This window comes from Pseudomonas sp. X10 (genome assembly GCF_054889225.1).
This window is the reverse complement of the sequence record NZ_CM142677.1, coordinates 132,501-247,843: the sequence shown is the minus strand read 5'-3', so window position 1 is coordinate 247,843 and position 115,343 is coordinate 132,501. Positions and strand designations below refer to the sequence as shown.

Genomic DNA, 115,343 nt, shown 5'->3' with positions numbered 1-115,343 from the left:
TATCGGCATGACCCGTGGCCAGGCGATGCGCCGGGCGATCCTGCCCCAAGCAGCGCGTACGGCCCTGCCACCGCTGGGTAACAGTTTCATCTCGCTGGTCAAGGACACCGCCCTGGCCGCCACCATCCAGGTGCCGGAGCTGTTCCGCCAAGCCCAACTGATCACCGCCCGGACCTTCGAGGTCTTCACCATGTACCTGGCCGCCGCCCTGATCTACTGGGTCCTGGCCAGCGTCCTCGCGCACTTGCAAAACCGCCTGGAAGCGCGGGTCAACCGGCATGACCAGGAGCACTGAGGCATGATCGTAGTAGAGCGCCTGAGCAAGCAGTTCAATGGCCACACCGTGCTCGATGGCATCGACCTGACCGTCGAGGCGGGCGAGGTGATCGCCATCATCGGGCCCAGCGGCTCCGGCAAGACCACCTTCCTGCGCTGCCTGAACCTGCTGGAAACTCCCAGCGGAGGACGTATCCGTGTTGGCGACATCACCATCGAGGCCGACCGTCCGCTCACGGCCCAGCAAGGTGCGATCCGGCGCCTGCGCCAGCAGGTCGGTTTCGTCTTCCAGAGTTTCAACCTATTCCCCCACCGCACGGCCCTGGAGAATGTCATCGAGGGGCCGCTGATCGTGAAGAAGACGCCTCGCGAGAAGGCCGTGGACCTTGGCCGCAAGCTGCTGGCCAAGGTCGGCCTGGCCGGCAAGGAAGACGCCTACCCGCGAAGGCTCTCAGGAGGCCAGCAGCAGCGGGTGGCCATCGCCCGTGCCTTGGCCATGGAGCCGCAGGTGATTCTCTTCGACGAGCCGACTTCGGCGCTCGATCCAGAGCTGGTCGGCGAGGTGCTGGCGACCATCCGTGGCCTGGCAGAAGAAAAGCGCACCATGATCATCGTCACCCACGAAATGGGCTTCGCCCGAGATGTGGCCAACCGGGTGATTTTCTTCGACAAGGGGGTGATCGTCGAACAGGGCGAAGCCAAGGCGCTGTTCGCCAACCCACGCGAAGAGCGCACGCGACAGTTCCTGCGCAAATTCCTCGGTACGGACACCACGCAAGCCTGACCCTCGGAAAACTTCCTCACACCCCCACCCCGCGCAGGTTTACCTGTGCGGGGTGTCGTGCTGGGCGGTCGTCATACGCCTGTGGATTTTCGACCCAAGGGTTCTTCTATGAATATTCCTAAAAGTTAGCTTATTAAGTTTTTATAAGCGCATAGGGTATATAAACCGGACCACCGGACCAACGCATGTCTGTCGCTGTCAGTTGCAGCGACACTTTCACTACGTGAGGTAAGGTATGGTCAGGAACACAATCACCCCAGCCAGGGCATTGAGTGCATCCACCAAGGAGCGGTACTGATGTCCGGCCTGGCAGAAACGAATATCCACAGCGACCTGGACAGCTCGCCATTGCTGCTGCCGGCCAAGGTCCTGCGCAACGATGCCGAGGCCCTGCAAGCCGCCCGCGAGCTGGCCGACCTGGCTCGCCAGCAGGCCGCCCGCCGCGACCAGCAGCGCAAGCTGCCATGGGCGGAAATCGAACAGTTCACCCGCAGCGGCCTGGGCAGCATCAGCATTCCCCGGGAATACGGCGGCCCGGACGTATCGTTCGCCACCATCGCTGAAGTCTTCCGCCTGATCAGCGCCGCCGACCCGGCGCTGGGGCAGATTCCACAAAACCAGTTCGGTATGTTGCAGTTGCTGCGCGTTACGGCCACCGAAGCACAGAAGGCCGTACTGTTCAGGTCCGTGCTCGATGGCTGGCGGATCGGCAATGCTGGCCCGGAGCGCGGCACAAAAGACACGTTGACCCTCAAGGCGCGGATTACCCGCGACGGTGATCAGTACCGGATCACGGGCCAGAAGTTCTACTCCACCGGCGCCCTGTTCGCCCACTGGGTGGCGGTGAAAGCGCTGGATGACGAGGGACGCCAGCGCCTGGCATTCGTCCGCCGTGGCAGCCCGGGCCTGCGTATCGTCGATGACTGGTCTGGCTTTGGCCAACGCACCACAGCCAGCGGTACGGTGTTGCTCGACCAGGTACCAGTAGACGCCGAACTGGTTGTGGACAACTGGCGCCAGGCCGACGCACCGAACATCCAAGGCGCCGCTTCGCAACTGATCCAGGCGGCCATCGACGCCGGCATCGCCGAAGCCGCCATCGAAGACAGCATTGCCTTCGTCCGCGAAAAGGCCCGCCCCTGGGTCGACGCCAAGGTCGAACGCGCCAGCGACGATCCTTATGTGATCGCAGATATCGGCCGCCTGAAGCTCGAGTTGCATGCCGCCGAAGCGCTGCTGCAACGGGCCACGCGGGTACTCGACGAAGTCAATGCGGCCCCGGTGGACGACGACGCGGCAGCCCGCGCTTCGATCGCCGTGGCCGAGGCCAAGGTGCTCACCACCGAGATCGCCCTGCAGGCCAGCGAGAAGCTGTTCGAGCTCTCCGGCAGCCGCGCCACGCTCGCCGAGTTCAACCTCGACCGACATTGGCGCAACGCCCGCGTGCATACCCTGCACGACCCGGTGCGCTGGAAGTACCACGCGGTCGGCGCCTATCACCTCAACGGCAAGCGCCCTGCCCGCCATTCCTGGATTTGACCAGCCCCAGCAAGCGGTGGCCAGGCGTTCCGGCCGGCCCCGCGATGGAGTCCCACATGAATACGCTATCCAACCACCACGACCCGGCGGCGGTCATCCACAGTGACGCCCAGGCGTTGGCCGTTGCCGAAGAAATCGCCGGGCAACTGCGTCGCGACAGCGCTCTGCGCGACCGCGAGCGGCGCCTGCCCCACCCAGAGCTGGAGCTGTTCTCACGCTCCGGCTTGTGGGGCATCAGCGTACCGAAAGCCTTCGGCGGCGCGGGCGTGTCCAACGTCACCCTGGCCAAGGTCATCGCCCGTATCGCCCAGGCAGACGCCTCGCTTGGACAAATCCCGCAGAACCACTTCTATGCCCTGGACGTGCTGCGGGTCAACGGCAGCCCGGCCCAGCAACAACGTCTGTATGCTGAAGTGCTGGCCGGCCGACGCTTTGGCAACGCCCTGGCCGAGCTGGGCACGAAAACCGCCCACGACCGTACCACCAGCCTGCGCCGCGACGGTGACGGCTACCGCATCAATGGCCGCAAGTTCTACGCCACCGGTGCTCTCTACGCCCAGCGCATCCCCACTTCGGTGATCGATGAACAGGGCGTGCAGCAACTGGTCTTCGTACCCGCCGACAGCCGCGGCCTGCAGGTGATCGACGACTGGAGCGGCTTCGGCCAGCGCACCACGGGCAGTGGCTCGGTGGTGTTCGACAATGTCGCGGTCAGTGCCGAGGACGTGGTCCCGTTCCAGAGCGCCTTCGAACGCCTCACCACGGTCGGACCGCTGGCGCAGATCCTCCATGCCGCCATCGATACCGGCATCGCCCGCGCCGCCTATGAAGATGCCTTGCAGTTCGTGCGCACGCGCAGCCGGCCCTGGGTCGACTCCGGTCAGGACAAGGCCAGCGACGACCCGCTGACCTTGAAAAGCTTCGGCCACTTGGCGATCCGCCTGCACGCCGCCGAAGCCCTGCTCGACCGCGCTGGCGAGTACCTCGACCGCGCCCAGGCCGACAGCACCAGCGACACTGTCGCCGCCGCCTCCATCGCCGTGGCCGAGGCCCGGGCGATCAGCACGGAAATCTCCCTCGCCACTGGCACCACCCTGTTCGAACTGGCCGGCAGCCAGGCCACCCTGGCCGAGCACGGCCTGGACCGCCACTGGCGCAACGCCCGCGTGCACACCCTGCATGACCCGGTGCGCTGGAAGTACCACGCCATCGGCAACTACTACCTCAACGATGAGAACCCACCACGGCGGGGGACCATCTGATGGCGAAGAAGAAGATCCTGCTCAATGCCTTCAACATGAACTGCATCGGGCACATCAACCATGGCCTGTGGACCCATCCCCGGGACAACTCGACCCAGTACAAGACCCTGGAATACTGGACCGACCTGGCACGCCTGTTGGAGCGCGGGCTGTTCGACGGTCTGTTCATCGCCGACATCGTCGGCACCTACGATGTCTATCGCAACTCGGTCGAAGTGCCGCTGAAGGAGGCCATCCAGCTGCCGGTCAACGACCCGCTGTTGCTGGTCTCGGCCATGGCTGCAGTGACCAAACACCTGGGCTTCGGCCTGACCGCCAACCTCACCTACGAAGCCCCGTACCTGTTCGCCCGGCGCCTGTCGACCCTCGACCACCTGAGCAACGGCCGCGTCGGCTGGAACATCGTCACCGGCTACCTGGACAGCGCCGCCCGCGCCATGGGCCTGGAGCAACAGCCGGAGCACGACCGGCGCTACGATCAGGCCGACGAGTACCTGCAGGTGCTGTACAAACTGCTCGAAGGCAGTTGGGACGACGATGCCGTGCTCAACGATCCTCAACAGCGCATCTATGCCCAGCCCGACAAGGTCCGCAAGGTCCGCCACCAGGGCGAGTTCTACAAGGTCGAGGGTTATCACCTGTGCGAACCCTCGCCACAGCGCACACCGGTGCTGTTCCAGGCCGGCAGCTCGCCGCGCGGCCTGGCCTTCGCCGGCCGTCATGCCGAGTGCGTGTTCATCAGCGGTCAGGACAAGGCCTCCACCCGCGTCCAAGTGGACAAGGTACGCGCCGCTGCCCACGCCGCCGGGCGTGATCCGCAGGCCATCAAAGTGTTCATGGGCATCACGGTGATCGTCGCCCGCACCGAGCAGCAGGCCCAGGCCAAGTATGCCGAATACTTGCGCTATGCCAGCCCGGAAGCGGGCGTGGCGCACTTCGCCAGCTCCACCGGCATCGACTTCGCAGCCTTCGACCTGGACGAGCCGATTCCCTTTGCCCAAGGTAACGCGATCCAGTCGGCGACTCGCCAGTTGCAGAACAGCGACCGGACCCGCCGCACCCTGCTCGAGCAGCACGCCCTCGGCGGCCGCTATGTCACCTTGGTCGGTTCACCGACCCAAGTCGCCGATGAGTTGGAAGCCTGGATCGACGAAACCGGCCTCGACGGTTTCAACCTGGCGCGCACCGTGGCGCCGGAAAGCTACATCGACTTCATCGATCTGGTGATCCCCGAGTTGCAGAAGCGCGGGTCCTACAAGACCGCCTACGACGACGGCAGCCTCCGCGAAAAGCTGTTCGCCAGCAACCACCCTCACCTGCCCGCCGACCACCCCGGCGCGGCTTACCGCACCCCTGCCCCGACTGGAGCCCTGCACCATGCTTAAGACCCTGTTCCGGCCCGTCGCGGCCCTGGCATTGACCCTCGGCCTGTTCGGCACCGCCCAGGCCGACGCTCCCCTCAAGATCGGCACCACCGCAGCCTTCGCCATCCCCCTGGAAGCGGCGGTCGATGAAGCGAAGAAGCAAGGCCTGGCAGTCGAGCTGATCGAGTTCAGCGACTGGATCGCCCCCAACGTCAGCCTCGCCAGTGGCGATATCGACGTGAACTACTTCCAGCACATCCCCTTCCTGGAAAACGCCAAGGCTGCCGCCGGGTTCGACCTGGTGCCCTATGCGCCCGGGATCATCAACAACGTCGGCCTGTACTCGAAGAAGTACAAAAGCTTCGACGCGCTGCCCGAAGGCGCCAGCGTGGCCATCGCCAACGACCCGATCAACAGTGGCCGCGGGCTGCAACTGCTGGCCAAGGCCGGGCTGATCACGCTCAAGCCTGGAGTTGGCTACAAGGCCACCGAGGATGACATCGTCGCCAACCCTAAGAAGCTGAAGATCCTCCAGGTCGAGGCCGTGCAACTGGTCCGCGCCTACGATGACGCCGACCTGGTCCAGGGCTACCCGGCATACATCCGCCTGGCCAACAGCTTCGACGCCACCTCGGCGCTGCTGTTCGATGGCCTGGAGAACCAGGAATACGTGATCCAGTTCGTCATCCGCCCACAGAACAAGGACGACCCACGTTTGGCCCGCTTCATCGATATCTACCAGCACTCGCCTGTCGTTCGCGCCGCACTGGACAAGGCCCACGGTACCCTGTACCAGGCCGGCTGGGAGAGCTGAGATGAGCAGCGCCAGCGCCCTGCGGGCGCCCACCGCCACAACACCGTCGCCCCCCGCCCAGGAACAGGTGCTGCGCCCTGAGCTGAACAACGCCCATGTCCGCTTCATCGGCCTGGGCAAGACCTATCCGGGGCAGGCGCAGCCGGCCCTGGAGGACATCGACCTGAACATCCAGCGTGGCGAGATTTTCGGCATCATCGGCCGCAGCGGTGCCGGCAAGTCCTCGCTGCTGCGCACCATCAACCGTCTGGAACAGCCTACCCAAGGCCGGGTGCTGATCGACCAGGTGGATATCGGCCCGTTCGATGAAGACCGCCTGGTGCAGTTGCGCAGGCGCATTGGCATGATCTTCCAGCACTTCAACCTGATGTCGGCCAAGACCGTGTGGCAGAACGTCGAGCTGCCGCTGAAGGTGGCCGGAGTGCCCAAGGCTCAGCGCCAGCGCAAAGTCCGCGAACTGCTGGAGCTGGTGGGCCTGCAGGAGAAGCACCATGTGTACCCGGCCCAACTGTCCGGCGGGCAAAAGCAGCGCGTCGGTATTGCCCGGGCCCTGGTGCATGATCCGCAGATCCTGCTGTGTGATGAAGCCACCTCGGCGCTGGACCCGGAAACCACTGCCTCGATCCTCGATCTACTGCGCGACATCAACCAGCGCCTGGGCCTGACCATCGTGCTGATTACCCATGAGATGGCGGTGATCCGAGACATCTGCCATCGCGTGGTGGTCCTGGAGCGCGGGCGGATCGTCGAACAAGGCGCCGTGTGGCAGGTGTTCGGCGCCCCCCAACATGACGTCAGCAAGACCCTGTTGGCACCGCTGCAACCCAGCTTGCCGGCGGCCTTGCAGGCCCGCTTGCAGGCTGTCCCAGGCGGCCGCGACGCTGCTCTGGTGCTCAAGCTCGGTCTGGCCGGTGACGAGGGTGAAGCGCCGGAGCTTTCCGCCCTGTTCGCTGCTCTGGGTGGGCGAGTGCGCTTACTGCAAGGCGGTATCGAGACCATCGGCGAACATGCCCTGGGGCAGTTGATCCTGTCCGTGCAAGGCTCGCCGCATGACACGGAACGATTGCTGCAACGTGCCCGGCAGTGGGCCAGTGATGTGGAGGTGCTGGGCTATGTGGATTGATCGCTTGCTTCAAGGGTTGCTCGACACCCTGTTGATGGTCGGCGTCTCATCGCTGATCGCCCTGCTGGTCGGCGTGCCAATGGCCGTGTTCCTGGTCACCAGCGACAAGGGCGGGATCTTCGAGGCGCCCGCGCTGAACCGGGTGCTGGGCGCCTTCGTCAACCTGTTCCGCTCGATCCCGTTCCTGATCCTGATGGTCGCGCTGATCCCCTTCACCCGCCTGGTGGTCGGCACCACCTATGGCGTCTGGGCCGCCGTCGTCCCCCTGACCATCGCCGCCACGCCATTCTTCGCGCGCATCGCCGAAGTCAGCTTGCGCGAGGTCGACCACGGCCTGATCGAAGCGGCCCAGGCCATGGGTTGCCGGCGCTGGCACATCGTCTGGCACGTGCTGCTGCCTGAATCGCTGCCGGGCATCGTCGGTGGCTTCACCATCACCCTCGTCACCCTCATCAACTCCTCGGCCATGGCCGGCGCCATCGGCGCGGGCGGCCTCGGCGATATCGCCTACCGCTACGGCTACCAGCGCTTCGACAGCCAGATCATGCTGACCGTGATCGCCATGCTGGTGGCACTGGTGGCGGTGATTCAACTAGGCGGGGACCGGTTGGCCAAAGGGTTGAACAAACGCTGATTTAGCGACGCACCCATCGCGGGCAAGCCCGCTCCTACAGAGTCCCTGCAACATCCATCGTGTAGGAGCGGGCTTGCCCGCGATGGGTGTTGCGAGGTTTAAAGCCAGACCGCATCCCAATGTGGGTAATCGCCAATTCGTCGTACCAACTCGGCCCGTAATGGATTCATCACGATGTAGCGAGCAATCGCCTGGACGTCCTCTTCATACCGGACCGCCCGATCATGAAATCCCGCTTGCCATAGCACCCCATATCGGCCGCAAGCTTTGTTGATCGTACAAGTGCTGCGTGATTTCACTCGTCGCATCAAGGTATCCAGCGTGACTCGCTGCAACTCGATCAACCAGTGGAAATGATCAGGCATGATTACCCAAGCTAGCGATCGCGCAGCCTCCTCTTGCTGGGCAATGCGCAGTTGCGCAACAACCAGTCGCGCCAAGTGGAAATGCGCCAACACTGGTATGCGGTTTTTTACGACACTGGTGAGCAGGTACAACCTTCCGGGTTCAGACACCCGGCCTCGGCGTAGGAACCGACCGCGTGGACTATCCATGTCAACCTCCTTGGTGGCTGACATTCAAGGTAGGCGTGGATAGAAGGCCCTGGTTCTTGTCTGCGACACATGATGTGTCTGCACCATCTTATCGCGGGCAAGCCCGCTCCTACACCTGCGGCGCCTTGATCTTGTACCAGGCCACATAAAGCGCTGGTAGGAACAGTAAGGTCAGCAAGGTAGCGCTGATGATGCCGCCGATCATGGCGTAGGCCATTGGCCCCCAGAAGACTTCACGGGCGATGGGGATCATGCCCAGGCTGGCGGCGGCGGCCGTCAGCAGGATCGGGCGGCGGCGGTGGTTGGTGGCCTCCAGCACCGCGTCCCAAGGTGAATACCCCTGGGCCTCGAACGCGTCGATCTGGGTCACCAGGATCACCGAGTTGCGGATGATGATGCCGATCAGCGCCAGGATGCCAAGGATCGCCACGAAGCCCATGGGCGTGCCTGTGGGCACCAACGCCAAGACCACACCGATCAGCCCCAGCGGCGCCACGCTGACGACCAGGAACAGCTTCTGCACACTGTGCAGTTGGATCATCAGGAAGGTCGCCATGAGAAAGAGCATCAGCGGTACCACCTTGGCGATCGGGCCCTGGGCCTTGCCGCTTTCCTCCACCGTGCCCCCCGTGGCCACTTGGTACCCCACTGGCAACTGGCTGGCGAACCCGTCGATCTCCGGTTTGAGTTGGGCCACCAGGTCGGTTGGCTGGATATCGCCGTTGACCGAGGCCTTGATGGTGATGGTCGGCTTGCGGTCGCGGCGCCAGACCAGTGGTTGCTCCAGTTCGTAGCGCACGGTGGCGAAGGCCAGCAGCGGGATGGAGGTGCCGTTGGGGCTGACGATCTGCAGATTCTGCAGAGTATCGGGCGAGCCCCGCTCGCTGTCCTCGGCGCGAGCGATCACGTCGATCAGGTAGATGTTGTCGTTGACTTGGGTCACCGGCGCACCGCTGACGATGCTGTTCATTACATTGGCCACGTCCTCGGAAGACAGACCAAGCTGGCGCGCCTTGTCCTGGGCGATCTCGACCCGTAGCACTTTGCCCGGCTCATTCCAGTCGTAGATCATCTCGCCGATGTTTTCGTTGTTGTCCAGCAGGGTGGCCAGTTCGATGGCGTGCTTGCGTACCTGGTCGATGTCTTTGCCGCTGACCCGGTATTGGATCGGCCGCCCCACCGGCGGCCCCATCTCCAGCGACTGGACGTTGGTGCCGATGCCGACGAAGTCCTCGTGCAGCCGTTTCTTCAAACGCGCCATCAGCGCGCCGCGCGACTCCAGGCCCTTGCTGACGATGACCAACTGCGCGTAGTAAGGGTTCTGCAACTGCTGGTCCAGCGGCAGGTAGAAACGGATCGCGCCTTGGCCGATGTAAGTGCTCCAGTGCTTGATGTCCGGGTCGTCCTTGAGGGTCGCTTCCAGACGATCGACCACGCGGCGAGTCTCTTCGATAGAGGCGTTCTGCGGCAGGTTGAGGTCGACGAGGATCTCCGGCCGATCCGATGAGGGAAAGAACTGATTCTGCACGAAGCGCATGCTGAACACCGCCAGGACAAACAGCAGCACGGTGCCGATGATGGTCAGCCAGCGGTGGCGCATGCACCACTCCAGGCTATGTTCGAACACCCTGCCGATCCGCCCGGGTTCCTCGCTGTGGGGTTTGACATTGCTGCTGAGGATATGGACCCCAAGCACCGGGGCAAAGAACACTGCCACGACCCAGGACACCAGCAAGGCCACCGCGATCACCGCGAACAGGGTAAAGGTGTACTCGCCTGCCGAGCTGGCGTTGAGACCGATGGGCACGAAGCCGGCCACCGTCACCAGGGTGCCGGTGAGCATCGGGAAGGCTGTCGAAGTGTAGGCGAAGGTCGCCGCCTGCTCCTTGCTTTCGCCCATTTCCAGGCGCGTGACCATCATCTCCACGGTGATCATCGCGTCATCCACCAGCAGGCCTAGGGCAATGATCAGTGCCCCCAGCGAAATCCGCTGCATGGTGATGCCGCTGTACTCCATGAACACGAAGACCATGGCCAGCACCAACGGGATCGAGCAGGCCACCACCAGCCCGGCGCGGATGCCCAGGCTGACGAAGCTCACCACCAGCACGATCACCACCGCTTCGAACAACGCGCTGGTAAATCCGCCCACCGCTTCCTTCACCACCAACGACTGGTCGGACACCGTGTGCACTCCAACACCGACCGGCAACTCGGCGACGATGCTGTCCATCTTTTCCTTCAGTTCGGCACCGAAGACCTGGATGTTGCCCCCGGCCTTCATGCCGATGGCCAAGCCAATAGCGGTCTGCCCGTTGTAGCGGAACATCGGCGATGGCGGATCGACGTAGCCACGCTGGATATCGGCAATGTCCGCCAGGCGGAAGAAGCGGTCGTTGATGCGCAGGTTCACTGCCTTCAGGTCATTCTCGGAGGCGAACTGGCCGGTGGTGCGCACGGAAATGCGCTCAGGCCCGGCCTCGATCACCCCTGCCGGTGTCACCGCATTCTGCGATTGCAGGGCCTGCAGCACCTGGCGCTGATCGATACCCAGGGCCGCCAGCTTACGGGTGGAGAACTTCAGGTAGAGCACCTCGTCCTGGACGCCAACCAGTTCCACCTTGCCCAGGTTGGGCACGTCGCGCACCTCGGCGCGCACCTGCTCCACGTAATCGCGCAACTGGCGCAGGGTCAGGCCGTCGGCGGTGAAAGCGTAGATGGAGCCGAACACGTCACCGAACTCGTCATTGAAGCCCGGCCCCTGGATGCCCTGGGGGAACTGGCCGCGGATGTCCTGGATCTTCTTGCGCACCTGGTACCAGATGTCCGGAATGTCGGCCGCCTTGGTGGTGTCGCGCAAGTAGACGTAGACCGTCGACTCGCCCGGCCGCGTGTAGCTCTTCACGTAGTCGAGCGAGTCCAGTTCTTCGAGCTTCTTCTCGATGCGGTCGGTGACCTGGTACAGGGTTTCGTCCTGGGTCGCCCCGGGCCAGCGGGTCTGGATGACCATGGTCTTGATGGTGAACGAGGGGTCTTCTTCACGCCCCAGGTTCATGTAGGAGAACACGCCCATCAGCAGGCCGACGAACATCAGGTACCAGACGAAGGATTGGTGCTTGAGCGCCCACTCCGAGAGGTTGAAGCTTCCTTTCATCGCGGCGTTTCCTCGTCGACTATGACCTTCTGCCCAGGCTTGAGGCTGTTGACTCCGGCAGTCACCACACGCTCGCCAGGCTCTACGCCGGAGGCCAGGACGATGCTGTTGGCCGTGCGTTCGAGTAGGTTCACATCACGGGTCGCCACGGTCTTTTGCTGCGGGTCGACCACCCAGACCTGGGTCTTGCCGTCGCGTTCCAGCAACGCCGTGCGCGGCAGTTCACTGCGCGGCGACACCGCCGAGGTCAGGGTGACGCTGATCGCTGTGCCCAAGTGGAAGGACTCGGGGGTGCTGGTCAGGGTCAGGCGGGCACGGCGAGTTCGGGTGGTGGCGTCGGCCTGGGGTTCCAGCTCGCGCAGGGTGGCAGTGGTGTTGATGCTGGGTTCGAGCTGCAAGGCTACGGTGAAGGTGAGTTCAGGCGTCAGTTGTTCAGCCAAGTAGGTGGGCAGGTCGATGACCGCCTCCTTGATATCCGGCCGGGCCAGGGTCACTACGGCCTGGCCTGCACTGACGGTCTGCCCGGCCTCGGCCTGCCAGGCGGTCACCACGGCCGCGTGATCGGTGCGCAGCTCGCTGTAGCCAAGCTGGTCACGGGCCTGACTGACGGCGGAACGGGCCTGCTCCAGCGAGGCGCCGGTGGTCTTCAGGTCGGTCTGGGCAATATCCAGTTGGGCCTGTGCGCCAACGCCACGGTCATACAGCTGTTGCTGGCGGCGGGCGTTGGCCTGAGCGTTGATCCACTGCGCCTGGATCCGGGCCAGGTCACCTTCGGCGGCGCGCAACTGGTTGCGCTGGTCGGTCGGGTCGAGGCTGGCCAGGATGTCGCCTGGCTGGACCTGGCTGCCGACATCGACCCAACGGCGGGCGATGCGCCCTGACACACGGAACCCAAGGGTGCTTTCGTAACGGGCCTGGATACTGCCGGCGAAGCGCCCCAACTGTGCCTGCACCTGGGGCTCTACCAGCATCGACAGCACCGGCCGTACCAGTTCCGGATTTTCATCCTCGGCACCACAGCCGGCCAGCAGCAGCCCGGCGGACAACATCAGCGCCAAACGCTTCATGGAGCACCTCCGCCATCGGCCGCGACCATTTCCACCTTCATGCCCGGATGCAGCAGTTGGCCACCGGTGACCACGACCTGCTCTCCCCCCTTGAGCCCATCGCTGACCACCACCTTGCCGGTGAGATAACGGGAAACCTGGACCTTGCGCAGGTCGACCTTGTCACCTTCGCCCACCACCCAGACCGCTGGCTCGTGCAACGCCTTGGTCAACGCTGACCAAGGCAGCTCAATGCTCGGCTTGCCCTGGGCGCTGGCCGTGGCGGTGACCGGTGAGCCCAGCTCCATGCCATTCGGCACGTTGCGCAGGGCCACCTTCACTTGCACGGTTCCACTCTGGGCCGAGACCGTCGGAGTGATCTCCCGCACATGGCCCTGCGCCTGGACCTCGGGATTGTCGAGCAAGCTGACAATCACTCCCTTGTCGCTGGGCGGGGCCACCAATAGGGATTCGTAGACGTTGAACACCGCATCCCGGTCGCCGTCCCGGGCCAGGCTGAAGATCGGCATGGTCGCCTGCACCACCTGGCCGACCTCGGCCTGACGCGCGGTGATCACACCGTCCGCCTCCGACACCAGGACGGTGTAGCCCAGTTGCTCCTGGGCATTGGCCAATTGCGCCTGGGCGGCCTTGAGCGCGCTCTGGCTACTGCGCAGGGCAGCTTCGGCGGCATCGTACTCGCTCTGGCTGGTGTAGCCCTTGGGCAACAGCTTCTGCTGGCGGACGAACGCCGCGCTGGACTGGGTCACCCGTGCCTGTTCGGCGAACACCTCGGCCTTGGCAGAGTCGACGTTGTTCTGCAGGTCCTTGGGGTCCAGGCGCGCTAACACCTGGTTGGCCTTGACGTGGTCACCGACATCGACACTGCGGGAAATGATCTTGCCGCCGACACGGAACGACAGATCGGTCTGCACCCGCGCCTGGACATCGCCGGTCAGGGTGACCTTGGCCGCAAAATCACTGGACTCGACGCGCTGCACCCCCACCCGGGGCAAGGTCGGACTGGCCACTTCCTGTTCGCAGCCCGCCAACAAGAGCATCCCCCCCAGGCAAACGACCATCAGCGGACGCGGTACCGTCATGCGGGCTCCTTGCTTTTGCCATTTCGATTGAGGGTGCGACTGTTAGCGTAGATCAGGGTTCAAGAAACAGCACTGGCGGGGATGACTCGAGCATCACGGCGGGAGGACAAACGTAATCGCGGGCAATCCCGCTCCTGCAGAGTCAGTGGTGACCTGCAGGAGCGGGATGGCCCGCGATAAGGGTGGATCAGGCGGAGGCCGAAGCTGAACCACGCACCTCAGGCTGCTTCCAGTTGCCGGCGGCGCTTTCCTCGATGGCCAACTGGACCGCCCGGCGACGCCGTTCCTCGGCGCGGCGGCTGAAGTACCAGACCAGGAAGGTCATCAGCGACACCGACAGTAGGATCAAGCTGGCGATAGCGTTGATCTCCGGCTTCACGCCCAGGCGTACGGCCGAGAAGACCTCCATCGGCAAGGTGGTGGAACCCGGGCCGGAGACGAAGCTGGCCAGGACCAGATCGTCCAGCGACAGGGCGAAGGACATCATGCCGCCCGCCGCCAGCGATGGCGCGATCATCGGGATGGTGATCAGGAAGAACACCTTCCAAGGCTTGGCGCCCAGGTCCATGGCCGCTTCTTCGATGGACAGGTCCAGCTCGCGCAGGCGCGCCGAGACCACCACTGCCACGTAGGCAGCACAGAAGGTGGTGTGGGCGATCCAGATGGTGACGATGCCCCGCTCCTGCGGCCAGCCAATCAACTGCGCCATGGCCACGAACAGTAGCAACAGCGACAGACCGGTGATCACTTCGGGCATCACCAACGGCGCGGTGACCAGGCCGCCGAACAGGGTACGGCCCTTGAAACGGGTGACCCGGGTCAGCACGAAGGCCGCCAGGGTGCCCAGCGCCACGGCGGCGACCGCAGTGTAGCAAGCGATCTCCAGCGAGCGCATCACCGACCCTATCAGTTGAGTGTTGTCGAGCAGGCCGACGTACCACTTGACCGACCAGCCGCCCCACACCGTCACCAGCTTGGAAGCGTTGAACGAGTAGATCACCAGGATCAGCATCGGCAGGTAGATGAACAGCAAGCCGAGGACCAGCATCAGCTTGGAGAAACTGAAACGCTTCATGCCCTGCCCTCCATCTCTTTGGCCTGGCTACGGTTGAACAGCAGGATCGGTACGATCAGGATCGCCAGCATCACCACCGCAAGGGCGGACGCCACCGGCCAGTCGCGGTTGTTGAAGAACTCCTGCCACAGCACCTTGCCGATCATCAGGGTTTCCGGGCCGCCCAACAGTTCAGGAATGACGAACTCGCCCACCACCGGGATGAACACCAGCATGCAGCCGGCGATGATGCCGTTCTTCGACAGCGGCACGGTGATCTTCCAGAAGCTATTGAAGGTACTCGAACCCAGGTCGGACGCAGCTTCGAGCAGGCTCGGGTCGTGCTTGACCAGGTTGGCGTACAACGGAAGGATCATGAACGGCAGGTACGAATAGACCACGCCGATATACACCGCCAGGTTGGTGTTGAGGATCTGCAGCGGATGGTCGATCAGCCCCAGCCACAGCAGGAAGCTGTTGAGCAGGCCATTGTTGCTGAGAATGCCCATCCAGGCATAGACGCGGATCAGGATCGCGGTCCAGGTCGGCATCATGATCAGCAGCAACAGCACGGTCTGGGTTTCCTTGCGTGCGTTGGCGATGGCATAGGCCATCGGATAGCCGATCAAAAGGCTGAGCAAGGTGCTGAAGAACGCCATCTTCAACGAGCCCAGGTAGGCCGAGATGTAGAGTTCGTCTTCGGTCAACAGGCCATAGTTGGCCAGGTTGAGCACCAGTTGCACCTTGTCTTCGACGTAGGTGTAGATCTCGGTGTACGGCGGAATCGCTACGTCGGCTTCGGCGAAGCTGATCTTCAGGACGATGAAGAACGGCAGCATGAAGAACAGGAACAGCCAGATGAACGGCACGCCGATCACCAGATGGCGGCCCTCGGGCGTGATCTTCTGGAGTGCTCGCTTGAGCTTGCGGGGGCTCATGAGCGCAGTACCACGCCGCTGTCGTCTTCCCACCAGACGTAGACCTCGTCACCCCAGGTCGGTCGGGTGCCTTGGCGTTCGGCGTTGGCGACGAACGACTGGACGACCTTGCCGCTCGGCAGCTCGACATAGAACACCGAGTGCCCGCCCAGGTAGGCGATGTCGTGGACCTTGCCGCGCGACCAGTTGTACTCGCAGGTCGGCTGCTCGGTGGTGACCAGCATCTTCTCTGGCCGCAGGGCGTAGGTGATGCGCTTGTCCTCGACCGAGGTGGTGATGCCGTGGCCAACGTAGATGTTGCGCTCAAGCTCAGGGCTTGCGATCAGCGCATGGCCTTCGGCGTCGTCGACCACTTCGCCGTCGAACAGGTTGACGTTACCGATGAACTCACAGACCAGGCGGCTGGTCGGGGTCTCGTAGACATCCACCGGGGAGCCGATCTGGGCGATCCAGCCCAGGTGCATGATCGCAATGCGCTGGGCCATAGTCATGGCCTCTTCCTGGTCGTGGGTCACCATCACGCAGGTCACGCCGACCCGTTCGATGATCTCGACCAGCTCCAACTGCATCTGCGAACGCAGCTTCTTGTCCAGCGCGCCCATCGGCTCATCGAGCAGCAGCAGCTTGGGACGCTTGGCCAGGGAACGGGCCAGGGCCACGCGCTGGCGCTGACCACCGGAGAGCTGGTGCGGCTTGCGCTTGGCATACTGGGTCATGTGAACCAGCTTGAGCATTTCGCCGACACGGGCGTCGATCTCGGCCTTGGGCATCCGGTCCTGCTGCAGGCCGAAGGCGATGTTCTGCGCCACGGTCATGTGCGGGAACAGCGCGTAAGACTGGAACATCATGTTGATCGGCCGCTCGTAGGGCGGCATATCGGTGATGTCGACGCCATCGAGGTAGATCCGTCCTTCGGTCGGACGCTCGAAACCGGCGAGCATGCGCAGCAAGGTGGACTTACCCGATCCGGAGCCACCCAGCAGGGCGAAGATCTCGCCCTTGCGGATTTCCAGGGACACATCGTCCACGGCTACCGTTTCGTCGAACTTTTTCGTGACCCGGTCGATCTTGACCAGCACCTGCTTGGGCTGCTGGTCACCCTCGAGGGCTTTCTTATAGGCACCGGAGGCAACTGCCATGAGTGAAACTCCCAACAAGATTTGTGCGCCCGCCCCTGCCGCGGCGGGCCTGGATTGTTACTTGCCCGACTTGACCTTGGTCCAGCTGCGGGTCATCAAACGTTGCACCTTGGGTGGCAACTCAGCGTTGACGAACATCTTGTCCAGCACTTCCTGCGGTGGGTAAACCGCGGCGTCGGTCCTTACGTCCTGGTCCATCAGGTCGCCAGCCTTGGGGTTCGGGTTGGCGTAACCGACGTAATCGCTGACCTGGGCGATAACCTCAGGTTTCAGCAAATAGTTGATGAAGGCATGGGCCTCCTTGACGTTGCTCGAATCCTTGGGGATCGCCAGCACGTCGAACCAGAGGTTGCCGCCTTCCTTGGGAATGGCGTAGGCCAGATCCACGCCCTTACCGGCTTCTTCAGCGCGGGCCTTGGCCTGGAAGATATCTCCGGAGAAACCTGCCGCGACGCAGATGTCGCCGTTGGCCAGGTCGGAGATGTACTTGGAAGAATGGAAATAGGTCACGTAAGGACGCACGGCCAGAAGCTTCTGCTCGGCCTTTTCGTAATCCTTGGGATCGGTGCTGTTGGGATCGAGGCCCAGGTACTGCAGGACCGCCGGCAGCATTTCGTCGGCCGAGTCAAGGAAGGCTACGCCACACTGGGACAGCTTCTTCATGTTCTCGGGTTCGAACAGCACTGCCCAGGAGTCGATGGTGTCGACGCCCAGCACGGCCTTGACCTTGTCGACGTTGTAGCCGATGCCATTGGTGCCCCAGAGATAGGGCACGGCGTACAGGTTGCCTGGGTCGTTCTTCTCCAGGCGCTTCATCAGCGCCGGGTCGAGGTTCGCGTAGTTAGGCAGCAGACTCCTGTCGAGCTCCTGGAACGCGCCCGCCTTGATCTGCTTGCCGAGGAAATGGTTGGACGGCACCACCACGTCATAGCCGGTACGGCCAGCCAAGAGTTTGCCTTCCAGGGTTTCGTTGGAGTCGAAGACGTCGTACTTCGGCTTGATGCCGGTTTCTTTTTCGAAGTCGGCCAGAGTAGTGGGGCCGATATAGTCCGACCAATTGTAGATGTGCACCGTGGGCGCCGCTTGGACGCTGAAAGCCAGCATCAGACCCGCTCCAGCCAGCATGGCCTTGCGATATAGGGAAATAGACAAGTGGGAGGTCCTCACAATAGTGCCCGTGGTCACGGCAGAAACAGCTGCCGCACAAGCAAAACCGGCGCGCAACTTACCTTCGCCGCACAGATGCCGCAAAACTTATTTGCTCTTCAAATATCCGCAGGACCGGCTCTGGCACAGCCCTGCGGAGCCCAAGGCTTACTTGCCCGATTTGATCTTGGTCCAGCTGCGAGTGATTACGCGCAGGGTGCCTGCATCCAGATCACTGATCGCATACAGTTGTTTCTTCACTTCATCCGATGGATAGATGCTCGGATCGTCAGCGATGTCCTTGTCCACCAGCGGGGTAGCCGCTTTGTTGCCGTTCGGGAAACGCACGGCGTTGGTGATCTCGGCCATGATTTCCGGTTGCATCAGGAAGTCCATGAACTTGTAGGCCGCATCGACATTGGTGGCATCCTTCGGAATGGCGACCATGTCGTAGAAGGTACCGGCACCTTCCTTCGGAATGATGTATTCCAGCTTGACCTTGTCACCGGCCTCCTGGGCACGGGCCTTGGACTGCTCCAGGTCACCCGAGTAGCCCACGGCCACGCAGATGTTGCCGTTGGCCAGGTCCGAGATGTACTTGGAGGAGTGGAAGTAGGCAATCGATGGACGCACCTGCAGGAACAGGTCTTCGGCAGCCTTCAGGTCGCCCTTGTCCTTGCTGTCGGTCGGCTTGCCCAAGTAGTGCAGGGCTGCCGGGATCATCTCGGTCGGCGCATCGAGGAAGCTCACGCCGCAGCTCTTGAGCTTGGCAATGTTCTCGGGCTTGAACACGGCGTCCCAGGAGTCGATCTTGTCGACGCCCAGCGCGGCCTTGACCTTCTCAGGGTTGTAGCCGATGCCGATGGAGCCCCACATGTACGGGAAGGCGTATTTGTTACCCGGGTCGCTGGCATCGCCGACCGCCTTGAGCAGGTCTTCGTCCAGGTTCTTCCAGTTAGGCAGCTTGGAACGGTCCAGCTCCTGGTACACACCGGCCTTGATCTGCTTGGCCAGGAAGTTGTTGGACGGCACGACCACGTCATAGCCGGACTTGCCCGCTAGCAACTTGGCTTCCAGGGTCTCGTTGCTGTCGAATACGTCGTAGACCACCTTGATGCCGGTCTGCTTGGTGAACTTGGCCACGGTGTCCGGGGCGATGTAGTCCGACCAGTTATAGACATGCAGAACCCCGTCCTCAGCCTGAACAGCAGTGGCCATGGCCCCCATCAGGGCTGCTGCCAGCAACGTCTTGCCCATTTTCTTCATGCGTAATGCTCCAGAATTTTTTATTTAGCCATCTGTTCAGCAGCCGGGTCCTTCAGTACAAGCGCTGGGCGACTGAAACAGCCGCTAGTCTGGCAAGTTACAAGGCGCCCTTTCAAGGAAAGCACGGCCTTGTAACCGCTTAATGTCACAACGCTAGCCTAGCAGGCGGTCAACGGATCGCTTCGAGGGTCAGGTCCAGGCATTTGCGTGCCTTTTCCACCAGCTCGTCGATCTCTTCGCGGCTGATTACCAGAGGCGGAGCGATGATCATGGTGTCACCTACCGCGCGCATCACCAGGCCGTTTTCGAAACAGAACTGCCGGCAGATCATCCCCACGCCCTTACCTTCGTAGCGGCTGCGGCTCACCTTGTCCTTGACCAGCTCGATGGCGCCGAGCAAACCAAGGCCGCGGACCTCACCCACCAGCGGGTGGTCGTTCAGCTCGCGCAAACGCTTCTGCAAATACGGTGCCGCTTCTGCCTTGGCACGCTCGACAATCTTTTCGTCGCGCAGGATGCGCAGGTTTTCCAGGCCTACCGCCGCAGCCACCGGGTGGCCGGAATAGGTGAAGCCGTGGTTGAAATCGCCGCCCTCGCTGAGCACCTGGGCCACCTTGTCACGCACGATCACACCGCCCATTGGGATGTAACCGGAGGTCAGGCCCTTGGCGATCGTCATCAGGTCAGGTTCGAGGCCATAGTAGTCAGAACCGAACCACTCGCCGGTGCGGCCGAAACCACAGATCACCTCGTCGGCAACGAACAGGATGTCGTACTTGGCAAGGATTTCCTTGATCTTCGGCCAGTAAGTCTCCGGCGGAATGATGACGCCGCCGGCCCCTTGGATTGGCTCGGCGATGAAGGCGGCCACTTGGTCCTCACCGACTTCGAGAATCTTCTTCTCCAGTTGCTCGGCCGCCCACACGCCGAACGCGTCCGGGGTCATATCGCCGCCCTCGCCGAACCAGTACGGCTGGGGGATATGCACGATGCCCGGGATCGGCAAGCCGCCCTGCGCATGCATGCCGCTCATGCCGCCGAGGCTGGCGCCGGCCACGGTGGAACCGTGGTAGCCGTTGACCCGGCCGATGATCACCTGCTTGTCCGGCTTGCCCTTGAGCGCCCAGTAATGGCGGACCATGCGCAGCACGGTGTCGTTACCCTCGGAGCCGGAACCGGTGAAGAACACATGGCTCATGCCCTCGGGCGCGATATCGGTGATGGCCTTGGCCAGCTCCAACGCCGGAGGGTGAGCGGTCTGGAAGAACAGGTTGTAGTACGGCAGCTCACGCATCTGCTTTTCCGCCGCCTGCACCAGCTCTTCACGGCCATAACCGACCGCCACGCACCACAGGCCCGCCATACCGTCGAGGATCTTGTGGCCCTCGCTGTCCCACAAATGCACGCCCTGGGCCTTGGTGATGATGCGCGGGCCTTTCTCTTTCAGCTCCTTGTAATCACTGAAAGGTGCCAGGTGATGCTCACCACTCAAGGTTTGCCATTCACGGGTTTGCGGGTTGTTGACGCTCATGTGCTTCTCCGTTTTCTGACGGCCGCGCTCCTGCGGCTCCGGGGTTGATCAGACTGCAAACAGCAGGAACTCGCGTTCCCAGGAGCTGATTACACGCTTGAAGTTTTCATGCTCGGCACGCTTGGTCGCGACGTAACCGGTAATGAATTTCTTGCCCAGGTATTTCTCCAGGGACCGGCAGTTCTCCATGCGTTCCAGCGCATCCTCGATGGTCAGCGGCAGACGCAGGTTACGACGCTCGTAACCACGTCCTTGCACTGGCGCGCTGGGGTTGATGCCTTCGATCATGCCGATGAAACCGCACAGGAGGCTGGCGGCGATGGCCAGGTACGGGTTGGCGTCAGCGCCAGGCAGGCGGTTCTCGACGCGCCGGCTCTGCGGCCCGGCATCCGGTACGCGCAGGCCTACGGTACGGTTCTCCTCGCCCCACTCGACATTCACCGGCGCCGACGTGTCCGGCAGGAAGCGGCGGAACGAGTTGACGTTGGGGGCGAACAGCGGCAGCACTTCGGGGATGAACTTCTGCAGGCCACCGACGTGGTGCAGGAACAGTTCGCTCATACTGCCGTCTTCATTAGAGAAGATGTTCTTGCCGGTGCTGACATCGATGATGCTCTGGTGCAGGTGCATGGCACTGCCCGGCTCACCGGTCATGGGCTTGGCCATGAAGGTCGCTGCCACGTTGTGCTTGAGCGCCGCCTCGCGCATGGTGCGCTTGAACACCAGGATCTGGTCGGCCAGGTGCAGGGCATTGCCGTGACGGAAGTTGATCTCCATCTGCGCCGTGCCGTCCTCGTGGATCAATGTATCGAGGTCGAGATTCTGCAATTCGCACCAGTCATAGACGTCCTCGAACAGCGGGTCGAACTCGTTGGCCGCCTCGATGGAGAAGGACTGGCGGCCGGTTTCAGGACGCCCGGAGCGGCCGATCGGCGGCTGCAGCGGGAAGTCGGGGTCTTCGCAGCGTTTGGTCAGGTAGAACTCCATCTCTGGCGCCACGATCGGCTGCCAGCCCTTGTCGGTATAGAGCTGCAGGACTTTTTTGAGCACGTTGCGCGGCGACAGCTCGACCGGATTGCCCATCTTGTCGTAGGTATCGTGAATCACCTGAGCCGTCGGCTCGATGGCCCAGGGCACGAGAAACACCGCGTTCTCGTCAGGCCGGCAGATCATGTCGATGTCGGCCGGGTCCAGCAGCTCGTAATAGATGTCGTCGTCGACATAGTCGCCCGTCACTGTCTGCAACAACACGCTCTCGGGCAGGCGCATGCCCTTTTCGGCGATGAACTTGTTGGTCGGCGAGATCTTGCCACGGGTGATACCGGTCAGGTCGCTGATCAGGCACTCGACTTCGGTGATCTTGTGCTCTTTCAACCAATCGGTGAGCTGGTCGAGGTTGCTACTCATAAATACCTCAGGAGGTAATACCCTTCCCCTTCGGGGTCAGGCGCTGTGCGCCGCCGTAGCGGCACGTTGTTCTGTCCAGCCCTGGGCACCAGCAAGCGGCTGCAAGAGGGCCTGCCCGTCCGACTGGGACAGCATCTGACATTCTGGATGCCAATGCCCCCCAAGGCAAAAGTGCCTCGGCAGGGCGGAGCCGTCCTGGCCTGGATCATGGGCAGTACCCGACACACGGATAAGCCCGCTATATTGAAGAGGTTCGGTATCGGAGGATGAGCCGGTAAAGAGCAGTCTGTCCGGGCCGTCAATTATTTCGGCCGGGTCAAGCAATGCTGCCAGCGGAGGCAGGGATAACGGCAGTGCCTTGGCTGCTGCGGCGACCGCCTGTCCATGCTTGTCGCCACGAGTGCGGACAGCATGCAGACCGATCTGCCGGGTACGGGCAGAGGCGCCGATCATGGGCGGGCGGAACATGTAACCCCCGGTATTATTGCTGTTATGGGTTGAGGTCGAGCTTAGCCTTGTTCATTTTTTTACACAACACCTCCGTAAAAAATAAAACACGCCCTGCTCGGAATAACCCTTCTCATCCAAAATAGCGGATAATGGCATGCCCTGATTTGCAGCAAAAATGCCGTCGCAGTGCCATTTCGGGGCATCATCGGGCTGGCTTGACTTCAGGAAGGCTTTCGGATTGACTGAAGCTGCAAGCCCCCCTTGATTGATATTTTTAACAACAAAGGTGTTGCATCATGTCGGTACCCCCGCGTGCCGTTCAGCTTAACGAAGCGAACGCGTTCCTTAAGGAACATCCCGAGGTTCTCTACGTTGACCTTCTGATTGCAGATATGAATGGTGTGGTGCGTGGCAAACGCATCGAACGGACAAGCCTCCACAAGGTTTACGAGAAAGGCATCAACCTGCCAGCCTCCCTCTTCGCCCTGGACATCAACGGTTCGACCGTCGAAAGCACCGGGCTCGGCCTGGACATCGGCGATGCCGACCGCATCTGCTATCCGATTCCCGATACCCTCTCCAACGAGCCCTGGCAGAAACGCCCGACCGCTCAGTTGCTGATGACCATGCACGAGCTCGAAGGCGAGCCGTTCTTCGCCGACCCGCGTGAAGTACTGCGCCAGGTGGTGAGCAAGTTCGACGAGATGGGCCTGACCATCTGCGCTGCGTTCGAACTGGAGTTCTACCTGATCGACCAGGAAAACGTGAATGGCCGTCCACAGCCGCCACGTTCGCCGATTTCCGGCAAGCGCCCACAATCGACCCAGGTCTACCTGATCGACGACCTGGACGAGTACGTCGACTGCCTCCAGGACATCCTCGAAGGTGCCAAGGAGCAAGGCATCCCGGCCGACGCCATCGTCAAGGAAAGCGCCCCGGCGCAGTTCGAAGTCAACCTGCACCACGTCGCCGACCCGCTCAAGGCCTGTGACTATGCGGTACTGCTCAAGCGCCTGATCAAGAACATCGCCTACGACCATGAGATGGACACCACCTTCATGGCCAAGCCCTATCCGGGCCAGGCGGGCAATGGCCTGCATGTACACATTTCCGTGCTGGACAAGGATGGCAAGAACATCTTCACCAGCGAGGATCCCGAGCAGAACGCCGCGCTACGTCACGCGGTCGGCGGTGTGCTCGAGACCCTGCCCGCGTCCATGGCGTTCCTCTGCCCGAACGTCAACTCGTACCGCCGCTTCGGCGCGCAGTTCTATGTGCCTAACGCACAGAGCTGGGGCCTGGACAACCGCACCGTGGCTGTGCGCGTGCCGACCGGCACGCCGGACGCCGTACGCCTGGAACACCGCGTGGCCGGCGCCGATGCCAACCCGTACCTGCTGCTGGCCGCGGTACTGGCCGGCGTGCACCATGGCCTGGTCAACAAGGTCGAACCCGGCGCACCGATCGAAGGCAACGCCTACGAGCAGTTGGAGCAGAGCCTGCCGAACAACCTGCGCGATGCCCTGCGCGAGCTGGACGACAGCGAGATCCTGAACAAGTACATCGATCCGAAGTACATCGACATCTTCGTCGCGTGCAAGGAAAGCGAGCTGGAGGAGTTCGAGCATTCGATCTCCGACCTTGAGTACAACTGGTACCTGCATACCGTGTAACCAGGCTCGACCATTGGGGCTGCTGCGCAGCCCATCGCGACACAAGGCTGCTTCCACAGGATCTGCTTAATTCCTGTAGGCGCGGCCTTGTGTGGCGATGGGCCGCAAGGCGGCCCCAAATGCAATCAAGTCGTCAGAGCGCTTTTTCGAAGATCTTCGAATTGCGCTGGTAGTTGTACAGCGACGCCCGCGCCGCCGGCAGGCGCTCGACGCCACTCGGTGCAAAGCCGCGCTCGCGGAACCAGTGCGCCGTGCGGGTGGTGAGCACGAACAGCGTCTTCAACCCCATCTGCCGCGCCCGCGTCTCGATACGTTCGAGCAGGTCGTCACCGCGCCCACCATGCCGGTATTCCGGATTGACTGCCAGACAGGCCAGCTCGCCCGTCTCGGACTCGGCGATCGGATACAGCGCCGCACACGCGATGATCATGCCGTCGCGCTCGACCACACTGAACTGCTCGATCTCGCGCTCCAGTACCTCGCGTGAACGACGCACCAGAACGCCTTGCTCTTCCAAGGGGCTGATCAGTTCGAGCAATCCACCGACGTCCTCAATGGAGGCCTCGCGGACGATCTCAAACTGCTCCTGAGCAACCAAGGTACCGCCACCGTCACGGGTGAACAGCTCGGTAAGCAGCGCGCCATCCTCGGCGTAGCTGACGATATGGCTCCGGGCTACACCGCCCTTGCACGCCTCGGCCGCAGCATCCAGCAACTCGCCCTGATAGTCGCTGCCCAGACGCTGCAGATGCATCGGCACTTGTTGCGGACGCAGCTCACGCACCAGCCTGCCCTGCTCGTCCATCAAGCCCGACTCGGCGCCGAACAACAGCAGCTTGTCAGCCCCCAGCTCGATAGCCGCGCGGGTGGCCACATCTTCGCAGGCCAGGTTGAAGATCTCGCCCGTCGGCGAGTAACCCAGAGGTGACAGCAGGACGATGGAGCGTTCATCGAGCAGGCGGTTGATGCCTTTGCGGTCGATCCGGCGCACCTCGCCAGTGTGATGGTAGTCCACCCCTTCAAGCACACCGATCGGCCGGGCGGTAACCAGGTTGCCTGAGGCGACGCGCAAGCGCGACCCCTGCATGGGCGACGCGGCCAGGTCCATCGACAGGCGCGCCTCGATAGCGATGCGCAGGCTGCCGACGGCATCGATCACGCAATCCAGAGTCGCCGCATCGGTGATACGCAGGCCTCGGTGGTAGTGCGGGGTCAATCCGCGGGCGGCCAGGCGGCTTTCGATCTGCGGGCGCGAGCCGTGGACCAGCACCAGGCGCACGCCCAGGCTGTGCAACAAGACCATGTCATGGACGATGTTGCCGAAGTTGGGGTGTTCGACGCCATCGCCGGGGAGCATGACCACGAAGGTGCAGTCGCGATGGGCATTGATGTAAGGCGAAGCATGACGCAGCCAATTGACGTATTCGGGCATAACCACAGAGCCTGTAGAAAAGGGGTCAGAACGGGAAAGCACACAGCGCTCGAAGGGTTATCGTCGGAACAGGCTTGGCGTCACGCGCAATCTCCTTTTGGAAGAACGGTTCAACTCAGCGGGCAATTATCGGGCTGAGGCAATAATGTTGGATCAGTTCACGCAATAGACGCACGGTAGGCTCGATGCGTGACATTTCAAGGTGTTCGCCCGGCTGGTGGGCGCAGGCGATGTCACCTGGGCCCAATACCAGCGTCTGGCAGCCGAGGCTTTGAAGATAAGGCGCTTCGGTGCCAAAGGCCACTGCTTCGGCGCGGTGGCCTGTCAGACGTTCGGCCAATTGCACCAGTTCGGAGTCGGCCGACTGCTCGAACGGCGGTACCTCCGGGAACAACGGCGCATAGTCGATCTGCACCTGGTGCTGCTCGGCCAACGGCGCCAGCTTCTGGCGGATGGCCACGCGCAGCTGCTCCGCGTCCATGCCTGGCAGGGGGCGCAGGTCGAACTCCAGAGCACACTGTCCGCAGATGCGGTTAGGGTTGTCGCCCCCGTGGATGCAGCCAAAGTTCAGGGTCGGTTGCGGCACGCTGAACTGCGGGTTGCGGTAGGCCTGCTGCCACTGCTCGCGCAGCCCCATCAGCTCGCCCATCACCGCGTGCATCGCCTCCATGGCGCTGCGGCCCAGGTTCGGGTCAGACGAATGGCCGCTGCGCCCAAGAATCTCGATGCGCTCCATGAGGATGCCCTTGTGCATGCGGATCGGCCGCAGCCCGGTCGGCTCACCGATCACCGCCGCCCGCCCGAGAGGCTGTCCGGCTTCGGCCAGGGCACGGGCGCCAGACATGGAGCTTTCTTCATCGCACGTCGCGAGGATCAGCAACGGCTGCTTGAAGTCATGCGCCAGCAGGGGTTGTACCGCCTCGATGACCAAGGCGAAAAAGCCCTTCATGTCGCAGCTGCCAAGGCCAACCCAACGGCCGTCGACCTCGGTCAGCTTCAGCGGGTCGCTTTCCCATAACTGCGGGTCATAGGGCACGGTGTCGCTATGCCCGGCCAGTACCAGCCCACCAGGGCCACTGCCGTAGCTGGCCAGCAAGTTGAACTTGCCCGGAGTGACCTCCTGGATTTCGCACTTGAAGCCAAGGTCCCCCAACCAACCGGCCAGCAGATCGATCACCACGCGGTTGGACTGATCCAACGCCGGTTGGGTGCAACTGACCGAAGGCGCGGCGATCAGGGAGGCGAACTGGTCTTTGAGCGACGGCAACGGCATGCGCTTTCTCCTTGGATTCGTTTCCCATCATAGGGCCATCTGGCACCGGGAATAAACCGCCGGCAGCCGACTCCTGTACACTTGCCGGCCAAGACGCCCTGTCCTTCGAGCCTGGATCGCCCAGCGATGAACAAAGAAACCGAAATCAAACTGCGGGCCAGCCGCGAGACCCTCGCCGCCCTGCGCGAACACCCGCTTCTCAAGAAACGCAACAAATCAGGCTGGCAGACCCGTGAACTGCTCAACCAGTACTTCGACACGCCCAGCCGAGACCTGTCGGCGGCCCGGGTAGCCTTGCGCCTGCGCCGTGACGGCGAGGTCATCATCCAGACCCTCAAGTGCCGTGGCCAGAGCGTGGCCGGCCTATCCGAGCGCAATGAATACGAATGGCACCTGGACAAGGTCAAGCTCGACCTGAAGAAGCTCGATGGCACCTGCTGGCCAGCGCAACTGGCCGAGCTGGACAAGAAGACTATCAAGCCACTATTCACCACCGACTTCACCCGCGAGTACGCCGAGATCGCCTGGGGCCGCGGCAAGGCCAAAGTGGTGATCGAGGCCGCCCTGGACCAAGGCACGGTGATCGCCGGCAAGCGCAAGGAAGAGATCTGCGAGCTGGAGCTCGAACTGCGTGAAGGCGCGCCCGAGGCCTTGTTGGAACTGGCCGCCGAGCTGGCCGCGAGCCTGCCTCTGATGCCCTGCGATATCAGCAAGGCCGAGCGCGGCTACCGCTTGCTCGACGCCGACAGCTACGACCTGAGCCTGCCCTGCGTCGCCCTGGACGCCGAAATGCCGCTGGACGATGCCTTCGCCGCCCTGGCCTGGCAACTGTTGGGCAGCAGCCAGCGCCTGGCCGAACAATACCGCTACAACGGCCACTGGCGTTTGCTGCAGGACTGGGTCGAGTGCCTGGCCGAACTGCGCGCCCTGACCAGCAGCCTGGGCCAGGCCGCGCCGCGTGCCACCACCCGGGCCCTGCGCGCCAGCCTCGACGCCCTGCTGGAAGACTGGCGCCCGTTGGTGCTGGCCGGCAACGATGACGAAGACGTGCGCCGCGCTGCGCCCGAGCAGTTCGCCGAAGAGCTTCAGGACACCCGTTGGGGGCAGTTCTCGCTGGACACTTCGCGCTGGCTGCTGGCCCGTGCCTGGACCCTCGAACGCAACAAGCGCGGCGAGCGCCAGGGCAGCGCGCAACTGAGCAACTGGCTGGCCCACCTGTTGGGCGAGGAAGCCCGAGCCCTGCAACTGCCGCTGTACCAGCAGCAACCGGAAGACCTGGCTGAACAGTTGCCGCGTATCGAACGCCTGCTGGCTTGGCTGCACCATGCCCGCCAGGTGGTGGATGCTCCGGAACTGGACCGCCTCTTTGGCGAACTGAACAAGCTCCATCAACTGGCCAACCAACCCCTCGCAGACGAAGTGCTGGACGCCCGTGTGCAGCAAGCCATGACAGTGGCTCAACTGCGCAGTTGGAAGCACCTGCTCAAATCGCCTTCAGCGCGATAAAGGCAAACTGGTCGTGGACTTGATCTCGGACAAGGCCACGATCGAGTTGACCTCTTGGATCCCCGGCACATTCGACAGCTTTTCGAAGAAGAACCGTTCGTAGGCTTCGATGTCCGGGGTGACGATCCGCAGCAAGAAATCCACCGAGCCCATCAGCACATAGCACTCCAACACTTCCGGAAAGCCACGGATCGCCTCGGTGAATTCGGTGAAGTTGGAGCGGCCGTGGGCGTTGAGCTTCACCTCGGCGAATATCTGCGTGTTCAGGCCTACTTTCTTGCGGTCCAGCAAGGTGACCTGGCCACGGATCACGCCCTCCTCCTTCAAACGCTGGATACGCCGCCAACAAGGCGACTGTGACAGACCAACGCGCTCGGCGATCTGCGCGCTGGACAGCGACGCATCCTCCTGCAGCAGGGCCAGAATGCGCCGGTCATAGGCGTCCAACTCTCCGTGCATGGCTATTCCTGTTTCTGTACGTTTATCGAATAGAACAATCTGCAGTACTGGCAAATTCGTTCAATCATAGAGAAAAAATGCCGGAACCGACGTGTAAAAATTCCCCCATCGATTCCGGAGAACGCCATGAACGCACTCGAACGGCCACACACACCGCTGCGCACCGATGCCTGGGCCGCCAGCGCCGCCCATAGCCAAGTGCGCTATCAGCTGCAAGCCGAGGCCGAACCGGACAGCCTGTGCCGCGTCCTCAACCTGTTCGCCCTGCAGTTCCTCACGCCGCATCTGGTACAGGTCAGCCAGCAGGACGACATGTTGCAGGTGGAAATCGGCATCGCGGGACTGAGCTGGCACCGCGCCGAAGTGATTGCGCAAAAAATGCGCAACCTGGTGTGCGTGGAGGACGTCAGCCTGGAGAGCGTCCCGCAGGTCCATGAAGTGGCATCGGGGCTAGCCGGCTGACGCCGGCAAGATTCGGTAACCCTTGCCTGCACCGAGCCCGCGAATGCCGGGCTAGCCTGTCCCGTGCCTTCATAGTGACCCGGCACGGATGCCCATGTACGCTCGCCAAGACCATACCCTCGATCTCGACCGCCTGCTCGATGGCCTGGTCGCAGAACAACGCCTCGACGCCAACCAGGCCCGCACCGTACAGGAGCGGGCAGCGACCATGTCCGACAGCCATCCGCTGGAACAGATCGCCAGCCTGGCTCTCGAAGACCGCCAACGCGCGGGACAGCGTCTGGACCTGGACACTCTCTGCCAATGGCTGGCAGACAAGGTCGGGCAGCCCTACCAACGCATAGACCCCTTGCAGGTCGACGTGGCCGAGACGACCAGCCTGATGTCCGCCGCCTTTGCCCAACGCCACGGTATCCTGGCGCTGGCGGTGGACGCCCGAGGTGTTACCGTGGCCAGCGCGCAACCCTATGTACGCACATGGGAAGCTGACCTGGCCCAAAGCCTGCGCAAGCCTGTCCGCCGCGTACTGGCCAGTCCGCTGCAGATTCGCCAATTGAGCCAGGCCTTCTTCCGCCTGGCTCATTCAGTGCACGGGGCACGTCATCAGGAAGTGTCCGGGCTGGGCGAGCTGGAACAGTTGCTGGAGCTTGGCCGCAGCCAGGCTGAGGCCAGCGCCGATGACGCCCACATCGTGCATATCGTCGACTGGATGCTGCAGTACGCCTTCGAACAGCGCGCCAGCGATATACATCTGGAACCCCGGCGGGAGCAGGGCCAGCTGCGTTTCCGTATCGACGGCCTGTTGCATACGGTCTACGCGTTTCCGGCCAGCGTGACCCTGGCGCTGGTGAGCCGCCTCAAACACCTGGGGCGGATGAATGTCGCCGAAAAGCGGCGCCCTCAGGATGGTCGCCTGAAAAGTCGGCTACCCAGTGGGGATGAAGTGGAATTGCGCCTCTCGACCCTACCCACTCCGTTCGGCGAAAAACTGGTGCTGCGCCTGTTCGACCCACAACAACTGCAACAAGGCTTCACCCAGCTGGGCCTGGACGGCGTCCTGCTGGAGCGCTGGCAGGCGATGCTGGAGCAGCGCCAAGGGATCATTCTGGTCACGGGCCCGACCGGCTCGGGCAAGACCAGCACCCTCTACGCCAGCCTCAAGCAACTGGCCACGCCGCAGGTCAATCTGTGCACCATCGAAGACCCCATCGAACGACTAGACCCAGCCTTCAACCAACTGCAGGTCCAGCCCGGTATAGACCTGGGCTTCGCCAATGGCGTGCGCGCCCTGCTACGCCAGGATCCGGACATCATCATGATCGGCGAGATCCGCGACCAGGAAACCGCACACGTGGCGATCCAGGCCGCCTTGACCGGCCACCTGGTGTTGTCGACCTTGCACACCAATGATGCCTGCAGCGCCATTACCCGCCTGCAGGAGCTGGGCGTGGCCGATTACCTGATCAAGGCTACCCTGATCGGGGTCATGGCCCAGCGCCTGGTGCGAACCTTGTGTCCGGACTGCAAGGGCGCGCCCGATATCGATGGCAGTTGTCAGCTCAACGCTTGCCGCACCTGCCGGAACACCGGCTATCGGGGACGTACCGGCCTGTACGAGTTGATGCCATTGAGCGATGGCCTGCGGGAGCGGATAACGCCAGGTAGCGACCTCACCGCACTCCGCCAGCACGCACTGACCGAAGGCCTGTGCAGTTTGCGCCGCTGTGGTGAAGACAAGGTCGCCCGGGGGCTGACCACCCTGGCCGAAGTGCTGCGGGTGTGCCCCTGAGTAGCCGCAGATATGCCGCTGGGCCCAGGGAACTTGCCTGCCCCGGCCAGCATCAAATCACTCATATCCCCCAGCTGGAGTGATCCATCATGCGTCTCAAATCAGCCGTCGCTGCCCTCGCCCTATTGTCGCTGCCCATTGGCTCCGCAATGGCCGACGGCTTTTGGCGCGATATCATTTCTTCCGGCGCCACCACCGCCTCCACCTACCTGACCTTCAAGGACCACAAGCTGATCATCGCGGCTCAGGATGATGCCGGCAGCTATGTCGCCAGCCAGGGAGCCATCCGAGGGCCGTATCTGGAGGCCGCGATGCAGAAAGTCCGCGCGGACAATCCAGGTCTGGATGTCAGCGACATGGAACTGGCCAACGCGATCCTGGCGAAGAACGCCGTAGCCGAATAAGGGCTTTGGGGGCGATCCTGCCGTCCCCACAGACTGTACCGAATTACCCTACAGGACATTGGGACGGGCTTGGGAAGGTGACAAGAAAGTAGCCATTAACATCGAAAACTTCAGATCACCTATCCGGAGTTTTCTTCATGCGCCTCAAAACAGCCGCCACCTTTGCCCTGCTGATACTGCCCTTGTCTGCTTCAGCCGCAGGACCGTGGCGCAGCCTCCTCTCGTCCGGGGCCACTTCGTCCTCCACCTACCTCACCTTCAAGGACGACAAGCTGGTCATCGCTGCCCAAGACGATGCTGGCAGCTATGTCGCCACTCAGGGGGCCATACGGGGGCCATACCTGGAGGCTGCCATCCAGAAGATCCGTGCGGACAATCCAGGTCTGGACGCCAGCGACATGGAATTGGCCAACGCGATCCTGGCGAAGACCACCTTGACTGAGTGATTGGCCCCCACTCCAGTGTGTAGGAGCGGCGCCAGTCACCCAAAATAGCTTGTATCGGTTGGAGCGCCTTCCCCTCAGCGGTAGTCCTCCACCGGTACGCACGCACAGAACAGGTTCCTGTCCCCATACACATTGTCGACCCGGTTCACCGCCGGCCAGTATTTGTGCTGGCGCACATGGGCACTGGGGGCCACACCCTGCTCGATGGAGTAAGGGCGCTCCCAGGTCCCCAGTACATCGGCAAGGGTATGCGGCGCGTGCTTGAGGGGGTTGTCCTCGGCCGGCCAGTTTCCTTCCTGCACCTCGGCAATCTCCGCCCGGATGGCCAGCATGGCCTCGACGAAGCGGTCCAGTTCAGCCTTGGATTCACTTTCGGTCGGCTCGACCATCAAGGTGCCCGGTACCGGGAACGACATGGTCGGGGCATGGAAGCCATAGTCCATCAAGCGCTTGGCCACGTCCTCCTCGGTGATACCGGTCTGGGCCTTGAGCGGCCTCAGGTCAAGGATGCACTCATGGGCCACGCGCTGATTGCGCCCACGATAAAGCACCGGGAACGCTCCACCGAGCTGGCTGGCCAGGTAGTTGGCGCAGAGGATCGCCACCTCGCTGGCATCGGCCAGTTGCGGCCCCATCATGGCGATGTACATCCAACTGATCGGCAGGATGCTGGCACTGCCCCAGGGCGCAGCGCTGACCGCGGTGTTCTTCGGGTCGGGCCCGGGTACGGGCACCACCGGGTGGTTGGCGACGAACGGCAGCAGGTGCGCACGTACGCCGATCGGCCCCATTCCGGGACCTCCGCCGCCGTGGGGAATGCAGAAGGTCTTGTGCAGGTTCATATGCGATACATCGGCACCGATGTCCGCCGGACGTGTCAGGCCTACCTGGGCGTTTAGGTTGGCGCCATCCATGTAGACCTGGCCGCCATGCTGGTGGATCACCTCGCAGATTTCGCGGATACCCTCCTCATACACGCCATGGGTCGAGGGATAGGTCACCATCAGGCAGGAGAGCCGCTCCCCGGCAGCCTGGGCCTTGGCCTTAAGATCGTCCAGGTCGACGTTGCCTGCCTCGTCGCACTCGACGATCACCACCTCCATCCCAGCCATCTGTGCTGAAGCCGGGTTGGTGCCATGGGCTGACGAAGGGATCAGACACAGGGTGCGCTGGCCCTGGTGGCGGCTGCGGTGGTAGCGGGTGATCGCCATCAGCCCGGCGTACTCCCCCTGGGCGCCGGAGTTAGGTTGCATGCAGATGGCATCGAAGCCGGTGATGGCACACAACCAGCTCTCCAGCTCATCGATCATTGCCTTGTAGCCCTGGACCTGGGCGGCGGGCGCAAAGGGATGCAACAAGGCGAAGCCCGGCCAAGTGATCGGGATCATCTCGCTGCTGGCATTGAGCTTCATGGTGCAGGACCCCAGAGGGATCATCGACTGGTTCAGCGCCAGGTCCTTGTTCTCCAGCTGCTTGAGGTAACGCAGCATCTCGGTTTCGCTATGGTGCTGGTTGAAGACCGGATGGCTCAGGAAAGGTGTGCGCCGCACCAGGGCGGCGGGGATGCCTTCCGGCAGGGCCTGGCTGTCCAATGCGGCGATGTCCAGGCCGTGGTCGACGCCAAGAAAGATGTCGAACAGGCGCAGCACCGTCTCCTCGGTGCAGGTTTCGTCCAGGCTCACGCCCAAGTGCCCGCGCCCGAGGATGCGCAGGTTGATCTGCGCGTCCTCGGCGCTTTCGATGATCGCGGTCTGGCTGCCGCCGACCTCCAGGGTCAGGGTGTCGAAGAAGTGCGCGTTGAGGCGCTTGATGCCTTTAGCTTCCAGGCCGGCGGCGAGAATGAAGGTCAGCCGGTGCACTCGCTGGGCAATGCGCAACAAGCCCTCGGGGCCGTGGTATACGGCGTAGAAGCCGGCGATATTGGCCAGCAGCACCTGGGCCGTGCAGATGTTGGAGTTGGCCTTCTCACGGCGGATATGCTGCTCACGGGTCTGCAAGGCCATGCGCAGCGCGGTGTTGCCACGGGCATCGCGCGAAACGCCGATGATGCGCCCAGGCATGGCCCGCTTGAACTCATCGCGGCAGGCGAAGTACGCCGCGTGCGGGCCGCCATAGCCCATGGGTACGCCGAAACGCTGGGTAGACCCCAGCACCACATCGGCGCCTTGCTCCCCAGGCGGAGTGAGCAGGACCAGGCTGAGAATATCGGCAGCCACGCAAGCCAGGGCCTGTTGCTCATGCAGTTGCTGGATCAGCGGGCGCAGGTCACGGACTTCGCCATGGGTGTTCGGGTACTGCAGCAAGGCACCGAATACCTGGTGCTTGCCGAGGTTATCCACAGAGTCGACGATCAGCTCGAAGCCGAACCCTTCGGCGCGGGTCTGCAGCACCGACAAGGTCTGCGGGTGGCAATGCTCGTCGGCGAAGAAGGCGTTGCTCTTGCTCCTGGACACCCGCTTGGCAAGGGCCATGGCCTCGGCGGCGGCCGTTGCCTCGTCGAGCAAGGATGCGTTGGCCAGGGCCAGCCCGGTGAGGTCGATGACCATCTGCTGGAAGTTCAACAACGCCTCCAGGCGGCCTTGGGCTATTTCCGGCTGATAAGGCGTGTAGGCGGTGTACCAGCCTGGGTTTTCCAGGACATTACGCAGGATCACTGTGGGTGTGATGGTCGCGTTGTAACCCATGCCGATCAGGCTGGTCCAGACTTGGTTCTGCTGCGCGTGGCTGGCGAGCCTGGCCAGGGCGGCCTGTTCGTCCAGGGCGGGAGGCAGGTCCAGCGGCCGGTTGAAGCGGATGCCCGGCGGGACGGTCTGCTCGATCAGCTCGCTGCGGCTAGCGACACCCAGCGCGCTGAGCATGGCCTGCTGTTCCGAGGCATCGGGCCCAAGGTGACGGCGCAGGAAAGGATTGAGCTCTTGCAGTTGACTCAGGGATGGCGACTGGGACATGACGACGCTCTCTTCCTAGACCAGGTCTCATGGAGACTTATAAGTCTAGGAAGGGATCGCCATTCATGCGGGGAAAACTTACTCGCCGATAGCGGCTTTGTAGGCGGCGGCGTCCAGCAGCTTCTCCAGCTCCGCCGAGTCGGCTGGCTTGAGCTTGAAGATCCAGGCACCGTACGGGTCTCCGTTCAACAGTTCCGGGCTGCCGGCCAGGTCTTCGTTGACTGCGATGACTTCGCCGCCTACCGGTGCGTAGATATCCGAAGCGGCCTTGACCGACTCGACCACACCGGCGGCGTCACCGGCGGCAAACACCGTGCCGACTTCCGCCAGCTCGACGAACACCACGTCACCCAGGGCCTCCTGGGCATGGTCGCTAATGCCTACGGTAACGCTACCGTCTTCTTCCAGGCGCGCCCACTCGTGGCTTTCGGCAAAACGCAGTTCGGCGGGGATATCACTCATCTTTGTTGTCCTCGATAGGGTCAGCGGTTGGCCCGCCAGAAAATGTTCAGATCAGGATCTTGCCATGGCGCACGAAGGTCGGCTTGACCACCCGCACCGGATACCACTTGCCACGGATCTCTACCTCGGCGCGGTCGCCAGTGGCCATCGGCACACGCGCCAAGGCAATCGATTTGCTCAGCGTAGGAGAGAAACTACCACTGGTGATCTCTCCTTCGCCAATCCCGGCGACTCGCACGACCTGATGGGCCCGCAGGACACCACGCTCTTCCAGCACCAGGCCGACCAGTTTTTCCTGCACGCCGCGCTCGATTTCCGCCAGCAGGCCGCTACGACCGATGAAATCGCGCCCGGCCGGTTCCCAGGCGATGCTCCAGCCCAGGTTCGAGGTCAGTGGTGTGTGCACTTCGTCGATGTCCTGGCCGTAGAGGTTCATGCCGGCCTCCAGGCGCAGGGTATCGCGGGCGCCCAGGCCGCTGGGGGCGATCCCGGCGCCGACCAGGTCGTTGAAGAATGCCGGCGCCTGTTGCGCGGGCAGGATGATTTCCAGGCCGTCTTCACCGGTATAGCCGGTGCGGGCGAGGAACCAGTCGCCATCGGCCATGCCTTCGAACGGATGCAGCTCACGGATCAGCGACGCACGGGACGCTGTGACTAGCTCAGCCACCTTGTCCCGGGCATGCGGCCCCTGGACGGCGAGGATGGCCAGCTCGGAGCGCTCCTCGACCACGACGTCGAAGCCTACGCGCCGCGCCTCCAGCCAGCTCAGGACCTTATCGCGGGTGGCAGCGTTGACCACCAGGCGGTAACCCTCATCGCAGCGGTAGACGATCATGTCGTCCACGACCCCGCCCTGTTCATTGAGCATGGGGCTGTACAGCGCCTTGCCCGGGCCGTCCAGGCGCGCGACATCATTGGCCAGCAGGCGCTGCAGCCAGGGCGTGGCAGCGCTGCCATGGATATCGATCACGGTCATGTGGGATACATCGAAAACACCGCAGTCACTGCGCACCTGATGGTGTTCCTCGACCTGCGATCCGTAATGCAGGGGCATGTCCCAACCGCCAAAATCGACCATCTTGGCGCCGAGCGCCAAGTGCAGGTCATACAGAGGCGTACGCTGTCCCATGGGTTTCTCCTTCCGGGCGTGGCGAAGCAGCGGCGGTCGGCAGCATCTACCGGCTACCAGGTCTTGTAGGACCCGCCGCAGCGAATGCCGCGCATTGTAGCCGCAAGGGCGCGGACTGGCATCCTCAGTGACTATGACCCGGGCGCCGGGCCGAACGCCGTATCAGCCCGATGACCGGCAACAAGCCGACCAGCACCAACGTCAGCGCCGGCAACGAGGCACGCGCCCACTCGCCCTCGCTGGTCATCTCGAACACCCTTACCGCCAGGGTATCCCAACCGAACGGACGCATCAGCAGGGTCGCCGGCATTTCCTTGAGCACGTCGACAAACACGAGTAGGGCGGCACTGAGGGTACCGGGCACCAGCAACGGCAGATACACCTTGAAAAACAATCTTGGCCCACCAACCCCGAGGCTACGCGAAGCCTCCGGCAAGGAGGGACGGATACGCTCCAGGCTACTTTCCAGCGGGCCATAGGCCACGGCGATGAAGCGCACCAGGTAAGCCAGCAACAGCGCCGCCAGACTACCCACCAGCAGCGGCCTGCCGGCCCCGCCCAGCCACTTGGAGAGCGGCACCACCATCTGATTGTCGAGGTAACTAAAAGCCAGCATGATCGACACCGCCAGTACCGAACCGGGCAATGCGTAGCCGAGGTTGGCTAGCCCGACGCCGGCCCGGATACCCGCAGTTGGCGCCTGACGCCGCGCGAAAGCCAGCATCAGGGCCACGCAGACGGTAATCAGCGCGGCCATGGCACCAAGGTAGAGGGTGTGCAGGATCAGCCCCGCATAGCGCTCGTCGAGGTCGAAGCGGCCACGCTGCCAGAACCACACCAGCAGTTGCAGCATCGGGATGACGAAGGCGCAGGCGAAGACCAGCAGGCACCAGCCAGTGGCCGCCACGGCCTTGATCCCACGCAGGTGATAGAGCGCCTTGCCCCGCGGCCGCTCATTGCCAGTACGGCTCGCACCGCGGGCACGCCTCTCCCCATAGAGCACCAGCATCACCGCCAGGAGCAGCAGGCTGGCCAACTGGGCCGCGCTGGAGAGGCTGAAGAAGCCATACCAGGTCTTGTAGATGGCCGTGGTGAAGGTGTCGAAGTTGAACACGGCTACAGCGCCGAAATCCGCCAGGGTTTCCATCAGAGCCAAGGCAATGCCCGCACCGATGGCCGGGCGCGCCATCGGCAGAGCCACACGCCAGAACGCCTGCAGTGGCGACAAACCAAGGACCCGTGCCGCCTCCATCAGACCCTTGCCCTGGGCCAGGAAAGCGGTGCGCGCCAGCAGGTAGACATAGGGATAGAACACCAGCACCAGGACGATGATCACACCGCCCGTGGAGCGCACCCTGGGCAGGCGCATTGGGCCGAAGGCCTCACGCAACGCGCTCTGCACGGGGCCGGCGAAGTCCAGCAGGCCGACGAAGACGAAGGCCAGCACATAAGCCGGGATTGCGAAGGGCAGCATCAGCGCCCAGTCCAGCCAGCGCCGCCCGGGAAACTCGCAAAGACTGGTGAGCCAGGCCAGGCTCACGCCCAGCACCGTCACACCGGCGCCCACGCCCAGCACCAGGGTCAGGGTGTTACCCAGCAGGCGGCTCATCTGGGTTTCGAGCAGGTGCGACCAGATCTGCAGGTCGATCGACTGCCAGGACAACAGCAAGACGCTCAGTGGCAGCAGGATCAGGGCGGCGACGAGAAAGACCGGAGGGTACCAGCGGCGTGGGGCGGCGTGTGACAAGCAAAGAATCTCGGTAAGTTACGACCGCAGTGCGGTCGTTCGCATTGTGGAGCGGCCTTGTGCCGTGCTCGGGCGCGCAGCGGCCGCTACGCGCCCGAGCACGGCACAAGGCCGCTCCTACAGGCGAAGGGGGCCTCAAGGACCCCGACAGGATAAGGCGTTACGCTTAGTTCCAGCCAGCCCGATCCATCAGACGGATCGCCTCGGCCTGGCGCTTGCCAGCCACTTCTACCGGAATGCTGTCAGCCTTGAAACTGCCCCAGGCCGCCACTTCCTCGGAAGGCTTGACCTTCGGGTTGGCCGGAAATTCCTGGTTGATGTCGGCGAACAGCTTCTGCGCCTCTTCTCCGGTCATCCACTCGACCAGTTTTTTCGCCTCTTCAGGATGCGGCGCATGCTTGGTCAGGCCGATACCCGACAGGTTGACGTGAACGCCACGGTCGCCCTGGTTGGGCCAGAACAGCTTGACTGGCAGGCTCGGCTTCTCCTTGTGCAGACGGCCGTAATAGTAGGTGTTGACGATACCGACATCGCACTGGCCAGCCTCGATAGCATGCAGCACGGCGGTGTCATCGGAGAACACGTCAGTGGACAGGTTGTTGACCCAGCCCTTGATGATCTCCTCGGTCTTCTGCTCGCCGTGGTTCTCAATCAGGGTGGCGGTCAGCGACTGGTTATAGACCTTCTTCGCGGTGCGCAGGCACAGGCGGCCTTCCCAGTGCTTGTCGGCCAGGTTCTCGTAGGTGCTCAGCTCTTCGGGTTTGACCCGGTCGGTGGAGTAGGCGATGGTCCGGGCGCGCAGGCTCAGGCCGGTCCAGTCATGGGACGAGGCGCGGTACTGGGGAGGGATGTTCTGGTCGATGACGTCCGACCTGATCGGCTGCAGGATGCCCATCTGCTCGGCTTGCCAGAGGTTACCGGCGTCGACGGTCAGCAGCAGGTCGGCGGTGGCGTTCTCGCCCTCGGCCTTGATGCGTTGCATCAGCGGAGCTTCCTTGTCGGTGATGAACTTGACCTTCACGCCGGTCTTGGCGGTGTAGGCGTCGAACACCGGCTTGATCAACTCGTCGATGCGCGAGGAATACACCACCACTTCGTCCGCCGCCTGGGCTGTGCCGCCGAACAGGGTCAGGGCCAGGGCGGCCAATAGGTGCTTGCGTGGCAACATGATGCAGTCCTCGGAGGGTTGAGAGGTGCAAATGGTAGTTAATACCATTTGGCTTCTCAAACCGATCCGCAGATACAGCCGTTACCGGATGTTGCAGCGTTGATCAGGCCCGTGCCAGCTCCGGCAGGTCGCCGCTCAGCCCCAATGCCTGACGCACGAACAGCGCCTTGGCCTCAGGCATTTGCTCGACCCATTTCAAGCCGCTGTTGCGCAGCCAGCGCAGCGGCAGCGGGTCGGCCTGGAACAGCCGCTCGAAACCTTCCATGGCCGCCATCAGCGCCAAGTTGTGCGGCATGCGCCGGCGCTCGAAGCGGCTCAGCACCTTCATATCGGCCAGGCGCTCGCCACGCTCGCAGGCGTGTTCCAGCTCTTCGGCCAACACCGCGGCATCGAGAAAGCCCAGATTGACGCCCTGCCCGGCCAGCGGGTGGATGGTATGCGCCGCATCACCGATCAAGGCCAGCCCTTCGGCCACATAGCGCTTGGCATGACGCTGGCGCAACGGCACGCAGAGCCGTGGATCGGCCTGCAGCACGCTGCCCAGGCGCCCTTCGAAGGCTCGCTCCAGAGCCTGGCAGAAGGCTTGATCATCCAGGGCCATCAACTGCTCGGACTGCTCTGGCGTGGTCGACCAGACGATCGAACACCAGTCTTGCCGGCCATCGCGCAACAAAGGCAGGAACGCCAACGGCCCTTCATCGGTGAAACGCTGCCAAGCCGTGGCCTGGTGCGGTTCGCTGCAACGCACGCTGGTGACGATGGCGTGGTGCAGGTAATCCCATTCGCGGGTCTCGCAGCCAGTGAGGCGGCGAACTGCCGAATGAGCGCCGTCGGCAGCGACCACCAGGGGTGCTCGCAGACTGCGGCCATCGGCCAGGGTCAGCAGCCATTCGTCGCCGGAGCGGCGCATCTGCTCCAGGCGGGCATTGGCCAGGAGGCCGATATCGCTGTCGAGCAGACGTTCGAGCAGGCCGTCCTGAACCACGCGGTTCTCGACGATGTGACCCAGCACCTGGGCATGCACGCTGGCCGCTGAAAAGTGGATCTGTCCAGTGCCGCTACCGTCCCAGACGCGCATGTCCGAGTATGGGCTCAGACGCCGTTCGCTGATGCCCTGCCAGGCACCCAGCCGCTCGAGGATACGCTGGCTGGCAGCCGACAAGGCACTGACCCGCGGCTCGAAGGGCGCGTCGGTGTCATAGGGCTTGACCGACAGCGGACTGCCATCGATCAGGAGAATCTCCAGGCCACTGTGCTGCAAGGCCAGGGCCAGGGCGCTGCCGACCATACCGGCACCGACAATCAACAGATCTGCGCGCATTTCCATCCCTTAAGCCTGTCTCGCTTGCGGCTTGAGCCGCACGTATAGGGTTTTATCGACCCGCGCCACCAGCTCTCCGGCACCGTCACGGATCTCGACCTGCAGACGGGGCAGGTATTTCTTGCCAGTGGCGGTCTGCTGGCGGATCTCTTCCACCAGCGCGTCATCAACGTGGAATTCGGCGAAAACCGGGCCCTTGCCCGGGGCGATGAAGTCGATGCTGGCTGCCTTGTCCCAAACGATGTAGTCGCGCCCGAGCCGTTCGATCAGTAGCAACATGTAGAAGGGGTCGACCATCGAGTAGAGACTGCCGCCAAACTGGGTGCCGACATAGTTGCGGTTCCAGCGGGTCAGCTTCATACGCACCTTGACACTGCGCATGTCGGGGCTGATGTGCTGCACCCGGATACCGGCACCCAGGTACGGAGGATAGACGTTCAAAAGCCAGCGCAGCATACGGGCCCGCCGGGCAAGCTTGCGCGGATCGCTCATGCCCGCCCCCGCTGGTCAGGACGTGTGCCTAGCCCCATGGCCTGGCGGGCGAACCAGCGCTTGGCCGGCGGCAGCAGGTCGAGCCCCAGCAGGCCCAGGTTGCGTCCGGTGGCCAGCAGCGGCTGGCCACTGCCGAACAGCCGGGTAACCTGGTCGGAGAAACCGATGGTCAGTGCCTGATCCAGGCGCTGGCGCTCATGATAGGCCAGCAATGTGGCGAGATCGCCGGGCTGCTGGGGGCCTGCGAGCAAGGCGTCGGCCAGGGATTGCACATCCCGCAGCGACAGGTTGAGACCTTGCCCCGCGATAGGGTGCAGGCTGTGGGCGGCATTGCCCAGCACCACCAGGTTCGGCCGCACCTGCTCCTGCGCTTCAACCAGCGCCAGTGGATACAGGTGGCGCACACCGACCTGGCGCAAGGCACCTAGGCGATAACCGAATATGCCCTGCAACTCGCTCAGGAAGCTGCGCTCATCCAGTTCGGCCAGGCGCTTGGCGTCCATCCCGCGACGGGTCCAGACCAGTGCGCAACGGTTGTCCGGCAATGGCAACAGGGCCATGGGCCCGTCTTCCGTGAATCGTTCGAAAGCCTGGCCACAGTGGGCCTCGCCCGGGGTGATGTTGGCAATCAGCGCACTCTGGTCGTAGGGACGCTGGCGCACATGGATACCCAGTTGCTCGCGCAGGCAGGAGCGACCGCCATCAGCCAGCACCGCCAGGTCGCAATCCACACTGGTGTCGTCGTCGAGCTGCAGGCGGTAGCCACCCTCCACGGCCTGCATGGCCTTGACCTCAGCCGGGCAGCGCCAGCTGACCACTTCAGCGTCCAGGCCTTGCCACAAGCACTGGCCGAGCCAGGCATTCTCGACCACGTAGCCTAGAGCAGGCACGCCCTCTTCGATGGCACCCAGGCGGGTAGCGCCGAAGCGGCCACGGTCGGACACCTGGATCTGCAGGATGGGTTCGGCGCGCTGGCTGATGGCCTGCCACAGGCCTAGCTGTTCGTAGATCTGCCGGGAGCCGAACGACAGCGCCGAGGAGCGCGCGTCATAGCTGGGCTGGAAGCTATCGCCGGGGGCGAAGGGCTCGATCAGCAGGATCTTCCAACCACGCGCCTTGGCCCTGTCCTGCAGCGCCAACGCCAGGCTAGCACCGACCAAGCCTCCGCCGATGATCGCCAGGTTGACCCGGTTCATGCCGCGTCACTGCGCGCGGCAGCCATCAAGGCCTCGATTTCGGCAACCGTTCTGGGAACGCCTGAAGTAAGAATTTCACAACCCTGCCTGGTGACCACTACGTCGTCCTCGATCCGTACGCCTATGCCACGCCATTTCTTCGCGACATTCTGGTTGTCGGCGGCAATGTAGATGCCTGGCTCCACCGTCAGTGCCATGCCGGGCTCCAGCACCCGCCACTGGCCACCGACCTTATACTCGCCCACGTCATGTACATCCATGCCCAACCAATGACCGGCGCGGTGCATGTAAAAGGCCCGGTAGGCCTCGCTGTCGATCAGCGCCTGCACCTCGCCCTTCAACAGGCCCAGCTCCACCAGCCCTTCGGTGATCACCCAGACGGTAGCCTCGTGGGCGTGGTTCCAGTGCTTGCCCGGGGCAATGGCGGCGAACGCTGCTTCCTGAGCCTTGAGCACCAGCTCGTAGATTGCCTTCTGCTCAGGCGAAAAGCGCCCACTGACCGGGAAGGTGCGAGTGATATCGCTGGCATAGCAGTCGATCTCGCAACCGGCGTCGATCAGCACCAGGTCACCATCCTTGAGCGGCGCGTCGTTCTGCTGGTAGTGCAGAATGCAGCTGTTGCGCCCGGCGGCGACGATCGAGCCGTAGGCGGGCATCTTCGCGCCCCCCTTGCGGAACTCGTAGTCCAGCTCGGCTTCCAGGCTGTACTCGCGCAACCCCGAACGGCAAGCCTGCATGGCACGCACATGGGCACGCGCGGAGATCGCCGCAGCCTCGCGCATCACTTTCACTTCCGCCGCCGATTTATACAGGCGCATATCGTGCAACAGGTGATCCAGCGCAACGAATTCGTTCGGTGGCTGCGCGCCCATGCGCGCCTTGGAGCGGATCACGTTGATCCAGTCCATCAGGTGGCGGTCGAACTCGGGGTTGCTGCCCATGGCCGAGTAGACCCTATCCCGGCCTTCGATCAGGCCGGGCAGGATTTCGTCGATGTCCGTGATCGGGAAGGCGTCGTCGGCGCCATAGTCGCGGATCGCACCTTCCTGGCCGGCACGCAGGCCTTCCCACTGCTCGCGCTCCGCGTTGCGCTCACGGCAGAACAGCACGTACTCGCCATGCTCGCGGCCGGGGATCAGGGCAACGACCGCCTCGGGCTCGGGAAAGCCGCTCAGGTACTGGAAATCGCTGTCCTGGCGGTACACATGCTCGACATCCCGGTTGCGGATGGCGACAGCGGCAGCCGGCAGGATGGCGATGCTGTTAGGGACCATCTGCGCCATCAGCGCCTTGCGCCGACGGGCGTATTCGGCCTTGGGGATATGGCTCATGGGCAAAAGGGACCCCCGACGGTCAGTGCAGCGATGGCTTGGCCGCCGGCTCGACCGGCTTGGCCAGCTCGGTGTAGAGCAGCAGCGGTGCCACACGCAAGTATTCCATCACTTCCATGTAATCGCTTTCGCCGTCCTCGGACTCTTCCAGCGCATCCTGGACCTGGGAGATCGCCACCAGGTCCTGCAGTACTTCCTTGGCTTCGGTGCTCAGCTCCAGGCCACCGGCGTTCTGGCCGAAACCGGCGAGGAAGCCCTGGCACCACTGGCCCAGCGCAGCAGCGCGGTCGGCCAGCGGGGCCTCGTCGCCTGGCAGCAGCAGGACAATGGTGATGTCCTCGCCGGTCAGCTCACCCTTGACCATTTCCTGCAGGCCGATCAGTGCATTGCGAACGTTCTCGACAGGTTCGACTTCGAGCAGTTGGGCCGCGTCGGCCAGCCAGGCATCGGCGTCGAATGCCGCACCCGTGCAGCAGCGGCCAAGCAGTAGGCCGTGCAGTTCAGCAGGGGTGACAGGATGGCCATTGCTGGACAGCAAGGTGGCGAAGGCGGTGTAGGGCGAATTGGTATTGGGCATGGGCAACTAGGCGCCAGACGGCGCAATGACTAGAATGAAGACCTTGTATCCTAGCACCGGCAGGCGCGCCAAGACCATCAGCACTGGCCGCTGCGGGTCAGGCCGGGGCATGATCGCCAGGCAATCACCGACAGACCGAATCGAGTGCAACCCATGCAAGAGAACGACCTGCAAGCGCTGATGAGCCGGTTCGAACTGCTGATCGAGCGAGTCGAGCAACTAAAACGGCAAAATGCACTCCTAGTAGCTCAGGAAAAATCCTGGCGCGAGGAGCGCGCCCACCTCATCGAAAAGAACGAGATCGCCCGACGCAAGGTCGAATCGATGATTTTGCGCCTCAAGGCCCTGGAGCAAGACTCATGAGTTCAAGCAATAGCGTCACCGTCCAGATCCTCGACAAGGAATACTCGATCATCTGTCCGCCGGAAGAACGCAGCAACCTGGTCAGCGCCGCACGCTACCTGGACGGCAAGATGCGCGAGATCCGCAGCAGCGGCAAGGTGATCGGCGCCGACCGCATCGCAGTAATGGCCGCGCTGAACATCACCCACGACCTGCTGCACAACCAGGAACGCCCGGACGTGCAGGCCAGCGGCACCACCCGCGAGCAGGTGCGCGACCTGCTCGAACGGGTCGATCAGGCACTGGCCGACGATGCGGATACAAAAATCGGCTGAGCTTGCGTATACTGGCGCCACTCCCTGGAGTGCGCGCCAGTCGGTTATGTCCCTGAGCCGATACGCACAACCACGGGGGTTGCACGCTGGGGCCGGTGTGCATGTCCGCCCGACGGAAAGCCTTAACGCCCCCTGCAATCTCCACCTTGAACTTTCGGGTTCAAGGGCTACACCGACAGCGGCTCGTCGGGGAGCCTGAATTCTGCCTTGCCCGCCCTCCACGGCGGGCAATTTGCTTTGCCACGCCATACGGCAAGCACACCAGGGACCGCCCGTGCCATGACCGACACTGCGCCGCTTACCCGCCCTCAACTGCGCCGCTTGCTGCGTAACGCCCGTCGCGCACTGACCCCGGCCGAACAGCGCCAGGCCGCCCGCGGCCTATACCGGCAGCTAGCGCAGCATCCACTGTTCCGCCGCGCCCGCCACATTGCCCTGTATCTGCCCAACGACAGCGAAATCGACCCCCACCTGCTGCTGCGCGAAGCGCGCCGGCGTGGCAAGCACACTTACCTGCCGGTGCTGCACGCCTGGCCTCGCACCCGCATGGTCTTCCAACGCTTCGAACAGGGCGAGCGACTGCGCCGCAACCGCTTCCGCATCCCAGAGCCGCTGATCAACCGCAACCGGCAACGGCCAATCTGGGCGCTGGACCTGATCCTGCTGCCGTTGGTGGGTTTCGATGAGGTGGGTGGGCGCCTGGGCATGGGGGGTGGCTTCTATGACCGCAGCCTGGCCTACCAGGCACGCCGCAAGGCATGGAAAAAACCGATATTGCTGGGGCTGGCCCATGAATGCCAGAAGGTCGAACGACTGGCCCAGGCCAGTTGGGATGTGCCGCTGCAGGGGACGGTTTCAGACCGAGGCTGGTACCTGGCGCCGGACTGAGCGGCGCCAGCGAAGAACGTCAGCGTTGCTGCTGGGCAGGATTGACCGGTACCTGGTAGGCCACATCGGCCTTACGTTCCCAGAAATTCTGCGCGTAACCGGTAGTGACCACACCCAGACCGAAAATGAACACCAGGATCCAGAGTAAGTCCGGTTTGCGATTCATCGATTGCCCCCCTCAGGCAAACTGATCACGTTGCCAGCAAACCCTGTTAGGGTTGCAGCAGCGTTCAAGCCTTAAAATCGGCGCATTTTCCGACAACATTAGTCGCCGCGCAAACATTGACGCCAACCGACTGTCGGTTTCATGCAACTAGTTATTTCAAGTTTTGTCAGGAGCAGCATCCATGGCCTACTGGCTGATGAAATCCGAACCCGACGAGCTCTCCATCGAAGCCTTGGCGCGCCTCGGCGAAGCACGCTGGGATGGGGTGCGCAACTACCAAGCGCGCAATTTCCTAAGGGAAATGAGCATAGGCGACGAATTCTTCTTCTACCACTCCAGTTGTCCACAACCTGGCATCGCCGGCATTGCCCGCATCACCGCCGCATCCTACCCCGACCCCACGGCCCTCGACCCGGAAAGCCCGTACTTCGATGCCAAGGCCAGCACCGACAAAAACCCCTGGAGCGCGGTGGATGTCAGCCATGTGCAGACGTTCGGACGAGTGCTGGAGCTGGGCTTCCTCAAACAGCAGGCCACCCTGGCCGACCTGCCTCTGGTGCAGAAGGGCAGTCGCCTGTCGGTAATGCCAGTCACGGCGGAACAATGGGCGGCAGTACTCGCCTTACTCTAAGTCAGCTGGGCTTGCCGCTGATTTGACGAGTATCAACACACCAGGGCTGGTGCTGCGTCAAGATATGACGCATATCAAGCAGGATGCTGACTGATGAGCCAACACACCCCCAAACTCTTCGCTGGCGCCCTGCTCGCCCTGCTACTGGCTGCAGGTGGCCTGGGCTATTGGAAGTCCCTGCACGACCGCCTACCCGAAGGGCTGGCCATGGGCAACGGTCGGCTCGAGTCCACCGAAGTGCAGATCGCCAGCAAAGTCCCCGGCCGACTGGCCGAAGTGCTGGTCGATGAGGGCGACAAGGTCAGTCGCGGCCAGTTGCTGGCACGCATCGACACCCGCACCCTGGAAGCCCAGCGCAACCAGGCCGAAGCCGAGGTTCTACGCGCCCGCGAGAATTACGCAGCGGCCCAGGCCAACGTACAGCTGCGCCAGAGCGAGCAGTTGCTGGCCAGCCAGGAGCTCAAACGTGTCCGCGAAATCTATAAGCGCAACTTTGCCAGCCAACAGCTGCTCGACCAACAGCAAGCGCGCCATGACACGGCCAATGCCGCCGTGGTCGCCGCCCGTGCGCAACTGGCAGCGATAAAGGCCGCCATCGGCGCTGCCAAGGCCCAGGTCGCGCAATTGACCACCGAAATCGATGACAGCAGCCTGCGCGCACCTATCGACGGTATCATCCAACTGCGCCTGGCCGAGCCAGGTGAGGTGTTGGGTGCTGGCGGCCGTGTGCTGATGCTGATAGACCCCAGCGACCAGTACATGAACCTCTACCTGCCCACTTCCACCACCGGCCGCCTGACCGTGGGCGATGAGGCGCGCATCGTCCTCGATGCCCTGTCGGACAAGGCCCTGCCGGCCAAGGTGGCGTTCGTCGCAGCCAAGGCGCAGTTCACGCCCAAGCAGGTGGAAACCCGCGATGAACGGCAGAAGCTGGTGTTCCGGGTCAAACTGCGCCTGAGCGAGCCGAGCGCCGTGCCCCAGGCCAAACCGGGCATGCCCGGCGCAGGCTATGTGCGCACGGCTGAAGTGGACTGGCCGGCCAACCTGCAATGAACAGCCTGGCAGTGCAGGCCGAGCACCTTTGCCATCACTACGGTGGCCTGGCGGCCTTGCAAGACCTGAGTTTCAGCCTGCCAGCCGGCACCCGCTGCGGCCTGATCGGCCCGGACGGCGCTGGCAAATCGAGCCTGCTCGGGCTGATCGCTGGGGTCAAACGCCTGCAGCAGGGCGAGCTGCAAGTGCTGGGCGGCTCAATCCGCCAGCGCCGTCACCGCAACAGCCTGTACCCACGCATCGCCTTCATGCCACAAGGCCTAGGCAACAACCTGTATCCCGAGCTGTCGATCCGCGAAAACATCCACTTCTTCGCCACCCTGTTCGGCCTGGGCAGCACCGAGTGCGAGCAGCGCATGCACAACCTGTTGCAGGCCACCGACCTGGAACGCTTCGGCGAACGGCCGGCGGGCAAGTTGTCCGGAGGCATGAAGCAGAAGCTCGGATTGTGCTGTGCGCTGATCCACGAACCGGACCTGCTGATCCTCGACGAGCCAACCACCGGCGTCGACCCCCTGTCGCGGCGGCGCTTCTGGGAGCTGGTCGAGCAGGTGCGTGAAGAGCGCTCGCAACTGACATTGCTGGTGGCCACCGCCTACATGGAGGAGGCGGAGCAATTCGAACATTGCCTGATGCTCGATGGCGGCCGCCTGCTCGCCGCCGGCCCAAGCCGCGAACTGGCGGCCGTCACCGCCAGCCACAAGCTGGATGACGCCTTCACCTATTACCAGGGCGCTGGTCGAGCACAGCGCCCGCCCCTACAGATACCGCCACGCCAAGACAACGTGGGCCCCATTGCCATCGAAGCCCATGAGCTGACCCTGCGCTTCGGCGACTTCACTGCCGTGAACAAGGTCAGCTTCGCCATCGGCCGTGGCGAGATCTTCGGCTTCCTAGGCTCCAACGGCTGCGGCAAGACCACCACCATGAAGGTACTCACCGGCCTGATGCCCGCCAGTGAAGGCAGTGCCAGCCTGCTGGGGCGCCCCGTGGATGCCGCCGATCTGGGCACCCGCAAGCGGGTCGGCTTCATGTCGCAAAGCTTCTCCCTGTATGGCGAACTCAGCACCCGGCAGAACCTGGAACTGCACGCGCGCCTGTTCGACCTGGCCAAGGCCGACAGCACCCCGCGTATCGCCGAACTGATCGAGCGCTTCGACCTCGGCGCCATCGCCGACCAGCCTTCTGGCGCGCTGCCCCTGGGCTTGCGTCAACGCTTATCGCTGGCCGTGGCCGTACTGCACCGCCCAGAAGTGCTGATCCTCGACGAGCCGACCTCGGGGGTCGACCCGGCTGCCCGCGATGACTTCTGGCGCCTGCTGGTCGAGCTGTCACGGGAGCAAGGGGTGACCATCTTCCTCTCCACCCACTTCATGAACGAAGCCCAGCGCTGCGACCGCATCTCGCTGATGCATGCCGGCAGGGTCCTGGCCTGCGATACCCCAGCCGCCCTGCAGCACCAGTTCGCCGGCGATACGCTGGAAGACGCCTTCGTCCATTGCCTGGAACAGGCCCAGGGTGAAACCCCGCCAGCCGCAGCCAGCACCCGCCTGGATGAGCCTGCCCCGCCATCGAAGCCCTTGCGCGGGGGCTTCAGCCTGCGCCGCCTGTTCGCAGTCGCCAGCCGCGAAGGCAAGGAGCTGCTGCGCGACAAGGTGCGCCTGGCCTTCGCTCTGCTTGGCGCTCTGTTCATGATGGTGATCTTCGGGTATGGCATTTCACTGGATGTGGAGAACCTTGCCTTCGCCGTCTATGACCAGGACCAGAGCCCGCAGAGCCGCGCCTATCTGGAAGCCTTCCGCGGCTCGCGCTATTTCGCCGAGCAAGCCCCGATCCGCGACGCTCGGCAGTTGCATCAGCGCCTGCAACGCTCGGAGATCAAGCTGGCCCTGGAGATTCCACCCGGCTTCGGCCGCGACCTGTATGCCGGGCGCCAACCGGTGGTGGCAGCCTGGCTGGATGGCGGCATGCCGTTTCGCGCCGAAACCAGCCGCAACTACGTCGAAGCAGTGCACCAGGCCAACCTCGCCCAACTGGCCAGCCTGAGCAGCCAGCCACAGCCCCGGCAGGCTCCGGTACGCCTGGAAACCCGGTTCCGCTATAACCAGGACGTGGTCAGCGTGAACGCCATCGGGCCGGGCGTCATGGCGCTGATCCTGGCATTCATTCCGGCCATGCTCACCGCCTTGGGCATCGTCCGCGAGAAGGAATTGGGCTCGATTACCAACTTCTATGCCACCCCGCTGACCCGCCTGGAATTCCTCCTGGGCAAGCAGACGCCCTACCTGGCCGTGAGCCTGGTCAACCTGGCACTGCTGGTGGCGATGAACCGCTGGCTGTTCGGCGTACCACTCAAAGGCAGCCCGTTGGCCCTGGCCTGTGGCGGCCTGCTCTACCTGCTGGCCACCACCAGCCTGGGCCTGTTGATCTCGGCCTTCACCCGTACGCAGATCGCTGCGATCCTCGGCACTATGATCATCACCAGCTTGCCGACCATCCAGTTTTCCGGGCTGATCGTGCCTCGCTCCTCGCTCGATGGCGCCGCCGCACTGATGGGACAGCTGTTTCCAGCCGGCTACTTCCTCGATATCGCCGTCGGCACCTTCACCAAGGCCCTGGGCCTGCGCGAGCTGTGGCCCCAATGCCTGGCATTGCTAGGCTTCTTCCTCGCCTTCACTGGCCTGAGCCTGGCCATGCTGAAAAAGCAGGAGGCCTAGATGCAGCGCCTGAACCATACCCTGCGCCTTGGCCTGAAAGAGCTGACCAGCCTGCGCCACGACAGCGTGCTCTTGCTGTTCCTGCTCTACGCCTTCAGCGTAGCGATCTACATGCCCGCCGCCGGTTCGGTGATCGGTGTGCACAATGCCAGCGTCGCAATCGTGGATGAGGACCGCAGCCAGGTCTCGCGCAAGCTCGCCGAGTCGCTGCAACCGCCGGAGTTCCAAACCGCCGTGCCGTTGTCCCAGAACCTGCTCGACCAGACCATGGACAGAGGCCTGTACACCTTCGTGATCAACGTGCCGGCCAACTTCCAGAGCGACCTGCTGGCCGGACGCTCACCCGAGTTGCAGGTCAATGTCGATGCCACGGCGATGAGCCAGGCGTTCATGGGCGCCGGCTACATAGGCCGGATCTTCGAACGCGAACTGCTCGACTACGCCAACCAGGGCGAGGCCAGCAGCCCGGCCATCATCAGCCCCCGCGCCCTGTTCAACCCGAACCTGGAAGGTGGCTGGTTCCTCGCGGTGATTCAGATCGTCAACAACATCACTATCCTGGCCATCGTGCTGACCGGCACCGCGCTGCTGCGCGAGCGCGAACACGGGACCCTCGACCACCTGCTGGTGCTGCCGCTGACGGCGCTGGAAATCATGCTGGCAAAGATCGGCAGCAACGCCCTGGTCGTGGTGCTGTGCACATGGGTGTCGCTGGAAGTGGTGGTCAAGTGGGCGCTGGGCGTACCCCTGGCCGGCTCGCTGGGGCTGTTCCTGGGTGTCACGGCGCTGTACCTGTTCGCCAGCACCGCGCTGGGCATTTTCCTCGCCACACTGGCGCGCTCGACACCGCAGTTCGGCTTGCTGGCGATTCCGGTGATCATCCCGATGCTGTTGCTCTCGGGCGGCAGCACGCCGCTGGACAGCATGCCGCAGTGGCTGCAGTGGGTGATGCAAGGCTCACCCTCGACTCATTTCGTCAGCCTGGGCGCGGCGATCCTATTCCGCGATGCCGGGCTCGACGTGGTGTGGCCAGATGTCCTGGCCCTGGCCGTGATCGGCCTGCTGTTCTTTGCCGTAGCCCTGGCACGATTTCGCCGCAGCCTGGCCTCCTGATCACTGCACGATCAGGTTATTGAACAGCAGATCGTCGACGAGCGGCCTGCCTTCCTCGGATTCGAGCACCTGCTGGACCTGCTTCAGGGCTTCCTGGCGCAGTGCTTCCTTGGCCTCTACATTGCTCATGTTCTCCACACCCTGCTGGGTAAACAATGCGACCAGTTGGTTGCGGATCAACGGCTCATGGTGCTTGACCACAGCCGCCGCAGCGTCACTGCTGACCCGCAGGGCCACATCCGCCTTGTAGACTCGCAGCCTGGGGCCGCCATCGAGGGCATAGTTACCGACAAAAGGCGGGTTCAGGGAGATATAGGAGACCTTGGGCTCTCCTTCCTTGGCTTCCTCGGCGGCCACGGCCGCCACTGGCAAGATCAGAGCCAGCACCATCAAGACCCACGCTTTCACGAATTCACTCCTCATACAGTTGGCGCCAGCATATCCAGCACACCCGTCAAACCCAAGTCCGGGCTTATGCCGGCCTATCAGGGCGGGCCATGCTCGTTGACCCGGCACCTGACCCACCTAAACTTATCGGCCACTACACGCAAAGGAATAGCCCCGATGAAAGCAGTGTTGTGCAAAACCCTGGGCCCAGCGCGGGACCTGGTCCTCGATGACGTGGCCAGCCCAGTGCCGAAGAAGAACGAAGTCCTCTTGGACGTACACGCGGCCGGAGTCAACTTCCCCGACACCTTGATCATCGAAGGCAAGTACCAGTTCCAGCCGCCTCTCCCCTTCTCGCCAGGTGGCGAGGCCGCAGGCGTGGTCGCCGCCGTGGGCGAAAAGGCCGGCACCCTCAAGGTCGGCGACAGGGTCATGGCCCTGACCGGATGGGGAGCGTTTGCCGAGCAGGTAGCCGTGCCCTTCTACAACGTTCTGCCGATTCCGCAGGGCATGGACTTCACCACGGCCGCCGCCTTCGGCATGACCTACGGCACCTCCATGCACGCGCTGAAACAGCGCGGCCAGTTGCAAGCAGGGGAAACCCTATTGGTGCTCGGCGCCTCAGGCGGTGTCGGCCTGGCGGCGGTAGAGATAGGCAAAGCCATGGGAGCACGGGTGATCGCGGCGGCCAGCAGTGCCGAGAAACTGGCCGTGGCCAAGGCAGCCGGTGCCGACGAACTGATTGACTACACCCAGGCCAGCCTTAAGGATGAGGTCAAGCGCCTGACCGGCGGCCAAGGCGTGGATGTGGTCTACGACCCAGTCGGTGGCGAACTGTTCGAGCAAGCTGTGCGCAGCCTGGCCTGGAATGGCCGGTTGCTGGTGGTTGGCTTTGCCAGCGGGGTCATACCGAAGTTGTCGGCCAACCTGGTGCTGCTCAAGGGCGCCGCGGTGGTCGGCGTATTCTGGGGCGCCTTTGCCCAGCGCCAGCCGGAGGACAATGCGGCGAACTTCCAGCAACTGTTTGCCTGGTATGCCGAGGGCAAACTCAAGCCGCTGGTGTCGCAGACCTATCCACTGGCCGAAGCGGGGACAGCGATCGACCGGCTTGGACAGCGGCAAGCGGTGGGCAAACTGGTGGTGCTTGCACGCTAAGAACCAGTACAGCGAGGGCTTTGCCCTCGTTTCGCGGGCAAGCTCGCTCAGGTCTCGAGTCGACCTGAGGTAGGCCAGACGGCGCTCAGACTTCCCGCAGGTTATGGCAACGCCTGAAACGCGCCTCTAGGTTGCGATCCGGCATGGCATGGCTGCGCAGTGCGTTCAAAGTCTGCTCGACATACTCCCGCGTGCTGCCAAACCGCCCCTTGGCATTGGCCAGGATCTGGCTCAGCAGGGTGTCGGGCAGGTTGCCCGCGTAGCATGGCAGGTGCCGTTCGAGGACAAAGCCCAGCGCCTGCACCTTGCTGCCGTCGCTGAGGCGGCAGTTCAACCAATGCGGTCGGTAGGCGGGATAAGGCATCTCGCGCTGCCAAAGTGCGAACAGGGCATTGTCCAGGTCAGCCTCGTCGAGCCGATAGGCGAAGCCGCTGCACGAGCCCCCACGGTCCAGGCCGAACACGAGCCCGGGCTGCTCAGGCGTTCCCCGGTGCTCATGGGACCAGAGGTACAGGCCTCGGTGATAACCATGCACACGCGCCCTTTGACGCTCGACAGCCTTGCACTCCGGCCGCCAGATCAGCGAACCGTAGGCGAACAGCCAGACCGGGCCGCCCTGATGCCGGGCCATGGTCAGTTGCATGGAATTCAGAAGTTGCTCGCGGGTGTGTTGCTGCCCGAAATCGAGCAAAGGAGGATAAGACGTCTGCCAGGATGAACTTTCAATTGCCGACATAGTTGCCGCCGTTGCTTCCCTGAGATCTACCGAAGTCAGAAACTCTACCCTAAATAAGAGTTTCATGACTTACCGTATAGCAGAAAGCACGGCACAGGCAAGACAGGCTGCGAGCAAGGAGTCACAAGGGGTCCCTAGGACCCGGGATTATTATTTCAATGTCAGGGAAAGATATTATCGGCGCTGCTAAGAGTGCGCCGCTTATAATCACTTGCGGTAACTTTGGTTATTAAAAGGGCACACTGTTTCAGCGTGCCCTTTTCTCAACCACGAGGCGCATAGGCAAATACGTCAGCCCGCATCCGATGCGCATCCATGCCCGCCTCGACCAATGCATCGAGCGTGGCATAGACCATGGTCGGCGAGCCACTGGCATAGACATGCACCGTGTTCAGGTCGTCGATGTCCTCGCACACCGCTTCGTGCAACATACCGCAGCGCCCTTCCCAGCCACAGAGATCGCTGACGACCTTGTGCAGGAAAAGGTTCGGCAAGCGCTCCCATTCGGCCCAGTGTTCTATCTCGTAGAAGTCCTCGGGACGGCGCACCCCCCAGTACAGGTGCACCGGATGCTTGAAGCCCTGCGCACGGCAATGCTCTACCAGGCTGTGCATCTGCCCCATGCCGGTACCGGCGGCGATCAGCACCAGCGGACCGTCAGGCAACTCGGCCAGGTGGGCATCACCGAAGGGTAACTCGACCCGGGCCATGCGATTGCGCTGCAACTGCTCGATCAAGGCGCGGGCGCTCTCTTCACGAGCCAACACATGCAGCTCCAGCTCACGGCCGGCATGGGGCGCCGAGGCCAGGGAAAAGGCGGCCTTGTCGGCGCCTTCCCGTTCGATCATCAGGTACTGCCCGGCGTGATAGCGCGGTGGCCTGCCCGCTGGCGCACGCAGGCGCACGCGCCAGACATCACCCCCGACCTCGACGCATTCGCTCAAGGTGCACGCCAGCTTGCGCACTGGCAGCTCGCCGAGAGCCAGCACGCCGTCCCAGAGCAGCACGCAATCCTCCAGCGGTTCAGCGATGCAGGTGAACAGCTCACCGTGATCGCGAATCTCGCCGTTCTGACGCACCCGACCCTCGACCAGCAAGGCAGCGCACACGTGGCAATTGCCGTTGCGGCAGCTCTGTGGGCAGTCATAGCCCAAGCGCCGCGCCGCATCCAGAATCCGTTCCCCGGGTTCAAGCGCCAGCACGGCCCCGGATGGCTGCAAGGTTACCTGCATCAATCTATTCCCAACTGATCCCACAACTCGTCGATACGGCGGGTGACGGCCTCGTCCTTGACGATGGCCCGTCCCCATTCGCGTGTAGTCTCGCCTGGCCACTTGTGGGTCGCGTCCAGGCCCATCTTCGACCCCAGCCCCGATACCGGAGACGCGAAGTCCAAGTAGTCGATCGGAGTGTTGTCGATCATCACCGTATCACGCTTGGGGTCCATACGCGTGGTGATGGCCCAGATCACATCGTTCCAGTCGCGGGCGTTGATGTCATCGTCGGTGACGATAACGAACTTGGTGTACATGAACTGTCGCAGGAACGACCACACACCCAGCATGACGCGCTTGGCGTGGCCAGGGTACTGCTTCTTCATGGTCACCACCGCCATGCGGTAGGAGCAGCCTTCCGGCGGCAGGTAGAAATCGGTGATCTCCGGGAACTGCTTCTGCAGGATCGGCACGAACACTTCGTTCAACGCCACACCGAGGATCGCCGGCTCATCCGGTGGCCGACCGGTGTAGGTGCTGTGGTAGATCGGCTTGCGGCGGTGGGTGATGCGCTCGACGGTGAACACCGGGAAGTTGTCCACTTCGTTGTAATAGCCGGTGTGGTCGCCGTAAGGCCCCTCCGGCGCCATCTCGCCCGGGTGGATCACGCCCTCGAGAATGATTTCCGCCGTGGCCGGCACCTGCAAATCGCTACCGCGGCACTTGACCAGCTCGGTGCGGTTGCCGCGCAGCAGGCCGGCGAACGCGTATTCGGAGAGCGTGTCGGGCACCGGGGTGACGGCACCGAGGATAGTCGCCGGGTCGGCGCCCAGGGCAACGGCCACTGGGAAGGGCTGGCCGGGGTGCTTCTCGCACCACTCACGGTAGTCCAGCGCGCCGCCACGGTGGCTCAGCCAACGCATGATGACCTTGTTGCGACCGATGACCTGCTGACGGTAGATGCCGAGGTTCTGGCGGTCCTTGTTGGGGCCACGGGTGACGGTCAGGCCCCAGGTGATCAGCGGTGCGACGTCGCCCGGCCAGCAATGTTGGATCGGCAACTGGCTGAGATCGACATCCTCGCCCTCGACCAGCACTTCCTGACACACCGCATCCTTGACCACCTTCGGCGCCATGGACACGACCTTCTTGAAGATCGGCAGCTTCGACCAGGCGTCCTTGAGGCCCTTGGGTGGCTCGGGCTCCTTGAGGAAGGCCAGCAGCTTGCCGATCTCACGCAGTTCGCTGACCGACTCGGCCCCCATGCCCATGGCCACCCGTTCCGGGGTGCCGAACAAGTTGCCAAGTACCGGGATGTCGAAACCGGTCGGCTTCTCGAACAGCAATGCCGGCCCTTTGGCCCGCAGGGTTCGGTCGCAGACTTCGGTCATTTCCAGGACTGGCGAGATCGGAACCTGGATGCGCTTGAGTTCGCCGCGCTGTTCCAGGCCGCGGATAAAGTCGCGCAAATCGCGATACTGCATGCGTGAGCCTCGTGTTGGCCGTACCGGTCGGGCTGCAGAGTGTAGCGCCGAAAGGGCCGCAATTGGGTGCAAAAATGATTTGGGGCCGCTTCGCGACCCATCGCGGGCAAGCCCGCTCCTACAAGGTTGCAGGAGCGGGCTTGCCCGCGATGGGCTGCGCAGCAGCCCCAATCAATAGCGTGTCGAGCGGGCGCTTACTTGCGCTTCATCGACAGGAAGAACTCGTCGTTGGTCTTGGTCTGCTTGAGCTTGTCGACCAGGAACTCGATGGCAGCGACTTCATCCATCGGGTGCAGCAGCTTGCGCAGGATCCACATACGCTGCAGTTCGTCGTCGGCAGTCAGCAGCTCTTCGCGGCGGGTGCCGGAACGGTTGATGTTGATGGCCGGGAACACGCGCTTCTCGGCGATGCGACGGTCCAGCGGCAGTTCCATGTTGCCGGTACCCTTGAACTCTTCGTAGATCACTTCGTCCATCTTCGAGCCGGTCTCGACCAGCGCGGTGGCGATGATGGTCAGCGAACCGCCTTCCTCGATGTTACGCGCAGCACCGAAGAAACGCTTCGGCTTCTCCAGGGCGTGGGCGTCAACACCACCGGTCAGGACCTTGCCGGAGCTCGGGATCACGGTGTTGTAGGCACGTGCCAGACGGGTGATCGAGTCGAGCAGGATGACCACGTCCTTCTTGTGCTCGACCAGGCGCTTGGCCTTCTCGATGACCATTTCGGCCACTTGCACGTGACGGGTCGGCGGCTCGTCGAAGGTCGAGGCGACCACTTCGCCGCGCACGGTGCGCTGCATCTCGGTCACTTCTTCCGGGCGCTCGTCGATCAGCAGGACGATCAGGTGGCACTCGGGGTTGTTGCGGGTGATGTTCGCCGCGATGTTCTGCAACATGATGGTCTTGCCCGCTTTTGGCGGGGCGACGATCAGGCCGCGCTGACCTTTGCCGATCGGAGCGCAGAGATCGATGACGCGGCCGGTGAGGTCTTCGGTGGAGCCGTTGCCGGCCTCCATCTTCAAGCGCTCGTTGGGGAACAGCGGCGTCAGGTTTTCGAACAGGATCTTGTTCTTCGCGTTTTCTGGACGGTCGAAGTTGATGGTATCGACCTTGAGCAGCGCGAAGTAACGCTCGCCTTCCTTCGGTGGACGGATCTTGCCGACGATGGTGTCGCCGGTGCGCAGGTTGAAGCGGCGGATCTGGCTGGGCGACACGTAGATGTCGTCAGGGCCGGCCAGGTACGAAGCATCCGCGGAGCGCAGGAAACCGAAACCGTCCTGGAGAATCTCCAGCACGCCGTCACCGGAGATTTCCTCGCCGCTTTTCGCATGCTTCTTCAACAGGGAGAAAATCACATCCTGCTTGCGCGAACGGGCCATATTTTCTATGCCCATCTGTTCGGCCATTTCCAGCAGATCGGTAATCGGCTTTTGCTTGAGTTCAGTCAGGTTCATAAGGGGAATGACGTAATCATGTAAGAAGGGAGAATTAAGCTTCTGGCTTAATGAGGCCGCGCCGCAGAGATGGCGACAGGATCGCGTACTGATTCGAATTAGGGATGCGTCGGCGACGGCGTGCAGAGGGCACTGAAGAAACAGTGCGAGGCCGAATGTAACACCTGTATTTTCTGGCGTCTAGTCAGAAAATAAAGAAAAGCCCCGGCGAATGCGGGGCTTTTTCGACTCAGATATTGGCGTCCAGGAAGGCAGCCAGCTGAGACTTGGACAGGGCGCCGACCTTGGTGGCCTCGACGTTGCCGTTCTTGAACAGCATCAGGGTCGGGATACCACGGACACCGTGCTTGGCCGGGGTCTCCTGGTTTTCGTCGATGTTCAGCTTGGCGACGGTCAGCTTGCCCTGGTAGCTGGTAGCGATGTCGTCCAGTACTGGCGCGATCATCTTGCAAGGGCCGCACCATTCAGCCCAGTAGTCGACCAGCACCGGGCCTTCGGCCTTCAGTACTTCGGCTTCGAAGCTGGCGTCGGTGACGTGTTTGATAAGATCGCTGCTCATGGAAGTCTCCAGGTCGTAAGCAAAAAAACGTTGCCCATCATAGCCGCACCCGCGTCCTACAGGAAGTCGCGGCCGATTGAGTGTAACTATAGTTGTGCAACACAGCGCATATCGAAGCTGTCACATAAGAGTCATAAGATTCCCTGGCACCTGCCCTGCATCAAGCCCGGCCGTGCTGCGCGTTGGCGTCAGCCATGGATCGTGGCACGATTGCCGGGTTATCGACCGAGAACATCGAGATCATGCCGCATACCACAGCGAAGAACCTGTCTCTGATCGCCGCCATCGACCTTGGCTCCAACAGCTTCCACATGGTCGTGGCCAAAGCCCACCACAGCGAGATCCGTATCCTTGAACGCCTGGGGGAAAAGGTTCAACTGGCCGCCGGCATCGATGAGGAACGCAAACTCAGCGAAGAATCCATGCAACGGGGCCTGGATTGCCTCAAGCGCTTTGCCCAACTGATCAACGGCATGCCCGCAGGCTCTGTGCGCATCGTCGGCACCAACGCCCTGCGCGAGGCACGTAACCGCGGCGAATTCATCCGCCGCGCCGAGGACATCCTCGGTCATCCGGTCGAAGTGATCTCTGGACGTGAAGAGGCCCGCCTCATCTACTTGGGCGTGTCCCACACCCTGGCCGATACGCCGGGCAAGCGCCTGGTCGCCGACATTGGCGGTGGCAGCACCGAATTCATCATTGGCCAACGCTTCGAGCCGCTGCTGCGCGAAAGCCTGCAGATGGGCTGTGTCAGCTTTACCCAACGCTATTTCCGCGATGGCAAGATCACTCCGGCACGTTACGCCCAGGCCTACACCGCCGCGCGTCTCGAGCTGATGAGCATCGAAAACGCCCTGCACCGCCTCAGCTGGGACGAGGCCATCGGCTCCTCGGGCACCATCCGGGCCATCGGCCAAGCCATCAAGTCCGGCGGCATGGGCAACGGCGAGGTCAACGCCGAAGGCCTGGCCTGGCTCAAGCGCAAGCTGTTCAAACTGGGCGAGACCGACAAGATCGATTTCGACGGGGTCAAGCCGGACCGCCGCACCATCTTCCCGGCGGGCCTGGCCATTCTCGAGGCGATCTTCGATGCCCTGGAACTGCAACGCATGGACCACTGCGATGGCGCCCTGCGCGAAGGCGTGCTGTACGACCTGCTGGGCCGCCATCACCACGAAGACGTGCGTGAACGAACCCTGACCTCGCTGATGGAGCGCTATCACGTCGACCAGGACCAAGCCGCACGGGTAGAACGCAAGGCCCTGCATGCCTTCGACCAGGTGGCCAAGACCTGGGGCCTGGAGGATGGCATCTGGCGTGAACTGCTGGGCTGGGCTGCCAAGGTGCATGAAGTGGGGCTGGACATTGCCCACTACCACTATCACAAGCATGGCGCCTACCTGATCGAGCACTCCGACCTGGCCGGTTTCTCCCGGGAAGACCAGTTGATGCTCGCCCTGCTGGTGCGCGGGCATCGGCGCAACATTCCCAAGGACAAGTTCGCCGAGTTCGGAGAGGACGGCGTAAGACTGCTCCGCCTGTGCGTGCTGCTGCGCTTCGCCATCCTGTTCCACCACATCCGCGGCACCCAGCAGATGCCCAAGGTGGTGTTGCATGCCGCTGGCGAGAGCCTGGACGTGGAGTTCCCGGCCGACTGGCTGGAACAGAACCAGCTGACCCAGGCCGACTTCGCCAACGAGGCGGAGTGGCTGGCCCGGGTCGGCTTCATCCTCAGCGTACGCTGAGGACCGGGTTGCTCAGGCGCTCCAGCAGGGTCGCCTGGGCATTGCGCGGGTTCTGGTTGCCGGTCGGCGTGCAGCGCACGTAGCGACCGTCCGGCTGCAGGATCCAGGCATGGGTGTTATCGGTCAGGTAGCTTTCCAGCTCCTTCTTCACTCGCAGCAGCAATTTCTTGCCCTCGACTGGGAAGCAGGTTTCGACGCGCTTGTCGAGGTTGCGCTCCATCCAGTCGGCACTGGACAGGAAGATCTGCTCTTCGCCGCCATTGAGGAAGTAGAACACCCGGGTGTGTTCGAGGAAGCGGCCGATGATCGAGCGCACCTGGATATTGTGCGAAACCCCCGGAATTCCTGGACGCAGGCAGCACATGCCACGCACCACCAAGTCGATGCGCACGCCGGACTGGCTAGCCTTGTACAGCGCGCGGATGATCTTGGGATCGGTCAGCGAGTTGAACTTGGCAATGATGTGCGCCGGCTTGCCGTCCAGGGCGAACTGAGTCTCCCGGGCGATCATGTCGAGCATGCCCTTCTTCAGGGTGAAGGGGGCGTGCAACAGCTTCTTCATGCGCAAGGTCTTGCCCATGCCAATCAATTGGCTGAACAGCTTGCCGACGTCCTCGCACAGCGCGTCGTCGGAGGTCAGCAGGCTGTAGTCGGTGTACAGGCGGGCGTTGCCAGCGTGATAGTTACCGGTGCCCAAGTGCGCGTAGCGTACGATCTCGCCCGCTTCGCGGCGCAGGATCAGCATCATCTTGGCGTGGGTCTTGAAACCGACCACACCGTAGATCACCACCGCGCCGGCAGCCTGCAAGCGGCTGGCCATTTGCAGGTTGGACTCTTCATCGAAACGCGCGCGCAGTTCGATCACCGCCGTGACCTCCTTGCCGTTACGCGCCGCATCGACCAACGCATCGACAATTTCCGAGTTGGCGCCGCTGCGGTAGAGGGTCTGGCGCACGGCGAGCACATGCGGGTCCTTGGCCGCCTGGCGCAGCAGGTCGACCACAGGAGTGAAGGACTCGAAGGGGTGCATGAGCAGGATGTCCTGCTTGCTCACCACACTGAAGATGTTTTCGGCGTTCTGTAGCAGCTTCGGGATGCCTGGGGTGAACGGGGTGTACTGCAGCTCCGGGTGGCTGTCCAGGCCGGTGATGCTGAACAGGCGGGTCAGGTTGACCGGGCCGTTGACCTGGTACAACTCGCTTTCGCTCAGGCTGAACTGCTTGAGCAGGTAATCGGACAGGTGTTTCGGGCAGGTATCGGCCACCTCCAGACGCACGGCGTCACCGTAGCGGCGCGAAAACAGTTCGCCGCGCAAAGCGCGGGCCAAGTCCTCGACATCCTCGGAGTCCAGCGCCAGGTCGGCGTTACGGGTCAGGCGGAACTGGTAGCAGCCCTTGACCTTCATGCCTTGGAACAGGTCGTCGGCGTGAGCGTGGATCATCGACGACAGGAACACATAATTGGCGCCGGGTCCACCCACCTCTTCCGGCACGCGGATAATCCGCGGCAGCAGGCGCGGGGCGGGGATGATGGCCAGGCCGGAGTCACGGCCGAAGGCGTCGATACCTTCGAGCTCAACGATGAAGTTCAAGCTTTTGTTGACCAACAACGGGAAGGGGTGGGTCGGATCGAGGCCAATCGGAGTGATGATCGGCGCGATCTCGTCGCGGAAATAGCGGCGGACCCAGGTCTTGAGTTTCTGCGTCCAGTGACGGCGGCGGATGAAGCGGATCTGGTGCTTTTCCAGCTCCGGCAGCAGCACGTCGTTGAGGATCGCGTACTGGCGGTCGACCTCGCTGTGCACCAGATCGCTGATTCGTGCCAGCGCTTGGTGCGGCTGCAGACCGTCGGCGCCAGCCTGCTCACGGGCGAAGGTGATCTGCTTCTTCAAGCCCGCCACGCGGATCTCGAAGAACTCATCCAGGTTGCTGGAGAAGATCAACAGAAACTTCAGGCGCTCGAGCAGGGGGTAGGTCTCATCCAGCGCTTGTTCCAGCACGCGGATGTTGAACTGCAGCTGCGAGAGTTCGCGATGAATGTACAGGCTGCTGTCGTCCAGGCTCGGGATGACGATCGCCGGCGCTGGCGCAGGGGCCGGCGCCGGGGCTTCCACCACGGGCTCTGGCACCGCGGGCAGGTCCGGTGGCGTCTGCACCATCTGCTCGGGCACCGCCTGGGCGTCCTTGATCTCGACAGGTGTTAGCACTTCGTTATTCATCTTGCGTTCCTGAAGGGCGTTATTGCCCTCTCATCAATTGAGCGGCACGAACGGCGAAATAGGTCAGGATGCCATCGGCTCCTGCCCGCTTGAAAGCAGTCAGGGACTCGAGAATGACAGCCTCGCTGAGCCAGCCATTCTGGATGGCGGCCATGTGCATGGCGTATTCACCGCTCACCTGATAGACAAAAGTAGGGACCTTGAACTCGCTTTTGACGCGATGGACGATGTCCAGGTACGGCATGCCCGGCTTGACCATGACCATGTCGGCGCCTTCGGCCAGGTCAGTAGCCACCTCGTGCAGGGCCTCGTCGCTGTTGGCCGGGTCCATCTGGTAAGAGGCCTTGTTGGCCTTGCCCAAGTTCAGGGCCGAGCCCACCGCATCGCGGAAAGGCCCGTAGTAGGCACTGGCGTACTTGGCCGAATAGGCCATGATGCGCACGTTGACGTGGCCGGCCAGCTCCAGGGCTTCACGGATCGCCTGCAGGCGGCCGTCCATCATGTCTGACGGAGCCACCACCTGGGCGCCGGCCTCGGCATGGGACAGGGCCTGGCGTACCAGGGCATCGACGGTGATGTCGTTCTGGACGTAACCCTCTTCGTCGAGGATGCCGTCCTGGCCATGAGTGGTGAAGGGGTCCAGGGCGACGTCAGTGATCACCCCCAGCTCCGGGAAGCGCGCGCGCAGGGCGCGAGTCGCGCGCTGGGCAATACCGTCCGGGTTCCAGGCTTCGGCACCGTCCAGGGATTTCTTCTCGACAGGGGTAACCGGGAACAGCGCCAACGCCGGAATACCCAGCTCGACCCACGTCTGCGCAGCTTCCAGCAGCAAGTCGATCGACAGGCGCTCGACGCCCGGCATCGAGGGCACTTCTTCACGACGGTTCTCGCCGTCCAGCACGAACACCGGCAGAATCAGGTCGTCGACGGTCAATACGTTTTCGCGAACCAGGCGACGAGAGAATTCGTCACGACGGTTGCGACGCAGGCGGGTGGCAGGAAACAAACGGTTAGCGGGGGTAAAGCTCACGGCAGACTCCTGAGCCCGCGCAAGGCGGGCGAGCGCGACAGTTATAAGCGCCCATTATGACGCCTGTGTGACAGGCAAGGGCAACCCTGCGACTTGTAGACGCAGGCATTGTCCGTGTAGGAATTGTTCACGTCGAGACACATTTGGACACTTTCCCGATTGCGCGCGAAGGGGTAGGCTGCGCGTTCATTTCGCCAGCACCCTGAACATGCTTCAACAATTCCTGCAAGATTTCGGCTACTTTGCCCTTTTTCTCGGCACGTTTTTTGAAGGTGAGACCATCTTGGTTCTCGCAGGCTTCCTAGCGTTCCGTGGTTACATGGATATCAATCTGGTAGTGCTGGTGGCGTTCTTCGGCAGTTATGCCGGCGATCAGCTCTGGTACTTCATGGGGCGGCGCCATGGCCGTGCCCTGCTGGCGCGCAAACCACGCTGGCAACTGATGGGCGACCGGGCGCTGGAACACGTCCGCCGACACCCGGACATCTGGGTGCTGAGCTTCCGCTTCGTCTATGGCCTGCGCACGGTAATGCCGGTGGCCATCGGCCTGTCTGGTTATCCGCCAAGGCGCTACCTGTTGCTCAATGGCATCGGCGCGGCGATCTGGGCGCTGGCCCTGGGAGTCGCCGCCTATCACTTCGGCGCCATCCTCGAAGGCCTGCTGGGCAATGTGAAGAAATACGAGCTATGGGTGCTCGGTGGGCTACTGGCGCTGGGAGGCCTGCTCTGGCTGCGCCGGCGCTTCAAGGCCGCGCAGGTGGCGCGCCAGGAAGCGGCTAGTGCCAAGGCCGAGCAGGCTCAGGCCGCTGTAGAGCAGCAGCCCCAACCAGGTGAGGGGCGTGACCGCCCATAACCCGGTCAGGCCGGCCAGGTACAGCGCCGGAATATTGGCCAACAGCCGCGCCAGCTCCAGGCGCGGCGCCCAGGGCCGGTCCTCCAGGGCCGTGCCCAGCACGAACAACCCCAGTGCCATGATGCTCCAACCCAGCACCAGCGCCGTTGCCGACACTCGCTCGGCCACCTCCATCAGATAACTGCCTAATGCCACGTAGACGGCAAACTGCACCAGCACATAAGCCTGCTGCGGCCAGCCCAGCGGAATTTCGAACTTGCGGAACCGGCCCAGATCCTGCTTAGCCAAAGGGTAACGCGCCGCCACGTCCGCTGGGCGCCACCCGGTGGGCATGAACCAGATACGCAGCTTGTCCCACCAACTGCCGGCACGCCGGGCATCGGCCCAGAGCTGAGCGTAGAACTGCAGGTTGGCCCACAACGGATTCCAGCTGGCCAGGGGCGTGGTCACACCAAAGATCACCGGTTCCCGCTCGTCCTCCTCCTGGAAGGTGCCGAACAAGCGGTCCCAGAGAATGAACACGCCGCCGTAGTTGCGATCCAAGTACAAAGGGTTCTGCGCATGGTGGACGCGATGATTGGATGGCGTGATGAATACCCATTCGAACCAGCCGAGCTTGGGAATGTGCCGGGTATGCACCCAGAACTGGTACAGCAGGTTCAACGAGGCCACGGTGATGAACACCAGTGGCGGGACGCCGATCAGCGCCAGCGGCACGTAGAAGATCCAGGAAAAGATAAAACCGCTGCTGGTCTGGCGCAGGGCCGTGGTGAGGTTGTAGTCCTCGCTCTGATGGTGCACCGAGTGCGCTGCCCAGAGGACATTGCGCTCATGCCCCAAGCGGTGCAGCCAGTAGTAGCAGAAGTCATAGAGCACGAAGGCCAGCACCCAAGTCCACAGGGCGTCGCCGGGCAAGCGCAACACCGCCAGATGCTCCCAGGCCAAAGCATAGGTAACCAGGCCCACCCCTTTGGTCAACAACCCTGTGCTGGTCGACAGCGCCCCCGTGCTCAGGCTATTGATGGCATCGGCCAGGCGGTAGCCGCGCATGCCCCGCACACGGTCGGCCAGCAGTTCCACTGCAATCAGCACGAAGAAAAACGGCACGGCCAACAGAATCAGGTCCATGGGGCAGCGATCTCCGGGTTATCTCTGAAGATTAGGCCGCGTTTGCAGGAAACCCTATGGCTACATCTGCCAAACTAGAGGACATTTGACGCCTCGACACTGGAGTATGAGCATGACAAAAAAAGTTGCGGTGATTCTTTCCGGCTGTGGTGTCTTCGATGGCGCCGAAATCCACGAGAGCGTGATCACCCTGCTGCGCCTTGACCAGCGTGGCGCACAGGTACAGTGCTTTGCGCCGAACATCGCGCAGATGCACGTGATCAACCACCTGACCGGCGAGGAAATGCCCGAGTCGCGCAATGTGCTGGTCGAGTCGGCACGCATTGCCCGTGGCGAGGTCAAAGACCTGCGCGAGGCCGATGTCAACGACTTCGATGCCCTGATCGTGCCCGGCGGCTTCGGGGCGGCGAAGAACCTGTCCAACTTTGCTGTCGAAGGAGCCGGCTGCACCGTGCACCCGGACGTACTCGCGCTGACCGAAGCCTTTGCCGAGGCCGGCAAGCCAGTTGGCCTGATCTGCATCTCGCCGGCCCTGGCGGCGAAGATCTATGGCCCGGGCGTGGTCTGCACCATCGGCAACGATGCCGACACCAGCGCAGCCGTGGTCAAAATGGGCGGGACCCACGAGGAATGCGATGTGCACGACATCGTCGAAGACACCCAGCGCAAACTGGTGACAACCCCGGCGTACATGCTCGCCAAGTCCATCAGTGAAGCGGCTGGGGGGATCTATAAACTGGTCGACCGAGTGCTGGAGCTGACGCACGAAGGCGAGAAGTGATCGGGACAGCAACTGAGGACCTGTAGGAGCGGGCTTGCCCGCGATGGCGCAAGCAGGGACAACACCATTGTCATCATGGGCCAATCGCGGGCAAGCCCACTCCTTTACAGGTCAGGCCTGGCGCGCCAGCCGCGTCAGGATCCGGTCCAGGGTATTAGCGAAGGCCTGTTTCTCCTTGTCGCCATAAGGCGCCTGCCCGCCCCCGACCTGCCCCTGCTCACGTAATTCGGTGAACAGGTTGCGCACCGCCAGGCGCTCGCCCATGTTGCGCTCGTCGAATTCGCGGCCACGCGGGTCGAGCGCTGCCACCCCCTTCTTGACCAAGCGGTCGGCCAGCGGCACGTCACTGCAAATCACCAGCTCGCCCGGCAACGCATGCTCGACCAGGTAATCATCGGCCGCATCCGGCCCAGCCGGCACCACGATCAGCTTCACGCAGGCAAAGGCCGGCTTGATCTGCCCTTGGCCCGCCACCAGCACCACCTCGAACTGGCGCTTGAGGGCGAACTTGACCACCTGGTCCTTGGCCGCCTTGGGACAGGCGTCGGCATCGATCCATACTCGCATGGGTAATTTCCACAAATCAGGACCGACATTATCCGTGCCGGCCCCTTGCGCTTCAAATCAGCTGACGCTGGCCCGGCGCTTTTCTGCCAGGCGGCTGCGGCCATAGAGGATGACGATAGCCAGCAAGGCCACAGCCTGCGCCGCCAGTGAATAGGCATCAGCATGGATGCCCAGCCACTCGAATTCGAAGAAGGCCACCGGCCGGGTGCCCAGCACGCCAGCCTCCTGCAACGCCTTCACACCATGGCCGGCGAACACCACCGACAGGGCGCACAGCAGCGCCGCATTGATGCTGAAGAACAGCGTCAGCGGCAGCTTCGCCGAGCCACGCAGGATCACCCAAGCCAGCCCCACCAGCAGCACCAGGGCCGTGGCGCCACCGGCCAGCACGGCATCGTGGCCAGCCGGACCGGACTGCAGCCAGAGGGTTTCGTAGAACAGGATCACCTCGAACAGCTCGCGGTACACCGAGAAGAATGCCAGCACGGCAAAGCCGAAGCGCCCGCCGCCACTGAGCAGACTGCTCTTGATGTAGTCCTGCCAGGCCGCGGCATGTCGGCGGTCATGCATCCACACGCCGAGCCAGAGCACCATCACGCTGGCGAACAGCGCCGTGCAGCCTTCCAGCAGCTCGCGCTGGGCACCCCCAACGTCGATCACATAAGCCGCCAGCGCCCAGGTAGCGAAGCCTGCGACCAGGGCCAGGCCCCAGCCGATGTTGACGCTGCGCACCGCCGATTGCTGGCCGGTATTGCGCAGGAAGGCCAGGATCGCCGCCAACACGAGAATGGCCTCCAGCCCCTCGCGCAGCAGGATCAACAGGCCGGAAACATAGCTCAGCGACCAACTCAGGCCATCGCTGCCGAGCAGCTTGGCCGCCTCATCGAGCTTGCCTTTGGCATCGAGCAGACGCTGTTTCGCCTCCTCGACCGGCAACCTGTCCTGCAAGGACTGTCGATAGGCCATCAGCGCCTTTTCGGTGTCTTTGCGCACCTGGGTATCGATATTGTCCAGCGAGCTTTCCACCAGCTCGAACCCTTCCAGGTAGGCGGCCACCGACAGGTCATAGGCCTGGTCGTGATCGCCACTCTGGTAGGCCGCCAGGCTCTTGTCCAAGGTACTGGCGGTGTACTCCAGCAACTGCGCCGGGCCACGCTTGACCTGCGGCGGCTGCGCGCGCTGAGCGCGGAACGCCGCCACGGCGTCGGGGCCTTCATTGGCCGCGACTTCAGCTGGCGTCTGCCGGGCCAGGTCAGCCAGGTTGTAGGCCTTGCCACCCTTGGCCGCCTCAGGGTCGGCGGTGAAGCTGGCGATATAAGCGGCCACATCCCACCGTTGGCGTTCGTCGAGCTGGTCGGCGAAAGACGGCATCTCGGTACCGTCGATCCCGAGGCCAAGGGTGTTGTACAGGTCATACAGGCTCAGTTGATCGAGCCGTGCCGTACTGCGCAGGTTGGCCGGCGGCGGTTCCAGGCCGAGCCCGGCCGGGCCATCGCCAGCGCCGCTATCACCGTGGCAGACCGAACAGTTCTGGGCATACAGCGTGGCGCCACGGGCCGGGTCGGGGGTAATCACCGGCGCCTGACTCACCTCATAGGCCACGGCCAGGCGAGCACCCAGTTGCCGCGCCTGCCGGGCGACATCCGCCCCCTCACGACGCTCATCGATGGCCTGGCGTAGCGCCTGTACGCCTTGTTCCAAAGCATCACGCTCGGCATGGACAGGCAGCCCTTTGATCAACCCTGCCAGGACCTCGCTGAACTCCTGCTGCTCGCGGTACTCGCCTTCATCCACCACCTTGCCTTCGCGCACCGTCGGGGGATAGTCGGCACCGATGTAGCCAAGCAAATGCAAGGCCTTGGTCGCATCGGCAGGTGATTCAGCCAGCAGCGCAGTGCTGCACAGCGCCAGCACCGGCCAAAGCAGCCAGGCGAGCAAACGGGAACGGGAAATCATGGCCAGTCTCGAGGGGAATACGAAAGCGAGCATTGTTCACTTCCACTTCCACCTACTCAAGGCTTGTGGGCAGATTTCATGAAAAACCTTGTAACAGATTGGCCCGGCCCCGCTTAGCACGGCCCTCGGTGCTTTTTGGATGATGGCACGCAGACAAAAATCATAGCGATAAGACATCAAAAGGCCACTAATTACGCTTATAATGCCGCGCCTTTCGTTATAGCGAATAGGTATTCAGGCACCTCTTTATAGAGGTTTTGGCAATAGTCAAAGGGAGCCGCCGCCCCGCCCTTGCGGTCATCATTCATTCAGGGAAGAACATTTCAGATGGTCCCTCGCGTCCTCCCCCTGGCGACCTTGATCGCCGCCATGCAACTGGTCGGTTGCTCCGCCTTTCGCAGCTATGACAGCGAACTTCAGGAAACCAATCAGCACCTGACCGCAGGCAATGTCGATGCTGCGCTGGCACTGCTGGAGAAGAACAACCGGGGTGAAGACAAGGACTTGCTCTACTACTTCGAGCGCGGCGAGCTGCTGCGCTCCAAAGGCGACCTCAAGGGCAGCCAGGATGCCTGGCGCACCGCCGACGAAGTGGTCTACACGTGGGAAGAGTCGGTCAAGCTGGACACCGACAAATACCTGAGCCAGTTCGGCAGCTACCTGGTCAACGACAAGGTGCGCCGCTACGAAGGCTACGACTACGAAAAGGTCATGCTGACCACGCAGATGGCCCTGAATCTGCTGGCCGAGAACGACTTCGACGGCGCCCGCACCGAAATCAAGAAGACCCACGAGCGCGAAGCAGTGATCGCCGAACTGCGCGACAAGGAATACCTCAAGCGCGAGGAGGATGCCGAGAAGGAAGGCGTCAAGACCGAGTACAAGGACCTGCAGGGTTACCCTGTGGCCAGCCTCGACGCGCCAGAAGTGGTCAACCTGAAGAACAGCTACCAGAGCGCCTTCAGCCACTACCTGTCCGGCTATGTCTATGAGGCCCTGGGCGAAAAGGGCCTGGCCGCGCCCGGCTACAGAAAGGCCGTCGAACTGCGCCCCAACACCCCGCTGCTGGAGCAGGCCCTGCTCGACCTCGACAAGAACAGCGCCAAGGCCAGCGAAAGCGACGTGCTGATCGTGGTGCAGAGCGGCCTGGCGCCCGCCCGCGACTCGGTGCGCATTCCGCTGCCACTGCCGATCAGCGGCAACCTGGTGATCACTCCGCTGTCCTTCCCGGTGATCAAGGAAGACACCTCCACCGCACGCTTCAGCGAAATCTACCTGAACGACAAGGCCCTGGGCCTGACCGCGCTCAATAGCACCAGCGCCATGTCGCGGCGCGCCCTGCGTGATGACATGCCCGGCATCATCCTGCGCACCACGGTCCGTGCCATCACCCGTGGCGTGGCGCAAAAGCAGCTCAACGACACCAATCCCCTGGCCGGCCTGGCCATGGGGATCGCCTCCGCCATCATCGAAGGCGCCGATACCCGCACCTGGCGCACCCTGCCCGACGACACCCTGGTGGCCCGCGTACGCCTGAGCCCGGGCGAACACCAGCTGAGCCTGCCATCAAGCCTGGGCGGCCGTCAGGTCAAGGTGAACATCGACCGTCCGTACCAGGTGGTCAGCCTGCGCGTGGTCGGCAATCAAGTGTTCGCCGGCGGCCCGGCCGTGCAGGTAACGCCACAGCCTCAAGAGCAGGCCATCGCCAGCCTCAAGTAACCTCAAGGATCGAACATGCGTAAAACATGCCTCGCCCTGGCAGCAGTCGCCCTCCTGGCCGGCTGCGCCACCCCGCCTCCAGCACCTGGCAGCGCCGCCAGCAAGGTGCTGACCATGGGCACACTGAGCGACATCGACATCGGCCCGATGCGCGTCGCCCGCGAGAACGGCTTCCTCACCGTCAACGTCGCGCTGAACAACACCAGCCGCAGCAACCAGACACTGTTCTACCGCTTTGCCTGGCTGGGCAACGACGGCTTCCCGGTGGCCACTGAAGAAAGCTGGAAGACCCTGACCTTGTATGGCAAGCAGGCCAGCTTCCTACCCGCCATCGCCCCGGTTCCGCAGGCCACCGACTTCCGCATCGAAGTCCAGTCGCAGTAATTCCCTTTCAGGAGCTTTTTTTGATGTTTGCACGCATTTCTCTCGCCGCCGTAGCCATCGCCTTGGTCAGCGGTTGCAGCACCCCTTCCCCGATCCTGGGTGGCAAGAACATCAGTTACGGCGACAGCAAGGCTGTCGAACTGGTGACCAACGAGTTCGGCTCCACCGACCTGCAAATGATCGCCGAGAGCATGACCCGCTCCCTGGCCCAATCCGGCGTACTGCAAGGCCGCCCGGTGGTGCAGGTCTACGACGTGAAGAACAAAACCAGCGAGTACATCGATACCCGCGAGATCACCACCTCGATCAAGACCCAGCTGATGAAGACCGGCACCGCCCGCTTCGCCAGCGACAACAACCAGATGCAGAACCAGGTCGACCAGCTCAAGCTGCAGAACCAGAGCGGCCTGTACAAGAAGAGCACCGTGGCCAAGACCGGCAACATGATCGCCGCCCAGTACCGCCTGGAAGGCTCGATCAGTTCCATCGTCAAGCGCAGCAGCGACTACAAGGACGTGTTCTACAAGTTCAGCCTGCAACTGGTCGACGTGGAAAGCGGCCTGGCCGAATGGATGGACGAAAAAGAAATCCGCAAGACCACGGAGCGCTAAGCGATGCGTACATGGATGGCGATTCTCGGCCTGGCCTGCGCCTTCACGGCACAGGCGGCCCCCAAGGTCGCGGTGACCGATCTGGCCTACCAGGAGCGTGTGGAGCAGTACATCCACACCATCAACGCCCAGAGTAACCACCAGGCCGGCCTGTATCACGCCAGTGGTTCGTCGAGCTATAGCGAACATGTGAGCCTGGAGAGCTACATCGAGCAGACCGAGCTGCGCAAGTTCAGCGGCGACATCAAGGGCGAGATCCTCAAGACCGGCCTGTTCCAACTGGTCCAGGGCACGCCCTACACCGCCTCGTCCAACGAGGACGTGTACGACGTCATCAAGCGCATCAAGAACGGCAACTTCAAGGGCGCCGACTATGTGCTATTCGGCACCCTGTCGGACATCGACTTCCAGCGCGACATCACCTCGCTGGACCATACCGACAGCTACTCGGCAGTGCTGGGCCTGACCCTGGTCGCTGACTTCAGCCTGATCAACACCCGCACCTTCGAAATCACCTCGGCCTTCACCGCCATGGGTGAGGGGCAAGACACCAAACTGGTGAAGGGCCAGGACGTACGCGTAAACCTCAACCGCCCAAGGGTAGTACGTGAAGTGTCCAAGGAATTGGGCATGGACGTTGCGCGGCAGATGGCCGAACAGCTCGGTGGCGAAGTGCCTGGGCAACCAACGCGACGGGCTGGGCAAGGCAACCTGCCGCCGGATGAACCGGCGCAGATCCTACGCTGAGACTTGGAAACGCCCGCAGGGCGCGCAGGGTACTTCCCACGCCGACTTAGGCTAAAGGGCTCGGCTAGTAACTTCGAAAAGGTCCTACAACCGAGAGACGGCAGGGGCTGCTGTGCAGCCAATCGCGGGCAAGCCCGCTCCTACAATCTCAGGGCTGCGCAGCACCTGTAGGAGATCGTGCAGAGACCAAATGTTGCAAGCACGGCGCGTACGCTGTGGGAGCGGGCTTACCCGCGATTGGCGTGTACGTTTTGCGTGTAAGTCAGCGCCAAGCACTCATTGCTTGGCGTGCGCGCCCTGCCATCCCCCACCCAACGCCAGGAACACGCCAATCTGCCCCATCGCCACCTGGGTATTGGCCGCTGCCAACTGCGCACGCATGTCGGTGTAGGTGCGGGTCGCCTGCAGGTCAGCGAGGAACGACTCACGCCCCGCCAGGAAGTATCGATGGGTCTGGTCCGCCGCTTCTTTCGCCGAGCGCTCGGCTTCGACCAGGGCGTCGCGGCGGTCGAGCAAGGCTGAGTACTGCGCCAGGCGGGTCTGGGTTTCGCGGATGGCGTTGAGCACCACGCCGTCAAAATGCGCCAGCGCCGCCTGGGTCGAGGCTTCGGCTTCGCGGATACGGGCACGGGTGCCGTTGGTAGGGATGGTCCAGCTCAACAGTGGGCCAAAGCCCCAGCGGTTGGTCGAGGGCTCACCGAGGTTGTCTAGGATGCCGATGGTGCCGACCTGGGCGCCAATGCTGATGTCTGGGTACAGCGCGCCAGTCGCTACGCCGATGGTGGCGGTGGCAGCGGCCAGTTGGCGCTCGGCCTGGCGCACGTCGGGGCGGCGCTTGAGCAAGGCGGCGCCATCACCGACCGGAATCAGTTGGGCAAGGTGCGGGAGCTCGGCGCAATCAGCGGTGCCCGCCGGCAACTGCTCGACAGGTTTGGCCAGCAGCGCGGCGAGGCTGTACAGGCCAGCCTCGCGCTCAGCATTGAAGCGCGGCAGCTCGGCGCGCAGGGACTTGAATTGGGTCTGCGAACGGGTGACCTGGGTTTCGTCGCCACGCCCAGCATCACGCAGACGCTGGGTCAGTTGCACGCTCTGCTCCTGCAGGTCCAGGGACTCGCGGGCAATGTGGTATTCCTCGTTGGCCGAGCATACCTGGGTGTAGGCCTTGACCACGTCGGCCACCAGGGTAATGCGGGCGGTATCGGCGGCGGCCTGCACAGCATCGGCATTGGCCTGGGCCGCTTCGACGCCACGTTTGAGAGTGCCCCACAGGTCGAACTGGTAGGACGCGCTGAGGATGGCTTCACCGATGTTGGCTACCGGCACTTTCTCCGGCAGCAGGAAGGCTTCGCCGGACTCCTGCAGGCGCTGGGCCGCCAGGGTGACGCCACCGTTGAAACCGCCCCGGGCCTGGGCTTCTTCGACCTGGGCGCGGGCCTTAGCGATGTTCGCGGCCGCCACGCGCAATTCGGTGTTGGCGCTCAGGGCCTGACGCACCAGGTCGTTCAGGCGCGGGTCCTGGTAGAGCTGCCACCAGTCATCCGGCACTGGCGCGGAAACGACGCTGTCGGCGTCCTGGCGTAACTGGCCCTGCAGGTCGCCGCGCTGGACAGCCGCGTCCTCGGGTACATGGTAGTCGGGCCCGAGCATCTGGCAGGCGCCGAGCGACAGGCTCAAGCCCAGCAGGATCAGGCGTTTCATGGGCGCAGCTCCTCGATGATCGACACAGTCGCGGTGCGCCCGGCGATCATACGGAAATCATCCGGCACTTCATCGAAGGCGATACGCACCGGAATGCGCTGGGCCAGGCGCACCCAGCTGAAGGCCGGGTTGACGTTGGGCAGCAGGTTGGCGCCGCTGCTGCGGTCACGGTCTTCGATACCGGCGGCCATGCTCTGCACATGGCCACGCAGGCGGGTGTTGTCGCCCATCACGCGGATGTCCACGGCATCGCCGACACGGATGCCACCGAGCTTGGTCTCTTCGAAGTAGCCATCGACGTGGTAGGAGGTGCTGTCGACCACCGACAGTACCGGGCGGCCAGCGGTGACGAACTCATGAGCGCGTGGCGCCCGGTCATTGAGGTAGCCATCCACCGGGCTGCGCACCACCGAGCGGTCAAGGTTGAGTTGGGCGGTGTCCACTGCCACCTGGGCCTCATTCACCGCCGAGCGGGCGCGGACCTCGCGGGACTGGCTCTCTTCGAGCTGCTCGGCAGCCACCAGGTTGCCGAGCTTGCGGTTACGCCGGGCCTCGCGCTGGGCCTGGGCAAGGGTTTCCTGGCGTTCGGCCAGGGTCGCCTGGGCCTGGCGCAGCGCGAGGCTGAAGCGGTCCTGGTCGATGGTGAAGAGCACGTCGCCGCGCTTGACCACCTGGTTGTCGCGCACTTCGACCTTCTGGATCAGGCCGGATACGTCCGGCGCGATCTGGATCACGTCGGCACGGATATGCCCGTCGCGAGTCCAGGGAGCGAACATGTAGTACGCGACCATCTGCCAGACGAGCACGGCCGCAAGGGATACCACCAACAGCGTCAGGACCACACGGCCCAAGGTCAATAAAGGTCTTTTCATGACAGCATCAGGTTTCGGCAAAAGTGCTCCACCACGCCGAGCATCACGGCGTAGAGAGCGACGTTGAACAACGCCCGGTGCCAGACCAGGCGATAGAAATGCAAGCGGGTGAGCACGGCGTGCACACCCAGGAACAACAGGTAGGTGATGACCATCACCACCAGCAGCGTGGGCAGGAACACCCCGCTGATATCCAGATCACCGATCACAGGGACGCTCCATCGATGCCATGGGGCAGTTGCGGTTGTTGGTCGGCGGGCTCGAGCACCACTTCGACACCCGGCAACAGGGCCAGGCGCAGGCCGCTCAGGGCATGCAGCAGGTGCACCCGGGCTTCACCGCGGTCGCTCATATCGCTCATGGCCAGAGCCTGGCGCGCACGCTCCATGTTGCGCAACAGCACTGCCGGCGCGTGCAGGCGCTCGCCGGCGCGCAGGCAGGCGGCATAGTGCTCGCCGACCTCCTCGACAACCGTCTCCAGCCGCTCGCGCGCTTGCTGCCCGACCCTCGGTGTGTAGGCCAGCAGGTCAAGCAGGTTGAGGCCGACGCGCAGGTCGCGCAGGGCCACGCCGCTGTCCTGGCCGGTCATGGCCAGCCGCGGCACATGCTGCATCAGGCGGTCGAGCATCTGCACGCCGACCTGACGGTGTTCGGCCAGGGTCGCCGGCTGGGTCATCTCGACGATGTCCCGCCAGCAGAAGCGGGTCAGGCGCTTGGCCGCCAGTTCGACACCGAACGGTCGCACCACGAGGGTCCAGATGAAGGCGAACAGCAGCCCAACCGGGCCAGCCATGTTGGCGTTGATGAAGGTCAGGAAGTCAGCGTCGTAGGCGCCCTGGATGCTGATGAAGGTGGCGGTGTTGACGATGGTCAGCAAGGTGCCCAGGTAGAAGCGCGGCTGCACGGTCAGGGTGCCCACGCAAATGAACGGCACGGCGAAAGCCAGCACCAGCATGGGGAAGTCATGCAGGTTGGGCAGCACCAGGAACAAGTAGAGGCTGGCGAAGATCACCGACAGCAAGGTCCAGAAGAAGAACCGGTAGATCTGCGGCGCCGGGTCGTCCATGGCGGCGAAGAAGCTGCAGGCCACCGCCGCGAGGATCACCGCGCTGCCACCATCGTTCCAGCCAAGCAAAATCCACAGGCCACTGGCGACGATGATGGCGGTGACGGTGGAGAACACCGAATAGAGCATCAGGCCACGGTCGAAGAACGGCGTCAGGCGGCCCAGGCGCCAGTGCCGGTAGACCGCGCGCCAGGGCGCTGGGTCTTCATTACGCAGGGCGTGCTGCAGGCTGCAGCAGTCCTGCCAGAGGTCGACCCATTCGGCCAGGCGGTACAAGGCGTTGGAGAGCAGCAGTTCGGCACGCTCATCCAGCTCGGCAGCACTGGGCTGCAGGCGGTCCAGTTGCTCGCGCAAGGCCGTCCAGCGGGCCACCGAGGCGTCTTCGGCGGTGGCTTGTAGCCATTCGCGGGCCTGTGCCAGCAGGGGCTGTAGTTGGGCGTACTGGGCTGGTGCGCGGCTCTCGAGGGCCAGCAAGGCATCATCCAGGGCATCGACCACCGGCAGCAGGTGGATCATGCGGCCGCGCAGCTCTCGGGCGTTCTTCACGGTCTGCGGGCCGGCGCCTTCATGAGCCAACTGGCCGATCATCGCCTCCAGGGTGTTGAAGGTCGTCACCATCGAGGCGCGCAAGCTGCCGACCTTGTCGGCCGTGGCCTCACGTGCCAGGTAGGTGTCGCTGTAGCGGATGGCCTCGTTGAACCAGTTACCGGTGGCACCCATCACAACCGGCGCCAGGCGGCGCGGCCAGAAGATGGCGCCGACAACCGCCGCGCAGACGATGCCCAGGCAGATTTCCTGGGCCCGCGAGGAAGCGACATCAAACACCGCCAGCGGGTTGTCGACCACCGCCAGGGCGATCATCGGCAAGGTGTAGCCGGCGAGCATCAACACGTAGTTGTTGGCGGTGCGCAGGTTCAACGAGAGAAACAGCAGAGTCCCGGTCCACAGGGCGATAGCGATGCTCAGCAACAGCGGCGACTGCACCAACGGTGGCACCAGGAAGACCGCCCCGCCCGCGCCCAGCAAGGTGCCCAGGGCACGGTACAGGGCCTTGGAACTGGTGGGGCCGACGAAAGGGCTGGACACGATGTAGACCGTAGCCATGGCCCAGTAAGGCCGCGGTAGCTGCATGAGCAAGGCGATGTACAGGGCGATCATCGACGCGGCGAAGGTGCGTACCCCATAGAACCAATCGCGGGCGGGCGGCACCGAACTGAAAAATCCGTTCATGCGGGCCCGTCCGAAGCATACTGGCTGGCATCTTCGAAGGCGCGGATCACCCGCAGGGTCGCTTCCAGATCAGCCTGGTCGATACCACGCAGCACTTCGCGGCGCAGGCGCGTCAACTCCCCTTCGATCGATTCGGCCAAGGCACGGCCTTCGACAGTCAGGCTCAGGGCCTTGGCGCGGCGGTCGAGTGGGTCTTCGCTGCGGCAGACGAAGCCGGCCTTGCACAGTTGGTCGAGCAGGCGGACCAGCGACGGGCTTTCCAGACCGGCTGCCTGGGCCACCGCCACCTGATGCACGCCATCGCCCAGGCGCACGATCATCAGCAAAGGCACGGCGCAGGCCTCAGAGATGCCGTAGCTGGTCAGGGTCGCCTGGCAAATGCGCCGCCAATGGCGGGCGGCCGTGACCATGCCGCTGCTGATGTTCAGTTGCAGTGCGTCAAGCGTCATGAGAGAAACCGGAGATATTCATAGTTTGCTAACTATCTATACTACTGCTTTCCCTCCCCCCGCCGTCAACAGGTGAGTGACGGATGCCCTGCATGCCTCAATAATTCCTGCGGCAGAATCTGCTGAACGCGCTGGGAGGATCAGGGCTGGACCTGATCTTCCAGCTTCATGGTCAGGGCCAGGGTGCTGCCCATCTGGATGGCCTGGTCGCGCCAGTACAGGTAGCGCAGAGCATCGCTACTGCTGAAGTGCACGGCCAACTCCTCGGCGGCCTGCACGACACCCGCCACGGCGGCCAGCTCCAGCCAATACAGCGCGGCCTTGGCATCGGCCTCCACATTCATGCCATGCAACAAGCGGTAGCCAACTTCGAACCGGCAACGGGCCTCACCCCGCTCTGCGCCCCGCATGAACCACTGGTAGGCCTCGGTCAGGTCGACCTGCCAATCCAGACCGGTATCGCAGACCTCCTCTTCATAAAGATCCCCGAGCGCCGCAGCCGCATGCACCATGCCGCGTTCGAAAGCATGCCGGTAGTACTCGGCGGCATTGCCGTAGGAGACCTCGACCCCCTTGCCGAAGTAATGCTGCTGTCCAAGGTTGAACCAGGCCGCCGCGCTACCCTGCAGGGCGGCCATGCGCAACAGGTGCCCGGCCAGCAGCGGCTCGGCGCGCCAGTACTTGCCGTTGAGCCAGATCCAGCCCAGGTCATTGAGCACCGCCACATTGCCTTGCAGGGCCTGACGGCGCAGGTCGGCATACACCGCCTGCAAGTCGGCCGCCTCGTCCAACCGGTTGACCAGGCTGAAGCTCTGCCCCAACAACGCTTGCTGGCTTGGCATGCCAACGCCTGCAAACAGCCGCTGCCGCAAGCTTGGTCGCGCAGGCAGCGGAACGATCCGCTCGGGCAAGAGACGCTCGAGCAGCGAATAGATATTGCTGGCAGCAGACATGTTCATCCTCATTGAACGATCCACAGCGCCGACAGCGGCTGTGATGAGGCGTGATTCTGCGCGATGCCACGACAAAACCTGTCGCGAACGATTCGATACAAGGCAACCAATGGCTTGTTCCTTGATCTGAGCAGCATGTGGCTAATTGCCATGTGCTACCCGTACCGCCATGCTATTGCCGCAAGCCTAGACAAGGACGTTACCTTTTGCCTTCCGCCACCACCCGCGCCACCCTCAGCCGCCAATGGGCGTTGCTGCGCCAACTGCCCGGCCGCTCTCCAGGGATCACCAGTGCCGAACTGGTCTGGCGCTTGCGCGATGCAGGCTTCAACATCAGCAAACGCTCGGTCGAGCGTGACCTCAATGAGTTGTCGCTGATCTTTCCGCTCGTACGTAATGACAAGAGCATTCCGTTCGGCTGGCACTGGTCGGCCAGCGCCGGGGGTGAGTTGCGCAGCCACTTCGACCTGCAGAGTTACCTGCGCAGCGATACGCTGCCGCCCGAACCCGGGGACGGCATCGAGCTGCAGGCCTGGATCGATGACAAGCTGGCCCGCCAGCTGCGTGAGGCTCCCCTGGCGCCGAACATGCAACTGACGGCCCTGGAGCAAGGCCACCGCTTGCGCGCTCGTGTCGGCGATAGCACGCCCCTGCGCTGGTGGCTGCTCAGCCAAGGCGAGAGCCTGGTGGTCGAGCAGCCCCAGGCCTTGCGCGAAGAGATTGCCCGGACCTTGAGCAAGGCGGCAGCCCAGTACTGCCCTCCGGCCTAGCCCTTAGCGCTGCATGCCCCAACGGCGCACAGTCACCCGTTCCAGGGTGTTGAACACCAGGCTTTCCACCAGCAGGCCGATGAGGATCACCACGGCCAGGCCGGCGAACACCTTGTCGGTGTACAGCTCGTTGCGGTTCTGGAAGATGTACCAGCCCAGACCTCCCTTGCCGCTGCTGGCCCCGAACACCAGCTCGGCGGCGATCAGGGTGCGCCAGGCAAACGCCCAGCCGATCTTCAACCCCGAGAGAATCGACGGCAACGCCGCCGGCACCAGGATGTGCAACACCAGGCGCAGCCCACGCAGGCCATAGTTGCGCCCGGCCATGCGCAGGGTCTCCGAGACGCCGAGAAAGCCCGAATAGGTGTTCAAGGCCAGGGCCCAGAGCACCGAATGCACCAGGACGAAGATCAAGCTGTTATCGCCCAAGCCGAACCACAGCAACGCCAGGGGCAACAGGGCGATGGCCGGCAGCGGGTTGAACATCGAGGTCAGGGTCCCGAGTAGGTCGCGGCCGAACTGGGTCGAGACGGCCAGGCTGGTCAGGGCGAAGGCCAGGACGATGCCCAGCAGATAGCCCTTGAGCAGCACCACCAGCGAGACACCGACCTTGGCCGGCAGCTCGCCACTGAGCAGGCCGTCCCACAGCGCCACGGCGGTTTGCAGGAAGCTTGGCAGGAGCAGGTCGTTGCCGGTGTAGCGGGCAGCCCCTTCCCAGAGGGCAGCAAGCAGCAAGAGGATCACGCCCTTGCGCAACCAGCTCTGTTGCCAAAGACGCTGGGCCAGCGGCAGCTGGCGTTCGAGCGGTACGCTGAGCAGGGGCTCCAGCTGCACCTCGTATTCCTGTCGGACAGGTGTGGTCGTCATGGCTGAAACTCCCGTTCAGTAGGCAATACGGATGTCGCTGAAATCCAGCACCGGCGCCTGGACAGGCGTCGGCCCCTCGTCGAACAGCAGGCGATGGATGCGCTGGGCACTGGCCTGGAAGTCGCTGGCGCCGAGGCTGCCGAGGTCGTACTGGTGGCTGTGAACCTCGGCACGCACCCGGCCAGGATGCGGCGAGAGCAGCAGGATGCGGTTGCCCACCACCAACGCCTCCTCAATGGAGTGGGTAACGAACAGCAGGGTGAAACGCACCTCCTCCCAGAGCAACAGCAACTCCTCCTGCATCTTGCGCCGGGTCAAGGCGTCGAGGGCGGCGAAGGGCTCGTCCATCAACAGGATCTTCGGCTGGGTCGCCAGGGCACGGGCAATGGCCACCCGCGCCTTCATGCCACCGGAAAGGGTGTGCGGGTAAGCATCGGCGAAGGCAGCCAGCCCGACCTTGTCCAGGTAATGCAAGGCCCGCTCCTCGGCCTCGGCACGCTTGAGCTTGCCGGACACCAGCAGGGGAAACATGACGTTCTGCTTCACGGTCTTCCAGGGCGGCAGTTGGTCGAACTCCTGGAACACCACGATGCGGTCAGGGCCCGGGCCATGGACGGGGCGGCCCTGGAGCAGGATCTGGCCCTCACTGGGGCTGATGAAGCCAGCTACCGCTTTGAGCAGCGTCGACTTGCCACAGCCGGAAGGGCCGAGCAGGACGAAGCGGTCGGCGTGGTCCACTTCGAAACTGACTTGGTGGGTGGCTCGCACCACGCGCTGGGCGGTGCGGTACTCGAGACTGAGGTTGTCCACCTGCAAAAGCGGCGGGGTATCGACACGGCTCAGGTTGCTGGCCGTGTGGCCTGGCAATGGGGCGGTCATGGGTGTCAGCTCCCCTGCAGCGGGCGTTCATCCTGGAAGAAGTACTCCTTCCACGATTCGGGCTTGTTCTTGATCGCGCCGACCCGGTACAGGAACTCGGCCAACGGGTAGGTGTTCTTCGGCGTGACGCTGAATTCGTACTCGGGGTTGTCAATGATCTTCAGTAGTGCGTCGCGGTCGATCTTGGCCTTGGTCACGCGGATGTAAGTGTCCGCCGCCGCAGCCTTGTCGTTCTGGGCGAAATCCGCCGCTTCGGCCAGGGCGTCGACGAACGCCTTGTAAGTCTTGGGGTTGTCCTTACGGAACTTCTCGGTGGCGAACAGCAGAGTCGGCGAGTTCGGCCCCAGCAGGTCGTAGCTGTTGAGCACCACGTGCACGTTCTTGTTGGCCAGTACCTGATCCTGGAACGGCGGGTTGGAGAAGTGCCCGTTGAGCTCGGTGCCGCCGGCCAGCAGGGCCGCTGTGGCATCCGGATGGGGCACGGCCAGGGTGTACTTGTCCAGACGCGCGTATTCCTTGTCGCCCCATTGCTTGGCGGCGGCGTACTGGAGGAAGCGCGACTGCACCGAGACGCCCACCGCCGGCACGGCGATGCGGTCTTTTTCAGAGATGTCGGCGATGGTCTTGACGTTGGGGTTGCTGCTGACCAGGTAGTACGGGAAGTTACCCAGCGAAGCTACGGCCTTGACGTTCTGCCGGCCTTTGGTACGGTCCCAGACGGTCAACAGCGGGCCGACACCGGCACCGGCGATGTCCACCGAACCGGACAGCAGCGCATCGTTGATCGCCGCACCGCCAGAGAGCTGAGCCCAGTCGACCTTGATGTCGATGCCCTGTTCCTTGCCATGCTTCTCGATCAGTTGCTGGTCACGGACCACATTGAGCAGCAGGTAGACGATGCCGAATTGTTCGGCGATGCGGATCTGGCCTTCGGCCTGGGCCACGTTCGGGGCGACCAGACTGCCGGCAATCAGGCTCGCGCCCAGGCCAATGCTTGCCGCCAGGCGGCTGATGGATTTGCGCATGGTGTTTCTCCTGAAGTCGTCAGAACGGGGCATCGCCCTGGATGGTGGTGCGGTACAGCTTGCGACGCAGGTGCGCGGGGCAGCCGGTGGCCAGGTGGATCAGCGAGCGGTTGTCCCAGAACACCAGGTCGTGAGGCTGCCACTGGTGGCGGTAGATGTTCTCTTCGAGCACGCTGTAGGCGTAGAGCTGCTGGAGAATTTCCTGGCTCTCGTCTTCCGGCAGACCAACGATGCGGGTGGTGAAGCCTTCACTGACGAACAGTGCCTTGCGACCGTTTTCCGGGTGGGTGCGGACGATCGGGTGGACGACTTCAGCCACCTGCGCCAGTTGCTCGGCGGTCAAGGTCGGGCGCCAGTTACCTTCGAACTTGGTCTCGCTGTAGCGGGCGGTGTAGGAATGTGCCGCGCTGCGCCCTTCGACAGCCTTGCGCAGCGCTTCAGGCAGCGCGTCCCAGGCCTTGTGCATGTCGGCGAACAGAGTGTCGCCGCCTTCACTGGGCAACTCTTGGGCATGCAGCATCGACCCCAGGCTAGGGAGCTCCTTGTACGACAGGTCTGAATGCCAGAATTTGCCGGCATCGCCCAGGCCGATGTTCTGGCCGTTCTCGATGATGTTGGAGACGATCAGGATCTCCGGATGCCCCGCCAGCAGAAACTGCTTGAGGACATGGATCTGCAGCTCGCCGAAACGGCGGCTGAAGGCGATCTGGTGTTCGGGGGTGATGCGCTGGTCGCGGAACACCAAGACGTGGTGGTCCAGGTGGGCGCGGTGGATACGGGCGAAATCCTCGGCGTTGACCGGTTGGGCCAGGTCCAAGCCAATGATCTCGGCACCCACGGCGCCAGCGAACGGGCGGATTTGGAAAACTTGCGGCTGTGCGCTGTCGATGGACGACAAGGCGTTCGAAGCGGCTGACATGATTCACTCCCACGCAGTGCGCGACCCAAGGTGCGCGCATCGATCAGAAACTCACGGGTGTACCGTGTTGGTTCAAGTCGTGCGGCGCGCCGATTGGTCGGCAGGTACGCAGTGGAGTGACTATAAAGTCATAAGAAAAATAATTTAAATACCATTAGAGAATAACAATATGAAGGATTCGCCCGCCCGCCGGTGGCCGAATGACCGCTCGCGCCACGCCCGCCCCCGCTAGACAGGGGCGGGCACGGCACAGCTCAACGCCACTCGCTGTAGGGCTCCAGCGGCTCGACCGGTAACGACAAATTACCCCTCCAGGGTTCGAAGAGATAGCGCAGGTACAACATGGCGTGGCTCGGTGCGTAATCGTCACTGTGTCGCCAGTCGAAACCGCCGCCGAGCGCCCATCGGTCGTTCAGGCGCCGCTCGAACAACGCCCGCATGTGATAACCCACGCCGCTGCTGTTGGTCGAGGAGCTCGCGGCATTGAGATCCTCGGGGTCGATATCGTAGCGGGACAACAACTTGCTGTTCAGTGCCGCATCGGGGTACTCGCGGCCGCTGCCACTGCTGGCCCTGGACCAACTGACCGAGCCCTCCAGCAACAGCGACCAGTCATAGTTGCGCCAGGCGTAGCTGAGCGGAATACCGATGGAGTCATAGCGCTGCGGGCTGTAGTAACCGCCCTGGCCTAGGGTATAGCCACCCAGGTCCTTGTCGTGGCGCCAATGCATCAGGGTCACGCCGGTGCGCATGCGTTCATCGGCGCGCTCGAGCAAGCGATAGTAATAGCCCGTCATGACCCTGCTGCGCCTGTTGTCTGGGACATTCTCACCGAGCAACCAATGATGGCCGAGGCTGGCCCAGACGCCATGATCACCGCCTTGGTCCCAGCTCAAGCCAAGCGTCGCACCGTTGGCGGTAACGCCGCCCCAGCGTTCACCGAGGTTCGGGTCCCGGGCACCGCCGAACGACAACAGCGAGTTGCTCATGGACCGGCGCGAGGCCGTCAGCGACCAGCCAATCTGCCCCAGATCACCTTTGACCGTCGCACCACCGAGCCAATTATTGACCTCGAAGCCCTGGGTGGTGCCTAGGTCGACAGCCCAGCGGCCGCCCTGCCAGCCCAGCGCCACCACACTGCCATTGGTACGCTGCGTTCCCCCAGGACACCCCAGAAGCTCGCAGGAACCGAATGCCTCGCGATGCTGGCCATCCGCGTCCAGATCGAAGCTACCGGCGTCCAGACCAATCCGTTCTAGCCGGACAAACGCTTTGCCGTCGCGCCAGGGAGCGTCGGCGTGCAGCAACGTGGTCTGGGTGGTCAGCTTGGAAATACCCGGTGTGCCATCGTCCTCCCGCCAGCCATAGTCATGCATCAGGGTGATGCTAGGGTTTTGCTGGCGGTACAGCTGATCGACATCGCTGCGCAGGCTACGCGCCAGCCAGTCATCGTCATCGCGCACCCGGCTGGCCAGGGTCAGCGCACGGTCGTCACGGGGCGACAGCGCGCGCCGGTCCAGCAGATCGGCATCGGCCATGGCCTCGCCATACAAATCCAGTGCCCGCTGAGGGTCCTGAGGCGCCAACAGGCGCGCCGCATCCCGACGCAGCAGTGGATCGGGCTGTGCCTGTATGGACACCAGATGGCTGAACAACTGCGCAGCGTGTTCACGCTCATCGACCGCTACCCAGGCGTTGGCCAGGCGCCGCTGTGCATCGACCTGCTCATCGGAGAACGGCGCAGGCCAGTTTTTCAACGCTTCATGGGCCCGCCTCAAATCGCCGTCAGCGATCCAGCCTTCGATCAACCCCAGGCGGGCCTGGGGTTGCTCCGGCTGACGCTCCAGCACGCGCAGGTAGTACGCCTGGGCGGCTTTGCTGTCACCGCCCGCCTGCGCCCAATCGGCCATTAGCAGCAGATCATCGACGTCGCCTTCGCCGCGGGCCAGGCCGGCCTCCAGCAGTTTCGTCGCCTCGCCTTCACGCCCCTGGCTGCGCAGGGCCTGCGCCTGGACCAACGTCAGGCGCCGCCGCAGGCGTTTCTCCAGCGTCCGCATATCGTCATCCCAAGCGCTAGCGGGTAGGCCACGCAGGCTGTCCAGCGCCTGGGCGTCACGGTCGCCGGACTCGAGGAACAGGCCGTGGGCATAGCGAGCGGTCGGGTCGACAGGCCGTCGTTGCAACAGGCCAGCGAAGGCGGCATCAGCCTCGCTGGCGCGGTTTTGCTGGCGCAGGCTGTTGGCCAACTGGAGAACCAGCCAAGGATCGTCCGGGTCGAGCGCACTGGCTTGCTGCAATAGCCGGCTTGCCTCTGGCCAGTCCTGCCGCTGCATGGCCGCGTCGCCTTCATGCCGCAGCCGATCCAGCTCCAGGCTACGGCGCAGACTGGCAAAGCCGGCCTGATGCCGCGCCGGCAGACTGTCCAGATAGCTGACGACCCTGTCCGGGGATTGCGCCTGGTAAATCCGCACCAGGCCACGCACCGCGCTTTCGTTGTCCGGCGCCATGCGTCGTACCTGGAGAAACAGGTCTTCGGCCCTGGCCTTGTTACCTTCCGCCAAGGCCACATCGGCCAGGCCGAGCAAGGCGAATTCGTCCCCGGGCCGTTGCCGGCGTGCCTGCTGGTAAAGCTCGCGGGCAGCAGGGATATTGCGTTGCTCCAGGGCGCGCTCGGCCTTTTTCAGCAGCGCCCAGTAGTGGCTGGAAGACGCCAGGTCTTTCCACTGACTGATCGAGTAAGTGTCCTGCTCTTTGCTGGCGGCCAGGCGGAAGGCGGTGTTGGCCTCGTCATAGCGCCCCTGGCGCATCAACGCATATCCTAGGGCACCCTGCAGGCTGGCGTCGTCAGGATAACGCCGCAGGGCCTGACGCAACTGCGCCTCGGCCTGGGCATTGTGCCCCTTGTCGAGCAATGCCTTGCCACGCTGGCCCGCCTGCCAGGCGGGGTCGGCGACCAGCTTGCGCTGCTGCTCCAGGGCCTGCTGGGCCTGGGCATGCAGCGGTGCTGCCGGATAGCGTTGCAGGAAGGCTTGCCAGGCCGCGATGCTGGCGCGGCTCACAGGCTGCCCGGAGAGGTACTCGAACTCCCGTTCCGCGGCGGCATCACGCGCGCCTGGGTCGTGGGACAATTGCTCCAGCACGGCCAGCGCCTCGGCGTCGCGCTTCTCGGCAAAGAGCAGCCCGACCAGGGTCTGGCGCAGGCCGACGTTGCCCGGATACTGCCGGTCCAGTTCCTGCAAGCGGCCAATCGCCTCCCGCCGCTGGCCGGGCAAACCGCTACGCAGGCGCCAGTAGTCGAGCGCCAATTCCAGGCTCGGCGGCTCGCCGGCGAACAGTTCGTCATACCGTGCCAGCGCCTCTTCGTTGCGACCACTGATCGCCAGCAGACGGGCCTGTTGCAGGCGCCGAACGCCCTCGGGCCGATGCAGCTCCAGCAGGCGCCTGGCCTGACGCTGCTGCGCACTGCCGGGAGCCACTTGGCTGATCCGAGTGAGCAGCTGTTCGGCCTGCGCCTCGTCCTGCTGGCGCAATGCAAGACGCAACGTCATCAGCAAGACCTCGGCATCCTGTGGTTCGAGCAAGCGCAACCGGCTCAACGCGTCACGTACCAGGTCGTCGCGGTGCAACGCCTCGCCCGTGCGGACCTGTTCGAGCAACCATTGCCGCTGCTCTTGTCGGTCGTTCGGTTGCGCCGACAGTTGGCAGGCAAGCCCGGACAGCAACAATGCGCCAATCAATCGGTGCATGACGTGCTCCAGGCCGGTAACAGTTGTCCGTCTTTGTCGAAGCGGTAGCGAGCTTCATCCCAGCCCAGGCCGAACAGCGCCAGAACCTGGCTGTAGTAGGCCTGCGGTTCAATCTCCTGCGCCCGTAGCCGCTGGCCCTGGGCGCCGTCCGGTGAAGCTGCCAGCAGCGGCAGCAGCGCGGCCGAAAAACCGCCCGGCCCGCCACCGCTGACCTTGCCGCTGCGCGCGTCAACGCTTTCCGGCGGTTGGCCGGTGCGCACGGTGAGCGTGGTGATTGGCGAAAAATGCCGAAGCAGTTCGGCGCGTTGCGGCGAATCGTCGGCGAGCATGCCAAGCCACAGGTAAACGCGGATGGCGTCGTAGTCGCCAGCGCTGCCATGGAGAGGGTCCGGCTCGACGCTTCCCGCCGGGCTCCAGAGCAGCCAGTCCGGAGCGAACCCCTTCGGCGAGGACTCGCGCAACAGACGGCGGGCGTTGCCGGCGAGTTCGCCCCAGAGTGGATCAACCAGGGCGAAACGGTCGAGCACTTGCAACGGCAGGTAGCTCGGGTTCAACCGCCAGCCACGTGCATCCTCGAAGCCATAGTCTGCCGGCAACAGCATCACCCCCAGGCCTGGCAACTTGCGCAGCGTCTGTGCAGCAATCCGCCAAAGCAACTGCTGGCCAAGTTGCGTGTAGCCAGGCTCGCGCCACAAGCGCCCTGCTTCGAGCAAGCTGTAGGCGATCCACACGTCAGCGTCGCTGGCATTGTTGTCGTCGAGCACACGCCAGTTCCCCTGGCCATCACGCCCCCACTGCCAGGCTGGCAGGTGGCGAGCCAGATCGCCCTGGGCCAGGTTGTTGGCGGTCCAGCGCAGCAGTTGCGCAAACGTGGCGCGGTCATTGCCCACCAGTGCGAAGAACAGGCCGTAGCTCTGCCCTTCCGAGGTGGTGATGAGACGCTCGTCACTCGGGTCGATCACCCGACCGTCCGCACTGACCAGTTCTGTCTTGAAGCGCTCCCAGGCCGGCCATGGACAGGCCGGCGCCGCTCCGACGACGCTGGACAGGCTCAACATCAACAGCAATACCAAGCAGCGCCGCATATTCAATCCGCCTCACCCAGCCGACGCCGGGCCGCCCAACGCAGGGCACGCCACAGCAGGAAGGCGAACAGCACGACGCTGACGGTGGCGATCACTGCCAGCAGTACCGGGTGTTCGGACAGGTGGAACCAGAGCAACAACCACCAGGGAAGCTGGCCGACGAAATAATGCTCACCGATGAACTGGCTGCTCAGTCCGCTGTTACGCACCAGGGTCACCGAGCCGGCGATCGCGTCGAGCTTGCCGACATCACCGAGCGCATCGCGCAACAGGGCATAGTCGGCATCGTCGCTGGCCAGCAGCGCGACCACGCTGCGTTGTTCATGGGTCGGAGACTTGAGCCCGACGATAGCGGCGATCGGCGCCTGGGCGCTGACCTCCACGCGACTGTTCGGCAACGCTGGCGAAGTGTCGAACTGACGGCTACCCGGCAGGCCCGGTGCACGCCCCTGCAATAGCCAGTCACGCGGCGCATCGAGCAGCAGGCCGAGATCGCGTTGCTCATGCAGCGCGTCTGGCAGGCGGCCGATCAGCAGCAGGTCGGCATCCGTCGCAGCGGCGTGTTTCCAGTCGTCGCTCAGGCGCACACCGAGGGCCGGGTAACCGATCTGCCCGGCCAACCCACCGACCACGTCGAGCAAGGTGCCGACCTGCATTGCCGTCGGCTTGGCGGGCACCATGATCAAGGTCTCGGAGAGATCGGCCATGCGGCTGAAAGGAAAGCCGCTGCGGGCAAACGCACGCAGGTCGGGCATCGCGATGTAGTGGTGATAGCCGGACAGGTCGATCGTCGAGTTCTCGTCGATGGCCGCGCGCACGTCTACCGGCAACGAGGTCTGGCAATGGTCGCGTTGGCTGCTGCCGAGCTTGCTGGCAAAGCTGAAGTCGAAGCGCAGGCGGTTGCGGTCGCCGATCTTCAGCGCCGGTACCAGCAACTGTTCGCTCAGGGCGGTGCTGTCACTGGACAGGACACTCAAGCGCAATGTTTCCAGCGTACCGCCACGACGGTCGTTGCCCACCAACGGCATGCTGGTGATGTACTGGTCGTTGACGCTGATGCTCAGGCGCGACTCATCGGTGACCGCCGGCGGTGTGTAGCGGTACAGGGTACGCAGCGGGATGCCTTGGTTACGCCAGACGAACAGGTCGGGCGGCAAGTTCAGATCGAGGCTGATCGCGCGTGGCTGCAAGCCACTGACCTGCAACTGCTGCGGATAGTCGAGCAGTTCGGCGAAGCGTATCGGCCGATCGGTGCGCGTCCAGTTCGGCGCATCGTAGGGTTGGCGCGGTTGCAGCTCACTGACCTGTTCGACCTTCACCCGCGCGCCACGGAACAGGTCGCTGCCGACCGCCAGCGCCGAGGCGGCCTTGACCAGATCCTCGTCGTCGCGGCCAAGCACCAGCAGCAACTTGCTCCAGCGATCGCCTGGATGATCGATCATCTGCACCACCGGACCATCCACCCGGGGGAATTTCTCGAAGTCGGCGAGGAACGCCGGACGGCGCTCGTTGCTCGCGAAGACGATGGCCGGCTTCGGCCTCTCGCCCGCGGCGGGCAGACGGTCGAAGAACACCGGGAAACTCGCCTTGCGCCAGCCGGCCTGGCTGCCGAAGTAAGAGGAGAGAATCGCTGCGGCACGCTGCTCGCCCAAGGTCGGCGCATCGGCGAAGATCACCGGCAATTCGACCTTGCCGGTATCGCGCGAATCGAAGAACGGCAACGGGAAATAGGCCAGGTCGTTGTCCAGCACCAGCGCCTGTTCACGCAAGTGAATCTCGCTCTTGCGGTTCAGGCTCAGCCATAGCCCGCTGTGCGCCGGGTCCTCGCAGATGTCGGTGTAGTGCCCAACGAACTCCACACGCACGCGGTTGAAGTCGCCGATCAGTTTCGGGTCCAGTTTCAGCTGGCGCTGGACGCGCTGGCCAAGCTGATCCTTCTCTACCGGCACCACGCCCATCAGTTCGTCGTTGAGGTAGACCCGCAGGTGCGACAAGGTCGGCAACAGCGCAGGCGAAGGCGTGTAGTCCAGTTGCAGGACGGCCTCGGTGGCGAGGCGGTCATGGCGCAAGCCGAACTCGATGTTTTCGCTGTTGCGTACGCCGAGCAGCAAGGTGTCGGCTGGAGCACCGAGTTGCTCGAATGTCCGTGATACTGGCCAGTTCGGCACCATGGGCTCAGCAGGCCCGGCGGGCGTGACGAGGGTGGACGGGGAAGCGGCAGCGGTCGCCTGGAACATGGAGGCGAGCAGCGCCATCGCCAGGCCCCAGGTACGCACGGGGTAACGAGTCATGATGCGTCTCGGTTCATAAGGTTCGTGGAAGGGAAAGGCCGCGGGTTACGCGGCATGAAGCTGGCCAGCCAGCGCCCCAGATCGAGCAAGGGCCGCAGCAGTTCGCGCAACCAGGCGGGCGCATGTTCGTACACACGGAAGTAGCCAACGCCACCCAGTTTCAGGACTCCGACCAGGCTGCGCAGCGGGCGCTCGGCCTGGTGCTGCGCCTGCCGGTCCAGCCAGGCATCGGCACGGGCGAAGGTGCAGTGCACCAGGTCGATACGCTGCTGCAGGTCCAAGGCGTCGAATGTCAGCCCGAGGTGACGGCCGACACTGCGACTGACCAGTGCGCTGAAGGCGAATTCGCGCTGGCCGCGATTGAGCACCAGCCTTACCCGTTCGCCTGGCCTTGGCGCCGGGTGATCGCCCAACGTGAGGCCAACACCGCCGTCGGAGTAGTCGACCAGAGTGCACGGATAGGCATGGCCGTTTTCCAGGACCAGCGCGGCCGGTAGGTGCATTTGCACGCGGTGGGCACGACGCACCTGGCGAACTTCGGCGGCCACCGCGATCGCTGCTCCCAGGATCAGCAGGTTGTAGATCACCCACAGCGAGCTGACGATGATCGTGCCGATTTCAGAGACCGGGCCGGTGAACAAGCGCCAGACAGCAAAACCGAGGCCTGCCACGTTGAGGAGCGCCAGGATCAAGTATGGCTGGGCTATACGCCAGTCGAACTGGCTCTGCTCCATCAGCCCTCCCTTGGCCGTGACGTTGAAACGGCCCTTCTTCGGCGCCAGCAACGCTACCGTGGTCGGACGCGCGATGTACCAGGCCAGCACGGTCTCGTAGACCTCGCCCCAGAAGGTTTGCCGGTATTTGCCCTGCATGCGTGCATTGGTCAGGCTGGCATGGATCATGTGCGGCAGGACGTAGAGCAGGATCATCAACGCCGGCGCGTAGATGATGTAGGCGTGCAGCAACAGGAAGGCCAGCGGAGCGGTGAGAAACACCAGGCGTGGCAGGCCGGCGAGGAAATGCAGCATCGCGTTGGCGTAGCAAATCCTCTGGAACAGGCTCAGGCCGCGCCCGAACAGCGGGTTGTCGGTGCGGAAAATCTGCACCATGCCGCGCGCCCAACGGATCCGCTGACCGATATGGGCAGACAGGCTCTCGGTCGCCAAGCCGGCCGCCTGCGGGAAGCGCAGGTAGGCCGAAGTCCAGCCCTGGCGATGCAGGCGCAGGGACGTGTGGGCATCCTCGGTCACGGTCTCCACGGCGAAGCCGCCGATGCTTTCCAGCGCGCTGCGTCGCAGCACTGCACAGGAGCCGCAGAAGAACGCGGCGTTCCACATATCGTTGCCGTCCTGGATCAGCCCGTAGAACAGCTCGCCTTCGTTGGGGCGGCGGCGGAAGGAGCCGAGGTTGCGTTCAAACGGGTCCGGTGAGAAGAAATGGTGGGGAGTCTGCACCAGCGCCAGGCGTGGGTCCTTGAGGAACCAGCCGACAGTGAGCTGAAGGAAGGAGCGCACCGGTACATGGTCGCAGTCAAAAATGGCGATCAATTCACTGTCGGTGACGCCCAGGGCGTGATTGAGGTTGCCAGCCTTGGCATGCTTGTTGTCCGGTCGCACGATGTAGCCAACCCCGACCTCGTCGGCAAACGCGCGGAAGTCACTGCGACGGCCGTCATCGAGGATGTAGATGCGCAGGCGGTCGCGTGGCCAGTCCAGGCCGAGCGCGGCGAGCACGGTGGTGCGCACCACCGAGAGGTCCTCGTTGTAGGTCGGGATCATCAGGTCCACTGTCGGCCAGTACGCAGGCTCCGCCGGCAGGCTTGCCGGCTTGCGCTCCAGCGGCCACAAGGTCTGGGTGTAGCCCAGGATCAGCACGAACCAGGAATAGGTTTCGGCGGCCAGCAGGATCAGGCCGCAAACCAGGTCGGTGGTGTCATTCCAGTTCAGCGTCGAGGAGTAGCGCCACCACAGGTAGCGACAGGAAATGATCGTCGACAGCACGATCAGCATCAGCGTCGGGAAGCGGCCCGGCATGTGACGCACCAACATGGCGATGCCCCACAGCAGGAAGATGAACACCAGTTGCGCCAGATAACCGAATGGCTCGGTCACGCAGAGCAGCGCCAGGGCCACCGCGCACAGTGTGAGCACACCGTAGAACAGTCGCCGGGCACCGACACTCAAACGGCGCAACCCTTGGGTTGCCTCGCGCTGCAGCGGGCTGGCGACGAAACGCCCCGGCACCTGCTGCAGCCAGGCGACCAGGCGCGCCCGTTGCTGGCGCAAGCGTTGGCGCACGACACCAGCTCCAACGCCCAGGGCATGCCGGGCTCGCGCCAGCCGCCCAGGCTCGCGCGGCGTCGGCTCACGCACCACTAGCAGCCAGACGCTCTGGACCAGCAAGCGCAGCGGGTCACCCAGGGTCGGACGCTTGTCCGCCAGTTGCGGGAACAACCGCCGGCGCTCGGCCAGCAGCACTTGCCAGGCCGGAGACTCCAGACGCAGCAGGAGAAAGGCCAGCCATGTGCCCAAGGTGAACAGCAACGCGGTCGGCAGCGCCGCACCGCGAGTGAGAAAATAGCTGTAGGCGCTTAACGGCGATAGTCTCACGGCTGGCGCCTCGCCAGACAGGCCACGGCCAGGCTCTGCACATCGCGGGCGGCCAGACTGTGCGGCGCGTAATGGCCAACCGGCGCTTTGCACGCCAGCGCCTCGGTGAATGCTTCATCACGATGAACCAGTTGCATTGGCAGACGGTCGCCGTAGAGCTTGCGCCAGACCAGCAGCAAATCGCTCTGCAAACGGCTGGACGGGTCGAAACGGTTGATCAGCAGATGCTGGTAACGCTCCAGCGCCTGTCGCTCCAACAGCATGTGGCTGGCCATGTCGGCCTCGGCAACGAGCACCCGCACATCCACCTCGGGGCTGCGTTCAGGCACACCCCGGCCGGAGGCCGGCAGGTCGAACAACAACCAGTCGAAATGACGGGCCAACTGCCCCTGACGCAAGTGCCAGGCACCGGGCTCGTCCAGTTCGACAAGCCTCGCTTGCTCAAGCTCGCCAAAGGGCATCAGGCATAATCCATCGAGCACTTCGTAAAGCGGATCGCCAAAGGGGCGGCCCTCCAGTTCGGCACGTGCCCAGCCGTCATGATCGCCAAGTGGCAGGTTGAAATGCAGGCGCAGCAAGTTATCCGGGCACAAGTCGATCAGCAGCACGCGCTCGCCCAACTCGTGCAAGGCATAGCCCAATGCGGCGAGCAAGGCACTGCGTCCCAGGCCGCCACGCACCCCATGCAAGGCGAAGCTGGTCATGGTTCAACGGCCTGCAATACCGGCCCCGCCTCTCGCGCGGTGTCGCCCATCAATAGCGCGCAACTTTCACCCAGCAATGGCCAGCGCTGCAGCGACTGGCGCAAGCCGACCATCATGGAGATGTCTTGGTAGCTCAGCTCTGGCAGGTCCAGATGCCGCCGCAGTTGGGCGATATCGTCGCTACGGTCGACTGGATCGGCTCTACTCGACATTCAATTCATCTCCTTGGGAATAGGTTGCCAGTCACGCTGTCCTTGCAGACGCATGTAGGTGCGGCCCCGGAAATCCAGCACCTGGGCGCCGGAGGTCTCGGCCACGTTCTCGGTGGTCGGAAGATCCGTCAGTAGGGCAGGCAGATCCAACGTCTGGCCCGCCCCCTGGTGGGCATAGATCCGGGACAGCAGTTCGGAAATCGCCAGGTAGCTGGTTGGGCTCGAAACACGCAGGGGCTCGGCGCGGGCAGGTTGATTCATGCCGATGAACGCCAGCCCCACCGGCACATGGGTAATCGCTGGGGTGGGAATCTCACGCATGCCGGACAGCTGCATGCGGTCACCGTGCAACGCTGCGCCGTGTTCGGGCACGATGGCGACCACTACCCGGCGACCGCTGCGCTGCAGGTCATCGAGGAACTGACCGAGATCATCGAATAGCCGGTTCGCCCGGCTGCCATAGTCAGCGATACGCGTGCCGCCATCGGCGGTCACCACACGGTTGCCGTCGTGCAAGCTGATGCTGTTGTAGAACAGCGAGACATGCTCGGCCTCAGAGCCCTGGCGCTGCTGCCACCAGCCACGCAGAACGTCCAGGTCGCGGGCGATCGGCGAACCATCGAAACCGACCAGAGCACGTGGGAAGTCCGTACTGGCCAGCCTCGGCTGTGGCATCTGCTGGTCAGTGATGTCGCCAATGAAGTTGTCGAAACGGCCGCTGTGATTGAGCAATGTCTCGCTCTCGAAGCCGAGCCTTGCCAGGTTATCGAACAACAAGCACTGCTCGGGCGCTGGCTTGTACAACATCGCATGCGATGCCTGTCCACAACTGGCCCGCAACATACGAATGGCCGCGGGACCACTGTAGGAGGTGGCTGAGTTGAACTGCTCGAAGATCACGTCCAGGCGCGCGAACAGCGGGTTGTCGCGTAGGCCTGCGGCAGAGAGGTCGGCCCAGGCCAGCGAACAGATGTTGATCACCAACAGGTCAAAGGCCTGTTCGTCCGGCTTCGCGCTGGGGAACGAGGTGACGCGCTGACGCTCGCTTTCGAAAAATTTCTCCAGCCAGGCATCCAGGGTCGCGTTGTCCGCCACGGCGGTGCCAGCAGCTTCGCTGGTGGCGGACTCTGCAACAGCCTCACGCGGCACACCCAGCCCCATTGGCGGCAAGCCACCGGCGGCAAGCCACAGCAGTCCGGCCAGGCTCAGGGTGCTCAAGCGCAACCAGTGGCGCAGGTAGAGGTAGGCCACCAGCATCAGCAGCAGACAGCCCAGCAGGTTCCAGTTGATGAAGCGGCCTAGCAGCTCTAGCAGATAGTCCCAAGAGAAGTCGAGCACACCGGGCTGCTCCAGCAGCCGTCGGAACGGTGGCAGCCAGGTGTCGTAGTAGAGCAACGCAATGCCGGTCGGCACCGCCAGGACCTGCCGCCCACGGTTCAGCCAGATGCCCGGCAATGGAATCAGCAGGAATGCAGCGAACAGCAGGTTGGCCAGCGCATGGAAATCCAGCAGCCCCATGCCGATCAACAAGAACTTTGCCAGGAAATACAAGTTCCAGGCGCCCAGCCCAGGCCAGCGGGCCAAAGGGGCGGCGGACAACGTCGAACTATTCATGCTCACCCTCCTCACACAGGCGTCGGCGCACGCCAACGGACTTCAGGTAACGGGGTGGCAAGCGACGTCTCAGCCAGTGCTGCGCGAACGCCTTCACGCGTATGAGCAACAGGATCAGGATCAGCGTGACCAGCGCGCTGATGGCGGCGACCTGCAACAGTTGAACGATGTTCATGCCGAGCTCCACTTCTGCAAGGAAATCTGGCGCGGCATCAGCGGTGATCGAACCGTGGTCGACGGGCCCTCAGCCGCCCCTGCCATAGGCACCAGTGGCCGGGTCCCGTCCGAAAAGGCGGGGGCGTTCAAGCAGTCAAGGCTCACAAGCACTTCGTGGCTGGCGAAAAGCGCCTTCCACGACAATTGGAAAATATGATCCAGCGCCTGCTCGACGCCCTCTGCCCGACAGGCGAACAGGAACAGAAAGAGCGTGCCGTCAACCACGCAGGCGATATCGCCATCACGACGGAACACACTGCGAGAACAAGCCTGCAACGGTGACAGACCGGAGGGTGGGCGCAGGGTCAACAACTGATGGACGATCTCGCCATTGCGCATGCCCTGCCACATTTTCTGCACCGCATCGGCGAACGTACGTGGCGCGACCAGGCCACAGAGCGGCAACGGGCGCAGGCGGGCGAGCAGAGCATCGAAATCGGCCGGTAGGCTGCGCCGCCAGATCTGGCCCTGGATGCTGTCGACCAACGTCAGGAAACGCGACAAGCTGGCCCCGAACGGCACGATCAAGCTGGCGCCGCAAGCCAACAGCAACTGCTCGTCCTGATAACGCAGGGTAGGCCCGGTTTCCCGTACCACCAGCTTCAGCGCATTGCCGCGCAACTGGCGCAGGGTGTGCAACTGACGCGCTAACACATCGAGTCGCTGCCCGCCGTCCATGGCAAAGATCACGGTCGCCGAGCAGGCCAAGGCTGCCCTGGCCCCCAGCTCGGATAAACCATCGAACAGTTGCCAGTGTTCGGAGAAGGCCGGCGCGCCTTCGAGCACCTGGCGCTGGGCCAGGTAAAGGAGTTCGTCGCCACCGGCTGCAACCAGCGGCTGAGGCTGCCCGGAAAGCACAAAACCGCCAGCGAGCCGGGTCAGTTCGAGGTCCTGGGTACCCACGACGCCAAGCGCGTTGGACCAGAAGTGCAGCAGGTAACGCACACCACCCTGGCCACGATAAAGTTGCGCCAGCCCATCGATGTCCTGGTTGCGAGCACGCAACCGGTCGATCACCGATACGCTCGGCCCTTCGCTGATCACCAGCAGGACAGCCCCCGTGCTTCGCACCGCCTCTCTCAGCTCGCGGCACCAGCGACCGACATTGTCGTCTTGCCAGATGGCGGCTGGCAGAAGCGCCAGAAGCAGGCGCCCGGAGGCGTCAATCCTGGGCAGGTCCTTGGCCAAATGCAGTGCGGCTTGCGTATCGGCCTCGTACAAGGCCAACTCAGCCGGCCCGCGGTCCGCATCGAGCCCATCCAGAACCCCACGTATTTCTCGCGCATCGCCGATCAACGCTGCACGGGCATCCTTCGCCAATGCTTCAATCGTCTGACGACAAAGAACGGCAGCATCCTCAGCCTTGTCGCAGGCCAGCCAATACAGGCCCTGTTTGTGGAATTGCCTCTGCTCGATACCGAGACCAGGAATAGCTAGAGAAGTAAGACTTTTCGCCACAACAATGACTCTAAAAATTCAGGGTCGTCAGGCTTTATCAACTTTTGAGCGCCATGCATCCACGGCCTCTACTCATGACGAATCTACGACGTGGAAAAGTGAACGTACCGTTCCCATACCAGCCACAGCGGCCCGGCCAGCAGAGCGGCAGAGCTTGTCGCAGAGAATGAGGACGCATTGGGTAACAGGGAGTAGTTGTTTTATTGACGAGAAACCGACGTCAAAAAACCGACTAAAAAGCTGACATCCCTGTCAATGCGTCAATTCTACAGCACTCAAGGAAAGCGATGTCAAGGTGACATTTCCAAGAACGGTTCATCCAGGACTCTGGAAAAGCGGAAATCAGCCTATGCTGCTGCCTACCAAGACAGCTTGATCGTGACGAGGGAGAACGCCGATGTTCTATGTGCAACGCGACACGAAGGGTCAGTTGCTCCGGGTAGAGGCAGCACCCTATGCCGAGTACACGGAAATGCTCTCGGCCGATAACGCCGAGATCCAGGCATGGTTTGCCAATGACGCCGTCGAGAGCAGCCTGAAGCAGCTCAAGCAGAGCGACCTGGACATGATCCGTGTGCTCGAGGATTTGATCGAGGTGCTGACGGCCAAGGGTGTGATCAGCATCACCGACCTGCCCGCCGACGCCCAGGCCAAGCTGCTCAGCCGCTCAAGCGCGCGTGAAGCCCTGGGTGGGTTGAACAACCTGATCGACGAAGATGAAGACCCTGGCCTGATCTGAACCGCTCCACCGTCAGTGCCAGGCGGCAGGTTCACCGACCAGCTGCCCCTGGACACCCTGTATGCCCATTTCCCGCAATACCCTGAGCTCCCCCTCGGTCTCTACCCGCTCCGCGATCAGCGGCAGATCGATGCTATGCGCGGCGCGCTGGACCGCCTCGATGAACAGGCGCTTGTGCCCCTCCTGATCGATATTGCGGATGTAACTGCCGTCGATCTTCAAGTAGGCCAGGCCCAGGTGGGCAAGATTTCCGATCATGCTAAAACGGCCACCGAAGCGCTGCAGGGCCAGGCTGAAGCCCAGGGCGCGCAGACGCCGGGTCAACTGTTCCAAGGCAGGCTGCTCCGGCAACTGCTCTTCGCCGATCTCCAGTGTCAGACGGGGGCCCAGCGCCCTGTGCTGCTCCAACAGCTCATAGACCCGCTGCAATGCCGCGGAATCGGCCAAGGTCGCGGCCGACAGGTTCAGCGCCAGCGATTCGCTATGGCTCTGGAGGTGCCTGAGCACTTGCTCGAGCATCAGCAAGTCCAGCCGCGATGACCAGCCAAAGCGCTCCAGCCAAGGTAGGAAGCGCCCAGCCGCCAGGACTTCGCCCTGTTCATCGTCCAGACGTGAGATCACCTTGTAGTGCAACACCTCCCCAGGTGCGTTGCAGTCGACCACTGGCTGGAAGAACAAACGGAACTGCCCCCTGACCAGTGCCTGGTCGAGCCGGTTGTGCCACTCGTGATGGCTGTCGGCGGCCTGCGTCGCGCCCCCCTGCTCCAGGCACGCCCAGCCCGGCTCAGCCTGGCTTTCGGCCCGGGCCAGGGCCTCGTCGGCCCGCTTCAACAGCACCTCAGGGGCATCGCCGGGGCTGTAGGATGACAGGCCGATGCAGCCCACTGGGCTGACATCGCTGGCACCGGTTTCCTGCAAACTCTCCAGGCTCGCCTCCAAGGCCTGGGCCAGCCGCACGGCGTCGTCATGAACCATGCCCGGCGCCAACACGGCGAATTCGCCGCCGCGGCTGCGGGTGATCAGGTTGTTGGTCTCGGGATAGCTGGCGCAGGTGCGCTGCAATTGTTGGCCGATCTCCTGCAGCAGTTGGTCGGTGCGCTGACCGCCAAGGCGCGCGTTGAGGCCGGCCAGATCCCTGACCCGCAACAGCAGCAAGTACCCGGCACGCGCCTCTTCGAGATTGCTCACCTGGGCATTGAGCTGCATCTCGAAATAACGGCGGTTGGCCAACCCCGTGAGACTGTCCTGATAGGACTCGGCCCGCAGTTTCTCACTGCGCTCGGCCTGATCCTTGAACAGGGCCTTGAGCTTCTCGACCATTTGGTTCATAGCCTGCACCACGCGCCGCAACTCAGGTGTGCGCGGCAACTCGGGCAGGCTGAGGAATTCACGGCGGGCAATGGCGTGAGATTGGGCCACCATGTAATCCAGCGGCCTGAGTTGCCGGCGCAGCAACAGGGCACCCAGCACCGCGCTCACCACGCCGCATAGCAGCAACCAGCCAAGGCTACCCAGTGCGCTCTGCCAGAGCTTGGCCACGGCGAACATCGGATGGCTGATCACCTCCACCCGCGCCGCCTGCTGCCAACCACGGCTGACAATCGCGTCTCCCCCCGCCGCCTCCAGGCCGATCATCTGGACGAACCAGCCCGGCACCCCGCTGCTGTCGGGCTGGGCATGGCGCTCGACCAGCACAGTGTCCGAGCCGAGGTCGATGACCTTGATGCTCGAGTAATAGCCACTGTCGAAGATCGAACTGACCATCAGCTCGGCCATGGCCGGGTCGTCGATGTTCGGTGTCAGTGACAGAGCCAGAGCCGTCGCCGCATCCTGGGCATGCGAGCGCAACTGGTTGACATACTGGCTGCGTGAGCTTTCCAGACTGACCATGAAACTGCCGCTGAAGGCAACGACCAGGAACAGGCAAATGGCAAGCAGCAATTGTTTGAACAATGACATTTGTGCTCCTCAGTAAACCGGTTCGGCCGGGAACCCTTCGGCCCGCATTTTCTTCAGCAGGGCCTGCCAGCGCGACAGGCGCTTGGTATCGCCGACCTTCCTGTTGCCCGACGAACCCGTGAGCCACAGGCCTTCACCGTTGAAGGCATATACCGGCAACAGGTCCTGGCGCTGGTTGGCAGGCTCGATGGCCTCCATCAGGCTGTCGAGGACCAGCGGCATGGCCTCAGCGCTTGAATAATAGGTCAGGACCATGTGCGCGCGGTTCTGGCGCAAGGCTTTGACGTAGGTGATCCGCAGCTTCTCGCTGGGTATGCCCATGCGGCGCAGGCTGAAGTACTTGGCGATGGCATAGTCCTCGCAGTCTCCGGCGCCTTTGATCAGCGACTGGATCGGCGTGGCCCAGTAGTCGACTTCGTGCCAGAGGTCGATGTCCTCTGTGTAGCGCAGTTGCTGGTTGAAGAACTGGTTGACCGCCCACAGGCGCTCCAGATCGTTCCCCCCCTTGTGCGTAGCCATGAGGTTCTGCCAGGCATCGATACGCGCCTGCCCTTCGCCCAATGGGCCATAGAGCGATTGCGCGCGCCGGCTGATTTGGGAAAAGTCCCAGTCCGCGTGCAAACCACCCAGCAAGAGGCAGCCCAGCAGCACGGCTAGACCGAGACGACACACGGTCACTTGGAGCATCCAATGAATCACCACTGTGATGAGCCCGCGCAGCCCCGTGGAAAACCCGATGTTGCGCACTGCCAGGGGAAAAGACAATGACACTTTGCAATCATGGAAGCCGATGACTGGCCAACCCGCAATGGTCCACGCGCTTCTCCTCACCCTCGACTTCGTTCACGATCTATCCGCGACGTGACAAAATGTCTGTTTGACAATTACCGGTCCTAGTTACTAGGGTTATTGGATCCAATAATACGTTCCAACATCATCAGGGCAGACTTTCGCGTGGCCGTAAAAACCAAACTCTTGAGCGCTGTACTGGGCAGTGAGCAGGTCCCGCCGCACCTTGCACGCAGCGTGATCGAAGAGCGGGTGCGCAGTGCAATCCTCGATGGCCGTCTACCCCCTGGCACGGCCCTGAGGCAGCAGGAGCTGGCCACCCTGTTTGGCGTCAGCCGCATGCCAGTGCGTGAGGCGCTGCGTCAGCTCGAAGCGCAGTCTCTGTTGGAAGTGGTGATGCACAAGGGGGCGGTGGTCGCACCACTGATAGGGGAAGATGCGGTCGACACTTATGCCCTGCGGATACTTCTCGAATCCGAGGCCCTGCGCCAGTCGATTCCCCTGCTGGACGCTGACGACATTGCCCAGGCCCGCGGCTATATCAGCCTGTTGGAGCACGAAACCCGACACGCCGAGATCGGTCGTCTCAACCGCCTGTTTCACATGAGCCTCTACCGCAAGGCGCCAAACCAGAAGCTGCTGCGTCTGATCGAGAACGAACTCAACGAGGAAGAGCGCTTCCTGCGCTTTCACCTCTCCTCGATGGGCCTGGGCAAGCTGACCCAGGACGACCACAACGCACTGGTCGATGCGGCAAGCGACAAACTGGTGGACGAGGCCGTCAAGGTACTGGAGCGCCACCTGAGCAATGCCGCAGTGGCGATCAGGAGCTATCTGGACAAGCAGTCGGCAAGGTGAATTCATTGGCGCCCATATGGCCTATGAAGTAACACACCTGACAGAGGCGTTGTACCGGCGCAAACACCTCACTTATTTGTTTCTACTTGCGACAGGCGCTTTCGAAGCTGGACTCAAGGTGCAGCCGCCCCATTCCTTGCAACGGATACTGGGTTGGCACACGTTTACCGGCCGCACACTGGAGCTGACCAGGCTGACGCCGATGCCCTTCATATGAACCAACGGCTGATGGGAACCTTCAATACCCCTGCCTTGCTGAGCCTCTGAACTGCCCCCGCAGCAGGCGCTCCAATGATGCCGATTTCTGCCAGCACATGGCGGCGCCCGTCTTTTGGGCACACTCTTAGCCCCGCAACGACCGCTGATCGCCTCCGGGCGGGCCTGGTCGGCTGCTTGTCAAAAACCCAATGGAAGGAGCCTGCCAACGGGCAAGGACCGATGTCGATCAGCTGCCCCTGAATAGCCGAATACCCCAATTACCGTTCACCAGTGCTCCGAGTGAGGCATTCACTCCTTCGTTGTTTTTTCTGATAGTTACTTATCGGAAGGAGTATCTGTTTTTAAATAAAACTGCTCAATAAAGTTTTAAAAGCACACTTCACACCCAAAAAACATGCAACTAAAAAAACAATAAAAAAGTCATTGCAGCCAACTTCCAAACTGTTCTAGTTTTTAAACGCCAGCCGCACTCACGCTGCGACATGCACATTTCCAGCATTCGCACACTGGCGCCTGGCCGCCCGTAATCCTCAAACACATCGAGGTTTCCATCGAGGTCGCTGCTCGACCACAAGAAACTTCGGATACAACCGTGCGGACGAAAACAACCCGAACTCAGCCCATAACGGAAATCGACATGAGCACATTGAAGAGCACACTTTCAGCAAAGAAGCTGGAGCTTTCCCGGCACCCGGTATTTACCGAGATCGATTCGCTACCGGTTCTTCGCCAATTCATGGAAACCCATGTATTCGCCGTCTGGGATTTCATGTCGCTGACCAAGCGCTTGCAACAAGAACTGACTTGCGTGCAGTTACCTTGGCTGCCACCTGCCGACCCCGCGGCCGCTCGCCTGATCAACGAGATCGTCCTGGGTGAAGAAACCGATGACCGCCTGGAGCATGGCCATTACAGCCATTTCGAGCTGTACCTGGATGCCATGCGCGAGGTCGGCGCCAGCACCCGCGCCATCGAACAGTTCGTCAACCTGCAGCAGCAAGGCGTGGACTACGCCAGCGCCCTGGATCGTGCTGGCGCCAGTGAGGCAGCACGGCATTTCGTCTGCGAGACCCTGCAAGTGGCGCTCGATGAACCGGCGCACCGTGTCGCCGCAGCCTTTCTGCATGGCCGCGAAAGCGTGATTCCACTGATGTTCCAGCAAATCCTCGACGCCTGGGGAATCGGTGCCGAGCAGGCGCCGACCTTCCGCTACTACCTGCAACGACACATCGAAGTCGACGCCGAGGACCACGGCCCGGCCGCGGAGCAACTCTTGGCGCGCTTAGTCAACCATGACCCGGTGCGCGAACAGGAGGTGTACCAGGCCGCCATCGCCGCCGTGGACAGCCGCATGGCCCTGTGGGACCGCCTGCGCGCGGCCCTGCAGGCACAAGTCGCCGAGGTCACCCCATGAACGCCAGCGATTACCGTTCATTCGCCGACGCCTGGGAAGAGCGCGCCACCATCCGCACCCGGCCTCGCCGCATGGTCGAAGACGATCAGCGGTTGATCTACCCACTCAGCCGCCAACCGCTGGTGCTCGGCGCGACCTTCCAGCGTGAGTGCCCGCACTTGCGCGACTTCGTACTGGTGCAGAGCCTCTACAAGTTCATCAATGACGTGGTGATCTTCGAGACCGAAATCGTCGACCGCACCGCCCGGCGGATCGCCAAGGACCGCTTCGCCGTGCGCTTCCCCTTTGCCTGCCGCTATGACGCCATGACCGTGGTAGTGGACGAGGATTACCACGCCCTGGTGGCCATGGACTTCCTGCAACAGACCATCGCCCTGACTGGCATCCAGCCGATCGCCTTGCCGGACGAGATCGAGCTCAGCCGGGCGATTCCCACCGCCCTCGCGCAAGTACCGGAAGCCCTGCGCGATGCGTTGGAGCTGATCTGCGTGGGCATTGCCGAAAACACCCTGACCGACGACGTCGCGGCCTTTGCCCGGGACGACTCGGTCAAGCCCTCGGTTAAAGGCCTGATGGCTGACCATCTGCTCGATGAAGGGCGCCACTCCAGCTTCTGGGCACGCCTGACGCGCATCTACTGGCAAGCGGCGGCGCAGGACGAACGTGCGGCTATCGCCCGTGTCCTGCCGGTGTTCCTCGGCCAGTACCTGACCAACGACATCCAGCAGGCCTTTGACGCCACCCTGATCCAGGCGCTGCCGGTGGCCGACTCCGTGCGCCATGCACTGCGGGAGGAGGTCCAGGGGCTGGCCTACCCGATCAACCATCAGCACCCACTACTGGGCAACATCCTGCGCTTCTTGCGCAGCAGCTCGATGCTCGAATCAGCCTGCATACAGGACGCGCTGAGCGACTACCTGCCCTGAGGAGACCACCATGAGACGCCTCGACATCCTGCTGGTGGGCAGCAGTCCTGCCCTGGACCTGCTCTACCAGATGCTCGATGAGCACGGCCACGGTGTGGCTCACGCCCGGTGCCGCGAGACTCAGCAACAACTGTTGCCCCCTGCCCGACACCTGGTGATCGAAGACGGCAGCCTGGACTTGCCCGCCAGCGACTGGCGCTCGCTGGCAGATACGCCTCTGCTGAGCCTGCGCCTTGGCGCCAGCACCGCCGATGACACGACCCTGCCCACGTTGGAAGCCCTGTGCTGGTACGGCAATGCGAGTGCCCAGCGCCTGATCGAACGCGTGCCCGTCGAAGTGTCAGCTTCGGGCAACGGCCAGCAATTGCGCCATAACGCCGTGCAGGCCTTGCGCGACCTGCTGGCCCAGCTGGTCACTCGCTTTGCGCGCAATCCGCAGTACCTGCAACAGCGACCGGCTGTGAGCCCCGGCGCCCAGGAACGTGAATGGGCTCTGGATTGGCTGGAGCCCTTGGCCTGGCGGCATCCGTTCAACCAGACAGCCCGGCCACACCTGCGGGAACAGGCCAATACCTGCCTGGTGGAGCGCCTGGAGCAGAGCCTGCGGACATTCGCCGGGCAACCGGCGCTCAATCTGGATGGGCAGCGCCTGGACTACAGGCAATTGCACGCCCTGGCCGCCGCTATCCAGCGTGTCCTCCTGCCGCTGCTACCGGACACTGGCGGTAGCGTGCCGGTGGTCGCCGTGTGCGTGGGTAAATCACCTGCGCTCTACGCCAGCCTGCTGGCGGTGCTTGGCTGTGCGGCCGTCTACCTGCCCCTGGACCCGGCCACCCCGGCCGAGCGCTGCCAGCGCATCCTCGACGACGCCGGCGCCGGCGCCTGCGTCCTGCTGCATGACGGCCAGCCCAGTCCGGGCCTGCCAGCCGTGGACCTGCGCCAGCTGCTACCGGCCGAGGCTGGACTGCAGCCCAGCCTACGGCAGCACCCGGCCAGGTCCGATGCCCCTTGCGTGGCCATCTACACCTCCGGCACGACCGGGACACCCAAGGGCGTGTTGCTCAGCCGGCACAACCTCAGTCATTTCGTGGCCTGGTACACCGAGCATGTCGCACTGAACAACCACAGCCGGGTGCTGCAGTTCTCCACCATCGGCTTCGACGCCTCCCTGCTCGACATCCTGCCGACCTTCGCCTGTGGCGCCGAATTGGTGATCCCCAGCGAGAACCAGCGCCGCGATCCACAGCAACTGGTGGCGCTGATCCACCGCCAGGAGGTCAGCCATGCGTTCCTGCCGCCGGCCTTGCTGAGCGTCCTGCCGCGTGACGAACACCTGGGCCTGCGCCACCTGGTCACCGGAGGGGATGTCTGCGAACCAGAGGTCATCGCCCGCCTGGCCAACCAGTGCCAGATGCACAACATCTATGGCCCGACCGAAACCACGGTGCTGGCCACCACCCGGGTGTTCGCCCAGGGTGACAGCAACCGCAACATCGGCAGGCCGATTGCCAACAGCCAAGTGCTGATCCTCGACCAGCACCTGCAACCGGTACCCGAACAGACGCCAGGAGAGCTGTACATCGCAGGGCCAGGCGTCGGGCTCGGCTACCTGAACAATCCACAATTGACCGCAGAGCGCTTCATCGACCTAACGTTACCGGATGGGCAATCCCTTCGTGCCTACCGCACGGGGGATATCGGCAAGTGGACGGAGGATGGCCTCGAACTCTGCGGACGCCGGGACAACCAGGTGAAGATCCGCGGTTTCCGGGTCGAGCCGGAGGAAATCGAGCACTGCTTGCGCAGCAGCCGGCTGTTCGCCCAGGTGGCCGTGGTCATCGATGCCCAACGGCGGGTCCTGGCATTCGTCGCCCAGCCTAGCCAGACCGATGCGCAAGCAGCCTTGCGCCGTTATGCCGAACAGCAGTTGCCCGACTACATGCGCCCCAGCCTCTACCAAGTGCTGGCGCAGATGCCTTGCACGGTCAACGGCAAAGTCGACCGTCAGGCCCTGCTGGCGAGGCCGCTGGAGCGGCTGCCAGCGGCCCGACGTGTAGTGCCCGCCACGGCTACGGAGCGACACCTGTGCACGCTCTGGGGTGAACTGCTGGAGCTGCCGGAGACGGACATCTCCAGCGATGACAGCTTCTTCAACCTCGGAGGCCATTCGATCCTGCTGTCGCGCCTGTTGCTGGAAGTTCGCCAGCAATTCGGCCGCGGCGTGGCAATCAACCGCTTCATCGAACAGCCGACCCTGCAGCGCTTGGCCACCCTGCTCGACGGTACCGGCGACGAGCTGGAAACACCCCTGGCTAGATTGGAGCAGGACGCCAATCGTGACCTGAGCCTGACCGTGCTGCCCCTCGACCGCCTGGGCGATGTGCACAAGGTGATCGTCACTGGCGCCAACAGCTTCCTCGGTGTGCATCTGGTCGAGGCGTTGCTGGATTGGGGGGCCAGCGAGGTAGCCTGCCTGGTTCGGCGCAGCGCCACCCAGAGCGCCGCCGAACGATTCAACCAGGCTGTGGCGGACAACCGCCTGGAGATCGACCAGAGCCGGGTGCGGGTATTCGACGCCGACCTGCGCCTGCCACGCCTGGGCCTGGCAGCGTCGGACTACGACTATCTGGACCGCGAATATGGCGCGCTGCTGCACAACGCCGCCCAGGTCAACCATGTGCTGGACTACCAGGCTCTCGCCGCCGACAACATCGAACCGTTGTTCGAATGCCTGCGCCTGTGCGAAGGCCAGCGCAAGAAGATCTTCAATTTCGTCTCGACCTTATCGGCCTGCAGCGCCGTGGATCCTGAAGGGCGGGTGCTCGAACAGGACCCAGTAGCGACGCCCCCCATCTACATCCGCAACGGCTACAACCTGAGCAAATGGGCCGGCGAACGCATCCTTCAGCGTGCCCGCGGCCAGGGGGTGTGGGTCAACCTGTTCCGCCCCGGGAACATCACGTTCGACAGCCGCAACGGTGTCTGCCAACCCCAGCGCAATCGCCTGATGCTGATGCTCAAAGGCTCGCTGCAACTGGGCCAGGTGCCAGACCTGGAGATCGACTTCGACCTGATGCCGGTGGACTTCCTCGCCCGCTTCATCGCCTTCCACGCCAGTCGGCACCTGCCTGGGCAGAACGTCTTCAACCTGCACAACCCTGAGCCGCTGCGCTGGCGTGACTACCTGGCGGCCTTCCGCGAGCAAGGGCATGCCTTCGAGCTGGTCAGTGTCGAGCAATGGCAACGCATGCTCGGGCGGGTCGACCGCGACAACGCCCTGTTCGACGTCCTGGGGTTCTACCTGGACGGCTTCGAGGAGGACATCGGCGACATCTCCACCATCGCACATGGCAATGCCCGTGCCGGAGTCGAGCGCATGGGAACCCACTACCCCGCCAAGACCCCGGAGCTACTGCAGCGCGGCTGCCGGTACCTGAGCGACATCGGTTTCATCTGAATGTTTTTATCCACAGAGGAGCGTCAAAACATGCAAGCACTCAAACCCGATACCCTGGTCCGCAACCCCGAAGGCTGTCAGGTGGTGTCCAGCGTCGAGATTCCCGCCACGGCCACCAGCGTATGGAACATCGTCGGTAACTTCGCTGGTTTCCCGGTATTCATCCCGGCCCTAGCCCATATCGACATGACCGGCAGCGGCGTGCGCTCGGTGCGCAAGAAACTGTTCAAAGACGGCAATGTGGTCATCGAACAGCTCAATTCCCGTGACGAACAGGCCATGACCATGACCTGGAGCCTGATCTACACCAGCCTGAACATCGGCAACCTGTGGGCGGCCATGCAGGTCGAGGCCATCGACGCCACACACAGCCGTGCCACCTGGACCATCCAGGCCGAACCTTGGGAAGGCGGCGCCGAGGCCATGCCCGGATTCCAGGCGTTCCTGCAGGGCTTTGCCGATGAAGCGATGAGCAACGTGCGCAACCTACTGAGCTAGGCCTCCTGGGGCAGCCAGACTCCGCAGGTTCAGTGTCGCCTCAGATATTGGGGCATGTGGTTGGGGCAAGCGATGTATTGCTTGTCCCGGCCCATTCTCGGGACTCGATGCAAGAGCTCACTGAACAGTTGCAAAATATTCCCAGCCCGCAAACAATGAGACTAATTATCATTTATACCCTTTAACCACAGCGCACCGTCATGCCCTCTCAAGACTCCGTGCATACGCTCTACAGTCATCACCACGGCTGGCTGCACAGTTGGCTGCGCAGCAAGCTGGGTAACTCCGCCGATGCCGCGGACCTGGCCCAGGACACCTTCGTGCGCCTGTTGCAGCGACGTGAACATCCGGAGCTCACTGCGCCTCGGGCATTTCTGCGCACCGTCGCCCGTGGCTTGGTCATCGACCACTGGCGTCGAGAGGAGCTGCACCGCGCCTACCTCGAAGCCCTGGCTCATCTGCCGGAAGCCGAGGCCCCTTCTACGGAAACCCGCGAAGTGTTGCTGGAGCTGCTCGAGCGTATCGCGCAGATGCTCGATGGCCTCAAGCCCAAAGTGCGCCGTGCCTTTCTGCTGGCCCAATGCGAGGGGCTGACTCACAAGGCTATCGCCGAGCAGATGGGCATTTCTCTGCGCTCCGTGGAACGCTACGTGGCCGACGCGCTTTACCATTGCTACCTGCTGCGCTACGAAGGCGAACCCTGATCCGATGAGCACCAGCAACCCCGCGCCACCGGTGGTCAAGCAGGCCATCCACTGGATGCTCAAGCTGCGCGAAAACGGCAACAACGCCAAGCTGCGACAGCAGTGCGAACAGTGGCGCAGCGCCCATCACGACCACGAGCTGGCCTGGCAGCGGGTCCAGGGCCTGCACCAAGAACTCAACCTGCGCGCCATCCCCGGTGCCGGCGTGGCCCTGCAAACCCTTGAGACCAGCCAGCAACGCCTGCACCGCCGCCAAGCTTTGAAACTGCTCGGCACCTTCACCCTACTCGGGTCGGCCGCATGGCTGGGCAAGGACCTGGATACCATCAGCGCCTGGACCTCGGACTACGCCACCGGCACCGGCGAACGGCGCAGCTTCCGCCTGCCGGACGGTTCACTGTTGCAACTCAATACCCACAGCGCCGTGGACCTGGCCTTCAATGAGCGGCAACGGCTCATCCGCCTCAAGCATGGAGAGATGATGCTCACCTGCAGTGAAGCCCCGGGCAACGGCCACCCCCTGCTGGTGCAGACCCGTGATGCCTTGCTCGAAGGCTTCAGCCGACGCTTTGTGGTCCGCCAGGACACCGACTGTACGCAGGTCAGCGTCAACCAGGGCAAGGTGGCCATCCACCAGCCTGGCAATGGCCTGCTGCAATGGATAGGTGAAGGTCAGGCCTACCGCCTGGATGCCAGCGGCGTGCATCTACGGGAACAGACCAATATGGATGCTGGGGCCTGGACCGAGGGGTTGATCGTTACCCGCGACATGCGCCTGAGGGACTTCCTCTCCGAGGTAGGCCGTTACCGCCACGGTTACCTCGGATGCAGCGACGAGATCGCCAACCTGCGGCTGTCTGGGGTGTTCCGCCTGGAGGACACCGACAAACTGCTGCAGTTGCTACCGCAGACCTTGCCGGTCAGGATCAGCTACCGCACCCGCTGGTGGGTCCGCCTGGAACGGCTGGCCTGACTCTTTTTAGCCCAGCGCAGATTTTTTGGCGGGTTTTGCCTGTGAGTCCGGCTAGGACAGTAAGCGACTCCTTCTGCCCTTACCGACTCGACGGACCCTATCCATGCCCAGCGCATCACCCCAGCTGCTCCGCAACAAGAAGAATGATTTTCAACCTTCCTTAGATTCAGGACGCCTTGGCAAGGCAGTCCGCGCCGCCCTCCTCGGCACAGCGCTGGGGATGGGCAGCGTGCCGATGCTGGCTCATGCTGCTGAACCCGTTGGGGCAAGCCAGCAGTACTCGATCCCTGCCGGCAACCTGAACGATGTGCTCAACCAGTTTGCACGTCAGGCGGGGATCACGCTGTCGAGCACGCCGCAACTGACCGGCAATCTGCAATCCCCCGGCCTCAACGGCAACTACGCGCCGGACCAGGCTCTGCGCCAACTACTCAATGGCACGGGCCTCGAGGCGGTAAGCCAGGATGGCAGCAGCTATGTCCTGCGCCCCTTGTCCGAAGACGCAGCCCTTTCGCTGCCCAGCACCGATGTACGCGGCTTCACCCTCGGCAACGCCTTGGGCAGCACGGAGGGCTACAACGCTACTCACAGCCAGATCGCCACCAAGACCAGTACCGCGCTGGTGGAAACCTCGCAGTCGGTCTCGGTAGTTACCCGTCAACAGATGGACGACCAAGGCTCGCAGACCGTCGCCCAGGCCATGCGCTACACCCCAGGCGTGCTGACCAACCCCTATGGCGCGACCCACCGTTATGACTATGTGGCCATGCGCGGCTTCAACGATGGCTCTGTGGATAACATCTACCTGGATGGCCTCAAGTCCATGGGTGACAACGGGACCTACAGCACCATGCAGGTTGACCCATACTTCCTTGAGCGCATCGATGTCCTCAAGGGCCCCTCGTCGGTTCTGTATGGTCGCAGCTCGCCGGGTGGCTTGGTAGCACTGACCACCAAGAAGCCGCTGTTCGATCCCTTCCATCAGATCCAGGCCACGGTCGGCACCCAGGGCCAACGCGGAATGGGCTTTGACTTCAGCGGACCGCTGGATGACGACAAACGCATCGCCTACCGCCTGACCGGTCTCGCAGACTCTTCCGACACGCAGTTCGATCACACCAAGGAAGAACGCTACGCCATCGCGCCGGCCATCAGCATCGACTTCACAGAAGACACCTCGCTGACCCTGCAGGCCTACCTTCAGCACGACCCCAATGGCGGCTACCACGGCGGTAACCCTGCCGATGGCGCCCTGCACAAACGCAATGGCCTGCGCCTGTCCGACCACTTCTTCGAAGGTGAACCGGGGATCGACAACTATGAGCGTACCCAGCAATCGTTCAGCTACCAGTTCGAACATCGCTTCAACGATGTCTTCACTGCCCGCCAGAACTTCCGCTATCAGGACTCCGATGTGTCGATGGACCAGGTCTACTCGGCTGGTTGGGCCGATGCGACCAGCAATATCCTGAACCGCGCCTACACCGGCGGCGACGAGCGCCTGCATTCGTTCATCATCGACAACATGCTACAAGCCGAATTCTTCACCGGCTCCGCCAAGCACACCTTGCTGCTGGGTGCTGACTATCAACGGCGCAAGGCGGATGTGAGCTGGCGCTATGGCACAGTCGACCCGCTGGATGCTGGTAACCCGCAGTACGGCAATGGCAACCTGCAGGTGCTTGGGGAGAATAATTACCTGCGCCGCCTGCAACAGACCGGCGTTTACCTCCAGGACCTGATCGAACTGGACCAATGGCGCTTCTCGCTTGGCGTTCGCCAGGACTGGGTGAAGGTGTCCGAGGAAAATCGTGACACCGACACCCGCGTCAGCGACGACCGCACCAAGCTGACCGGGCGTGCCGGTGTCCTCTACCTCTTCGAGAACGGCATCGCGCCCTACATCAGCTATTCCGAGTCGTTCAATCCGAACACCGTTTCTGACCAGAGCGGTCGCCCGCTGGCCCCGACCGAGGGCACTCAGTGGGAAGCCGGTCTCAAATACCAGCCGCCGGGTACCGACAACCTCTTCACCGCATCGGTGTTCCGCATCGAACAGGAAAACCTCGCCTCCAAGCAGCCTGACGAAGACTTCTACCGTCCGGTCGGCCAGGTTCGCTCCCAAGGCCTGGAGCTGGAGGCCCATGTCCAGGTCAATGACAACCTGAAGCTGCTGGGTGGCTATACCTTCACCGATATCGAGTACTCCAAGACGATGCCCAGCCTGGTATCGGGCGACCTCGACAACAAGGGCAACTCGCCAACCCAGGCGCCGAAGCAGATGTTCTCCCTGTGGGCCGACTACAACTTCCACCAGGGTGCGCTCGATGGACTGCGCCTGGGTGGCGGCGTGCGCTATGTGGGGTACAGCTGGGTCGATGCGGAAAACAGCATGAAGGTGCCCTCCTACACCCTGTTCGATGCGTCAATCGGCTATGACCTGGGCAAGGTCGGGCTCAAGGGTGTCGACGTGCGCCTGAATGCCAACAACCTGACCAACGAAACCTACATCACCTCCTGTGCCAGCCTGAACTACTGCTACATGGGTGAAGAGCGCAATGTCAGCGCCACGGTCAGCTACCAGTTCTAAGTCTGCCAACGGCACCTACAAGGCCAGCCCCTGATTCCAGAGGCTGGCTTTTTCGTTTCTGGCGACTTTTCGTGGAGCCCTGAAAGATGCGTCAACTCTATGTCCTCCTGCACCGCTACCTGGGCCTAGTCACTGCAGTGTTCCTAGCCTTGGCAGGTCTCACCGGCAGTGTGCTGGCCTTTCACCACGAGCTCGATGAGTGGCTCAATCCTTCGTTCTACAACGCCCCCGCGGTAGGCGAGCGTCAGCAACCGGGCACGCTTGTGGATAAGTTACAGGCCGAGCATCCGCGCCTGCAGGCCTGGTACATGGAATATCCACAGGAGGCCGGGCACTCCGCGCTGCTGGCCATGGTGCCGCGCAATGACCCTGACAGCGGCGAGCCGTATGCAGAAAAGAACACAGTGTTCTACCTCGACCCGGTCAGCGGTGAGACGCTCGGGCAGCGTTATTGGGGCGAATGCTGCTTCAGCCGGGAGAACTTCATGCCATTCATCCTGGAACTGCATTACAGCCTCACCCTGCCGGGCAACTGGGGCATCCTGCTGATGGGCGTCGTAGCTATCCTCTGGGTACTGGATTGCTTCATCGCGGTGTTGCTGACCCTGCCACGAAGCCGGCCGTTCTGGCACAAGTGGGCGACAGCCTGGAAGATCAAGGGTGGCCACCCCTACCGCCTGAACATGGATATCCATAGGGCCAGTGGACTCTGGTTGTGGTTGTTGCTGCTGCCAGTGGCGATCAGCAGTGTCGCCATGAACCTGCCCGCCCAGGTGTTCAAGCCAGCCGTATCCCTCTTCTCACCCGTCGAGCCCAGCGTCTATGAGGCCCGTGGCACGATGCCCAAGGAAAAACTGGGAGAAACCCTGCTGACCTACCAACAGGCCTATCAGCGCGCGCAGGAGGAAGGCCGGAGGCTGGGCCTGACCGCACCTATCGGGGAGCTGTACTACAGCTTCGAGTACAACTTCTATGGCGCCGGTTTCGGCCAACACGATACCGATACCCATGGAAAGTCATGGTTGTTCTTCCATGGTACCGACGGACGCTTGCTGGGCCAGGAGATCGCCGGGCAAGGCACCTTGGGCGAACAGTTCTACCGCTTGCAGTTGCCTATTCATGGCGGGCGGATCATCGGCACCACCGGGCAGGTTCTGATTGCCGTGCTCGGTGTAGTGATCACGGTACTGTCCATCACTGGGGTGTATATCTGGTGGCGCAAGCTGCAGGCTCGGCGCAGTGGGCGGTTGCGCAAGGTGGGGCCTGATCGAGTTGGCTGATGGACTGCGTGCAACCCTACCCATAGCCCAGAAAGACAAAACCCCTGTCTGCAGCGCAGACAGGGGTTTTGGATTTGAATCTTGACGATGACCTACTCTCACATGGGGAAACCCCACACTACCATCGGCGATGCATCGTTTCACTGCTGAGTTCGGGATGGGATCAGGTGGTTCCAATGCTCTATGGTCGTCAAGAAATTCTATGTGCCGGACCGTCGGTTGGACGTGCCAGCGAATTCTTGATGCTTCTACTTAAAAGACAAAACCCCTACCTGCTCGCGCAGATAGGGGTTTTGCGAAATGAATCTTGACGATGACCTACTCTCACATGGGGAAACCCCACACTACCATCGGCGATGCATCGTTTCACTGCTGAGTTCGGGATGGGATCAGGTGGTTCCAATGCTCTATGGTCGTCAAGAAATTCTGTTACCAGAACGTCCTGTTGGACACTCCAGTCAATTCGGATATGTGCATTTGTGGTTTTGCGAATCTTCGGCTGTTGCGTCTTCACCACCGCCATCTGCGTCAGCAAATTGCTTGGGTGTTATATGGTCAAGCCTCACGGGCAATTAGTATCGGTTAGCTCAACGCCTCACAGCGCTTACACACCCGACCTATCAACGTCGTAGTCTTCGACGGCCCTTCAGGGAGCTCAAGGCTCCAGTGAGATCTCATCTTGAGGCAAGTTTCCCGCTTAGATGCTTTCAGCGGTTATCTCTTCCGAACATAGCTACCCGGCAATGCCACTGGCGTGACAACCGGAACACCAGAGGTTCGTCCACTCCGGTCCTCTCGTACTAGGAGCAGCCCCTCTCAAATCTCAAACGTCCACGGCAGATAGGGACCGAACTGTCTCACGACGTTCTAAACCCAGCTCGCGTACCACTTTAAATGGCGAACAGCCATACCCTTGGGACCGGCTTCAGCCCCAGGATGTGATGAGCCGACATCGAGGTGCCAAACACCGCCGTCGATATGAACTCTTGGGCGGTATCAGCCTGTTATCCCCGGAGTACCTTTTATCCGTTGAGCGATGGCCCTTCCATACAGAACCACCGGATCACTAAGACCTACTTTCGTACCTGCTCGACGTGTCTGTCTCGCAGTCAAGCGCGCTTTTGCCTTTATACTCTGCGACCGATTTCCGACCGGTCTGAGCGCACCTTCGTACTCCTCCGTTACTCTTTGGGAGGAGACCGCCCCAGTCAAACTACCCACCATACACTGTCCTCGATCCGGATGACGGACCTGAGTTAGAACCTCAAAGTTGCCAGGGTGGTATTTCAAGGATGGCTCCACGCGAACTGGCGTCCACGCTTCAAAGCCTCCCACCTATCCTACACAAGCAAATTCAAAGTCCAGTGCAAAGCTATAGTAAAGGTTCACGGGGTCTTTCCGTCTAGCCGCGGATACACTGCATCTTCACAGCGATTTCAATTTCACTGAGTCTCGGGTGGAGACAGCGCCGCCATCGTTACGCCATTCGTGCAGGTCGGAACTTACCCGACAAGGAATTTCGCTACCTTAGGACCGTTATAGTTACGGCCGCCGTTTACCGGGGCTTCGATCAAGAGCTTCGCGTTAGCTAACCCCATCAATTAACCTTCCGGCACCGGGCAGGCGTCACACCCTATACGTCCACTTTCGTGTTTGCAGAGTGCTGTGTTTTTAATAAACAGTCGCAGCGGCCTGGTATCTTCGACCGGCATGGGCTTACGGAGCAAGTCCTTCACCCTCACCGGCGCACCTTCTCCCGAAGTTACGGTGCCATTTTGCCTAGTTCCTTCACCCGAGTTCTCTCAAGCGCCTTGGTATTCTCTACCCAACCACCTGTGTCGGTTTGGGGTACGGTTCCCGGTTATCTGAAGCTTAGAAGCTTTTCTTGGAAGCATGGCATCA

Annotated in this window: 97 protein-coding genes, 3 rRNA genes, 1 other RNA gene and 1 pseudogene (2 of these 102 cut by a window edge); 41 read left to right on the top strand and 61 right to left on the bottom strand. The window is 63.0% G+C overall.

Annotated elements, in window-relative coordinates; translation table 11 throughout:
- From tcyL to ACYU03_RS01105, 8 genes are all read left to right on the top strand, one after another.
- Nucleotides 1–295 carry the 3' portion of a cystine ABC transporter permease gene (gene tcyL / locus ACYU03_RS01140; RefSeq protein ID WP_461887712.1) on the top strand. Its footprint begins 374 nt before the window's first position, so only the last 295 of its 669 coding nucleotides appear in the window; its start codon lies off the left edge, out of view; the stop codon is at nt 293–295.
- 3 nt (nt 296–298) lie between these two features.
- Nucleotides 299–1,060 carry an L-cystine ABC transporter ATP-binding protein TcyN gene (gene tcyN, locus ACYU03_RS01135; RefSeq protein WP_461887711.1) on the top strand — a complete coding sequence of 254 codons (762 nt, stop codon included), beginning with the start codon at nt 299–301 and terminating at the stop codon, nt 1,058–1,060.
- 297 nt (nt 1,061–1,357) lie between these two features.
- Nucleotides 1,358–2,599 carry an SfnB family sulfur acquisition oxidoreductase gene (locus ACYU03_RS01130; protein WP_461887710.1) on the top strand — a complete coding sequence of 414 codons (1,242 nt, stop codon included), beginning with the start codon at nt 1,358–1,360 and terminating at the stop codon, nt 2,597–2,599.
- Nucleotides 2,600–2,655: 56 nt separating this feature from the next.
- Nucleotides 2,656–3,861 carry an SfnB family sulfur acquisition oxidoreductase gene (locus ACYU03_RS01125; RefSeq protein ID WP_461887709.1) on the top strand — a complete coding sequence of 402 codons (1,206 nt, stop codon included), beginning with the start codon at nt 2,656–2,658 and terminating at the stop codon, nt 3,859–3,861.
- Entirely contained in the window at nt 3,861–5,246 is a 1,386-nt protein-coding gene (locus ACYU03_RS01120) for an LLM class flavin-dependent oxidoreductase (RefSeq protein ID WP_461887708.1), read from the top strand. Before ACYU03_RS01125 ends, ACYU03_RS01120 begins: the two co-directional genes overlap by 1 nt.
- On the top strand, nt 5,239–6,039 hold the full coding sequence (locus ACYU03_RS01115) for a MetQ/NlpA family ABC transporter substrate-binding protein (protein WP_461887707.1): 801 nt from the start codon (nt 5,239–5,241) through the stop codon (nt 6,037–6,039). The genes ACYU03_RS01120 and ACYU03_RS01115 overlap by 8 nt, the downstream gene beginning before the upstream one ends.
- Before the next feature lies 1 nt (nt 6,040).
- A complete protein-coding gene (locus tag ACYU03_RS01110; RefSeq protein WP_461887706.1) occupies nt 6,041–7,162 on the top strand; it encodes a methionine ABC transporter ATP-binding protein in 1,122 nt (373 codons plus the stop codon).
- Nucleotides 7,152–7,796, top strand: coding sequence for a methionine ABC transporter permease (locus tag ACYU03_RS01105; protein WP_461887705.1), 645 nt, complete (start codon nt 7,152–7,154; stop codon nt 7,794–7,796). Before ACYU03_RS01110 ends, ACYU03_RS01105 begins: the two co-directional genes overlap by 11 nt.
- A gap of 98 nt (nt 7,797–7,894) precedes the next feature.
- On the opposite strand, the gene ACYU03_RS01100 is transcribed toward ACYU03_RS01105, so the two are convergent.
- The 12 genes from ACYU03_RS01100 to ACYU03_RS01045 all read right to left on the bottom strand — a co-directional run bounded on the left by ACYU03_RS01100 (nt 7,895) and on the right by ACYU03_RS01045 (nt 22,587).
- Nucleotides 7,895–8,350, bottom strand: coding sequence for an REP-associated tyrosine transposase (locus ACYU03_RS01100; RefSeq protein WP_461887704.1), 456 nt, complete (start codon nt 8,348–8,350; stop codon nt 7,895–7,897).
- Nucleotides 8,351–8,459: 109 nt separating this feature from the next.
- Nucleotides 8,460–11,504, bottom strand: coding sequence for an efflux RND transporter permease subunit (locus tag ACYU03_RS01095; RefSeq protein ID WP_461887703.1), 3,045 nt, complete (start codon nt 11,502–11,504; stop codon nt 8,460–8,462).
- A complete protein-coding gene (locus ACYU03_RS01090) occupies nt 11,501–12,571 on the bottom strand; it encodes an efflux RND transporter periplasmic adaptor subunit (protein WP_461887702.1) in 1,071 nt (356 codons plus the stop codon). The genes ACYU03_RS01095 and ACYU03_RS01090 overlap by 4 nt, the downstream gene beginning before the upstream one ends.
- Nucleotides 12,568–13,653: an efflux RND transporter periplasmic adaptor subunit gene (locus ACYU03_RS01085; RefSeq protein WP_461887701.1), complete on the bottom strand. Its 1,086-nt coding sequence runs from the start codon at nt 13,651–13,653 to the stop codon at nt 12,568–12,570. The genes ACYU03_RS01090 and ACYU03_RS01085 overlap by 4 nt, the downstream gene beginning before the upstream one ends.
- Nucleotides 13,654–13,840: 187 nt before the next feature.
- Entirely contained in the window at nt 13,841–14,728 is an 888-nt protein-coding gene (locus ACYU03_RS01080; protein ID WP_461887700.1) for an ABC transporter permease subunit, read from the bottom strand.
- Complete coding sequence (locus tag ACYU03_RS01075) at nt 14,725–15,645, bottom strand: ABC transporter permease subunit (RefSeq protein WP_461887699.1); 921 nt, start codon at nt 15,643–15,645, stop codon at nt 14,725–14,727. The genes ACYU03_RS01080 and ACYU03_RS01075 overlap by 4 nt, the downstream gene beginning before the upstream one ends.
- Entirely contained in the window at nt 15,642–16,784 is a 1,143-nt protein-coding gene (gene potA, locus ACYU03_RS01070; protein ID WP_461887698.1) for a polyamine ABC transporter ATP-binding protein, read from the bottom strand. The genes ACYU03_RS01075 and potA overlap by 4 nt, the downstream gene beginning before the upstream one ends.
- A gap of 57 nt (nt 16,785–16,841) precedes the next feature.
- Nucleotides 16,842–17,936 (bottom strand): polyamine ABC transporter substrate-binding protein, encoded by a 1,095-nt coding sequence (locus ACYU03_RS01065; protein ID WP_461887697.1) that lies wholly within the window; start codon nt 17,934–17,936, stop codon nt 16,842–16,844.
- A gap of 162 nt (nt 17,937–18,098) precedes the next feature.
- Nucleotides 18,099–19,196 (bottom strand): polyamine ABC transporter substrate-binding protein, encoded by a 1,098-nt coding sequence (locus tag ACYU03_RS01060; RefSeq protein WP_461887696.1) that lies wholly within the window; start codon nt 19,194–19,196, stop codon nt 18,099–18,101.
- Between the two features lie 169 nt (nt 19,197–19,365).
- The gene (locus tag ACYU03_RS01055) at nt 19,366–20,727 is read right to left on the bottom strand and encodes an aspartate aminotransferase family protein (protein WP_461887695.1); all 1,362 of its coding nucleotides are present in this window, start codon (nt 20,725–20,727) and stop codon (nt 19,366–19,368) included.
- Between the two features lie 48 nt (nt 20,728–20,775).
- Nucleotides 20,776–22,134, bottom strand: coding sequence for a glutamine synthetase family protein (locus ACYU03_RS01050; protein ID WP_461887694.1), 1,359 nt, complete (start codon nt 22,132–22,134; stop codon nt 20,776–20,778).
- 36 nt (nt 22,135–22,170) lie between these two features.
- Nucleotides 22,171–22,587, bottom strand: coding sequence for a gamma-glutamyl-gamma-aminobutyrate hydrolase family protein (locus ACYU03_RS01045; RefSeq protein ID WP_461891346.1), 417 nt, complete (start codon nt 22,585–22,587; stop codon nt 22,171–22,173).
- 293 nt (nt 22,588–22,880) lie between these two features.
- Between ACYU03_RS01045 and ACYU03_RS01040 the strand changes: the two genes are divergently transcribed.
- Entirely contained in the window at nt 22,881–24,257 is a 1,377-nt protein-coding gene (locus ACYU03_RS01040) for a glutamine synthetase family protein (protein ID WP_461887693.1), read from the top strand.
- A 133-nt stretch (nt 24,258–24,390) separates the two neighbouring features.
- Here ACYU03_RS01040 and argA read toward each other — a convergent pair whose 3' ends face one another.
- Nucleotides 24,391–25,689 carry an amino-acid N-acetyltransferase gene (argA, locus tag ACYU03_RS01035; RefSeq protein WP_461887692.1) on the bottom strand — a complete coding sequence of 433 codons (1,299 nt, stop codon included), beginning with the start codon at nt 25,687–25,689 and terminating at the stop codon, nt 24,391–24,393.
- Between the two features lie 115 nt (nt 25,690–25,804).
- Nucleotides 25,805–26,962, bottom strand: coding sequence for an acetylornithine deacetylase (gene argE / locus ACYU03_RS01030; RefSeq protein WP_461887691.1), 1,158 nt, complete (start codon nt 26,960–26,962; stop codon nt 25,805–25,807).
- A 126-nt stretch (nt 26,963–27,088) separates the two neighbouring features.
- Here argE and ACYU03_RS01025 point away from each other — a divergent pair, with 126 nt between their 5' ends.
- Nucleotides 27,089–28,468 (top strand): CYTH domain-containing protein, encoded by a 1,380-nt coding sequence (locus ACYU03_RS01025; protein ID WP_461887690.1) that lies wholly within the window; start codon nt 27,089–27,091, stop codon nt 28,466–28,468.
- Here ACYU03_RS01025 and ACYU03_RS01020 read toward each other — a convergent pair.
- Nucleotides 28,457–28,927, bottom strand: a complete 471-nt coding sequence (locus ACYU03_RS01020; protein ID WP_461887689.1) for an Lrp/AsnC family transcriptional regulator — start codon at nt 28,925–28,927, stop codon at nt 28,457–28,459. The genes ACYU03_RS01025 and ACYU03_RS01020 overlap by 12 nt on opposite strands.
- 126 nt (nt 28,928–29,053) lie before the next feature.
- On the opposite strand from ACYU03_RS01020, the gene ACYU03_RS01015 reads away from it, so the two are divergent.
- From ACYU03_RS01015 to ACYU03_RS01000, 4 genes are all read left to right on the top strand, one after another.
- Nucleotides 29,054–29,389, top strand: a complete 336-nt coding sequence (locus ACYU03_RS01015) for a hypothetical protein (RefSeq protein ID WP_461887688.1) — start codon at nt 29,054–29,056, stop codon at nt 29,387–29,389.
- 94 nt (nt 29,390–29,483) lie between these two features.
- A complete protein-coding gene (locus ACYU03_RS01010) occupies nt 29,484–31,178 on the top strand; it encodes a GspE/PulE family protein (protein ID WP_461887687.1) in 1,695 nt (564 codons plus the stop codon).
- Nucleotides 31,179–31,267: 89 nt separating this feature from the next.
- Nucleotides 31,268–31,582 (top strand): DUF2388 domain-containing protein, encoded by a 315-nt coding sequence (locus tag ACYU03_RS01005; protein ID WP_461887686.1) that lies wholly within the window; start codon nt 31,268–31,270, stop codon nt 31,580–31,582.
- 137 nt (nt 31,583–31,719) lie between these two features.
- Nucleotides 31,720–32,028, top strand: coding sequence for a DUF2388 domain-containing protein (locus ACYU03_RS01000; RefSeq protein WP_461887685.1), 309 nt, complete (start codon nt 31,720–31,722; stop codon nt 32,026–32,028).
- Between the two features lie 74 nt (nt 32,029–32,102).
- Here the strand turns inward: ACYU03_RS01000 and gcvP are convergent, their stop codons facing one another.
- From gcvP to ACYU03_RS00950, 10 genes are all read right to left on the bottom strand, one after another.
- Nucleotides 32,103–34,976 (bottom strand): aminomethyl-transferring glycine dehydrogenase, encoded by a 2,874-nt coding sequence (gene gcvP / locus ACYU03_RS00995; RefSeq protein WP_461887684.1) that lies wholly within the window; start codon nt 34,974–34,976, stop codon nt 32,103–32,105.
- 78 nt (nt 34,977–35,054) lie between these two features.
- Complete coding sequence (gene gcvH / locus ACYU03_RS00990) at nt 35,055–35,438, bottom strand: glycine cleavage system protein GcvH (RefSeq protein WP_461887683.1); 384 nt, start codon at nt 35,436–35,438, stop codon at nt 35,055–35,057.
- A 46-nt stretch (nt 35,439–35,484) separates the two neighbouring features.
- Entirely contained in the window at nt 35,485–36,567 is a 1,083-nt protein-coding gene (gene gcvT / locus ACYU03_RS00985; RefSeq protein WP_461887682.1) for a glycine cleavage system aminomethyltransferase GcvT, read from the bottom strand.
- A gap of 124 nt (nt 36,568–36,691) precedes the next feature.
- Nucleotides 36,692–38,314: an ABC transporter permease gene (locus ACYU03_RS00980; protein ID WP_461887681.1), complete on the bottom strand. Its 1,623-nt coding sequence runs from the start codon at nt 38,312–38,314 to the stop codon at nt 36,692–36,694.
- 166 nt (nt 38,315–38,480) lie between these two features.
- Nucleotides 38,481–39,482: an extracellular solute-binding protein gene (locus ACYU03_RS00975; protein ID WP_461887680.1), complete on the bottom strand. Its 1,002-nt coding sequence runs from the start codon at nt 39,480–39,482 to the stop codon at nt 38,481–38,483.
- Between the two features lie 103 nt (nt 39,483–39,585).
- Entirely contained in the window at nt 39,586–40,803 is a 1,218-nt protein-coding gene (locus ACYU03_RS00970; protein WP_461887679.1) for a 2-octaprenyl-3-methyl-6-methoxy-1,4-benzoquinol hydroxylase, read from the bottom strand.
- A 9-nt stretch (nt 40,804–40,812) separates the two neighbouring features.
- Nucleotides 40,813–41,295 carry a DUF4442 domain-containing protein gene (locus ACYU03_RS00965; protein WP_461887678.1) on the bottom strand — a complete coding sequence of 161 codons (483 nt, stop codon included), beginning with the start codon at nt 41,293–41,295 and terminating at the stop codon, nt 40,813–40,815.
- Entirely contained in the window at nt 41,292–42,491 is a 1,200-nt protein-coding gene (gene ubiH, locus ACYU03_RS00960) for a 2-octaprenyl-6-methoxyphenyl hydroxylase (protein ID WP_461887677.1), read from the bottom strand. Before ubiH ends, ACYU03_RS00965 begins: the two co-directional genes overlap by 4 nt.
- Nucleotides 42,488–43,822: a Xaa-Pro aminopeptidase gene (gene pepP, locus ACYU03_RS00955; RefSeq protein WP_461887676.1), complete on the bottom strand. Its 1,335-nt coding sequence runs from the start codon at nt 43,820–43,822 to the stop codon at nt 42,488–42,490. Before pepP ends, ubiH begins: the two co-directional genes overlap by 4 nt.
- 22 nt (nt 43,823–43,844) lie before the next feature.
- Nucleotides 43,845–44,399 carry a YecA/YgfB family protein gene (locus ACYU03_RS00950; RefSeq protein ID WP_461887675.1) on the bottom strand — a complete coding sequence of 185 codons (555 nt, stop codon included), beginning with the start codon at nt 44,397–44,399 and terminating at the stop codon, nt 43,845–43,847.
- Between the two features lie 153 nt (nt 44,400–44,552).
- Here ACYU03_RS00950 and ACYU03_RS00945 point away from each other — a divergent pair, with 153 nt between their 5' ends.
- From ACYU03_RS00945 to ACYU03_RS00930, 4 genes are all read left to right on the top strand, one after another.
- The gene (locus ACYU03_RS00945; RefSeq protein ID WP_461887674.1) at nt 44,553–44,762 is read left to right on the top strand and encodes a TIGR02449 family protein; all 210 of its coding nucleotides are present in this window, start codon (nt 44,553–44,555) and stop codon (nt 44,760–44,762) included.
- Nucleotides 44,759–45,076 (top strand): cell division protein ZapA, encoded by a 318-nt coding sequence (locus tag ACYU03_RS00940; RefSeq protein ID WP_461887673.1) that lies wholly within the window; start codon nt 44,759–44,761, stop codon nt 45,074–45,076. The genes ACYU03_RS00945 and ACYU03_RS00940 overlap by 4 nt, the downstream gene beginning before the upstream one ends.
- Nucleotides 45,077–45,094: 18 nt before the next feature.
- Nucleotides 45,095–45,273, top strand: a non-coding RNA gene (gene ssrS / locus ACYU03_RS00935) — 6S RNA.
- 82 nt (nt 45,274–45,355) lie between these two features.
- Nucleotides 45,356–45,964: a 5-formyltetrahydrofolate cyclo-ligase gene (locus ACYU03_RS00930; protein ID WP_461887672.1), complete on the top strand. Its 609-nt coding sequence runs from the start codon at nt 45,356–45,358 to the stop codon at nt 45,962–45,964.
- Between the two features lie 19 nt (nt 45,965–45,983).
- Here ACYU03_RS00930 and ACYU03_RS00925 read toward each other — a convergent pair whose 3' ends face one another.
- Nucleotides 45,984–46,130, bottom strand: coding sequence for a hypothetical protein (locus tag ACYU03_RS00925; RefSeq protein WP_461887671.1), 147 nt, complete (start codon nt 46,128–46,130; stop codon nt 45,984–45,986).
- A 181-nt stretch (nt 46,131–46,311) separates the two neighbouring features.
- Here ACYU03_RS00925 and ACYU03_RS00920 point away from each other — a divergent pair, with 181 nt between their 5' ends.
- From ACYU03_RS00920 to ACYU03_RS00905, 4 genes are all read left to right on the top strand, one after another.
- Nucleotides 46,312–46,761, top strand: coding sequence for an EVE domain-containing protein (locus ACYU03_RS00920; RefSeq protein WP_461887670.1), 450 nt, complete (start codon nt 46,312–46,314; stop codon nt 46,759–46,761).
- Between the two features lie 93 nt (nt 46,762–46,854).
- Nucleotides 46,855–47,814 (top strand): HlyD family secretion protein, encoded by a 960-nt coding sequence (locus ACYU03_RS00915; RefSeq protein ID WP_461887669.1) that lies wholly within the window; start codon nt 46,855–46,857, stop codon nt 47,812–47,814.
- Nucleotides 47,811–50,531, top strand: a complete 2,721-nt coding sequence (rbbA, locus tag ACYU03_RS00910; RefSeq protein WP_461887668.1) for a ribosome-associated ATPase/putative transporter RbbA — start codon at nt 47,811–47,813, stop codon at nt 50,529–50,531. Before ACYU03_RS00915 ends, rbbA begins: the two co-directional genes overlap by 4 nt.
- On the top strand, nt 50,532–51,644 hold the full coding sequence (locus ACYU03_RS00905) for an ABC transporter permease (protein WP_461887667.1): 1,113 nt from the start codon (nt 50,532–50,534) through the stop codon (nt 51,642–51,644).
- Here ACYU03_RS00905 and ACYU03_RS00900 read toward each other — a convergent pair whose 3' ends face one another.
- Nucleotides 51,645–52,052 carry a flagellar basal body-associated protein FliL gene (locus ACYU03_RS00900; RefSeq protein ID WP_461887666.1) on the bottom strand — a complete coding sequence of 136 codons (408 nt, stop codon included), beginning with the start codon at nt 52,050–52,052 and terminating at the stop codon, nt 51,645–51,647.
- A gap of 156 nt (nt 52,053–52,208) precedes the next feature.
- On the opposite strand from ACYU03_RS00900, the gene ACYU03_RS00895 reads away from it, so the two are divergent.
- Complete coding sequence (locus ACYU03_RS00895) at nt 52,209–53,186, top strand: NADPH:quinone oxidoreductase family protein (protein ID WP_461887665.1); 978 nt, start codon at nt 52,209–52,211, stop codon at nt 53,184–53,186.
- 85 nt (nt 53,187–53,271) lie between these two features.
- On the opposite strand, the gene ACYU03_RS00890 is transcribed toward ACYU03_RS00895, so the two are convergent.
- The 5 genes from ACYU03_RS00890 to trxA form a co-directional block, all read right to left on the bottom strand.
- Nucleotides 53,272–53,922, bottom strand: a complete 651-nt coding sequence (locus ACYU03_RS00890; protein ID WP_461887664.1) for a gamma-glutamylcyclotransferase — start codon at nt 53,920–53,922, stop codon at nt 53,272–53,274.
- Nucleotides 53,923–54,185: 263 nt separating this feature from the next.
- Nucleotides 54,186–55,154, bottom strand: coding sequence for a CDP-6-deoxy-delta-3,4-glucoseen reductase (locus ACYU03_RS00885; RefSeq protein WP_461887663.1), 969 nt, complete (start codon nt 55,152–55,154; stop codon nt 54,186–54,188).
- On the bottom strand, nt 55,154–56,620 hold the full coding sequence (ubiD, locus tag ACYU03_RS00880) for a 4-hydroxy-3-polyprenylbenzoate decarboxylase (RefSeq protein ID WP_461887662.1): 1,467 nt from the start codon (nt 56,618–56,620) through the stop codon (nt 55,154–55,156). Before ubiD ends, ACYU03_RS00885 begins: the two co-directional genes overlap by 1 nt.
- A gap of 194 nt (nt 56,621–56,814) precedes the next feature.
- Nucleotides 56,815–58,074, bottom strand: coding sequence for a transcription termination factor Rho (gene rho, locus ACYU03_RS00875; RefSeq protein ID WP_461887661.1), 1,260 nt, complete (start codon nt 58,072–58,074; stop codon nt 56,815–56,817).
- Nucleotides 58,075–58,303: 229 nt separating this feature from the next.
- A complete protein-coding gene (gene trxA, locus ACYU03_RS00870; protein ID WP_461887660.1) occupies nt 58,304–58,633 on the bottom strand; it encodes a thioredoxin TrxA in 330 nt (109 codons plus the stop codon).
- 242 nt (nt 58,634–58,875) lie between these two features.
- On the opposite strand from trxA, the gene ppx reads away from it, so the two are divergent.
- Nucleotides 58,876–60,378 carry an exopolyphosphatase gene (gene ppx / locus ACYU03_RS00865; protein ID WP_461891344.1) on the top strand — a complete coding sequence of 501 codons (1,503 nt, stop codon included), beginning with the start codon at nt 58,876–58,878 and terminating at the stop codon, nt 60,376–60,378.
- Here ppx and ppk1 read toward each other — a convergent pair.
- Together ppk1 and hemB are read right to left on the bottom strand one after the other, a co-directional pair.
- Nucleotides 60,365–62,596: a polyphosphate kinase 1 gene (gene ppk1 / locus ACYU03_RS00860; RefSeq protein ID WP_461887659.1), complete on the bottom strand. Its 2,232-nt coding sequence runs from the start codon at nt 62,594–62,596 to the stop codon at nt 60,365–60,367. The two genes, ppx and ppk1, sit on opposite strands and share 14 nt — an antisense overlap.
- A 19-nt stretch (nt 62,597–62,615) precedes the next feature.
- Complete coding sequence (gene hemB / locus ACYU03_RS00855; RefSeq protein WP_461887658.1) at nt 62,616–63,626, bottom strand: porphobilinogen synthase; 1,011 nt, start codon at nt 63,624–63,626, stop codon at nt 62,616–62,618.
- Between the two features lie 208 nt (nt 63,627–63,834).
- On the opposite strand from hemB, the gene ACYU03_RS00850 reads away from it, so the two are divergent.
- Nucleotides 63,835–64,479, top strand: a complete 645-nt coding sequence (locus ACYU03_RS00850) for a DedA family protein (RefSeq protein WP_461887657.1) — start codon at nt 63,835–63,837, stop codon at nt 64,477–64,479.
- A 501-nt stretch (nt 64,480–64,980) separates the two neighbouring features.
- On the opposite strand, the pseudogene ACYU03_RS00845 reads toward ACYU03_RS00850, so the two are convergent.
- Nucleotides 64,981–65,529: pseudogene (locus ACYU03_RS00845) on the bottom strand (sterol desaturase family protein); the annotation flags it as partial.
- Nucleotides 65,530–65,719: 190 nt separating this feature from the next.
- On the opposite strand from ACYU03_RS00845, the gene elbB reads away from it, so the two are divergent.
- Complete coding sequence (elbB, locus tag ACYU03_RS00840; RefSeq protein WP_461887656.1) at nt 65,720–66,388, top strand: isoprenoid biosynthesis glyoxalase ElbB; 669 nt, start codon at nt 65,720–65,722, stop codon at nt 66,386–66,388.
- Nucleotides 66,389–66,499: 111 nt separating this feature from the next.
- Here the strand turns inward: elbB and ACYU03_RS00835 are convergent, their stop codons facing one another.
- Together ACYU03_RS00835 and ACYU03_RS00830 are read right to left on the bottom strand one after the other, a co-directional pair.
- Entirely contained in the window at nt 66,500–66,955 is a 456-nt protein-coding gene (locus ACYU03_RS00835) for a YaiI/YqxD family protein (RefSeq protein WP_461887655.1), read from the bottom strand.
- 57 nt (nt 66,956–67,012) lie between these two features.
- Complete coding sequence (locus ACYU03_RS00830) at nt 67,013–68,944, bottom strand: FTR1 family protein (RefSeq protein ID WP_461887654.1); 1,932 nt, start codon at nt 68,942–68,944, stop codon at nt 67,013–67,015.
- Nucleotides 68,945–69,238: 294 nt separating this feature from the next.
- Here ACYU03_RS00830 and ACYU03_RS00825 point away from each other — a divergent pair, with 294 nt between their 5' ends.
- Genes ACYU03_RS00825 through ACYU03_RS00810 form a run of 4 tightly spaced genes read left to right on the top strand, consistent with a single transcriptional unit; the run spans nt 69,239 to nt 72,372 of the window.
- Nucleotides 69,239–70,630 (top strand): COG3014 family protein, encoded by a 1,392-nt coding sequence (locus ACYU03_RS00825; RefSeq protein WP_461887653.1) that lies wholly within the window; start codon nt 69,239–69,241, stop codon nt 70,628–70,630.
- Between the two features lie 15 nt (nt 70,631–70,645).
- Nucleotides 70,646–71,014, top strand: coding sequence for a YcfL family protein (locus ACYU03_RS00820; RefSeq protein ID WP_461887652.1), 369 nt, complete (start codon nt 70,646–70,648; stop codon nt 71,012–71,014).
- Between the two features lie 23 nt (nt 71,015–71,037).
- Nucleotides 71,038–71,625 carry a penicillin-binding protein activator LpoB gene (gene lpoB / locus ACYU03_RS00815; RefSeq protein WP_461887651.1) on the top strand — a complete coding sequence of 196 codons (588 nt, stop codon included), beginning with the start codon at nt 71,038–71,040 and terminating at the stop codon, nt 71,623–71,625.
- A 3-nt stretch (nt 71,626–71,628) separates the two neighbouring features.
- Nucleotides 71,629–72,372 carry a penicillin-binding protein activator LpoB gene (locus ACYU03_RS00810; RefSeq protein ID WP_461887650.1) on the top strand — a complete coding sequence of 248 codons (744 nt, stop codon included), beginning with the start codon at nt 71,629–71,631 and terminating at the stop codon, nt 72,370–72,372.
- Between the two features lie 276 nt (nt 72,373–72,648).
- Here ACYU03_RS00810 and ACYU03_RS00805 read toward each other — a convergent pair whose 3' ends face one another.
- The 6 genes from ACYU03_RS00805 to ACYU03_RS00780 all read right to left on the bottom strand — a co-directional run bounded on the left by ACYU03_RS00805 (nt 72,649) and on the right by ACYU03_RS00780 (nt 78,640).
- Nucleotides 72,649–74,070: an efflux transporter outer membrane subunit gene (locus ACYU03_RS00805; RefSeq protein WP_461887649.1), complete on the bottom strand. Its 1,422-nt coding sequence runs from the start codon at nt 74,068–74,070 to the stop codon at nt 72,649–72,651.
- Complete coding sequence (locus tag ACYU03_RS00800; protein WP_461887648.1) at nt 74,067–74,942, bottom strand: efflux RND transporter periplasmic adaptor subunit; 876 nt, start codon at nt 74,940–74,942, stop codon at nt 74,067–74,069. Before ACYU03_RS00800 ends, ACYU03_RS00805 begins: the two co-directional genes overlap by 4 nt.
- On the bottom strand, nt 74,939–75,151 hold the full coding sequence (locus tag ACYU03_RS00795; protein ID WP_461887647.1) for a DUF1656 domain-containing protein: 213 nt from the start codon (nt 75,149–75,151) through the stop codon (nt 74,939–74,941). The genes ACYU03_RS00800 and ACYU03_RS00795 overlap by 4 nt, the downstream gene beginning before the upstream one ends.
- Nucleotides 75,148–77,238: an FUSC family protein gene (locus ACYU03_RS00790; RefSeq protein ID WP_461887646.1), complete on the bottom strand. Its 2,091-nt coding sequence runs from the start codon at nt 77,236–77,238 to the stop codon at nt 75,148–75,150. Before ACYU03_RS00790 ends, ACYU03_RS00795 begins: the two co-directional genes overlap by 4 nt.
- Complete coding sequence (locus ACYU03_RS00785) at nt 77,235–77,687, bottom strand: MarR family winged helix-turn-helix transcriptional regulator (RefSeq protein ID WP_461887645.1); 453 nt, start codon at nt 77,685–77,687, stop codon at nt 77,235–77,237. Before ACYU03_RS00785 ends, ACYU03_RS00790 begins: the two co-directional genes overlap by 4 nt.
- Before the next feature lie 140 nt (nt 77,688–77,827).
- Entirely contained in the window at nt 77,828–78,640 is an 813-nt protein-coding gene (locus ACYU03_RS00780; protein ID WP_461887644.1) for a tetratricopeptide repeat protein, read from the bottom strand.
- 206 nt (nt 78,641–78,846) lie between these two features.
- On the opposite strand from ACYU03_RS00780, the gene ACYU03_RS00775 reads away from it, so the two are divergent.
- A complete protein-coding gene (locus tag ACYU03_RS00775; RefSeq protein WP_461887643.1) occupies nt 78,847–79,410 on the top strand; it encodes a WYL domain-containing protein in 564 nt (187 codons plus the stop codon).
- Between the two features lie 3 nt (nt 79,411–79,413).
- Here ACYU03_RS00775 and ACYU03_RS00770 read toward each other — a convergent pair whose 3' ends face one another.
- The 13 genes from ACYU03_RS00770 to ACYU03_RS00710 form a co-directional block, all read right to left on the bottom strand.
- A complete protein-coding gene (locus ACYU03_RS00770; protein WP_461887642.1) occupies nt 79,414–80,277 on the bottom strand; it encodes an ABC transporter permease in 864 nt (287 codons plus the stop codon).
- A gap of 15 nt (nt 80,278–80,292) precedes the next feature.
- The gene (locus tag ACYU03_RS00765; protein ID WP_461887641.1) at nt 80,293–81,156 is read right to left on the bottom strand and encodes an ABC transporter ATP-binding protein; all 864 of its coding nucleotides are present in this window, start codon (nt 81,154–81,156) and stop codon (nt 80,293–80,295) included.
- 5 nt (nt 81,157–81,161) lie between these two features.
- Complete coding sequence (locus tag ACYU03_RS00760; RefSeq protein ID WP_461887640.1) at nt 81,162–82,181, bottom strand: ABC transporter substrate-binding protein; 1,020 nt, start codon at nt 82,179–82,181, stop codon at nt 81,162–81,164.
- A gap of 19 nt (nt 82,182–82,200) precedes the next feature.
- The gene (locus tag ACYU03_RS00755; RefSeq protein WP_461887639.1) at nt 82,201–83,100 is read right to left on the bottom strand and encodes a TauD/TfdA dioxygenase family protein; all 900 of its coding nucleotides are present in this window, start codon (nt 83,098–83,100) and stop codon (nt 82,201–82,203) included.
- A gap of 254 nt (nt 83,101–83,354) precedes the next feature.
- Nucleotides 83,355–86,846: a cellulose synthase complex outer membrane protein BcsC gene (bcsC, locus tag ACYU03_RS00750; RefSeq protein WP_461887638.1), complete on the bottom strand. Its 3,492-nt coding sequence runs from the start codon at nt 86,844–86,846 to the stop codon at nt 83,355–83,357.
- Entirely contained in the window at nt 86,834–87,931 is a 1,098-nt protein-coding gene (gene bcsZ / locus ACYU03_RS00745) for a cellulose synthase complex periplasmic endoglucanase BcsZ (RefSeq protein WP_461887637.1), read from the bottom strand. Before bcsZ ends, bcsC begins: the two co-directional genes overlap by 13 nt.
- 2 nt (nt 87,932–87,933) lie before the next feature.
- Nucleotides 87,934–90,222, bottom strand: a complete 2,289-nt coding sequence (gene bcsB, locus ACYU03_RS00740; RefSeq protein ID WP_461887636.1) for a cellulose biosynthesis cyclic di-GMP-binding regulatory protein BcsB — start codon at nt 90,220–90,222, stop codon at nt 87,934–87,936.
- Complete coding sequence (gene bcsA, locus ACYU03_RS00735; RefSeq protein WP_461887635.1) at nt 90,219–92,831, bottom strand: UDP-forming cellulose synthase catalytic subunit; 2,613 nt, start codon at nt 92,829–92,831, stop codon at nt 90,219–90,221. The genes bcsB and bcsA overlap by 4 nt, the downstream gene beginning before the upstream one ends.
- Nucleotides 92,828–93,535 carry a cellulose biosynthesis protein BcsQ gene (gene bcsQ, locus ACYU03_RS00730; RefSeq protein WP_461887633.1) on the bottom strand — a complete coding sequence of 236 codons (708 nt, stop codon included), beginning with the start codon at nt 93,533–93,535 and terminating at the stop codon, nt 92,828–92,830. Before bcsQ ends, bcsA begins: the two co-directional genes overlap by 4 nt.
- Entirely contained in the window at nt 93,532–93,747 is a 216-nt protein-coding gene (bcsR, locus tag ACYU03_RS00725; RefSeq protein WP_461887631.1) for a cellulose biosynthesis protein BcsR, read from the bottom strand. Before bcsR ends, bcsQ begins: the two co-directional genes overlap by 4 nt.
- The gene (bcsG, locus tag ACYU03_RS00720; protein ID WP_461887629.1) at nt 93,748–95,361 is read right to left on the bottom strand and encodes a cellulose biosynthesis protein BcsG; all 1,614 of its coding nucleotides are present in this window, start codon (nt 95,359–95,361) and stop codon (nt 93,748–93,750) included. It lies immediately after the preceding gene.
- Entirely contained in the window at nt 95,354–95,536 is a 183-nt protein-coding gene (bcsF, locus tag ACYU03_RS00715) for a cellulose biosynthesis protein BcsF (RefSeq protein WP_461887628.1), read from the bottom strand. The genes bcsG and bcsF overlap by 8 nt, the downstream gene beginning before the upstream one ends.
- Nucleotides 95,533–97,035 carry a BcsE family c-di-GMP-binding protein gene (locus tag ACYU03_RS00710; RefSeq protein WP_461887626.1) on the bottom strand — a complete coding sequence of 501 codons (1,503 nt, stop codon included), beginning with the start codon at nt 97,033–97,035 and terminating at the stop codon, nt 95,533–95,535. Before ACYU03_RS00710 ends, bcsF begins: the two co-directional genes overlap by 4 nt.
- A 397-nt stretch (nt 97,036–97,432) precedes the next feature.
- On the opposite strand from ACYU03_RS00710, the gene ACYU03_RS00705 reads away from it, so the two are divergent.
- On the top strand, nt 97,433–97,774 hold the full coding sequence (locus tag ACYU03_RS00705) for a tryptophan synthase subunit beta (RefSeq protein ID WP_461887624.1): 342 nt from the start codon (nt 97,433–97,435) through the stop codon (nt 97,772–97,774).
- A 12-nt stretch (nt 97,775–97,786) separates the two neighbouring features.
- On the opposite strand, the gene lapD is transcribed toward ACYU03_RS00705, so the two are convergent.
- Both lapD and lapG read right to left on the bottom strand, forming a co-directional pair.
- Nucleotides 97,787–99,733, bottom strand: a complete 1,947-nt coding sequence (lapD, locus tag ACYU03_RS00700) for a cyclic di-GMP receptor LapD (protein ID WP_461887623.1) — start codon at nt 99,731–99,733, stop codon at nt 97,787–97,789.
- A 9-nt stretch (nt 99,734–99,742) separates the two neighbouring features.
- On the bottom strand, nt 99,743–100,420 hold the full coding sequence (gene lapG / locus ACYU03_RS00695) for a cysteine protease LapG (RefSeq protein WP_461887621.1): 678 nt from the start codon (nt 100,418–100,420) through the stop codon (nt 99,743–99,745).
- A 267-nt stretch (nt 100,421–100,687) separates the two neighbouring features.
- Between lapG and ACYU03_RS00690 the strand changes: the two genes are divergently transcribed.
- The 9 genes from ACYU03_RS00690 to ACYU03_RS00650 all read left to right on the top strand — a co-directional run bounded on the left by ACYU03_RS00690 (nt 100,688) and on the right by ACYU03_RS00650 (nt 113,441).
- Nucleotides 100,688–101,380 (top strand): GntR family transcriptional regulator, encoded by a 693-nt coding sequence (locus ACYU03_RS00690; RefSeq protein WP_461887619.1) that lies wholly within the window; start codon nt 100,688–100,690, stop codon nt 101,378–101,380.
- A gap of 856 nt (nt 101,381–102,236) precedes the next feature.
- Nucleotides 102,237–103,013 (top strand): DUF3050 domain-containing protein, encoded by a 777-nt coding sequence (locus ACYU03_RS00685; RefSeq protein ID WP_461887617.1) that lies wholly within the window; start codon nt 102,237–102,239, stop codon nt 103,011–103,013.
- Nucleotides 103,010–103,939: a diiron oxygenase gene (locus ACYU03_RS00680; RefSeq protein ID WP_461887616.1), complete on the top strand. Its 930-nt coding sequence runs from the start codon at nt 103,010–103,012 to the stop codon at nt 103,937–103,939. The genes ACYU03_RS00685 and ACYU03_RS00680 overlap by 4 nt, the downstream gene beginning before the upstream one ends.
- 10 nt (nt 103,940–103,949) lie before the next feature.
- Nucleotides 103,950–107,396 (top strand): amino acid adenylation domain-containing protein, encoded by a 3,447-nt coding sequence (locus tag ACYU03_RS00675; protein ID WP_461887614.1) that lies wholly within the window; start codon nt 103,950–103,952, stop codon nt 107,394–107,396.
- 30 nt (nt 107,397–107,426) lie between these two features.
- The gene (locus tag ACYU03_RS00670; RefSeq protein ID WP_461887613.1) at nt 107,427–107,894 is read left to right on the top strand and encodes an SRPBCC family protein; all 468 of its coding nucleotides are present in this window, start codon (nt 107,427–107,429) and stop codon (nt 107,892–107,894) included.
- 200 nt (nt 107,895–108,094) lie between these two features.
- A complete protein-coding gene (locus tag ACYU03_RS00665; protein WP_461887611.1) occupies nt 108,095–108,598 on the top strand; it encodes a sigma-70 family RNA polymerase sigma factor in 504 nt (167 codons plus the stop codon).
- Nucleotides 108,599–108,602: 4 nt separating this feature from the next.
- Nucleotides 108,603–109,571, top strand: a complete 969-nt coding sequence (locus ACYU03_RS00660; protein WP_461887610.1) for a FecR domain-containing protein — start codon at nt 108,603–108,605, stop codon at nt 109,569–109,571.
- A 220-nt stretch (nt 109,572–109,791) separates the two neighbouring features.
- Nucleotides 109,792–112,161 (top strand): TonB-dependent siderophore receptor, encoded by a 2,370-nt coding sequence (locus tag ACYU03_RS00655; RefSeq protein WP_461887609.1) that lies wholly within the window; start codon nt 109,792–109,794, stop codon nt 112,159–112,161.
- An 86-nt stretch (nt 112,162–112,247) separates the two neighbouring features.
- Nucleotides 112,248–113,441, top strand: coding sequence for a PepSY-associated TM helix domain-containing protein (locus ACYU03_RS00650; protein ID WP_461887608.1), 1,194 nt, complete (start codon nt 112,248–112,250; stop codon nt 113,439–113,441).
- Nucleotides 113,442–113,520: 79 nt separating this feature from the next.
- Here the strand turns inward: ACYU03_RS00650 and rrf (ACYU03_RS00645) are convergent.
- The 3 genes from rrf (ACYU03_RS00645) to ACYU03_RS00635 form a co-directional block, all read right to left on the bottom strand.
- Nucleotides 113,521–113,636 (bottom strand): 5S ribosomal RNA (rrf, locus tag ACYU03_RS00645).
- A 110-nt stretch (nt 113,637–113,746) separates the two neighbouring features.
- Nucleotides 113,747–113,862 (bottom strand): 5S ribosomal RNA (gene rrf / locus ACYU03_RS00640).
- Nucleotides 113,863–113,992: 130 nt separating this feature from the next.
- Nucleotides 113,993–115,343, bottom strand: a 23S ribosomal RNA gene (locus ACYU03_RS00635) (it continues 1,539 nt past the right edge of the window).

Bases quoted from the DNA above. Each gene is read 5' to 3' on its own strand.
- ACYU03_RS00770 (WP_461887642.1), bottom strand. From the start codon at position 80,277: ATGACGACCACACCTGTCCGACAGGAATACGAGGTGCAGCTGGAGCCC.
- ACYU03_RS00920 (WP_461887670.1), top strand. From the start codon at position 46,312: ATGGCCTACTGGCTGATGAAATCCGAACCCGACGAGCTCTCCATCGAA.
- ACYU03_RS00785 (WP_461887645.1), bottom strand. From the start codon at position 77,687: ATGACGCTTGACGCACTGCAACTGAACATCAGCAGCGGCATGGTCACG.
- tcyN (WP_461887711.1), top strand. From the start codon at position 299: ATGATCGTAGTAGAGCGCCTGAGCAAGCAGTTCAATGGCCACACCGTG.
- ACYU03_RS00680 (WP_461887616.1), top strand. From the start codon at position 103,010: ATGAACGCCAGCGATTACCGTTCATTCGCCGACGCCTGGGAAGAGCGC.
- bcsB (WP_461887636.1), bottom strand. From the start codon at position 90,222: ATGACTCGTTACCCCGTGCGTACCTGGGGCCTGGCGATGGCGCTGCTC.
- ACYU03_RS00675 (WP_461887614.1), top strand. From the start codon at position 103,950: ATGAGACGCCTCGACATCCTGCTGGTGGGCAGCAGTCCTGCCCTGGAC.
- ACYU03_RS00670 (WP_461887613.1), top strand. From the start codon at position 107,427: ATGCAAGCACTCAAACCCGATACCCTGGTCCGCAACCCCGAAGGCTGT.
- ACYU03_RS00975 (WP_461887680.1), bottom strand. From the start codon at position 39,482: ATGTTGCCACGCAAGCACCTATTGGCCGCCCTGGCCCTGACCCTGTTC.
- ACYU03_RS00895 (WP_461887665.1), top strand. From the start codon at position 52,209: ATGAAAGCAGTGTTGTGCAAAACCCTGGGCCCAGCGCGGGACCTGGTC.
- ACYU03_RS01060 (WP_461887696.1), bottom strand. From the start codon at position 19,196: ATGAAGAAAATGGGCAAGACGTTGCTGGCAGCAGCCCTGATGGGGGCC.
- ACYU03_RS00685 (WP_461887617.1), top strand. From the start codon at position 102,237: ATGAGCACATTGAAGAGCACACTTTCAGCAAAGAAGCTGGAGCTTTCC.
- ACYU03_RS00825 (WP_461887653.1), top strand. From the start codon at position 69,239: ATGGTCCCTCGCGTCCTCCCCCTGGCGACCTTGATCGCCGCCATGCAA.
- lpoB (WP_461887651.1), top strand. From the start codon at position 71,038: ATGTTTGCACGCATTTCTCTCGCCGCCGTAGCCATCGCCTTGGTCAGC.
- ACYU03_RS00965 (WP_461887678.1), bottom strand. From the start codon at position 41,295: ATGAGCGATCCGCGCAAGCTTGCCCGGCGGGCCCGTATGCTGCGCTGG.
- ACYU03_RS01110 (WP_461887706.1), top strand. From the start codon at position 6,041: ATGAGCAGCGCCAGCGCCCTGCGGGCGCCCACCGCCACAACACCGTCG.
- ACYU03_RS01090 (WP_461887702.1), bottom strand. From the start codon at position 12,571: ATGAAGCGTTTGGCGCTGATGTTGTCCGCCGGGCTGCTGCTGGCCGGC.
- ppk1 (WP_461887659.1), bottom strand. From the start codon at position 62,596: ATGAATAACGAAGTGCTAACACCTGTCGAGATCAAGGACGCCCAGGCG.
- ACYU03_RS01025 (WP_461887690.1), top strand. From the start codon at position 27,089: ATGAACAAAGAAACCGAAATCAAACTGCGGGCCAGCCGCGAGACCCTC.
- ACYU03_RS00800 (WP_461887648.1), bottom strand. From the start codon at position 74,942: ATGAAAAGACCTTTATTGACCTTGGGCCGTGTGGTCCTGACGCTGTTG.
- argE (WP_461887691.1), bottom strand. From the start codon at position 26,962: ATGCCGTTGCCGTCGCTCAAAGACCAGTTCGCCTCCCTGATCGCCGCG.
- ACYU03_RS00890 (WP_461887664.1), bottom strand. From the start codon at position 53,922: ATGTCGGCAATTGAAAGTTCATCCTGGCAGACGTCTTATCCTCCTTTG.
- ACYU03_RS01040 (WP_461887693.1), top strand. From the start codon at position 22,881: ATGTCGGTACCCCCGCGTGCCGTTCAGCTTAACGAAGCGAACGCGTTC.
- ACYU03_RS00820 (WP_461887652.1), top strand. From the start codon at position 70,646: ATGCGTAAAACATGCCTCGCCCTGGCAGCAGTCGCCCTCCTGGCCGGC.
- ACYU03_RS00950 (WP_461887675.1), bottom strand. From the start codon at position 44,399: ATGCCCAATACCAATTCGCCCTACACCGCCTTCGCCACCTTGCTGTCC.
- ACYU03_RS01020 (WP_461887689.1), bottom strand. From the start codon at position 28,927: ATGCACGGAGAGTTGGACGCCTATGACCGGCGCATTCTGGCCCTGCTG.
- gcvT (WP_461887682.1), bottom strand. From the start codon at position 36,567: ATGGGACAGCGTACGCCTCTGTATGACCTGCACTTGGCGCTCGGCGCC.
- ACYU03_RS00940 (WP_461887673.1), top strand. From the start codon at position 44,759: ATGAGTTCAAGCAATAGCGTCACCGTCCAGATCCTCGACAAGGAATAC.
- ubiD (WP_461887662.1), bottom strand. From the start codon at position 56,620: ATGCAGTATCGCGATTTGCGCGACTTTATCCGCGGCCTGGAACAGCGC.
- ACYU03_RS01005 (WP_461887686.1), top strand. From the start codon at position 31,268: ATGCGTCTCAAATCAGCCGTCGCTGCCCTCGCCCTATTGTCGCTGCCC.
- ACYU03_RS00835 (WP_461887655.1), bottom strand. From the start codon at position 66,955: ATGCGAGTATGGATCGATGCCGACGCCTGTCCCAAGGCGGCCAAGGAC.
- bcsC (WP_461887638.1), bottom strand. From the start codon at position 86,846: ATGCACCGATTGATTGGCGCATTGTTGCTGTCCGGGCTTGCCTGCCAA.
- ppx (WP_461891344.1), top strand. From the start codon at position 58,876: ATGCCGCATACCACAGCGAAGAACCTGTCTCTGATCGCCGCCATCGAC.
- ACYU03_RS00850 (WP_461887657.1), top strand. From the start codon at position 63,835: ATGCTTCAACAATTCCTGCAAGATTTCGGCTACTTTGCCCTTTTTCTC.
- ACYU03_RS00925 (WP_461887671.1), bottom strand. From the start codon at position 46,130: ATGAATCGCAAACCGGACTTACTCTGGATCCTGGTGTTCATTTTCGGT.
- ACYU03_RS01055 (WP_461887695.1), bottom strand. From the start codon at position 20,727: ATGAGCGTCAACAACCCGCAAACCCGTGAATGGCAAACCTTGAGTGGT.
- ACYU03_RS00660 (WP_461887610.1), top strand. From the start codon at position 108,603: ATGAGCACCAGCAACCCCGCGCCACCGGTGGTCAAGCAGGCCATCCAC.
- bcsR (WP_461887631.1), bottom strand. From the start codon at position 93,747: ATGTCGAGTAGAGCCGATCCAGTCGACCGTAGCGACGATATCGCCCAA.
- bcsZ (WP_461887637.1), bottom strand. From the start codon at position 87,931: ATGCGGCGCTGCTTGGTATTGCTGTTGATGTTGAGCCTGTCCAGCGTC.
- ACYU03_RS01080 (WP_461887700.1), bottom strand. From the start codon at position 14,728: ATGAAGCGTTTCAGTTTCTCCAAGCTGATGCTGGTCCTCGGCTTGCTG.
- ACYU03_RS00915 (WP_461887669.1), top strand. From the start codon at position 46,855: ATGAGCCAACACACCCCCAAACTCTTCGCTGGCGCCCTGCTCGCCCTG.
- ACYU03_RS00780 (WP_461887644.1), bottom strand. From the start codon at position 78,640: ATGTCTGCTGCCAGCAATATCTATTCGCTGCTCGAGCGTCTCTTGCCC.
- bcsF (WP_461887628.1), bottom strand. From the start codon at position 95,536: ATGAACATCGTTCAACTGTTGCAGGTCGCCGCCATCAGCGCGCTGGTC.
- ACYU03_RS00755 (WP_461887639.1), bottom strand. From the start codon at position 83,100: ATGTCAGCCGCTTCGAACGCCTTGTCGTCCATCGACAGCGCACAGCCG.
- ACYU03_RS00830 (WP_461887654.1), bottom strand. From the start codon at position 68,944: ATGCTCGCTTTCGTATTCCCCTCGAGACTGGCCATGATTTCCCGTTCC.
- lapD (WP_461887623.1), bottom strand. From the start codon at position 99,733: ATGTCATTGTTCAAACAATTGCTGCTTGCCATTTGCCTGTTCCTGGTC.
- ubiH (WP_461887677.1), bottom strand. From the start codon at position 42,491: ATGAACCGGGTCAACCTGGCGATCATCGGCGGAGGCTTGGTCGGTGCT.
- ACYU03_RS01085 (WP_461887701.1), bottom strand. From the start codon at position 13,653: ATGACGGTACCGCGTCCGCTGATGGTCGTTTGCCTGGGGGGGATGCTC.
- lapG (WP_461887621.1), bottom strand. From the start codon at position 100,420: ATGCTCCAAGTGACCGTGTGTCGTCTCGGTCTAGCCGTGCTGCTGGGC.
- rho (WP_461887661.1), bottom strand. From the start codon at position 58,074: ATGAACCTGACTGAACTCAAGCAAAAGCCGATTACCGATCTGCTGGAA.
- ACYU03_RS00760 (WP_461887640.1), bottom strand. From the start codon at position 82,181: ATGCGCAAATCCATCAGCCGCCTGGCGGCAAGCATTGGCCTGGGCGCG.
- ACYU03_RS01000 (WP_461887685.1), top strand. From the start codon at position 31,720: ATGCGCCTCAAAACAGCCGCCACCTTTGCCCTGCTGATACTGCCCTTG.
- ACYU03_RS00930 (WP_461887672.1), top strand. From the start codon at position 45,356: ATGACCGACACTGCGCCGCTTACCCGCCCTCAACTGCGCCGCTTGCTG.
- trxA (WP_461887660.1), bottom strand. From the start codon at position 58,633: ATGAGCAGCGATCTTATCAAACACGTCACCGACGCCAGCTTCGAAGCC.
- ACYU03_RS01095 (WP_461887703.1), bottom strand. From the start codon at position 11,504: ATGAAAGGAAGCTTCAACCTCTCGGAGTGGGCGCTCAAGCACCAATCC.
- ACYU03_RS01010 (WP_461887687.1), top strand. From the start codon at position 29,484: ATGTACGCTCGCCAAGACCATACCCTCGATCTCGACCGCCTGCTCGAT.
- ACYU03_RS00945 (WP_461887674.1), top strand. From the start codon at position 44,553: ATGCAAGAGAACGACCTGCAAGCGCTGATGAGCCGGTTCGAACTGCTG.
- elbB (WP_461887656.1), top strand. From the start codon at position 65,720: ATGACAAAAAAAGTTGCGGTGATTCTTTCCGGCTGTGGTGTCTTCGAT.
- gcvP (WP_461887684.1), bottom strand. From the start codon at position 34,976: ATGTCCCAGTCGCCATCCCTGAGTCAACTGCAAGAGCTCAATCCTTTC.
- ACYU03_RS01105 (WP_461887705.1), top strand. From the start codon at position 7,152: ATGTGGATTGATCGCTTGCTTCAAGGGTTGCTCGACACCCTGTTGATG.
- ACYU03_RS01130 (WP_461887710.1), top strand. From the start codon at position 1,358: ATGTCCGGCCTGGCAGAAACGAATATCCACAGCGACCTGGACAGCTCG.
- ACYU03_RS00905 (WP_461887667.1), top strand. From the start codon at position 50,532: ATGCAGCGCCTGAACCATACCCTGCGCCTTGGCCTGAAAGAGCTGACC.
- bcsG (WP_461887629.1), bottom strand. From the start codon at position 95,361: ATGAATAGTTCGACGTTGTCCGCCGCCCCTTTGGCCCGCTGGCCTGGG.
- pepP (WP_461887676.1), bottom strand. From the start codon at position 43,822: ATGAGCCATATCCCCAAGGCCGAATACGCCCGTCGGCGCAAGGCGCTG.
- ACYU03_RS00810 (WP_461887650.1), top strand. From the start codon at position 71,629: ATGCGTACATGGATGGCGATTCTCGGCCTGGCCTGCGCCTTCACGGCA.
- ACYU03_RS00765 (WP_461887641.1), bottom strand. From the start codon at position 81,156: ATGACCGCCCCATTGCCAGGCCACACGGCCAGCAACCTGAGCCGTGTC.
- ACYU03_RS00650 (WP_461887608.1), top strand. From the start codon at position 112,248: ATGCGTCAACTCTATGTCCTCCTGCACCGCTACCTGGGCCTAGTCACT.
- ACYU03_RS01050 (WP_461887694.1), bottom strand. From the start codon at position 22,134: ATGAGTAGCAACCTCGACCAGCTCACCGATTGGTTGAAAGAGCACAAG.
- gcvH (WP_461887683.1), bottom strand. From the start codon at position 35,438: ATGAGTGATATCCCCGCCGAACTGCGTTTTGCCGAAAGCCACGAGTGG.
- ACYU03_RS00885 (WP_461887663.1), bottom strand. From the start codon at position 55,154: ATGCAGGTAACCTTGCAGCCATCCGGGGCCGTGCTGGCGCTTGAACCC.
- ACYU03_RS01015 (WP_461887688.1), top strand. From the start codon at position 29,054: ATGAACGCACTCGAACGGCCACACACACCGCTGCGCACCGATGCCTGG.
- ACYU03_RS00705 (WP_461887624.1), top strand. From the start codon at position 97,433: ATGTTCTATGTGCAACGCGACACGAAGGGTCAGTTGCTCCGGGTAGAG.
- ACYU03_RS01125 (WP_461887709.1), top strand. From the start codon at position 2,656: ATGAATACGCTATCCAACCACCACGACCCGGCGGCGGTCATCCACAGT.
- ACYU03_RS01115 (WP_461887707.1), top strand. From the start codon at position 5,239: ATGCTTAAGACCCTGTTCCGGCCCGTCGCGGCCCTGGCATTGACCCTC.
- ACYU03_RS00655 (WP_461887609.1), top strand. From the start codon at position 109,792: ATGGGCAGCGTGCCGATGCTGGCTCATGCTGCTGAACCCGTTGGGGCA.
- ACYU03_RS01045 (WP_461891346.1), bottom strand. From the start codon at position 22,587: ATGATCGGCGCCTCTGCCCGTACCCGGCAGATCGGTCTGCATGCTGTC.
- ACYU03_RS01075 (WP_461887699.1), bottom strand. From the start codon at position 15,645: ATGAGCCCCCGCAAGCTCAAGCGAGCACTCCAGAAGATCACGCCCGAG.
- ACYU03_RS00790 (WP_461887646.1), bottom strand. From the start codon at position 77,238: ATGAACGGATTTTTCAGTTCGGTGCCGCCCGCCCGCGATTGGTTCTAT.
- ACYU03_RS01120 (WP_461887708.1), top strand. From the start codon at position 3,861: ATGGCGAAGAAGAAGATCCTGCTCAATGCCTTCAACATGAACTGCATC.
- ACYU03_RS01100 (WP_461887704.1), bottom strand. From the start codon at position 8,350: ATGGATAGTCCACGCGGTCGGTTCCTACGCCGAGGCCGGGTGTCTGAA.
- ACYU03_RS00665 (WP_461887611.1), top strand. From the start codon at position 108,095: ATGCCCTCTCAAGACTCCGTGCATACGCTCTACAGTCATCACCACGGC.
- ACYU03_RS00970 (WP_461887679.1), bottom strand. From the start codon at position 40,803: ATGCGCGCAGATCTGTTGATTGTCGGTGCCGGTATGGTCGGCAGCGCC.
- potA (WP_461887698.1), bottom strand. From the start codon at position 16,784: ATGGCAGTTGCCTCCGGTGCCTATAAGAAAGCCCTCGAGGGTGACCAG.
- ACYU03_RS00805 (WP_461887649.1), bottom strand. From the start codon at position 74,070: ATGAAACGCCTGATCCTGCTGGGCTTGAGCCTGTCGCTCGGCGCCTGC.
- rbbA (WP_461887668.1), top strand. From the start codon at position 47,811: ATGAACAGCCTGGCAGTGCAGGCCGAGCACCTTTGCCATCACTACGGT.
- argA (WP_461887692.1), bottom strand. From the start codon at position 25,689: ATGCCCGAATACGTCAATTGGCTGCGTCATGCTTCGCCTTACATCAAT.
- bcsQ (WP_461887633.1), bottom strand. From the start codon at position 93,535: ATGACCAGCTTCGCCTTGCATGGGGTGCGTGGCGGCCTGGGACGCAGT.